Origin of the sequence: Seohaeicola saemankumensis (genome assembly GCF_021021435.1) — a bacterium.
Classification (GTDB): Bacteria; Pseudomonadota; Alphaproteobacteria; order Rhodobacterales; family Rhodobacteraceae; genus Seohaeicola.
Genome location: NZ_JAINWI010000011.1, coordinates 224,272 through 308,275, shown reverse-complemented (window position 1 = coordinate 308,275; position 84,004 = coordinate 224,272). Strand labels below are relative to the sequence as shown.

General features: G+C 60.2%; 96 protein-coding genes and 1 tRNA gene. 70 read left to right on the top strand and 27 right to left on the bottom strand.

Annotated features, from left to right (window positions below):
- Positions 1-138 precede the first annotated feature (138 nt).
- The 37 genes from rpsJ to K7H22_RS09705 all read left to right on the top strand — a co-directional run bounded on the left by rpsJ (position 139) and on the right by K7H22_RS09705 (position 25,268).
- Positions 139-453: a 30S ribosomal protein S10 gene (gene rpsJ / locus K7H22_RS09885; protein ID WP_068289216.1), complete on the top strand. Its 315-nt coding sequence runs from the start codon at positions 139-141 to the stop codon at positions 451-453.
- Positions 454-470: 17 nt separating this feature from the next.
- On the top strand, positions 471-1,208 hold the full coding sequence (gene rplC / locus K7H22_RS09880; protein ID WP_230800575.1) for a 50S ribosomal protein L3: 738 nt from the start codon (positions 471-473) through the stop codon (positions 1,206-1,208).
- The gene (rplD, locus tag K7H22_RS09875; RefSeq protein ID WP_230800574.1) at positions 1,205-1,822 is read left to right on the top strand and encodes a 50S ribosomal protein L4; all 618 of its coding nucleotides are present in this window, start codon (positions 1,205-1,207) and stop codon (positions 1,820-1,822) included. Before rplC ends, rplD begins: the two co-directional genes overlap by 4 nt.
- Positions 1,819-2,115: a 50S ribosomal protein L23 gene (locus K7H22_RS09870; protein ID WP_230800573.1), complete on the top strand. Its 297-nt coding sequence runs from the start codon at positions 1,819-1,821 to the stop codon at positions 2,113-2,115. Before rplD ends, K7H22_RS09870 begins: the two co-directional genes overlap by 4 nt.
- 149 nt (positions 2,116-2,264) lie before the next feature.
- A complete protein-coding gene (rplB, locus tag K7H22_RS09865) occupies positions 2,265-3,107 on the top strand; it encodes a 50S ribosomal protein L2 (RefSeq protein ID WP_230800572.1) in 843 nt (280 codons plus the stop codon).
- Positions 3,108-3,110: 3 nt separating this feature from the next.
- Positions 3,111-3,389, top strand: a complete 279-nt coding sequence (gene rpsS / locus K7H22_RS09860) for a 30S ribosomal protein S19 (protein ID WP_230800571.1) — start codon at positions 3,111-3,113, stop codon at positions 3,387-3,389.
- Between the two features lie 3 nt (positions 3,390-3,392).
- A complete protein-coding gene (gene rplV, locus K7H22_RS09855) occupies positions 3,393-3,773 on the top strand; it encodes a 50S ribosomal protein L22 (protein WP_230800570.1) in 381 nt (126 codons plus the stop codon).
- Positions 3,773-4,480: a 30S ribosomal protein S3 gene (gene rpsC, locus K7H22_RS09850; RefSeq protein ID WP_068289198.1), complete on the top strand. Its 708-nt coding sequence runs from the start codon at positions 3,773-3,775 to the stop codon at positions 4,478-4,480. Before rplV ends, rpsC begins: the two co-directional genes overlap by 1 nt.
- 13 nt (positions 4,481-4,493) lie before the next feature.
- A complete protein-coding gene (gene rplP, locus K7H22_RS09845; RefSeq protein ID WP_230800569.1) occupies positions 4,494-4,907 on the top strand; it encodes a 50S ribosomal protein L16 in 414 nt (137 codons plus the stop codon).
- A 198-nt stretch (positions 4,908-5,105) separates the two neighbouring features.
- Positions 5,106-5,309, top strand: coding sequence for a 50S ribosomal protein L29 (rpmC, locus tag K7H22_RS09840; protein ID WP_230800568.1), 204 nt, complete (start codon positions 5,106-5,108; stop codon positions 5,307-5,309).
- A 12-nt stretch (positions 5,310-5,321) separates the two neighbouring features.
- Complete coding sequence (rpsQ, locus tag K7H22_RS09835) at positions 5,322-5,552, top strand: 30S ribosomal protein S17 (protein WP_230800567.1); 231 nt, start codon at positions 5,322-5,324, stop codon at positions 5,550-5,552.
- 73 nt (positions 5,553-5,625) lie between these two features.
- Positions 5,626-5,994 (top strand): 50S ribosomal protein L14, encoded by a 369-nt coding sequence (gene rplN, locus K7H22_RS09830; protein WP_007255210.1) that lies wholly within the window; start codon positions 5,626-5,628, stop codon positions 5,992-5,994.
- 1 nt (position 5,995) lies between these two features.
- Positions 5,996-6,307, top strand: coding sequence for a 50S ribosomal protein L24 (gene rplX / locus K7H22_RS09825; RefSeq protein WP_230800566.1), 312 nt, complete (start codon positions 5,996-5,998; stop codon positions 6,305-6,307).
- A complete protein-coding gene (gene rplE / locus K7H22_RS09820; RefSeq protein WP_230800565.1) occupies positions 6,300-6,863 on the top strand; it encodes a 50S ribosomal protein L5 in 564 nt (187 codons plus the stop codon). Before rplX ends, rplE begins: the two co-directional genes overlap by 8 nt.
- Before the next feature lie 17 nt (positions 6,864-6,880).
- Positions 6,881-7,186 carry a 30S ribosomal protein S14 gene (gene rpsN, locus K7H22_RS09815; RefSeq protein ID WP_230800564.1) on the top strand — a complete coding sequence of 102 codons (306 nt, stop codon included), beginning with the start codon at positions 6,881-6,883 and terminating at the stop codon, positions 7,184-7,186.
- A 13-nt stretch (positions 7,187-7,199) separates the two neighbouring features.
- A complete protein-coding gene (rpsH, locus tag K7H22_RS09810) occupies positions 7,200-7,592 on the top strand; it encodes a 30S ribosomal protein S8 (RefSeq protein WP_230800563.1) in 393 nt (130 codons plus the stop codon).
- Between the two features lie 11 nt (positions 7,593-7,603).
- Entirely contained in the window at positions 7,604-8,137 is a 534-nt protein-coding gene (rplF, locus tag K7H22_RS09805; protein WP_230800562.1) for a 50S ribosomal protein L6, read from the top strand.
- A gap of 11 nt (positions 8,138-8,148) precedes the next feature.
- Positions 8,149-8,508 carry a 50S ribosomal protein L18 gene (gene rplR / locus K7H22_RS09800; protein WP_230800561.1) on the top strand — a complete coding sequence of 120 codons (360 nt, stop codon included), beginning with the start codon at positions 8,149-8,151 and terminating at the stop codon, positions 8,506-8,508.
- Between the two features lie 12 nt (positions 8,509-8,520).
- Positions 8,521-9,093, top strand: coding sequence for a 30S ribosomal protein S5 (gene rpsE / locus K7H22_RS09795; RefSeq protein ID WP_230800560.1), 573 nt, complete (start codon positions 8,521-8,523; stop codon positions 9,091-9,093).
- A gap of 3 nt (positions 9,094-9,096) precedes the next feature.
- Complete coding sequence (gene rpmD / locus K7H22_RS09790; protein ID WP_068289167.1) at positions 9,097-9,285, top strand: 50S ribosomal protein L30; 189 nt, start codon at positions 9,097-9,099, stop codon at positions 9,283-9,285.
- Positions 9,286-9,384: 99 nt separating this feature from the next.
- Positions 9,385-9,867, top strand: a complete 483-nt coding sequence (gene rplO, locus K7H22_RS09785) for a 50S ribosomal protein L15 (RefSeq protein ID WP_230800559.1) — start codon at positions 9,385-9,387, stop codon at positions 9,865-9,867.
- 107 nt (positions 9,868-9,974) lie between these two features.
- Entirely contained in the window at positions 9,975-11,339 is a 1,365-nt protein-coding gene (gene secY, locus K7H22_RS09780) for a preprotein translocase subunit SecY (RefSeq protein ID WP_230800558.1), read from the top strand.
- The gene (locus K7H22_RS09775) at positions 11,336-11,977 is read left to right on the top strand and encodes an adenylate kinase (protein ID WP_230800557.1); all 642 of its coding nucleotides are present in this window, start codon (positions 11,336-11,338) and stop codon (positions 11,975-11,977) included. Before secY ends, K7H22_RS09775 begins: the two co-directional genes overlap by 4 nt.
- Before the next feature lie 222 nt (positions 11,978-12,199).
- Entirely contained in the window at positions 12,200-12,568 is a 369-nt protein-coding gene (gene rpsM, locus K7H22_RS09770) for a 30S ribosomal protein S13 (protein WP_230800556.1), read from the top strand.
- A 15-nt stretch (positions 12,569-12,583) separates the two neighbouring features.
- Entirely contained in the window at positions 12,584-12,976 is a 393-nt protein-coding gene (gene rpsK, locus K7H22_RS09765; RefSeq protein WP_230800555.1) for a 30S ribosomal protein S11, read from the top strand.
- A 113-nt stretch (positions 12,977-13,089) separates the two neighbouring features.
- On the top strand, positions 13,090-14,106 hold the full coding sequence (locus K7H22_RS09760) for a DNA-directed RNA polymerase subunit alpha (protein ID WP_230800554.1): 1,017 nt from the start codon (positions 13,090-13,092) through the stop codon (positions 14,104-14,106).
- 142 nt (positions 14,107-14,248) lie between these two features.
- On the top strand, positions 14,249-14,668 hold the full coding sequence (gene rplQ / locus K7H22_RS09755) for a 50S ribosomal protein L17 (RefSeq protein WP_230800553.1): 420 nt from the start codon (positions 14,249-14,251) through the stop codon (positions 14,666-14,668).
- 130 nt (positions 14,669-14,798) lie between these two features.
- The gene (locus K7H22_RS09750; RefSeq protein ID WP_230800552.1) at positions 14,799-16,193 is read left to right on the top strand and encodes a trypsin-like peptidase domain-containing protein; all 1,395 of its coding nucleotides are present in this window, start codon (positions 14,799-14,801) and stop codon (positions 16,191-16,193) included.
- Positions 16,194-16,198: 5 nt separating this feature from the next.
- The gene (locus K7H22_RS09745; RefSeq protein WP_230800551.1) at positions 16,199-17,521 is read left to right on the top strand and encodes a replication-associated recombination protein A; all 1,323 of its coding nucleotides are present in this window, start codon (positions 16,199-16,201) and stop codon (positions 17,519-17,521) included.
- Positions 17,522-17,590: 69 nt separating this feature from the next.
- On the top strand, positions 17,591-17,968 hold the full coding sequence (crcB, locus tag K7H22_RS09740) for a fluoride efflux transporter CrcB (protein WP_230800550.1): 378 nt from the start codon (positions 17,591-17,593) through the stop codon (positions 17,966-17,968).
- Positions 17,965-19,008 carry an RluA family pseudouridine synthase gene (locus K7H22_RS09735; RefSeq protein ID WP_230800549.1) on the top strand — a complete coding sequence of 348 codons (1,044 nt, stop codon included), beginning with the start codon at positions 17,965-17,967 and terminating at the stop codon, positions 19,006-19,008. Before crcB ends, K7H22_RS09735 begins: the two co-directional genes overlap by 4 nt.
- On the top strand, positions 19,005-19,688 hold the full coding sequence (locus K7H22_RS09730) for an HAD-IA family hydrolase (RefSeq protein ID WP_230800548.1): 684 nt from the start codon (positions 19,005-19,007) through the stop codon (positions 19,686-19,688). The genes K7H22_RS09735 and K7H22_RS09730 overlap by 4 nt, the downstream gene beginning before the upstream one ends.
- Positions 19,685-20,401, top strand: coding sequence for an ATP12 family chaperone protein (locus K7H22_RS09725; RefSeq protein ID WP_230800547.1), 717 nt, complete (start codon positions 19,685-19,687; stop codon positions 20,399-20,401). Before K7H22_RS09730 ends, K7H22_RS09725 begins: the two co-directional genes overlap by 4 nt.
- Positions 20,402-20,599: 198 nt before the next feature.
- Positions 20,600-21,619 (top strand): amino acid ABC transporter substrate-binding protein, encoded by a 1,020-nt coding sequence (locus K7H22_RS09720; protein WP_230800546.1) that lies wholly within the window; start codon positions 20,600-20,602, stop codon positions 21,617-21,619.
- 128 nt (positions 21,620-21,747) lie between these two features.
- Complete coding sequence (locus tag K7H22_RS09715) at positions 21,748-22,962, top strand: amino acid ABC transporter permease (RefSeq protein ID WP_230800545.1); 1,215 nt, start codon at positions 21,748-21,750, stop codon at positions 22,960-22,962.
- Between the two features lies 1 nt (position 22,963).
- Positions 22,964-24,463 carry an amino acid ABC transporter permease gene (locus K7H22_RS09710; protein ID WP_230800544.1) on the top strand — a complete coding sequence of 500 codons (1,500 nt, stop codon included), beginning with the start codon at positions 22,964-22,966 and terminating at the stop codon, positions 24,461-24,463.
- 10 nt (positions 24,464-24,473) lie between these two features.
- A complete protein-coding gene (locus K7H22_RS09705; RefSeq protein ID WP_330165849.1) occupies positions 24,474-25,268 on the top strand; it encodes an amino acid ABC transporter ATP-binding protein in 795 nt (264 codons plus the stop codon).
- 44 nt (positions 25,269-25,312) lie between these two features.
- Here the strand turns inward: K7H22_RS09705 and K7H22_RS09700 are convergent, their stop codons facing one another.
- The 3 genes from K7H22_RS09700 to argB are packed head-to-tail and all read right to left on the bottom strand — an operon-like array spanning position 25,313 to position 27,341.
- Positions 25,313-25,804, bottom strand: a complete 492-nt coding sequence (locus K7H22_RS09700) for a SixA phosphatase family protein (protein ID WP_230800543.1) — start codon at positions 25,802-25,804, stop codon at positions 25,313-25,315.
- Complete coding sequence (locus K7H22_RS09695) at positions 25,801-26,463, bottom strand: ferredoxin (RefSeq protein WP_230800542.1); 663 nt, start codon at positions 26,461-26,463, stop codon at positions 25,801-25,803. Before K7H22_RS09695 ends, K7H22_RS09700 begins: the two co-directional genes overlap by 4 nt.
- 8 nt (positions 26,464-26,471) lie before the next feature.
- Positions 26,472-27,341 (bottom strand): acetylglutamate kinase, encoded by an 870-nt coding sequence (gene argB, locus K7H22_RS09690; protein ID WP_230800541.1) that lies wholly within the window; start codon positions 27,339-27,341, stop codon positions 26,472-26,474.
- Between the two features lie 115 nt (positions 27,342-27,456).
- Between argB and K7H22_RS09685 the strand changes: the two genes are divergently transcribed.
- Positions 27,457-28,191: an SDR family NAD(P)-dependent oxidoreductase gene (locus tag K7H22_RS09685; protein ID WP_230800540.1), complete on the top strand. Its 735-nt coding sequence runs from the start codon at positions 27,457-27,459 to the stop codon at positions 28,189-28,191.
- Positions 28,192-28,270: 79 nt separating this feature from the next.
- Here the strand turns inward: K7H22_RS09685 and yihA are convergent, their stop codons facing one another.
- The 5 genes from yihA to ttcA form a co-directional block, all read right to left on the bottom strand.
- Positions 28,271-28,924, bottom strand: a complete 654-nt coding sequence (gene yihA / locus K7H22_RS09680) for a ribosome biogenesis GTP-binding protein YihA/YsxC (RefSeq protein ID WP_230800539.1) — start codon at positions 28,922-28,924, stop codon at positions 28,271-28,273.
- Positions 28,924-29,667: an MOSC domain-containing protein gene (locus K7H22_RS09675; protein WP_230800538.1), complete on the bottom strand. Its 744-nt coding sequence runs from the start codon at positions 29,665-29,667 to the stop codon at positions 28,924-28,926. The genes yihA and K7H22_RS09675 overlap by 1 nt, the downstream gene beginning before the upstream one ends.
- Positions 29,667-31,487, bottom strand: a complete 1,821-nt coding sequence (yidC, locus tag K7H22_RS09670; protein WP_230800537.1) for a membrane protein insertase YidC — start codon at positions 31,485-31,487, stop codon at positions 29,667-29,669. The genes K7H22_RS09675 and yidC overlap by 1 nt, the downstream gene beginning before the upstream one ends.
- A gap of 164 nt (positions 31,488-31,651) precedes the next feature.
- Positions 31,652-33,193: a putative bifunctional diguanylate cyclase/phosphodiesterase gene (locus tag K7H22_RS09665; protein WP_419248167.1), complete on the bottom strand. Its 1,542-nt coding sequence runs from the start codon at positions 33,191-33,193 to the stop codon at positions 31,652-31,654.
- Between the two features lie 57 nt (positions 33,194-33,250).
- Positions 33,251-34,141, bottom strand: coding sequence for a tRNA 2-thiocytidine(32) synthetase TtcA (gene ttcA, locus K7H22_RS09660; RefSeq protein WP_230800535.1), 891 nt, complete (start codon positions 34,139-34,141; stop codon positions 33,251-33,253).
- A 121-nt stretch (positions 34,142-34,262) separates the two neighbouring features.
- Here ttcA and K7H22_RS09655 point away from each other — a divergent pair, with 121 nt between their 5' ends.
- Positions 34,263-34,784, top strand: a complete 522-nt coding sequence (locus tag K7H22_RS09655; RefSeq protein ID WP_230800534.1) for a DUF3833 domain-containing protein — start codon at positions 34,263-34,265, stop codon at positions 34,782-34,784.
- 64 nt (positions 34,785-34,848) lie between these two features.
- Here K7H22_RS09655 and yidD read toward each other — a convergent pair whose 3' ends face one another.
- From yidD to rpmH, 3 genes are read right to left on the bottom strand one after another with little or no spacing between them, the layout of a single operon-like run.
- Positions 34,849-35,121 (bottom strand): membrane protein insertion efficiency factor YidD, encoded by a 273-nt coding sequence (yidD, locus tag K7H22_RS09650; RefSeq protein ID WP_230800533.1) that lies wholly within the window; start codon positions 35,119-35,121, stop codon positions 34,849-34,851.
- The gene (gene rnpA, locus K7H22_RS09645; protein WP_230800532.1) at positions 35,118-35,558 is read right to left on the bottom strand and encodes a ribonuclease P protein component; all 441 of its coding nucleotides are present in this window, start codon (positions 35,556-35,558) and stop codon (positions 35,118-35,120) included. Before rnpA ends, yidD begins: the two co-directional genes overlap by 4 nt.
- Positions 35,559-35,580: 22 nt before the next feature.
- Complete coding sequence (gene rpmH / locus K7H22_RS09640) at positions 35,581-35,715, bottom strand: 50S ribosomal protein L34 (protein ID WP_068289071.1); 135 nt, start codon at positions 35,713-35,715, stop codon at positions 35,581-35,583.
- 331 nt (positions 35,716-36,046) lie between these two features.
- Between rpmH and K7H22_RS09635 the strand changes: the two genes are divergently transcribed.
- The 4 genes from K7H22_RS09635 to K7H22_RS09620 all read left to right on the top strand — a co-directional run bounded on the left by K7H22_RS09635 (position 36,047) and on the right by K7H22_RS09620 (position 39,840).
- Positions 36,047-36,787, top strand: a complete 741-nt coding sequence (locus tag K7H22_RS09635) for a TVP38/TMEM64 family protein (protein WP_230800531.1) — start codon at positions 36,047-36,049, stop codon at positions 36,785-36,787.
- Entirely contained in the window at positions 36,787-38,205 is a 1,419-nt protein-coding gene (locus K7H22_RS09630; RefSeq protein WP_230800530.1) for a dihydrolipoyl dehydrogenase family protein, read from the top strand. Before K7H22_RS09635 ends, K7H22_RS09630 begins: the two co-directional genes overlap by 1 nt.
- An 18-nt stretch (positions 38,206-38,223) precedes the next feature.
- Complete coding sequence (locus K7H22_RS09625; RefSeq protein WP_230800529.1) at positions 38,224-39,603, top strand: sensor histidine kinase; 1,380 nt, start codon at positions 38,224-38,226, stop codon at positions 39,601-39,603.
- 160 nt (positions 39,604-39,763) lie between these two features.
- Positions 39,764-39,840 (top strand) — tRNA-Arg (locus K7H22_RS09620).
- A gap of 230 nt (positions 39,841-40,070) precedes the next feature.
- Here K7H22_RS09620 and K7H22_RS09615 read toward each other — a convergent pair.
- Both K7H22_RS09615 and K7H22_RS09610 read right to left on the bottom strand, forming a co-directional pair.
- Positions 40,071-40,232: a transposase gene (locus K7H22_RS09615; protein ID WP_419248166.1), complete on the bottom strand. Its 162-nt coding sequence runs from the start codon at positions 40,230-40,232 to the stop codon at positions 40,071-40,073.
- Positions 40,233-40,430: 198 nt separating this feature from the next.
- Positions 40,431-41,414 carry a DMT family transporter gene (locus K7H22_RS09610; RefSeq protein WP_230800528.1) on the bottom strand — a complete coding sequence of 328 codons (984 nt, stop codon included), beginning with the start codon at positions 41,412-41,414 and terminating at the stop codon, positions 40,431-40,433.
- A 98-nt stretch (positions 41,415-41,512) separates the two neighbouring features.
- On the opposite strand from K7H22_RS09610, the gene K7H22_RS09605 reads away from it, so the two are divergent.
- The 7 genes from K7H22_RS09605 (at position 41,513) to K7H22_RS09575 (ending at position 49,893) form a co-directional block, all read left to right on the top strand.
- Positions 41,513-42,778 (top strand): MFS transporter, encoded by a 1,266-nt coding sequence (locus K7H22_RS09605; protein ID WP_230800527.1) that lies wholly within the window; start codon positions 41,513-41,515, stop codon positions 42,776-42,778.
- 78 nt (positions 42,779-42,856) lie between these two features.
- Positions 42,857-44,113 carry an aminopeptidase gene (locus tag K7H22_RS09600; RefSeq protein ID WP_230800526.1) on the top strand — a complete coding sequence of 419 codons (1,257 nt, stop codon included), beginning with the start codon at positions 42,857-42,859 and terminating at the stop codon, positions 44,111-44,113.
- A 164-nt stretch (positions 44,114-44,277) separates the two neighbouring features.
- Entirely contained in the window at positions 44,278-45,879 is a 1,602-nt protein-coding gene (locus K7H22_RS09595) for an ABC transporter substrate-binding protein (RefSeq protein WP_419248165.1), read from the top strand.
- Positions 45,880-45,984: 105 nt separating this feature from the next.
- Complete coding sequence (locus tag K7H22_RS09590) at positions 45,985-46,968, top strand: ABC transporter permease (RefSeq protein ID WP_230800525.1); 984 nt, start codon at positions 45,985-45,987, stop codon at positions 46,966-46,968.
- 22 nt (positions 46,969-46,990) lie between these two features.
- Positions 46,991-47,905: an ABC transporter permease gene (locus K7H22_RS09585; RefSeq protein ID WP_230800524.1), complete on the top strand. Its 915-nt coding sequence runs from the start codon at positions 46,991-46,993 to the stop codon at positions 47,903-47,905.
- Positions 47,906-47,909: 4 nt separating this feature from the next.
- Positions 47,910-48,911 carry an ABC transporter ATP-binding protein gene (locus tag K7H22_RS09580; RefSeq protein WP_230800523.1) on the top strand — a complete coding sequence of 334 codons (1,002 nt, stop codon included), beginning with the start codon at positions 47,910-47,912 and terminating at the stop codon, positions 48,909-48,911.
- The gene (locus K7H22_RS09575; RefSeq protein ID WP_230800522.1) at positions 48,904-49,893 is read left to right on the top strand and encodes an ABC transporter ATP-binding protein; all 990 of its coding nucleotides are present in this window, start codon (positions 48,904-48,906) and stop codon (positions 49,891-49,893) included. Before K7H22_RS09580 ends, K7H22_RS09575 begins: the two co-directional genes overlap by 8 nt.
- A 55-nt stretch (positions 49,894-49,948) precedes the next feature.
- Here the strand turns inward: K7H22_RS09575 and K7H22_RS09570 are convergent, their stop codons facing one another.
- From K7H22_RS09570 to K7H22_RS09545, 6 genes are all read right to left on the bottom strand, one after another.
- Positions 49,949-50,179 (bottom strand): formate dehydrogenase subunit delta, encoded by a 231-nt coding sequence (locus K7H22_RS09570; RefSeq protein ID WP_230800521.1) that lies wholly within the window; start codon positions 50,177-50,179, stop codon positions 49,949-49,951.
- Positions 50,176-50,985 (bottom strand): formate dehydrogenase accessory sulfurtransferase FdhD, encoded by an 810-nt coding sequence (fdhD, locus tag K7H22_RS09565; RefSeq protein ID WP_230800520.1) that lies wholly within the window; start codon positions 50,983-50,985, stop codon positions 50,176-50,178. The genes K7H22_RS09570 and fdhD overlap by 4 nt, the downstream gene beginning before the upstream one ends.
- A 4-nt stretch (positions 50,986-50,989) precedes the next feature.
- The gene (gene fdhF, locus K7H22_RS09560) at positions 50,990-53,875 is read right to left on the bottom strand and encodes a formate dehydrogenase subunit alpha (protein WP_230800519.1); all 2,886 of its coding nucleotides are present in this window, start codon (positions 53,873-53,875) and stop codon (positions 50,990-50,992) included.
- Complete coding sequence (locus K7H22_RS09555; protein WP_230800518.1) at positions 53,872-55,398, bottom strand: formate dehydrogenase beta subunit; 1,527 nt, start codon at positions 55,396-55,398, stop codon at positions 53,872-53,874. The genes fdhF and K7H22_RS09555 overlap by 4 nt, the downstream gene beginning before the upstream one ends.
- Positions 55,395-55,886: a formate dehydrogenase subunit gamma gene (locus tag K7H22_RS09550; protein ID WP_230800517.1), complete on the bottom strand. Its 492-nt coding sequence runs from the start codon at positions 55,884-55,886 to the stop codon at positions 55,395-55,397. Before K7H22_RS09550 ends, K7H22_RS09555 begins: the two co-directional genes overlap by 4 nt.
- Before the next feature lie 110 nt (positions 55,887-55,996).
- On the bottom strand, positions 55,997-56,899 hold the full coding sequence (locus tag K7H22_RS09545; RefSeq protein ID WP_230800516.1) for a LysR family transcriptional regulator: 903 nt from the start codon (positions 56,897-56,899) through the stop codon (positions 55,997-55,999).
- A gap of 251 nt (positions 56,900-57,150) precedes the next feature.
- Between K7H22_RS09545 and K7H22_RS09540 the strand changes: the two genes are divergently transcribed.
- From K7H22_RS09540 to K7H22_RS09470, 15 genes are all read left to right on the top strand, one after another.
- A complete protein-coding gene (locus tag K7H22_RS09540; protein WP_230800515.1) occupies positions 57,151-57,657 on the top strand; it encodes a TRAP transporter small permease subunit in 507 nt (168 codons plus the stop codon).
- Entirely contained in the window at positions 57,654-59,186 is a 1,533-nt protein-coding gene (locus K7H22_RS09535) for a TRAP transporter large permease (RefSeq protein ID WP_230800514.1), read from the top strand. Before K7H22_RS09540 ends, K7H22_RS09535 begins: the two co-directional genes overlap by 4 nt.
- A gap of 30 nt (positions 59,187-59,216) precedes the next feature.
- A complete protein-coding gene (locus K7H22_RS09530) occupies positions 59,217-60,284 on the top strand; it encodes a TRAP transporter substrate-binding protein (RefSeq protein WP_230800513.1) in 1,068 nt (355 codons plus the stop codon).
- Between the two features lie 155 nt (positions 60,285-60,439).
- Positions 60,440-60,967 (top strand): CoxG family protein, encoded by a 528-nt coding sequence (locus K7H22_RS09525; protein WP_230800512.1) that lies wholly within the window; start codon positions 60,440-60,442, stop codon positions 60,965-60,967.
- Positions 60,968-61,070: 103 nt separating this feature from the next.
- A complete protein-coding gene (locus K7H22_RS09520) occupies positions 61,071-61,868 on the top strand; it encodes a S49 family peptidase (protein WP_230800511.1) in 798 nt (265 codons plus the stop codon).
- A gap of 169 nt (positions 61,869-62,037) precedes the next feature.
- Complete coding sequence (locus K7H22_RS09515; protein ID WP_230800510.1) at positions 62,038-63,006, top strand: calcium/sodium antiporter; 969 nt, start codon at positions 62,038-62,040, stop codon at positions 63,004-63,006.
- 30 nt (positions 63,007-63,036) lie between these two features.
- The gene (locus K7H22_RS09510) at positions 63,037-63,819 is read left to right on the top strand and encodes an SDR family oxidoreductase (RefSeq protein ID WP_230800509.1); all 783 of its coding nucleotides are present in this window, start codon (positions 63,037-63,039) and stop codon (positions 63,817-63,819) included.
- A 310-nt stretch (positions 63,820-64,129) separates the two neighbouring features.
- Positions 64,130-65,995: an excinuclease ABC subunit UvrC gene (gene uvrC / locus K7H22_RS09505; protein WP_230800508.1), complete on the top strand. Its 1,866-nt coding sequence runs from the start codon at positions 64,130-64,132 to the stop codon at positions 65,993-65,995.
- 169 nt (positions 65,996-66,164) lie between these two features.
- On the top strand, positions 66,165-67,172 hold the full coding sequence (locus K7H22_RS09500) for an ABC transporter substrate-binding protein (protein ID WP_230800507.1): 1,008 nt from the start codon (positions 66,165-66,167) through the stop codon (positions 67,170-67,172).
- Positions 67,173-67,254: 82 nt separating this feature from the next.
- A complete protein-coding gene (locus K7H22_RS09495; RefSeq protein WP_230800506.1) occupies positions 67,255-68,043 on the top strand; it encodes an ABC transporter ATP-binding protein in 789 nt (262 codons plus the stop codon).
- The gene (locus K7H22_RS09490) at positions 68,043-68,807 is read left to right on the top strand and encodes an ABC transporter permease (RefSeq protein ID WP_230800505.1); all 765 of its coding nucleotides are present in this window, start codon (positions 68,043-68,045) and stop codon (positions 68,805-68,807) included. The genes K7H22_RS09495 and K7H22_RS09490 overlap by 1 nt, the downstream gene beginning before the upstream one ends.
- 96 nt (positions 68,808-68,903) lie before the next feature.
- Positions 68,904-69,569: a CDP-diacylglycerol--glycerol-3-phosphate 3-phosphatidyltransferase gene (gene pgsA / locus K7H22_RS09485; protein ID WP_230800504.1), complete on the top strand. Its 666-nt coding sequence runs from the start codon at positions 68,904-68,906 to the stop codon at positions 69,567-69,569.
- Complete coding sequence (moaD, locus tag K7H22_RS09480) at positions 69,566-69,814, top strand: molybdopterin converting factor subunit 1 (RefSeq protein ID WP_230800503.1); 249 nt, start codon at positions 69,566-69,568, stop codon at positions 69,812-69,814. Before pgsA ends, moaD begins: the two co-directional genes overlap by 4 nt.
- Positions 69,815-69,824: 10 nt before the next feature.
- Complete coding sequence (locus K7H22_RS09475; RefSeq protein ID WP_230800502.1) at positions 69,825-70,268, top strand: molybdenum cofactor biosynthesis protein MoaE; 444 nt, start codon at positions 69,825-69,827, stop codon at positions 70,266-70,268.
- Between the two features lie 98 nt (positions 70,269-70,366).
- Positions 70,367-70,657 (top strand): SCP2 sterol-binding domain-containing protein, encoded by a 291-nt coding sequence (locus tag K7H22_RS09470; protein WP_230800501.1) that lies wholly within the window; start codon positions 70,367-70,369, stop codon positions 70,655-70,657.
- Between the two features lie 40 nt (positions 70,658-70,697).
- Here K7H22_RS09470 and K7H22_RS09465 read toward each other — a convergent pair whose 3' ends face one another.
- Positions 70,698-71,429: an anti-sigma factor family protein gene (locus tag K7H22_RS09465; RefSeq protein WP_230800500.1), complete on the bottom strand. Its 732-nt coding sequence runs from the start codon at positions 71,427-71,429 to the stop codon at positions 70,698-70,700.
- Positions 71,426-71,965, bottom strand: coding sequence for an RNA polymerase sigma factor (locus K7H22_RS09460; protein WP_230800499.1), 540 nt, complete (start codon positions 71,963-71,965; stop codon positions 71,426-71,428). Before K7H22_RS09460 ends, K7H22_RS09465 begins: the two co-directional genes overlap by 4 nt.
- A 223-nt stretch (positions 71,966-72,188) precedes the next feature.
- Here K7H22_RS09460 and K7H22_RS09455 point away from each other — a divergent pair, with 223 nt between their 5' ends.
- Positions 72,189-73,562 (top strand): S8 family serine peptidase, encoded by a 1,374-nt coding sequence (locus K7H22_RS09455; RefSeq protein ID WP_230800498.1) that lies wholly within the window; start codon positions 72,189-72,191, stop codon positions 73,560-73,562.
- A gap of 175 nt (positions 73,563-73,737) precedes the next feature.
- On the top strand, positions 73,738-75,228 hold the full coding sequence (locus tag K7H22_RS20175) for a PqqD family protein (protein ID WP_230800497.1): 1,491 nt from the start codon (positions 73,738-73,740) through the stop codon (positions 75,226-75,228).
- 15 nt (positions 75,229-75,243) lie between these two features.
- On the opposite strand, the gene K7H22_RS09445 is transcribed toward K7H22_RS20175, so the two are convergent.
- Genes K7H22_RS09445 through ubiA form a run of 3 tightly spaced genes read right to left on the bottom strand, consistent with a single transcriptional unit; the run spans position 75,244 to position 78,556 of the window.
- Complete coding sequence (locus tag K7H22_RS09445) at positions 75,244-75,570, bottom strand: hypothetical protein (RefSeq protein ID WP_230800496.1); 327 nt, start codon at positions 75,568-75,570, stop codon at positions 75,244-75,246.
- Positions 75,567-77,513, bottom strand: a complete 1,947-nt coding sequence (locus K7H22_RS09440; protein ID WP_230800495.1) for an OmpA family protein — start codon at positions 77,511-77,513, stop codon at positions 75,567-75,569. The genes K7H22_RS09445 and K7H22_RS09440 overlap by 4 nt, the downstream gene beginning before the upstream one ends.
- A 59-nt stretch (positions 77,514-77,572) precedes the next feature.
- On the bottom strand, positions 77,573-78,556 hold the full coding sequence (gene ubiA / locus K7H22_RS09435) for a 4-hydroxybenzoate octaprenyltransferase (protein WP_230800494.1): 984 nt from the start codon (positions 78,554-78,556) through the stop codon (positions 77,573-77,575).
- 11 nt (positions 78,557-78,567) lie between these two features.
- Between ubiA and K7H22_RS09430 the strand changes: the two genes are divergently transcribed.
- From K7H22_RS09430 to K7H22_RS09420, 3 genes are read left to right on the top strand one after another with little or no spacing between them, the layout of a single operon-like run.
- A complete protein-coding gene (locus K7H22_RS09430) occupies positions 78,568-79,329 on the top strand; it encodes a 16S rRNA (uracil(1498)-N(3))-methyltransferase (RefSeq protein WP_230800493.1) in 762 nt (253 codons plus the stop codon).
- Positions 79,326-79,853: a hypothetical protein gene (locus K7H22_RS09425; RefSeq protein WP_230800492.1), complete on the top strand. Its 528-nt coding sequence runs from the start codon at positions 79,326-79,328 to the stop codon at positions 79,851-79,853. Before K7H22_RS09430 ends, K7H22_RS09425 begins: the two co-directional genes overlap by 4 nt.
- 52 nt (positions 79,854-79,905) lie before the next feature.
- The gene (locus tag K7H22_RS09420; protein WP_230800491.1) at positions 79,906-81,276 is read left to right on the top strand and encodes a glutamate--cysteine ligase; all 1,371 of its coding nucleotides are present in this window, start codon (positions 79,906-79,908) and stop codon (positions 81,274-81,276) included.
- An 89-nt stretch (positions 81,277-81,365) separates the two neighbouring features.
- Here K7H22_RS09420 and plsY read toward each other — a convergent pair whose 3' ends face one another.
- From plsY to K7H22_RS09405, 3 genes are all read right to left on the bottom strand, one after another.
- Positions 81,366-81,971, bottom strand: a complete 606-nt coding sequence (gene plsY / locus K7H22_RS09415) for a glycerol-3-phosphate 1-O-acyltransferase PlsY (protein ID WP_230800490.1) — start codon at positions 81,969-81,971, stop codon at positions 81,366-81,368.
- Positions 81,971-83,257 carry a dihydroorotase gene (gene pyrC / locus K7H22_RS09410; RefSeq protein WP_230800489.1) on the bottom strand — a complete coding sequence of 429 codons (1,287 nt, stop codon included), beginning with the start codon at positions 83,255-83,257 and terminating at the stop codon, positions 81,971-81,973. The genes plsY and pyrC overlap by 1 nt, the downstream gene beginning before the upstream one ends.
- 81 nt (positions 83,258-83,338) lie before the next feature.
- Complete coding sequence (locus K7H22_RS09405; RefSeq protein WP_230800488.1) at positions 83,339-83,806, bottom strand: hypothetical protein; 468 nt, start codon at positions 83,804-83,806, stop codon at positions 83,339-83,341.
- Positions 83,807-84,004: the final 198 nt, after the last annotated feature.

The window sequence follows — 84,004 nt, the reverse complement described above, 5'->3', positions numbered from 1 at the left end:
ATCCGTGAAGGCGGTCGTACCGTCGGCGCGGGCGTCGTGTCCAAAATTCTGAAGTAATAGACCACTTCGGGTTCGACGAGGGCCACCGGAAGAGCCGGTGGTCCTCCTATCAACTCTAACGCCGCGAAAGGCTAAACTATGCAAAGCCAAAATATTCGCATCCGGCTGAAGGCTTTTGATTACCGCGTACTGGATGCCAGCACGCAGGAAATCGTCAACACCGCAAAGCGCACTGGCGCGACTGTGCGTGGCCCGATCCCGCTGCCGAACAAGATCGAGAAGTTCACGGTTCTCCGTGGGCCGCATATCGACAAGAAATCCCGCGATCAGTTCGAGATCCGCACGCATAAGCGTCTGCTCGACATCGTTGATCCGACCCCCCAGACCGTGGACGCGCTGATGAAGCTCGACCTCGCCGCTGGTGTGGATGTCGAGATCAAGCTGCAGTCGTAAGAAGGAGGGTATCCAGTATGCGCTCTGGTGTTATCGCAAAGAAAGTCGGCATGACCCGGCTTTTCATGGAAGACGGAAAGCAGATTCCTGTAACCGTTCTCCAGCTTGAAAATCTGCAGGTCGTGGCACAGCGCACGCCCGAGCGGGACGGCTATACAGCCGTTCAACTGGGCGCGGGCAATGCCAAGGCCAAGCGGACATCGCAGGCCATGCGCGGCCATTTCGCGGTGGCCAATGTGGCCCCCAAGCGGAAAGTGGCGGAATTCCGCGTCACCGCCGACAACATGATCGGTGTGGGCGAGGAAATCTCGGCCGAACATTACGTTGCGGGTCAGAAAGTCGACGTGTCGGGCACATCCATTGGTAAAGGTTTTGCCGGTGCGATGAAGCGCCACAACTTCGGCGGTCTGCGGGCTTCACACGGTGTGTCTGTCAGCCACCGATCGCATGGTTCGACCGGTCAGTGCCAAGATCCCGGTAAGGTGTTCAAAGGCAAGAAGATGGCAGGTCACATGGGGTCCGCGCGTATCACTACGCAGAACCTCGAAGTCGTCAGAACAGATGCTGACCGTGGCCTGATCATGGTCAAAGGTGCTGTTCCCGGCTCCAAGGGTGGCTGGGTCACGATCAAGGACGCCGTCAAGAAAAAGCTGCCCGAAAACGTTCCGTTCCCGGCTGCTCTGAAATCGGCCATTGCTGCCGCCGCAACCGAGGCACCGGCAGTCGAAGCGCCCGCCGAAGGGGGTGAAGCATGAAACTTGATGTGATCAATCTGGATGGCAGCAATGCTGGCTCCGTCGATCTGGACGAAGCGCTGTTCGGCCTTGAGCCGCGCGCCGACATCCTGCATCGTGTGGTCCGTTGGCAGCGTAACAATGCGCAAGCCGGCACCCACAAGGTGAAGACCCGTTCGGAAACCTCCTACTCGACCAAGAAGATCTATCGCCAGAAGGGCACCGGCGGCGCACGCCACGGTGACCGTAACGCGCCGATCTTCCGTCATGGTGGTGTCTACAAGGGCCCGACGCCCCGCAGCCACGGCCACGAACTGACCAAGAAGTTCCGCAAACTGGGCCTCAAGCATGCCCTGTCCGCGAAACTGAAGGCTGGCGAACTGGTTGTGATCTCTGCCGCTGAAGCTGAAGGTAAAACCTCGGCACTGGCCAAGCAGGTCGCAAAGCTGGGTTGGAAGCGCGCGCTGATCATTGACGGTGCAACCGTGAATGACCTGTTCGCAAAGGCCGCCCGCAACATCGAAGGTCTGGATATCCTGCCGTCGATGGGCGCAAACGTCTATGACATCCTGAAGCGTGACACTCTGGTGATCACGAAGGCAGGGGTCGAAGCACTGGAGGCTCGCCTGAAATGAGCGCGAAGGTTGAACATTACGACGTGATCCGCAAGCCGATCATCACCGAGAAGGCCACCATGGTCTCTGAGAACGGTGCGGTCGTGTTTGAAGTGGCGATGGACTCGAACAAACCCCAGATCAAGCAGGCTGTCGAAGCTCTGTTCGGTGTGAAGGTCAAAGCCGTCAACACAACGATCACCAAAGGCAAATCCAAGCGTTTCCGCGGCCAGTTGGGCAAGCGTCGGGACGTCAAGAAAGCCTACGTCACCCTCGAAGAGGGAAACACTATCGACGTGACCACAGGTCTCTGATAGTAGGACGCGAATCTTCCATGGCCCCGCATTTGCCGGGGCCATGGCTTTTGAGACGGGGACCTTCGGGGCCCTATACCGCGGGCACCTCAGGGGGCCTATAACATAGCGGGGCTTGCCCCCGCACTGCACAACGGAAGACAGAAAGCATGGCACTCAAGTCGTATAAACCGACGACGCCGGGCCAGCGTGGGCTGGTTCTGATCGACCGTTCGGAGCTGTGGAAAGGACGTCCGGTCAAGGCCCTCACCGAGGGTTTGACCAAGAATGGCGGCCGGAACAACACCGGACGGATCACGATGCGCCGCATTGGCGGCGGGGCGAAACGCCTTTATCGGATCGTCGATTTCAAGCGTAACAAATTCGACGTGGCGGCAACCGTCGAGCGGATCGAGTATGACCCGAACCGGACCGCCTTTATCGCGCTGGTCAAGTACGAGGATGGCGAACAGGCCTATATCCTCGCGCCCCAGCGTCTGGCCATTGGCGACTCGGTCGTTGCTGGCAAGAAGGTCGACATCAAGCCGGGCAATGCGATGCCGTTTTCGGGCATGCCGATCGGTACGATTGTCCACAACATCGAGATGAAGCCCGGCAAGGGTGGTCAGATCGCGCGCGCGGCGGGCACCTATGCCCAGTTCGTGGGTCGTGACGGCGGCTATGCCCAGATTCGCCTGTCTTCGGGCGAGCTGCGTCTTGTACGTCAGGAATGCATGGCCACCGTTGGTGCCGTGTCCAACCCCGACAACAGCAACCAGAATTACGGCAAGGCTGGCCGCATGCGTCACAAGGGCATCCGCCCGAGTGTTCGTGGTGTGGTTATGAACCCGATCGATCACCCGCATGGGGGTGGTGAAGGCCGGACTTCGGGTGGTCGTCATCCGGTGACCCCGTGGGGCAAGCCGACAAAGGGTGCGCGCACCCGGAACAAGAACAAAGCGTCCAGCAAGCTGATCCTCCGCTCGCGTCACGCCAAGAAGAAGGGGCGTTAATAGATGTCTCGCTCTGTATGGAAAGGTCCGTTCGTCGACTCTTACGTGCTTAAGAAAGCCGAAGCTGCGCGCGAATCCGGACGCAATGAAGTTATCAAGATCTGGTCGCGTCGCTCGACGATCCTGCCCCAGTTCGTGGGCCTGACGTTTGGCGTCTACAATGGCAAGAAACATGTTCCCGTGAACGTCACGGAAGACATGATCGGCCAGAAGTTTGGCGAATATTCACCGACCCGTACCTATCATGGTCACGCGGCCGACAAAAAAGCGAAGCGGAAGTAAGTCATGGGCAAGGAAAAAAACCCCCGCCGCGTGGCTGACAACGAAGCAATGGCAAAACTGCGCATGCTTCGGACCAGCCCGCAGAAGCTGAACCTGGTGGCTGCGATGATCCGCGGCAAAAAGGTCGACAAGGCCCTTACGGACCTGACCTTCTCGAAGAAACGGATCGCGATCGATGTGAAGAAATGCCTTCAATCGGCCATAGCGAACGCCGAGAACAACCATAACCTCGACGTCGATGAATTGGTTGTCGCCGAGGCCTATGTTGGCAAGAACCTGACGCTCAAGCGCGGTCGTCCGCGTGCACGTGGCCGGTTCGGTAAAATCGTCAAGCCGTTCTCGGAACTCACCATCAAGGTGCGTCAAGTTGAGGAGCAAGCCTAATGGGTCAGAAAGTCAATCCGATCGGCATGCGCCTCCAGGTCAACCGCACCTGGGATAGCCGCTGGTACGCCGATACCAAGGATTACGGGAACCTTCTTCTGGAAGACCTGAAAATCCGCAAGTTCATCAAGGAAGAGGCCAAGCAGGCCGGGATCGCACGCGTGATCATCGAACGTCCGCACAAGAAGTGCCGCGTGACGATCCACGCTGCACGTCCGGGCGTGATCATCGGCAAAAAAGGCGCCGATATCGAAACCCTTCGCAAGAAGTTGGCCAAGCTGACGGCAAGCGAACTGCACCTGAACATCGTCGAGGTCCGCAAGCCGGAACTGGACGCGGCTCTGGTCGGTGAGAGCATTGCACAGCAGCTTGAGCGTCGTGTCTCCTTCCGTCGTGCCATGAAGCGTGCCGTGCAGAACGCCATGCGTATGGGTGCCCTTGGTATCCGTGTGAACGTTGCCGGTCGTCTTGGCGGTGCCGAGATCGCACGGACCGAATGGTACCGCGAAGGTCGCGTGCCGCTGCACACGCTGCGTGCCGATATTGATTACGCTCATGTTGAAGCCACAACGGCTTACGGCATCATCGGCATCAAGGTCTGGATTTTCAAAGGTGAAATCATGGAGCACGATCCGTCGGCACATGACCGTCGCCTGCAGGAACTCCAGGATGGTCCCGCGCCCCGTGGCGCCGGCGGCCGCCGTTAAGGAGGAATGACAGATGCTTCAACCTAAGCGCACTAAATTCCGCAAGCAGCATAAAGGCCGTATCCACGGTCTGGCTAAAGGCGGTAGCGACCTGAATTTCGGTTCTTTCGGCCTTAAAGCCACCGAGCCGGAGCGGGTTACAGCGCGTCAGATCGAGGCGGCTCGCCGCGCTCTGACGCGCCACATGAAACGTCAAGGCCGTGTCTGGATCCGGATTTTCCCGGATACACCCGTTACCTCGAAGCCGACCGAAGTCCGTATGGGTAAAGGTAAAGGCTCCGTTGATTTCTGGGCGGCCAAGATCAAGCCGGGTCGCGTGATGTTCGAGATCGACGGCGTCGACGAGACCATTGCCCGCGAGGCACTGCGTCTGGCGGCGATGAAACTGCCGATCAAGACCCGCGTGGTCGTCCGCGAAGACTGGTAAGTCTTCAGCGGCACATAAAATGGGGGCAGGGCGGGGGCAACCCCGCCTTATCCTTTTAGGAATGGGTCTGTGGAAACAGGCCTTGTCAACTTGAGGGAACCGGCCTATACGGCCCCTTCATCCATCTCCACCGGGAATCAGGGTGACCCTTTTTGAACAAGGGGCTCTCCGGTGACGTTGTTAAAAAGGACCGGCGACATGAACGCCCAGGAACTACGCAATAAAACCCTCGATCAGCTCCGCGAGGATCTGGCCGCTCTGAAGAAAGAGGCATTCAACCTGCGCTTTCAACAGGCCACCGGCCAGCTGGAGTCCACCGCCCGCATGAAAACTGTGCGTCGCGATGTTGCGCGTGTGAAAACCGTGCTGAACGAAAAAGCCGCTTCCGCGGCTGCAGAATAAGGAGCCTGACAGATGCCCAAACGTATTCTCCAAGGCACCGTGACCAGCACTGCAAACGAACAGACCGTTACTGTTTCTGTCGAACGCCGCTTCACGCATCCTGTTCTGAAGAAAACCATCCGTAAGTCCAAGAAATACCGGGCTCACGATGAAACCAACGCTTTCAATGTAGGTGACACGGTCCGCATTCAGGAATGTGCCCCCAAGTCGAAAACGAAACGTTGGGAAGTTATCGCCAACTAAGCGATCGCTTCTCAGCTTGTCGAAACCCTGGGGATAATGCCGATACAGGCCCCCAAAGGTCGGGAGAAACCAAATGATCCAGATGCAGACCAACCTGGATGTTGCTGACAACAGCGGCGCGCGCCGTGTTCAGTGCATCAAGGTTCTTGGTGGTTCGCACCGCCGGTATGCGTCCGTTGGCGACATCATCGTGGTGTCCGTCAAGGAAGCAATTCCGCGCGGTCGTGTGAAGAAGGGTGACGTGCGTAAAGCCGTCGTCGTTCGCACCGCCAAGGAAGTCCGTCGTGACGACGGCACAGCGATCCGTTTCGATCGCAACGCAGCTGTTATCCTGAACAACAACAACGAGCCCGTTGGCACCCGTATCTTCGGGCCGGTTGTTCGCGAACTGCGCGCCAAGAACTTCATGAAAATCATCTCGCTCGCCCCGGAGGTGCTGTAAGATGGCTGCCAAGCTGAAAACAGGCGACAAGGTCGTCATTCTGGCCGGCAAGGACAAGGGCAAGGAAGGCAAGATCACTTCCGTTGACCCCAAAGCCGGCAAAGCCGTGGTGGAAGGGCTGAACATGGCCATCCGTCACACGCGTCAAAGCCAGACCAGCCAGGGCGGCCGCATCCCGAAAGCGATGCCAATTGCTCTGTCGAACCTCGCGTTCCTGGACAAGAACGGCAAAGCAACCCGCGTCGGCTTCAAGGTCGAAGGCGACAAGAAGGTACGTTTTGCCAAGACCACGGGGGACGTGATCGATGCTTGATACTGAAAACTACACCCCGCGCCTCAAGACGCTGTTCAACGACACGATTAAGGCCGCTCTGAAGGAAGAGTTTTCCTACAAGAACGACATGCAGATCCCGCGTCTGGACAAGATCGTCCTGAACATCGGCTGCGGTGCAGAAGCCGTGCGTGATAGCAAAAAAGCCAAATCGGCACAGGAAGACCTGTCGACGATTGCTGGCCAGAAAGCCGTCACAACCATCGCCAAGAACTCGATCGCTGGTTTCCGCGTTCGTGAAGGCATGCCGATGGGTGCCAAGGTGACCCTGCGCGGTGACCGGATGTACGAATTTCTGGATCGCCTGATCACGATTGCGATGCCCCGTATCCGCGACTTCCGCGGCGTACCCGGCAAATCCTTTGACGGTCGTGGCAACTATGCCATGGGCCTGAAAGAGCATATCGTGTTCCCCGAGATCAACTTCGACAAGGTCGATGAGGTCTGGGGTATGGACATCGTGATCGCCACCACCGCGAAAACCGACGCGGAAGCTAAGGCGCTGTTGAAGCACTTCAACATGCCCTTCAACAGCTAAGCGCGGGAGAGAGAGTTATGGCTAAGAAATCTATGATCGAACGCGAAAAGAAGCGTCAGGAGCTGGTGGATAAGTTCGCCTCCAAGCGCGCTGCGCTGAAGGCGATCGTGAACGACCAGTCCAAGCCGATGGAAGAGCGTTTCCGCGCTTCCCTGAAGCTGGCGAAACTGCCCCGCAACAGCTCGGCCGTGCGTCTGCACAATCGTTGCCAGCTGACGGGTCGTCCGCATGCTTACTACCGTAAGCTTAAACTGTCGCGTATCGCGCTGCGGGATCTTGGCTCGATGGGCCAAATCCCCGGCCTGGTGAAATCCAGCTGGTAAGGGAGAGACTGATATGAACGATCCTATCGGCGATATGCTCACCCGTATCCGCAACAGCCAGATGCGTGGCAAGTCCACCGTCTCGACACCGGCCTCCAAGCTGCGTGCATGGGTTCTGGATGTGCTTGCGGCAGAAGGCTACATTCGCGGCTACGAAAAAGGCACCGATGTCAACGGTCACCCGACCCTCGAGATCAGCCTGAAATACTTTGATGGCACCCCCGTCATTCGCGACATCAAGCGGGTCTCCAAGCCCGGCCGTCGCGTTTACATGGGCGTCAAGGATATCCCCTCGGTCCGTCAGGGTCTGGGTGTATCGATTGTCAGCACGCCCAAAGGCGTGATGTCGGATGCAGCAGCACGCAGCGCCAATGTTGGCGGTGAAGTGCTCTGCACGGTCTTCTAAGGAGGAAGGCAATGTCTCGTATTGGTAAGAAACCGGTCGAGCTGCCCGCAGGCGTTTCCGCGTCTGTGTCCGGCCAGACTGTCGAAGTGAAAGGCCCGAAAGGGACCAAAAGCTTCAATGCAACCGACGATGTGACCATCACAGTTGATGGCAATGTTGTTACAGTTACTCCGCGCGGAACGTCCAAGCGTGCACGCCAGCAGTGGGGCATGTCCCGCTCGATGGTTGCGAACCTTGTGACCGGCGTGACCTCCGGCTTCAAGCGCGAGCTTGAGATCACCGGTGTTGGTTATCGTGCAGCGATTCAGGGCAATACCCTGAAACTGTCGCTGGGCTATAGCCACGAAGTGAACTTTGACGTGCCTGCCGGTGTGACGGTGACCTGCCCGAAGCAGACCGAAATCGTTGTAGAAGGTGACGACGCCCAGCTTGTGGGCCAGGTCGCGGCGAATATCCGCGAATGGCGCAAGCCCGAGCCCTATAAAGGCAAAGGCATCAAGTACAAGGGTGAGTACATCTTCCGCAAAGAAGGCAAGAAGAAGTAAGGACGCGAGAGATGGCAAACAGCAAAAGAACCCTGTTTCTGAAGCGCCGCCTGCGCGTTCGGAACAAATTGCGGAAAGTGAACGCCGGTCGCGTTCGGCTTTCCGTTCACCGCAGCAACAAGAACATCAGCGTCCAGCTGATCGACGATGTGCGTGGCGTGACCCTGGCATCTGCCTCCTCGCTGGAGAAGGATCTGGGTATCGTTGGCAAGAACAACGTCGAAGCGGCTGCAAAGGTTGGCGCGGCGATCGCCGAGCGGGCCAAGAAAGCCGGTGTCGAAGATTGCTACTTCGATCGTGGTGGTTTCCTCTTTCACGGGAAAGTAAAGGCTTTGGCCGATGCAGCCCGTGAAGGCGGCCTCAAGTTCTAAGGAGACGATAGAATGGCAAGAGATGACAACCGTCGCGGCAACCGTGAGGAAGCAACGCCGGAATTCGCCGATCGTCTTGTGGCGATCAACCGCGTGTCGAAAACCGTGAAAGGCGGCAAGCGCTTCGGCTTTGCTGCTCTCGTGGTGGTCGGCGATCAGAAGGGCCGTGTGGGCTTTGGCAAGGGTAAGGCAAAAGAAGTGCCCGAAGCCATCCGCAAAGCCACGGAACAGGCCAAGCGCCAGATGATCCGTGTGCCGCTGCGCGAAGGCCGCACCCTGCACCACGACATGGAAGGTCGCCACGGCGCCGGCAAAGTCGTGATGCGGACTGCGCCTGAAGGTACCGGCATCATCGCCGGTGGCCCGATGCGCGCCGTGTTCGAGATGCTTGGCCTCAAGGACGTCGTGTCCAAGTCGCTGGGCTCGCAGAACCCGTACAACATGATCCGCGCTACCATCGACGGGCTGAAAAAAGAAACCAGCCCCCGTTCGGTCGCGCAGCGTCGTGGCAAGAAGGTTGCTGACATCCTGCCCAAGCGGGAAAACGCACCTGATGCATCCGCCCAAGTGGCAGAGGAGGCGTAAACCATGGCCAAGACAATCGTGGTAAAGCAGATCGGCTCGCCGATCCGTCGCCCTGAAAAGCAGCGCCAGACCTTGATCGGTCTGGGTCTGAACAAGATGCACAAGACCCGCGAACTGGAGGATACACCTTCCATCCGTGGTATGGTCGCCAAGATTCCGCATCTCGTACAGATCATCGAAGAGCGCGAGTAAGCACTTCGGGGCGGGTGAAAGCCCGCCCCTTGTTCACATCAACGCCGTGGTCGGCCACTCCCGTCGCTGGGGGCCGTATCCGGCACAAGGAGAAGCGACATGAAACTGCACGAACTTCACGATAACGACGGCGCCACCAAGAAACGCAAGCGCGTTGGTCGTGGTCCGGGTTCTGGAACCGGTAAGACGGGTGGCCGTGGTATCAAAGGTCAGAAATCCCGTTCGGGTGTCTCGATCGGTGGTTACGAGGGTGGCCAGATGCCGCTCTACCAGCGTCTGCCCAAGCGCGGCTTTACCAAGCCGAACCGCAAGGCTTTTGCTGTTCTGAACCTCGGCATCCTTCAGAAATTCATTGATGCAGGCAAAATCGACGCCAAAGCACCAATTACCGAGGATGTGCTGGTCGCATCCGGTCTGGTCCGCCGCAAACTGGACGGCGTCCGCATTCTGGCCAAGGGTGATTTCTCAGCCAAAGTCACGCTCAACGTTACCGGTGCATCGGCACAGGCCATCGAAGCAGTCGAGAAACTGGGCGGCGCGCTGACTGTATCGGCCCCTACCAAGGCAGCTGCGGCTGAATAACGGGTTGTGAGCGGCGCTTGCGCCGCTTACATAGGCCCTAGTTTTCCTGAACGCCGCCTGAGCCGGAAAACCGCTCTGGCGGCGTTGTCACATGAGAGAGACCGCGAATGGTATCTGCAGCAGAACAAATGGCGGCGAACACCAGCTGGGCCGCACTTGGCAAAGCAACCGATCTTCGCAACCGCATCTTCTTTACGCTTGGCCTTCTGATTGTCTATCGCCTTGGCACTTTTATTCCGGTGCCGGGAATCGATGGCGCATCGCTGCGCGAGTTCATGGAAGGTGCCGCAGCGGGTATCGGGGGCATCCTGTCGATGTTCACCGGCGGTGCGCTTGGCCGCATGGGTATCTTTGCCCTCGGGATCATGCCCTACATCTCGGCCTCGATCATCGTACAGCTTCTGGCCTCGATGGTGCCCAAGCTGGAGCAGCTGAAGAAAGAGGGCGAGCAGGGTCGCAAGAAGATCAACCAGTACACGCGCTTCGGCACCGTGTTTCTGGCGACGCTGCAGGCTTACGGTCTGGCTGTCAGCCTTGAGGCGGGCGATCTGGTGACGGATCCCGGCCTGTTCTTCCGTGCGTCCTGCGTGATCACGCTGGTCGGTGGTACCATGTTCCTGATGTGGCTGGGTGAGCAGATCACCGCTCGCGGCATCGGTAATGGTATCTCGCTGATCATCTTTGTCGGCATTGTCGCGGAAATCCCCGCTGCACTGGCACAGTTCTTCAGCCAGGGCCGTTCGGGTGCGATCAGCCCTGCTGTGATCATCGGTGTGATCGTGATGGTGGTTGTGACCATCGGCTTCGTCGTCTTCATGGAACGCGCCTTGCGAAAGATCCATATTCAATATCCCCGTCGTCAGGCAGGCATGAAGGTTTATGAGGGCGGCTCAAGCAGCCTTCCGGTCAAGGTCAACCCCGCAGGCGTGATCCCTGCGATTTTCGCAAGCTCGCTGTTGTTGCTGCCGGCAACTGTCAGCACGTTTTCGGGCACCGATACCGGGCCCGTCATGTCGACGATCATGGCCTATTTCGGTCCGGGGCAGCCACTTTATCTGCTGTTCTTCGTGACGATGATCGTCTTCTTCTCGTATTTCTACACGTTCAATGTGTCGTTCAAACCGGATGACGTGGCCGAGAATCTGAAAAACCAGAACGGTTTTGTTCCCGGCATCCGCCCCGGCAAGAAGACCGCCGAGTACTTGGAATATGTGGTCAACCGCATTCTGGCGCTTGGTTCCGCCTATCTTGCGGCTGTGTGTCTATTGCCGGAAATCCTGCGGAACGAACTTGCGATTCCGTTCTATTTCGGCGGGACATCCGTGCTCATCGTTGTTTCTGTAACGATGGATACGATCCAGCAGGTGCAAAGCCATCTTCTGGCGCATCAATACGAAGGTCTCATCGAGAAGTCGCAGTTGCGCGGCAAAAGCAAGAAACGCACGACCAGAAAGGCACCAGCGAGAAGATGAATATCATACTACTGGGGCCCCCGGGGGCTGGTAAAGGCACACAGGCCCGTCATCTGGTCGAAGAGCGCAATATGGTACAGCTCAGCACCGGCGACATGCTGCGGGACGCAAGGACCAGCGGCACCGAGATGGGCAAGGTTGTCGCTGACGTCATGGATCGCGGCGAGCTTGTGACCGATGAGATCGTGATCGGTCTGATCCGCGAGAAGCTGGAAGGTACGCATGCCGGCGGTTTCATCTTCGACGGCTTTCCGCGAACGCTGGCGCAAGCGGACGCCCTGACCGATCTTCTGGCGGCAACGGGCGCCAAGCTTGATGCCGTGATCGAAATGCAGGTTGACGACGCGGCTCTTGTCGCGCGTGTCACTGGTCGTTTTACGTGCGGAGATTGCGGCGAGGTCTATCACGATGTCACGCATCGCCCTGCGGCCGAGGGTGTTTGCGACAAATGTGGCAGCACCAACATGAAGCGCCGTGCTGATGACAACGAAGAAAGCCTGCGCCAGCGCCTGATGGAATACTACAAAAAGACCTCGCCGCTGATCGGCTATTATTATGCCAAAGGCCAACTTCGGACCGTCGATGGTCTGGCGGAAATTGACGATGTTCAACAGGCAATTGCTGCCATTCTGGATTGAACCGCGTTGAATGATCAAAACCAATGGCAGAGGGCTTGACGGCCCTCTGTTTTCTACATAACCAGCCCTATCTCGCACGCGAGACATGATTCTGTCTGGGCTTGTCTCATCAAAGAATCGTCACCTGAATTCAGCTGCGGCCCTTTGGCGATTTGTCAGGGGCTTACGTTGTGAAAAAAGGTTCTGGTACGACGGAACCGCAACGAAAAAGGAAAGTGAAACGTGGCACGTATCGCCGGCGTAAACATCCCGACCCAGAAACGGGTCCCGATCGCCCTCACCTACATCACCGGAATTGGCCATACGTCGGCCAAGGCTATCTGCGAAGCTGTCAACGTAGACGCAACACGTCGCGTGAACGAGCTTTCGGATGCCGAAGTTCTGGCGATCCGCGAGCATATCGACGCAAACTACACCGTAGAAGGTGACCTGCGTCGTGAAACGCAAATGAACATCAAGCGCCTGATGGACCTTGGCTGCTACCGTGGCCTGCGTCACCGTCGCAACCTTCCGGTTCGCGGCCAGCGCACCCATACCAACGCTCGCACCCGCAAAGGCCCCGCAAAGGCCATTGCCGGTAAGAAGAAATAAGGGAGGGCTGCATCAATGGCACGTGATACCCGTCGCGGAGGCAAGAAGAAGGTCTCCAAGAACATCGCCGCAGGCGTGGCGCATGTGAACTCTTCGTTCAACAACACCAAGATCCTGATCTCGGACGTTCAGGGCAATGCTATCGCATGGTCCTCCGCCGGCACCATGGGCTTCAAAGGGTCGCGTAAATCGACTCCTTATGCCGCTCAGATGGCTGCGGAAGACGCCGGGAAGAAAGCGCAGGAACACGGTGTGAAGACGCTGGAAGTCGAAGTGCAGGGCCCCGGTTCGGGTCGTGAAAGCGCGTTGCGCGCTCTGGCCGCTGCCGGTTTCAACATCACCTCGATCCGTGATGTGACGCCGATTGCGCATAACGGCTGCCGCCCACCCAAGCGTCGCCGGGTCTGATCCCGCTTCATTATCTGGGGGCCGCGCTTTGCGCTCGGCCCCCCGACGTCATTTAGAAACCTCGGGCGTCTTGGCCTTTTGGACATGAGGACAAGACAAGAATGGAGGGACGCATGATCCACAAGAATTGGGCTGAACTGATCAAGCCGACACAGCTTGATGTGAAGCCGGGCAATGATCCGATCCGTCAGGCAACACTGGTTGCCGAACCGCTTGAGCGTGGCTTCGGCCTGACTCTGGGCAACGCGCTGCGCCGCATCCTGATGTCGTCGCTTCAAGGTGCCGCGATCACTTCGGTGCAGATCGACAACGTGCTGCACGAATTCTCGTCCGTGGCCGGCGTGCGCGAAGACGTGACCGATATCATCCTGAACCTCAAGGGCGTGTCGATCCGTATGGAAGTTGACGGGCCCAAGCGGCTTTCCGTCAGCGCCAAAGGTCCGGGTGTCGTGACCGCTGGCGACATCTCGGACAGCGCAGGTATCGAGATCCTGAACAAGGATCACGTGATCTGCCATCTGGACGATGGTGCCGATCTGTACATGGAACTGACGGTCAATACCGGCAAGGGCTATGTCTCGGCTGACAAGAACAAGCCGGAAGATGCCCCCATCGGTCTGATCCCGATCGACGCGATCTATTCGCCGATCAAGCGTGTGTCCTACGAAGTGACCCCGACCCGTGAAGGTCAGGTTCTGGACTATGACAAGCTGACCATGAAGATCGAAACCGATGGCTCGCTGACGCCGGATGATGCCGTTGCCTATGCCGCGCGCATCCTGCAGGACCAGCTGTCGATCTTCGTCAACTTCGACGAGCCTGAAAGCGCAACGCGTTCCGACGTGGATGACGGGCTGGAGTTCAATCCGCTTCTGCTGAAGAAAGTGGACGAGCTGGAGCTTTCGGTGCGTTCTGCAAACTGCCTGAAGAACGACAACATCGTCTATATCGGGGATCTGATCCAGAAAACAGAAGCCGAGATGCTGCGTACACCTAACTTTGGCCGCAAGTCCTTGAACGAGATCAAGGAAGTGCTGTCCGGCATGGGCCTGCACCTTGGTATGGACGTCGAGGACTGGCCGCCAGACAATATCGAAGATCTGGCCAAGAAGTTCGAAGACGCGTTCTGAGAATTGGGGGCAGGGAAACCTGCCCCTTCAATGCCCGCAGTGGCGGGGACGACATGGGCACAATGCCCCAAGGAGAGTGGCTGACCCGCATCGGCCACCGGACAAAGCAAACAAGCTTCGTAAAGCTTAAAGGAGAACGACAATGCGTCACGCAAGAGGCTACCGCCGCCTGAACCGTACCCATGAGCACCGCAAGGCGTTGTGGGCGAACATGGCCGGCTCGCTCATCGAACATGAGCAGATCAAGACCACATTGCCAAAGGCAAAAGAACTGCGCCCGATCGTTGAAAAACTGATCACGCTGGGCAAGCGCGGTGACCTGCATGCCCGCCGTCAGGCCGGTGCACAGTTGAAGCAGGATGCCTATGTTGCGAAACTGTTCGAAATACTGGGACCGCGCTACAAAGACCGTCAGGGCGGTTACGTGCGTATCATGAAGGCCGGTTTCCGGTATGGCGACATGGCACCGATGGCGATCATCGAACTCGTGGACCGCGACCCGAACGCCAAGGGCGCAGGCGACAAAGCCCGCGTAGCAGCCGAAGAAGCCGCCGAGGATTGATCCCGCGGCCTCAGGCCAAAGTTCGGAAACCCCCGCCCCGCAAAGGGCGGGGGTTTTGCATTCCGGCACCGCAACTTGCATTACAGCACGGCGGTGATCATATCTGGACCACCGGAACAAGGAGAAACCGATGCTCCGCCCCTGTCTTGTCATTCTCTCGCTTGTGATGGCACCGCTTGGTGCCACATCGCTTTGGGCCGACACGCGTGTGCCGACCTCTCAGGCCGAGATCCAGATAGGTTTTGCGCCTCTGGTCAAGAAAGCCACACCTGCCGTGGTGAATATCTATGCCAAGCGTGTTGTGGCTGTACGGTCCAGCCCCTTTGCTGGCGATCCGTTCTTTCAAGAGATGTTCCGCGACTTCGGCACCGTACGCCCGCAAGTCCAGAATAGCCTTGGCTCTGGTGTGATCCTGTCACCGGACGGGATTATCGTCTCCAATTATCATGTTGTGGGTGAAGCCACAGATATTCGCGTCGTGCTATCGGACCGGCGCGAATACTCTGCCACGGTAATTTTGGGGGACGAGGAAAGCGATCTGGCCCTACTCCAACTGGAGGGCGTTTCGGATTTACCGGCGCTGCCTCTGCGCGACAGCGACAGTGTCGAGGTCGGAGAGCTTGTGCTGGCCATCGGCAATCCTTTCGGCGTGGGCCAGACCGTCAGCAGCGGGATTGTGTCGGGACTGGCGCGATCCGGCACGGCCACGGGCACGGGGCGTGGTTATTTCATCCAGACGGATGCCGCTATCAATCCCGGCAATTCGGGTGGCGCGCTGATTGATGTGAATGGCGATCTGATCGGGGTAAATACCTCGATCCTGAGCCGCTCTGGTGGATCGAACGGGATCGGTTTTGCCATTCCTGCGAATCTGGTCGCCCGCTTCGTCGATCAGGCGCGCGAAGGCCGAACGCAGTTCGAACGTCCGTGGGCGGGCATGGCGGGCCAGCCGGTTGATGCGGATATTGCGGCCTCGCTTGGTCTGCCCTTGCCGGGCGGCATCCTGATCTCGGGGCTTCATCCCGCTAGTGTCTTTGCAATGGCGGGTTTTCAGCAGGGCGATGTTATCCTTGCTGTTGATGGACAAGCGGTGAACACCCCCGCCGAGATGGTGTTTCGCATGACTGTGGCGGGGCTTGGCGCCGAGGCGAAGGTGACGCGGGTGCGTGATGGCAAGCAAGAGGTCCTTCCGGTGGCCTTGGAAGCCGCGCCCGACTGGCCTGATCGGGACCGCCGCGAGATGGACGAACAGACCCCGTTGCCCGGTCTGGCCGTGATCAATGTGAACCCTGCCGTGCTGGTAGCCTTCAACCTGCCCCTGTCCACAACCGGTGTTGTGGTCGAAAACACAGGCCCCTATGGGGCGCGTTTCGGCATGCAGGCTGGTGATGTGATCCTAGATATCAACGGTGTCGAGATCACGGAAACAACCCAAGTGGCGCAAGCGTTTGCGCTTGGGACGCGGTCCCTGACAGTGACATTGCAACGCGGGCTGCAGCGCCTGTCGTTGCGTAGCAGGCTCTAATCCAGATGGCCGATCTGTTCGATACCACTGCGACAGAGCCCGCGCAGGGCGGATCCACGCCGCGTCCGCTGGCTGACAGGCTGCGACCGCAGCGGCTGGATGAGGTGATCGGCCAAGAGCAGGTCTTGGGCCCTGACGCGCCTTTGGGGGTGATGCTGGCCTCTGGTTCGCTGTCGTCATTGATCCTTTGGGGGCCGCCGGGTGTCGGCAAGACCACGATCGCGCGCTTGCTGGCGACCGAGACCGATCTGCATTTCATCCAGATCAGCGCGATCTTCACGGGCGTTCCCGAACTTCGCAAAGTGTTCGAAGCGGCGCGGATGCGGCGCGGTAACGGGCAGGGGACGTTGTTGTTCGTTGACGAAATCCACCGTTTCAACAAGGCACAGCAAGACGGATTCCTGCCGCATATGGAAGACGGGACAATCCTTCTGGTTGGTGCGACGACCGAGAATCCGAGTTTCGAGTTGAACGCGGCGTTGCTTAGTCGCGCGCAGGTTCTTGTGCTCAAGCGGCTTGATCTGGCCGATCTCGAACGTCTGGCGCAGCGGGCTGAACAGGAACTGGCCCGCGCCCTGCCGCTGACCGGTCCGGCGCGCGAGGCGCTGTTGGAGATGGCTGATGGTGACGGGCGGGCGCTGCTGAACCTGATCGAACAGGTGGCTGCGTGGAAGGTTGATGGCAAGCTGGACACGGATGCCCTTGCAACCCGCCTGATGAAACGGGCGGCCAAATACGACAAATCGGGGGATGAGCATTACAACCTGATATCGGCCCTGCACAAATCGGTGCGCGGGTCTGATCCGGATGCAGCGCTTTACTGGTTCGCGCGGATGCTGACCGGCGGCGAGGATCCGCGCTATCTGGCGCGGCGTCTGACCCGTATGGCGGTCGAGGATATCGGGCTGGCCGATCCGCAGGCGCAGGCTGTTTGTCTGCAGGCTTGGGATGCCTATGAACGACTGGGCAGCCCCGAAGGTGAGTTGGCCTTGGGGCAGGCGGTGGCCTATCTGGCCTTGGCCCCGAAATCGAATGCGGGCTATGTCGCCTTTAAGGGGGCGATGGCGCTTGCCCGCCAGACCGGATCGGAACCGCCACCCAAACATATCCTGAACGCACCAACGGGGCTGATGAAGGATCAGGGCTATGGTGCGGGCTATGCCTATGATCACGATGCCGAAGACGGGTTTTCGGGGCAGAACTACTTTCCCGAAGGCGTGAAACGGCCTGTTCTTTACCAACCGGTCGAGCGCGGCTTCGAGCGGGAGTTGAAACGCAGGCTGGATTATTTCGTCAAGTTGCGCGCGCGGCGTGGTCCTGACGTGTAACGACCTCGCGACATGCTGATGTCAGAGGAAAACTTGACATTCTCCCCCCCTCTCGCCACAGGTGCAGGCATGTTGACTACCCTTCTTCAGGTCGCTCTGGGCGGCGCTATCGGGGCTGTGGCCCGTTATCTGACCTCCGTCGGCGCTGTCAGGCTGATGGGGGCCGGTTTCCCTTGGGGCACCCTTGCTGTGAACGTGGTCGGATCGTTCCTGATGGGGTTGTTGGTGGTGCTTCTGGCGCAGAAAGATGCCACAAGACTGGCACCGCTGCTGTTGACCGGTATTCTGGGCGGGTTCACGACCTTCTCGGCTTTTTCGCTGGATGCGCTGGCGATGTACGAGCGGGGCGAGACTATGCTGGCCGGCTTCTATGTCGGCGCGTCCGTTATACTGTCGCTAAGTGCTCTGGCTGTTGCCATGGTGCTGGCAAGAGAGGTTTTTCAATGAGCCGCGTTCAGACCATTCCGGTATCCGAGGCCGATAGTGATCAGCGGCTTGATCGCTGGTTGCGCCGGATTTTTCCGCATCTGACGCAAGGGATGGTCGAAAAGATGTGCCGCAAGGGCGAGTTGCGCGTAGACGGGGGCCGCGTGAAGGCGGCGACGCGGCTTGCAGCGGGGCAGGAGGTGCGGATTCCCCCTTTGCCCGATCCCGAACAGATGACAGTTGTCGCGCAGACGCGGCTGAATCCGGCCGATATCAAGATGATGCAGGACGCGGTCATCTACAAAGACGATTACATCATCGCCATCAACAAGCCTGCGGGTCTGCCAACACAGGGCGGCAGCAAAACGGTCAAGCATGTCGACGGTCTGGCCGAGGCATTGCGCTTCGGCTACGAGGAGAAACCGCGTCTGGTGCATCGTCTGGACAAGGACACGACAGGCGTTCTCGTGCTGGCCCGCGACCGCAAGACCGCCGCCGCGCTGACCGAAGCTTTCCGCCACCGCGAGACCCGCAAGATCTATTGGGCCATCGTCGCCGGTGTGCCGACGCCCTATCTGGGTGAGGTCAAGTTCGGTCTGGTCAAGGCTCCCGGCCACGGCGCGAAAGGCGAGGGCGAGAAGATGCATGCCGTGCATCCCCGCGACATCGACAAGACACCCGGCGCCAAGCGTGCCCATACGCTTTATGCCACGCTTTACCGCGTGGGTGGTCGTGCCTCATGGGTTGCGATGGAGCCACTAACAGGGCGCACGCACCAGTTGCGCGCCCATATGGCCGAGATTGGTCATCCCATTGTGGGTGATGGGAAATACGGTGGTTCGGGTCAGGAAAACATGGGCGATGGCTGGGGCGCGCAATTGGGCGGGATCATCTCGAAAAAGCTGCATCTGCACGCCCGTATGCTGCGCTTCGAACATCCGCAAACCCGCAAGGTAATCACAATCACGGCGCCTTTGCCGGATCATATGGCCCATAGCTGGGAGACATTCGGCTGGACCGAGGATCTGGCGGCAGAAGACCCGTTCGAGGCGCTCCGGTGACAGGACGTTTGCGGCTGGTAATTTTCGACGTTGACGGCACACTCGTGGACAGTCAGGCGGATATTCTGGGCGCAATGGCCGTCAGTTTCGCAGGGCAGGGCTTGCCCATGCCACCGCGCGCCGCTGTGCTGTCCATCGTGGGTCTGTCGCTGGACGAGGCGATGGCCCGTCTTGTGCCCGACCTGCCGGATGGGATGCGCGCCGGACTCGTGACAGGCTATAAACAGGCCTATATGGGCAAGCGCCTGACAAGCGACACACAACAATCCTCGCCGCTTTTCCCCGGCGCGCGCGAGGTATTGGACGTTTTGTCGCGCCAGCCCGAGACACTTCTGGGGGTTGCCACCGGAAAATCGCAGCGCGGGTTGGATGCGCTGATTGCGAGCCACGGTCTGGACGGGCTTTTCCTGACGCGGCAAGTGGCGGATCACCATCCGTCCAAGCCGCATCCCTCGATGATACTGGCAGCTTTGCGGGAAACCGGCGTTGATCCGGCGGAGGCTGTGATGGTGGGCGATACCACCTATGATATGGATATGGCCCGTGCGGCGGGTATCCGGTCAATCGGTGTAAGCTGGGGCTATCACGGACCTGCGGCCCTAACAGCGGCGACCTGCGTGATTGACCGTTTTTCCGACCTGCCGGATCGGCTTGCAGATCTCTGGAGGGTGGCAGCATGAGCGAATGGAAAGCCAAGCGTTTCTGGAAAGACGCCACGGTTTCCCTGGAGAGGGACGGTTATGGCGTTCTTCTGGATGGACGCCCTGTCAGGACACCCGCTAAAGCGCTGCTTGTTTTGCCGACACGTGCCTTGGCAGACGCGATTGCCGCCGAATGGGACGCGCAGCAGGGTTCTATCGACCCGCGCAGCATGCCGCTGACCCGATCGGCCAATGCAGCCATCGACAAGGTTGCCGTGCAGCATGGCGAAGTGGCGCAAATGATCGCGGATTATGGTGATAGCGATCTGCTTTGCTACCGCGCCCCTGCGCCCGCGGAACTGGTGGCGCGCCAGCACGAAATATGGGACCCGCTGCTTGATTGGGCGGCGAATGTCTTGGGCGCGCGCCTGGGCATAGCCAGCGGCGTTGTGCACGTGCCGCAAGAGCCGGTCGCTCTGGACCGGTTGTCACAGCGGGTCCATGCGATGGATAGTTTTGCACTTGCAGCTTTTCACGATCTTGTCAGCCTTTCCGGTTCACTGATCATTGGCTTCGCGGCCACGCTCGATCACCTTGAAATAGAACGCTTGTGGCAGGTTTCGCGTCTGGATGAGGATTGGCAGATCGAACAATGGGGCGCTGACGAGGATGCTGCTGCGCTGGCCGAGACGAAACGATTGGCCTTTCTGCATGCCAAACGCTTTCATGATCTTTCGCGGCCTTCCCGCTAGCTGCAAATTCGGGCAGCTTCCGCAAGGGAAACTGGTGCTGAGCCTTTCCATTCGGTGATGATGGACTTGACGGATTACGATGAATCCGACCAAACTCCCAGTACATTGAGGGGTCACTCTCCTCGACAATTGCGAACCGTCGCTATGGGCGGGATACACGCTCTGCTCAAAAGGGCGGTTAATCAGGAAGAGGTAAAAATGAACAAAAAAGTTTTCTTGGGTGCGCTGACAGTGGCTGGTCTGGCCGCCGGTGCTTCGGCTGCGGCCACGCTTGACGATGTCAAAGCGCGCGGCTCCCTGAAGTGTGGCTCCAACGAAGGCCTCGCAGGTTTCGCAGCACCGGATGCAAACGGTGTGTGGCAGGGGTTTGACGTATCTCTGTGCCGTGCGATCGCTGCAGCGGTTCTGGGGGATGCGCAGGCTGTGGAATTCGTGCCTCTGACCAGCCAGACCCGCTTTACCGCGCTTGCGGCAGGCGAAGTGGATGTTCTGATCCGCAATTCGACCTGGACCTTTTCGCGCGATACCGACCTGAAACTGGATTTCAAGGGCGTGAACTACTATGACGGTCAGGGCTTCATGGTCCGTAGCGATATCGGCGTGTCGTCGGCCAAGGAACTGGATGGTACCACCGTTTGCATCCAGACCGGCACCACGACCGAGTTGAACCTTGCCGACTACTTCCGCGTGAACAACATCAGCTATGAGCCCGTTCCCGTGGCAACCAACGCCGAAGGTCAGCAGCAGTATCTGGCAGGTGCCTGCGACGTCTACACCACTGACATCTCCGGTCTGGCTGCAACCCGCGCTACCTTCGAGAACGCAAGTGAGCATGTGATCCTGCCCGAAGTCGTTTCGAAAGAGCCGCTGGGCCCCGCAGTGCGCCACGGCGACAGCGAATGGGGTGATATTGTCGGCTGGACATTGAGCGCACTGATCGCGGCTGAAGAATACGGCGTCACATCGGCCAACGTGTCTGAACTGAGCGCAAACCCGACAGCCAACCCCGAGATCAATCGTCTTCTGGGCACCGAAGGTGAACTGGGCGCGATGATCGGTCTGGACAAGGATTGGGCTGCACGGGCGATTGCGGCTGTAGGTAACTATGGCGAAGTGTTCGAGCGTAACATCGGCGAAGCCACTCCGATCGGTCTGGCGCGTGGTCTGAACGCACAGTGGACCGATGGCGGCTTGCTCTACGCGGCTCCGTTCCGCTGATCGCATGACGTAAGGGGTCCGGCATAACGCCGGGCCCTTTCCCGTTATCTATCTGATCGTATGAAGCACCCTTGCGGGTCAGGCTGTTGTCTGGCCTCAGTCCTTGCATTTTGATTTCAGGAGTGTGCATGGCCGAAGCGACCGACCCACCGCGCGAATCTTTTCGACTGAGCCAGCTTCTCTATGATGCGCGCTACCGTTCGATGACAATTCAGGTCGTCGCCGCCATCCTGATCATGTTGCTTCTGGTCGAACTGGTTGACAACACCGTCACCAATCTGGCCGCTCTTGGCAAAGATATCCGCTTCGGCTTTCTTTGGAGCACGGCCGGTTACGACATCAACCAGCAACTGATCCCCTTTACATCGCAGGACACTCATGCACGGGCGGCAGTCGTCGGGATTCTGAATACCCTTGTCGTGGCTGTTCTGGGCTGCATCCTTGCAACCATTATCGGGGTTCTGGCAGGTGTGCTGCGCCTGTCGAGCAACTGGCTCGTGGCCCGCATTATGACATTCTATGTCGAGGCGATGCGAAATACCCCGCTGCTGATCTGGATCCTGATCGTTTTTGCCGTAATGACCGAGGCAACCCCGCAACCTCGTGATTTCCGCGAGGGTGGAAGCGCTTCACTGATCTTGTGGGACAGTGTGGCGATTTCCAACCGTGGTGTTTACATTCCGCGCCCCATCTGGGCCGAGGGGTCGATGTTAGTGGTTGCGGTCTTTATCCTGTCGGTGATCGGTATTTTCATCCTGCGCAACGTCGCCCGCAAAAGGCAGCAAGACACGGGGCAGATCCTTCCGGTCTTCCGGCTTTCGCTAGCGCTGTTTTTTCTGCCGACGCTACTGGCGTATTTCGTCATGGGGCGTCCGGTCACGCTGGAAATGCCGGAACTCGGTGGCTTCAACTTCGCGGGTGGCATCCAGATACGGAACTCTTTCATCGCACTCTGGCTGGCGCTGTCGCTTTATACATCGGCCTTCATTGCCGAGATTGTGCGCTCGGGTATTCTTGCCGTTTCCAAGGGCCAGACAGAGGCGGCCTTTGCCTTGGGCATCCAACCCAACCGCACGATGCAACTGATCATTCTGCCACAGGCGCTGCGGGTGATCATTCCGCCGCTGATTTCGCAATACCTGAACCTGACCAAGAACTCATCGCTGGCGATTGCGGTCGGATATATGGATGTGCGTTCTACCCTCGGCGGGATCACCATCAACCAGACCGGGCGAGAGCTGGAGGGCATGCTGCTGCTGGGCATCTTCTACCTGATCACGAGTCTGATCATTTCCTCCGCGATGAACTTCTACAACTCCAGCGTCAAACTGAAGGAGCGGTGACATGAGTACGCAGAATACGCATCCTGTCGCCTATGTCCGCCGCGAGATGCTGGACCCTGCGGCACCCCCTCCGGGTCAAACCGGCGTAATCCGCTGGATGCGTGAAAACCTTGTCTCGTCGTGGTTCAATGCGATCCTGACTTTTGTTGCGCTTTACGTCATCTGGTATGTGTTGTCGGGAATCCTTCCCTGGACCTTGAACGGGATATGGAACGCGACCTCGTTGAATGACTGTCGTGCGATCCGTGACGCGCGCGGGCTGGAAAGCGCCGCCTGTTGGGCGGTGATCAATGAGCGTTGGCTGCAAATCCTTTTCGGCTTCTACCCGACCGACGATCCGCTTCTGGCAAGGCTTTTCCATGGTGAAGCCTTGGCGGCAGCGGGCGGCGTGGACACTGTGTTCAACGGCGGTCTGAACGCGACGCAGCGGATCGAATTTGTCTCGGCCATGAAGAACCAGACCAGCAACGGGCTGATCCTGTTCTTCGGATACTGGCGTCCGATGCTGGCATTGCTGTTGCTGGTCGTCGCTGTGGCACCCGTTCTCTACTCCAGCCTTCCGCGGTCTATGCTGCTCTTCTCGCTGGCCTATCCTTTTGTCGCGTTTTTTCTGCTCTGGGGCGGCTCCGTCTGGCTGCCGGTTCTGGTCGCACTTGGGCTGGTGGCGTGCATCCTGATCGGGCGTACCCTCGCATCACGCTTCGGGATGCTGGGGGGCACTTTGGGCGGACTACTGGCTTTCCTGCTGATCTTCATGAACCCTCTGTCCTTTCTGGGGATCACTGGCGTCTTCCCGCTGCTGCCAACGGTGCAAGGCGTGTTCGACAGTATCCTGCCTTGGGGGTTGGCGGCGGTGTCTTCCGACCAGTTCGGGGGCTTCATGCTGGCCATCATCATCGGCACCTCGGGCATTGTGCTGTCGCTGCCCTTGGGGATTGCGCTGGCTTTGGGACGGCAATCTTCGATGCCCCTGATCCAGTGGGTTTGCGTGGCGTTTATCGAGGTAATCCGCGGCGTGCCGCTGATTGTCTGGCTCTTTACGGCCTCCTTGCTGCTGAACTATTTCCTGCCACCAGGCACAAGCTTTGACCTGCTGCTACGTGTGATCATCATGGTCACATTGTTCGCCTCGGCCTATCTGGCCGAAGTCGTGCGCGGCGGTCTGGCCGCCTTGCCGAACGGACAATACGAGGCGGCGAATTCGCTGGGGCTGGATTACTGGAAGTCGATGCGCCTGATCATTCTGCCGCAGGCGCTGAAAATCTCGATCCCCGGTATCGTGAATACCTTTATCGGCCTGTTCAAGGACACAACGCTTGTTGTTTTCATCGGTCTGCGCGATCCGCTGGGTCTGACAAATGCCATTCGGGCCACAAGCGAATGGAACGGTATCTACTGGGAACTCTACATCTTCGTGGGGCTGCTGTTCTTTACCTTCTGCTTCTTCATGTCCCGCTATTCAATGTATCTGGAGCAGCGCCTCCGGACCGATCACCGCTGAGGAGAGTATGATGGTTGAGCAAGCACAAGGCACTGCCCCGATTTCGCGGTTGGAAGCCACCGTATCGGACGAGGTGGCGATCTCCATCGAGAAGATGAACAAGTGGTTCGGCAGCTTCCACGTGCTGCGCGACATTGATCTGACGGTTTATCGCGGAGAACGGATCGTGATTGCAGGCCCTTCAGGGTCGGGTAAATCGACGTTGATCCGTTGCATCAATGCGCTGGAAGAACACCAGAAGGGCAAGATCACCGTGGATGGCACAGTGCTGTCTTCTGATCTCAAGAATATCGACCGTATTCGGTCGGAGGTCGGGATGGTTTTCCAGCATTTCAACCTTTTCCCGCATCTGACGATCCTCGAAAACTGCACCCTTGCGCCGATCTGGGTTCGCAAGATCCCCAAACGCGAGGCCGAGGAAATCGCGATGCATTTCCTGACCAAGGTCAAAATCCCCGAACAGGCCGACAAATACCCAGGCCAACTATCGGGCGGCCAGCAGCAGCGCGTGGCGATTGCCCGCTCGCTGTGCATGCGTCCTCGGATCATGCTGTTTGACGAGCCGACATCGGCCCTTGATCCAGAAATGATCAAGGAAGTGCTGGACACGATGGTCAGCCTTGCCGAAGACGGTATGACCATGATCTGCGTCACCCATGAAATGGGATTTGCACGGCAAGTGGCCAACCGCGTGATCTTTATGGATCAGGGCCAGATCGTCGAGCAGAACGAGCCCGAGGAATTCTTCAACAACCCCCAGTCAGAGCGGACCAAACTGTTCCTAAGCCAGATTCTGGGACACTGAAAACCGATCATTCCGATGCTAAACACTGCCTTTGGGCGGTGTTTTCATGCCAGATCGGCGGGGATCGCAAAATCTTTGGCATGGCCGGTGCCCAACACCAGCTTACTCCAGTCGTTGATCTCGAACTCTGCGACCAGCGTGGCGCTTGTCGGATAGTCGTCAAAGCGCGGATGCGTTGGCGCCTGGCGCAAAAGGTTAGTGGCAAAATAGGCGATTCCGGGATTATGGCCCAGCATCAGGACCGTCCTGCCGGTCGCTTTGTGCAACAGGTCCAGCATCGTTTCGGGATTGGCGTGATAGAGTGCGGGCACAAACTGTGCGGGCACGTCTATCCCAAGCCCCGCCAGCGTTTCCCTTGTGCGGACAGCCGTAGAGCACAGAACCTCGTCAGGCAGATAGCCGCGTGCACGCAGCCATGCGCCGATGGCAGGCGCATCCGTCGCCCCGCGTCTGTTCAGCGGACGCTCGTGATCCGGCAGGCCCGGACTGCCCCAGTCGGATTTGGCGTGGCGCATCAGGATCAAACGACAGGTCATCGGAAAGCTCTCATGTGAAATGCGGATTGCTCTGGCAACCTGCCATAGCTCTGGCTGACTGGACAGGCCCGCCGCACGGCGCAGCCATTATCCACGCAATCCGCCCCAGACTTGCCTGAGATATAGGCACGACAGGCGGGCACGTCATATCCTTGCTGGCCCAAAGCGCCGACCGGACAAGCCGCGATACAGGGCCTTGTGGCGCAGGTGCGGCATGGGCTGCTTTCAGGTGCTGCCGGAATGTCCAGCCGAGTCCGCAAGGCGAGTGCGTCACGAAAGGAGATGAACAGGCCTGCGGTATCATGAACCAGCAGCCCCACAGGCGAACCCCAAGCCCGCCCCGATAATGACGCCCATCGCAGAAATGGTTGGTAAGGCGGCCCACCAAAGGGAAACAGCGCCTCGCCTGCGTGATCCTTCGCCAGTTGGCCGATCACCCGCTTTGACCAGCGGTCTAACGGTTCAGCCACCCCGTCACTTCTTTCAGGGGACGTGCTGAAGGTTGCCCAGAAGCCCGGCTCGAGCGGTGACAACAGAACCAGCGTTTGCGTGTCGTCAGGGCAGCCGTCATCTGCTGTCGGGAAAAAGGCCCCTGCGATATCCAGATGTACCGCGCGCGCGGCGTCTGACAGCTCGGCATAGCTTGTCTGCGCCGCCATTGGCGGTTTCAATCAAAACGCGCTCGTATCAACGAGCCAGCGCCGTGTTCAGTAAACAACTCCAACAGTGTCGCATTAGGTGCACGTCCGTCAAGGATGACCACGGCCCGCACGCCGCCCTCGATCGCGGCCAGTGCCGTTTCGGTCTTCGGAATCATACCGCCCGCGATGGTGCCATCGGCGGTCATCTCGCGGATCTGTTCGGCCGTGATCGCGGTCAGAACCTCGCCATCCTTGTTTTTCACGCCGGCCACATCGGTCAGAAGCAGCAGACGGTCGGCCTTGAGCGCCGCGGCAATCGCCCCTGCTGCGGTATCACCATTGATATTGAAAGTCTCGCCGTTGCGACCAGCGCCCAGCGGCGCGATGACAGGGATTACTCCCGCATCGAAAAGCGTGCGAAGGATCGACGGGTCGATCTCGGACGGGGTGCCGACCAGACCAAGATCAGGGTCGGTCTGTTCGCAGAAAATCAGGTTGGCATCCTTGCCCGACAGGCCGACTGCGCGGCCACCTTGCGCGTTGATGGCCTGCACAATCCGCTTGTTGACCTGACCGGACAGAACCATCTCTACCACGTCCATCGTGGCGGCATCGGTGACGCGCTTGCCGCGCACGAAGTCCGACTTGATCTGCAGCTTGTCCAGCATGTCATTAATCATCGGACCGCCGCCATGGACGATCACAGGGTTCACGCCGACTTGTCGCATCAGAACGATGTCACGGGCGAAAGTGTCCATGGCCTCGTCATCGCCCATGGCGTGACCGCCGAACTTGATGACGACGATGGCACCTGCATAGCGCTGCAGATAGGGAAGTGCCTCGGACAGTGTCCGTGCGGTGGCGATCCAGTCGCGGTTCATGTCTCTTTTTTTCATCCCGTGTTCCTCTGGCCCTGTCCTATCGGTTGGAGTCCGCCCTGCCAAGTGTCGCGTTGTATCCCGCCGGCGTAGTGATAGGGTCGGCGCAAGAGAGCAGCAAGAGGCGTCACGCATGGCCGAAAGACAGAAAACACTTCTTCTGACAGGGGCTAGCCGCGGTATCGGCCACGCAACGGTACGCCGCTTCAATGCCGAAGGCTGGCGGGTCATCACTTGCTCGCGCCACGCTTTCCCCGCTGAATGTCCTTGGGGCGGCGGCGCCGAGAATCACGTGCAGATTGATCTGGCCGACCCGAATGACACGATTGCCAAACTGGCCGATATCCGCGAACGCCTTGACGGACGACTGGATGCGCTGGTGAACAATGCGGGCATCTCGCCCAAGGGCACCACCGGTGAACGGCTGAACACGATCAGCACCGACCTACGGACATGGGGGCATGTGTTCCATGTCAACTTCTTCGCCTCGGTCGTGTTGGCGCGCGGGTTGAAAGAGGAACTGGCAGCCGCGCGCGGATCGGTTGTCAATATCACCTCGATTGCAGGCGCGCGGGTGCATCCCTTTGCGGGCGCTGCCTATTCCACGTCAAAGGCGGCCCTTGCCGCGCTGACCCGCGAGATGGCCCATGATTTCGGCCCCTTCGGTGTGCGCGTCAATGCCGTGGCTCCGGGCGAGGTGGAAACCTCGATCCTGTCTCCGGGCACAGACAAGATCGTAGAAACACTACCGCTGCGGCGGCTGGGCCAGCCCGAAGAGGTCGCAGCCACCATCTTCTTCCTGTGTTCGGATCAGTCATCCTATATCACTGGCACCGAGATCGAAGTGAATGGCGGCCAGCACGTCTGAAAGGCCAATAAAGGGGGGCGCTGCCCCCCGGCCTGCGGCCTCCCCCCGAGATATTTCTAGCAAGAAGAAACCGAGAGGATTAGGTCAGGTTGGCAATAATAGACCGCAAGGTTGCGACCCCCTCGCCTTTTTCCGAGGAGGTCAGGATGATCTCGGGAAAAGCGGCGGGGTGTTTGACAAGCGCCGCGCGGACCTGATCCAGCACGGCGTCACGTTCAGACACCTTGATCTTGTCGGCCTTGGTCATCACCACCTGAAAGGTCAGGGCAGAACTGTCCATCAGCGACATGATTTCCTCGTCGACGGGTTTGACGCCGTGACGCGAGTCAATCAGCACGAAGGCGCGGCGCAGGGTTTGCCGGCCTGACAAATATTGCTTGAGCAGTTTCTGCCACTTGGCAACCACGGCCACAGGCGCGTTGGCATAGCCATAGCCTGGCAAGTCGACCAGATAGTGGCTTGGACCCACGTTGAAAAAGTTGATTTCCTGTGTCCGGCCCGGTGTGTTCGAGGCACGCGCCAACCCCTTGCGCCCCGTCAGGGCGTTGATCAGGCTTGATTTGCCGACATTCGATCGGCCAGCAAAGCAGACTTCGATCCGGTCCGCCGGAGGCAGGCCGGACATCGCGACGACACCTTTGAGAAAGACCGTCTCGCCTGCGAAAAGCAAACGTCCGGTTTCGGCTGTCTGTGCGTCAGGCTCTTGGGCCAGAGGAAAGGGAAGCTGCTGCATCAGATGACCTTTGCTGTGTCGCCGATGGCGATGGAACCCGAACCTGTTACCTCGGCATGCACACAGAAATCCTGGTGGTTCCACTGCTCTTCCAGGAAGTGCAGAAGATCGGCATCGCGTTGTCCGGTGTCTGGGTTCGCCGAAGGGGCCGCGCAACGACCCGTCCGCTCGACGATCTTGAGTGTCGCTGTGCCGATCCTTACCGTCTTGCCGATCCAGTCAAACTCCTCCCAAGGGGGAAGATCGTCAAGCCAGAGGTTGGCGCGCCAACGCTCGACTTGAAGTGTACGGCCCAGCCGCCCTTCGACAGCGCGGTGCGAGGCAAGATTGCCGATTGTCAGGGAAGGGTAGTCGCTGTCTGTCATGCCGCGACCGGGTACGCGGACCACCCGCGCAGGCATAGCGCGACCTGCGGCCGTCAGCGGGCGCACCCAGTCCAGCAAGAGACCGGGCGCCAGATCAGGCGCAACGGTCAGATCCTCTTGCGCCGGATGCGTGAGCGTCACTGTCTCCATGTCGTCCGCGAGGCTAGCTTGGATTGCAGCCAGCGCCGGCGATGAGGCGACACGGGTAAATCCTGTGCAGGGCGACCAAGCGGCATTATCGGCGCGTGATGCTTCATGCGCGATGGCCCAAACCCTGTCGCCCGGCAAGCATTCGCTGACGTTAAGTTGCGCCTGCCCGATCGCTTCGCGCCCGTGGGATTTCACCGGATAGCGCCATATTTGCGCCAGCCGCCCCATTACTTCTCGCCGGTTTTGGGTTTGCGCTGGAAGCTACCCTTGATGTTGCCAAACACATCCGGTTTGAAGCCCTGGCTCCGCATGATCAGGTATTGCTGCGTGAAAGTGATCGTGTTGTTCGCGATCCAGTAGACCACCAGACCGCTGGCAAAACCGCCGAGCATGAACATGAAGACCCAAGGCATCCAAGCGAAAATCATGGCCTGCGTCGCATCGGTTGGTGCCGGATTGAGCTTTTGCTGAAGCCACATCGAAACGCCCAGCAGGATCGGCAGGATACCGATGAACACCAGCGCAAGGATCGAGTTCGGGTCCGGGGCGTCCCACGGGAAAAGTCCGAAAAGGTTGAACAGAGAGCTTGGATCCGGCGCGCTGAGGTCGCGAATCCAGCCGATCCACGGCGCATGACGCAGTTCGAGTGTGACGAAAATCACCTTGTAGAGCGAGAAAAAGATCGGGATCTGCAGCAGGATCGGCAAACAACCCGAGGCGGGGTTAACCTTTTCCTTCTTGTACAGTTCCATCATGTCTTTCTGCAACTTCTGGCGATCATCACCCGCGGCTTTCTTCAGCTCTTCCATCTTGGGCTGAAGCTCTTTCATCTTGGCCATCGACACATAGGATTTATAGGCCAGCGGGAACAAAGCTGCCTTGATCAGCAGCGTCAGGCCGATAATCGCCCAGCCCATCGAGCCTGTTACACCCATGCCGGCAAGCCAGAAATTGATATAATGCAGCACTGCGAAGATCGGTTTTGTCAGGAAGAAGAACCAGCCCCAGTCGATGGAATCAAGGAAACGGTCAACGCCACCTTCGCGCTCATAGGCGCGGATCGTGGCCCATTCCTTGGGGCCTGCAAAAAGCCGCGTTTCGGCGGTGATTGTCTGGCCCGGGGCCACGGTTTGCGTCGGTAATACCGCCTCGGTCTGGTAGATGTCGCGCTGCTGGTCATATTTGGCGACGGCCTTGAAGGGGCTTCCATTGGCGGGAATCAGGGTCGACATCCAGTAATGGTCGGTGAACCCGATCCAGCCATTCTGGGTCACTTGCGTGACTTCGGCCCTTGCGCCTTCGCGGTCATTGAACGCGAAATCGGGCATGTCGTCATATCCGGTTTCGGTCAGTGTCCCATCGGCCATGGCCACGAGACCTTCGTGCAGGATGAAGAAGTTCTTGAGATCCTGCGGTTCGCCGTGGCGTGCCAGAATGCCATAGGGCGCCATGGTTGCCGCTTCGTTGCCCGTGTTTTCAACGCTTTGCGTCACGGTGAACATGAAATTGTCGTCTATGGCGATCTGGCGCCGGAAGGTTAGCCCGTTGCCATTGTCCCAGATCAGCGACACCGGCGCGCCAGGGCTGAGTGTCTCGCCGTTTTCCTGTTCCCAAAGCGTGTTCGCGCCGGGCACATCCTCAAGCGCCAGTCCGGTGCCGGGGGCCCAGCCATAGAGCGCGTAATAGGCGTTGGCCTGACCGATCGGGGAGAGGACCGTCACGATATCGGCACCGGGGGCGAGGCTTTCACGGTAATCTTTGAGCGACAACTGGTCGATACGACCGCCCAGAAGAGAGACTGAACCTGTGACGCGCTGTGTTTCGATGGCAATGCGCGGTGCATCTTCGGCGGGTTCGGCGGCCGCTGTGGCCTCGGTTACGCCATCACCCGTTGTCGACGGGGTGGACGCGACGGGGGCTGTGGCCACAGCCGGGTCATTCGGGTCTTGCGTCGGGGGAGGGGGCGGCGGGAAGAGCACGAACCATATCAGAATGACAGCAAAGCTGAGCGCTGTTGCCAGAAGAAGGTTTTTGTTCTGATTGTCCATTCGGGGGCTCCCGCCAGTCCTGTCTGAGTGAGGCTGGTTCAACAGAGTGCAGGCCGAAAGGTCAAGCGGATTATGGGCTTTTTGGGTATATCTGCGGCCATTCGCCTTGTCGTGATCAGGGTTGGGCTGTGGATGTATCGCTGCAGCACTTGCCGGATTGCCGGTCAGTCGGCATTCTTGCGGATCAGTGGCGCGCTTTGCAATTTGGCGTTATGGTTGTGGACCCAGTCGATGGTCTGCGCGAAAGGCATCGGGCGCGCGATACCGAAGCCTTGCACATGGCGGCAACCCAGTTGTGCCAGCATGGCGTGTTCGTCCGGTGTTTCGACACCTTCAGCCAGGGTATCGAGGTCCAGCTTTTCCGCCATGCTCAGGATGGCGTTGACCATGCGCTGCTGCGCGGGATCGTGGTCAACCTTAATGATGAAGGAACGGTCGATCTTGATGCGGCTGACGGCAAAACGCTGCATCGAGGCCAGCGAAGCGTGGCCTGTTCCGAAATCATCAAGGTCGATAAAGCATCCCAGCTTCGCCAAGCCGTTGATATTGCGCGAGATGATGTCATCCGGCGCAGCAGCCACAACGGTTTCCAGTATCTCGACCGCAAGCCTTGACGGAAGCAGGCCGAAGCGGTCCAGTTCCCAGCGGAGCTTGTCGACCAGTTTGGGGTTATGCAGTTCCTGCGTCGCAAAATTGACGCTGACGCGGGGAATATCCAGCCCCGCCATGTCCCAGGCGCGCAAAGCTGTCAGGGCCTGATAGAGCATGACCTCGCCCAGACGCTCCAACTGATCGGACTGTTCCAGAACAGGCAGAAATTCGGACGGCGGCAGAAGTCCGCGGTCTGGATGTTGCCACCTTGCCAGTGCCTCGAATCCTGTGATCTGTCCTGTATCTGTCGAGATTTGCGGCTGGAACCAGGGGACAATCTGCCCTGATTCAAGCGCCGCCGCGGCTTCGTCCGCTTGCATGTTCCGGTGATCGCGGTACCGACGCATCCTGTCGGAATAGGCACGTATCGCCGAGGGACCATTCTGGCGGGCGTCCTGAAAAGCGGCCTGTGTCGCGTCAAGCAGGTCTGCGCCACCTGCGCCGGGATTGCGCGCACCCAGACAAAACCCGATAGAGCATGACAGGAAAACCGTTGCTGCATCCAGTGAAAGCGGATCTTCGACAACGACTTGTAGCCGCGCCGCGATCTGGAGCGCGGTTTCGAGATCCAGATGGCGCATCGGGGCAAGAACAACCACAAAACTGCCGTCCTGTTGACGGAAAATGCGATCCTCCTCGCGCAGGGCTCCAGGGATGCGGGATACGATGGTCTGCAGCATTGCTTCGGTCGCAGCGGCGCCATAGCGATCCTTGATATCCGCCAGATTATCCACCGCAAGCATGAAGCAGGCCGTGTTGCGCCCAGAATGCACCGCTTGCCACAGGGTGTTCTGCAAAGCCTGTTCCAGCATGGCGGATATGCCCTTTGCGGCGGGACCGGAGGTTCCTGACAGGGAAAACGGGCGCGCGAACCCGCCGGCAAGGGCAAACAGCACCGGAAGGCCGATCGCGCAGGCCAACAGCCAGGTTTCACCGCCCAGCCAGAAGGCTGCCAAGGCCAAAGCGGGCAGGAAGGCAAGCGCTTGCGGGCCTGTCACGACAGTGCGCAGCGCGCGTTGCAGCCTGGCCAGATCATGTTTCAGTGAAGACAACACACCAGATGTTCCTGTCCTGTTCTTCGGGCAGGTTAGGCATGCTTTCTCAAGACAAGTTTAACGCAGACGTGGTGGAGCGGTCTCTACTTGATCGAATTTTACCGAATCCCGCGCAAGCCCGACGAAATCGAACAAATTCGGGTCCAGCAGATGCGAGGGCCGCGCATTCATCAGAGCGCGGAACATCACTTGCCGCCGTCCGGGGCTGTTCTTTTCCCAACCGTCAAGGATCTGTTTCACTTGCTGGCGCTGCAACCCGTCCTGCGAGCCGCAAAGATCGCAAGGGATGATCGGATAGTGCATCGCGCGGGCAAAACGCTCGCAGTCATCCTCGGCGACATGGGCCAGAGGTCGCAGAACGAATAGGTCGCCTTCCTCGTTCACCAGTTTCGGGGGCATCGTGGCCAACCGACCGCCATGAAAGAGATTCATGAAAAATGTCTCTAGAATATCGTCACGGTGATGGCCCAGTACGACTGCGGAGCAGCCTTCCTCGCGGGCGATCCTGTACAGATTGCCACGCCGCAGGCGTGAACATAGCGCGCAATAGGTGCGACCGGCGGGCACTTTGTCTACGACGATAGAATAGGTGTCCTGATATTCGATCCGGTGTGGCACGCCCATGCGCTGCAAAAACTCGGGCAGAACGGTTGCCGGAAAACCGGGCTGTCCCTGATCCAGATTGCAGGCCAGCAGGTCCACCGGCAAAAGGCCGCGCCATTGCAATTCGTGCAATACCGCCAGCAATGTATAACTGTCCTTGCCGCCGGACAGACAGACCAGCCAGCGGGGACGCGCCTCGGGGTTGGCGGAATCGCGTTCGATCATGCCATATTGCTCGATCGCCTCGCGGGTGTATTGCACAATGCGTTTGCGAAGCTTCTTGAACTCGGTGCTTTTGGGCGCACCGTGGAACAGCGGATGGATATCGTCGGATTCGTCAAGCATGCTGGGCCTCATCTGTCTTGCATGGCTTAGCTTGCAACCCGTTGAAATGCCAGCCTCGCAGTTTTCTGCATCCGTTTTATGGCACTGGCCGTAATTCCATCGGGACACAAAGGAGATGGTCATGCGACTTTGGGCGGCGGCGATTGTAGTAGTTCTGGCGGGTTGTACCGGCAAACCAGCGCTGGAGGATGAGAAACTCAGCACCCGCAACTTGAACCTCGAGGAGTTTTTCGAAGGAAAAACCGTGGCCTATGGCCAGTTTCAGGATATCTTCGGCACGGTCCGCCGCCGATTCGAGGTCGACATTACAGGCACATGGGACGGCGAAACGCTTACCTTGATCGAGGATTTTGTCTACGAGGACAAAAGCACCGAGCAGCGTATCTGGACCCTTGTGAAAACCGGCGGGGACACGTGGCGCGGTACCGCGCCCGGTGTCATCGGCGAGGCCTTTGGCAAGGAGCGTGGCGATACATTCAATTGGCGCTATACCATCGACCTGCCGGTTCCCGATGGCACCTTGCGCGTCGCATTTGACGACTGGATGTGGCTGCTGACCGAGGACCGGTTGCTGAACCGCGCCTATATGAAACGTTTTGGCGTCGATATCGGAGAGGTGATCATCACCTTCGAGAAGGTCTGAACCGGATCAGATTTACTAATATAGCAGGCACAGAAGGCCCAGTTCCGGCAAACTGGACTGCATTCTATCGGTCGCTGTTGTGGGGCGTGCTGCCGGGGTCATGTGTGCATCCCTTCCCATGCGGCACCGGATCATAACCCGTGCCACCCCAAGGATGGCATCGTCCGATCCTGCGGGCGGCCAGCCATGTGCCTTTTATCGCGCCGTGTTTTTCCAGTGCTTCCAGCGCATAGGCCGAACAGGTTGGCAGATAGCGGCAGTTGAAGCCGACCCAAGGCGAGAACACCATCCGGTAGACGCGGACGGGCAAGGCAACGATGTGGGCAAGCGGAGTCATGGGCGCGCCTGATGGAGTTTCTTCAAGGCCGATATAAGATCGCGTTTCAGTTCCTCAAAGGGGCGTGCGGCAGTGGCTTCCTCGCGCCCGATCAGCACATAGTCCCACCCGTCGCGGCCATGTTCCGGCAGGACCAGACGCGCCACTTCCCGCAGGCGGCGTTTGGCACGGTTGCGCGCGACGGCATTGCCGACTTTCTTGGTGCAGGTGAAACCGACGCGGATGCCGGTTGCCGCTTCGTCCGTGCGCCGCTGACGTGCTTGCAGCATCATGCCCGCCGTGCCCTGCCGTCCCGCACGGGCGCAGCGCAGGAAATCGGCACGGATTTTCAGGACGTGAATTTTCGGCGGCGATTGTCGCGCCCAAACGGAAAACGCCGGAGACCTGTCCCCGGCGCTGGCAGATGTGCCAGTCTCGGGGGTCTCCGGCGGTGTCATGCCTTCTACAGAATGCTGGCGCTTACGCGCTCAGCACCTTCCGGCCGCGAGCGCGGCGGGCGTTCAGGATCTTGCGACCGTTCTTGGTGGCCATACGCGCGCGAAAGCCGTGACGGTTCTTGCGCACGCGGTTCGAGGGTTGAAAGGTGCGTTTCATCGCTCCGTCTCCAATACAAATGCCGATTGCGAACCAGATTCGCGTCGGCCCGTGATATCCGAAGCCCGTCCTATAGAGAGGGGTTTTTCACAAGTCAAACAGTGCCCGCCGCTTTTCGGGCTGTTTTGCAACAAAAAACACAAGCGGGATGGCAAGATCAACCGCCCGGAGGGACAAATGTTTCAGTTCTGACCGAAAACTCCCAGAATCGGGAGATGAATGTCACTCGGGATCAAGCCAGCGTGAGGGGGCCAGCAAGCCCCTGTTATTGCTTGCCTGCTCCGCGCATCTTGGCCGCAATCAGAAATACGGGATTCAGGACATGACGGATATGAGCGATAACGACCCAAGCACGGCAGACGGACCCGCAAGTATACTGCGCCGGTTACCTTTGATCGTGATACTGACCGTCGCTGGGATCGGGGCGTTCACCTTGCGCGATGTGCTGACATTCGACATGCTGCGCGACAACCGCGAGGCTTTGCTGGCCTTTCGCGATGCCAATTACTTTATGACAGTGCTGCTGTTCATGCTGGTCTATGTCCTCTTTGTTGCCTTCTCGCTTCCAGGTGCCACGCTTGCCACGCTGACCGGCGGCTTCCTGTTCGCAACCTTTCCCGGTGCCCTGTTCAATGTGGCGGCTGCCACGATCGGGGCCACGCTGATTTTTCTGGCGGCACGCTGGGGTCTGGGTGAACGGCTGGCAGCAAGGATGGAAAGCAGTGAGGGCACAGTCAAACGGATCAAGGACGGAATCGACGAGAACCAGTGGTCCATGCTTTTTCTGATCCGCCTTGTGCCTGCCGTGCCCTTCTTTGTCGCGAACCTGGTGCCGGCGCTTGTGGGTGTGCCGCTCAACCGGTTTGTGATCTCGACTTTTCTGGGCATCATTCCGGGTGGCGTTGTTTATACTTCGGTGGGCGCCGGGCTGGGCGAGGTGTTCGCCCGCGGCGAGACACCTGATCTGGGCATTATCTTCGAGCCGCAGATCCTTTTGCCGATACTGGGCCTGTGCCTTCTGGCGGCGCTGCCGGTCGTGATCAAGGCGCTGCGGCGCGGAAAGGGCATCTGATGACCCATATCAAGACAGATATCCTTGTTATCGGGGCAGGATCGGGCGGTTTGTCCGTTGCGGCTGGGGCCGTGCAGATGGGGGCCGATGTGACCCTTCTGGAAGGTCACAAAATGGGCGGCGATTGCCTGAACTACGGCTGCGTGCCCTCGAAGGCGCTGCTGGCGGCGGGGCATGCCGCGCACGCGATGACAACGGGCGCGGATATGGGGATCACGCCCGTGACGCCCAAGGTCGACTATGCTGCGGCCAAGGATCATGTGGCTGGCGTGATCGCACAGATCGAACCTGTCGACAGCCAGGAACGGTTCGAGGGGCTTGGCGTGCGGGTGATCCGTGCATTCGGTGCCTTTACAGGACCCAATACCGTGCAAGCAGGTGATCACACAATCACCGCAAGGCGCATCGTGATTGCCACCGGGTCGCGTCCTTTCGTGCCGCCGATACCTGGTCTGGACACGGTGCCCTACCTGACGAACGAGACCTTGTTCGACTCGCGCGAAAAGCCCGGTCACCTGTTGATCATCGGTGGCGGTCCCATCGGAATGGAAATGGCGCAGGCGCACCGGCGGCTGGGTTGCGATGTGACGGTGATCGAAGGCGCCAAAGCCTTGGGCAAGGATGATCCCGAACTGGCCGCCATTGTGCTGGACAGCCTGCGTGATGAGGGCATCGCCATCGAGGAAGAGGCGCAAGCCGCCGAAATGCGCGGCAAAGTGGGTGCGATTGAGGTGCAGACCAAGGACGGGCGCGTCTTCAAGGGCAGCCACCTGCTGATCGCGGTGGGGCGGAAATCAAATACCGACAGCCTGAACCTCGATGCCGCAGGGATCGAGACCACAAAGACCGGCATCAAGGTGGATGCACGTATGCGGACCACGAACCGCCGCGTATTTGCGATCGGCGATGTTGCAGGCGGCCTGCAATTCACTCATGTTGCAGGCTATCATGCGGGGCTGATCATCCGTCAGGCGCTGTTCGGTCTGCCCGCCAAGCAGAAAACCGCCCATATCCCTTGGGCCACCTATACCGATCCGGAACTGGCCCAAGTCGGTCTGACCGAGGTGCAGGCGCGCAAGGAACACGGGATCTATTCCGAAGTTGTGCGCTTCGAATACCATCACAACGACCGCGCCATTGCGACAAGGCAAACAAAGGGTCTGATCAAGGTTATGGTCTACAAAGGCCGGCCTGTCGGGGCGTCGATTGTCGGACATCAGGCAGGCGAACTGATCACCCTGTGGTCGCTTGCCATAGCCAACAACCTCAAGATGTCGGCGGTCGCGGGTATGGTTGCGCCCTATCCCACGATATCCGAGATCAACAAACGCGCAGCAGGGGCCTATTTCTCGCCGCGACTGTTTGATAACCCTACTGTGAAAAGGGTTGTTGGTCTGGTGCAGAAGTGGCTGCCATGACCCAGTAAAGAGGCATTGATGCTGCATTCGCTTTCGGGACGGTTCCTGATTTTGACCATCATCTTCGTGATGCTGGCCGAAGTTCTGATCTTCGTTCCGTCCGTGGCCCGCTTCCGCGAGGATTATTTGCTTCTGCGTCTGGAACGGGCGCAGATCGCCAGCCTTGCGCTTCTGGCGGACGAGGTGATCTCGCCCGATCTGGAAGAGGAACTGCTGCGCAATGCCGAAGTCTTCAACGTCGTGTTGCGCCGTGACGAGGCGCGGCAATTGATCCTGGCCTCTCCTATGCCGCAGGCGGTGGATCGTACCTATGATCTGCGCGATCCTTCTGCGCTGGAACTCATCCGCGATGCGATGGTGCAGCTTCTGGACCCTGTCCCCGAAGTGATCCGCGTGATCGGCAATCCCACCCGCGAGGCTGGATTGCTGATCGAGGTCACGATGGAGACCGGCCCCTTGCGAACCGCGCTGCTGGACTACGGATTGCGTATTCTTGTGCTGTCGGCCGTCATCTCGATCTTTACCGCGATGCTGTTGTTCCTGGCCGTGCAGCGGTTGTTGGTCATGCCCATTGCACGCGTCGCGCGGGCGATGACCCATTATGCCGAGGCGCCCGAGGATGGCCGGCGGATCATCGAACCGACATCGGGGATCAGCGAATTGCGGCAGGCCGAGGATGCGCTGCAAAGCCTGCAAACCCAGTTGACCAGTGCGCTGAAACAAAAGGAGCGGCTGGCCCAGCTTGGCGGGGCCGTGGCCAAGGTTAGCCATGACCTGCGGAATATGCTGACGTCGGCCCAGCTTTTTGTCGACCGGATCGAGATGTCGGAAGATCCCGCTGTCAAACGTCTTGCGCCCAAGCTGGTGAATTCGATCACCCGCGCGGTGCATCTGTGCGAAAGCACACTGGCGTTTGGCAAGGCGGAAGAGCCTCCGCCCAAGCTGCGCGAGGTGGTGTTGCTTGATGTCGTGTCGGATGTACTTGACAGCGAGAGGCTGGCGCTGGGAGATGCCGATATCAGCCTCTCCGAGGATGTGCCTGCCAAGCTGGCCGTGCAGGTCGACCCCGAGCAGTTGTTCCGCGTGTTGTTCAATCTGGTCCGCAATGCACGGCAGGCCATCGCGCAGACAGGGCAGGCAGGCGAGATCAGCGTCGCTGCACAGGACAAACCTGCGGCCTGGATCATCCGCGTCAGCGATACCGGCCCCGGCCTGCCCGCCAAAGCGCGCGAGCATCTGTTCCAGCCGTTCCAGGGTGGCGCGCGCAAGGGTGGCTCGGGTCTGGGGCTTGTGATCGCACAGGATCTGATCCGTGCACATGGCGGGCAGTTGGAACTGGAGGATACAGGGCCGCAAGGCACGACATTCGTGATCACCCTGCCCAAGGCGAATGCCTGAAGCCGTACCGACAGAGTTTGCCTTGGTCTGCCATCTCGGTCGAAAGCCGTCGTGCATCCCGCGCCGCGCGAATGCGGACAAGGCGACACAAAACTAGGTCGATAAAAAACGCACTGGCCCCTTGCCAAGCCCGAGCCTTGCGTCTAAACCCCGCCTCCACGGACTGGTAGCTCAGTTGGATAGAGTACTTGACTACGAATCAAGGGGTCGGGGGTTCGAATCCTCCCCAGTCCGCCACTTACCCTTGACATTATTGAATAAAGTTCAATTTTCAGGCTAAAGCCCCACGTAACAACACTGCGTCAACAGGTTAGGCAAAAACCTTTTGGTGCGTTTCATGCTTAGCCACTTCCTCCAACCGGTCCCTGACTTGAGTGCGCCGAAGATTGCAGCATCCTCTTGTTTATTTCTTATTGTGGACTTGCCCGGCTTTTGTGAAGAGCGTTTAGCTCACTTGCCGCGCCCGCTTATCGAGATCTGGGTGCAGCGTTTGGCTCACTGGCATGGCGTTCCTGGCTCAGCCAACCTGTCAGCGTCGATGCCCCGATACCATGATCCTCCGCGATCTCCCGCCGCGTCCGACCACTGGTCAGCGCCCGCCGGACCGCTTCACACCGAAACTCCGGCATGGGTCTGTTTCCGTTTCCCATAGAGCACCTCCTGGTTCCTCAGTTGGTGCTCTCTACATTCCCCGGGCAAGTCCATCTCGGTTCCGAGGAGGAGCCTAGCGAATACGCGCCCTGCCGGTTTGCGTGCAGAGGCCTTAGCGCGATGCAGCAGGATTAAGGTGCAGTCATTCTGGCCTGCGGGAACGGACTATGTTGCGATCAGGTCGCAGCCGTCTGACGGCTTTCGCGGTAGACGATGTAGATACCGCTCAGCACGATGACCGAGGCACCCGCCAGCGTCCAGATGCCGGGTGTGTCGCCCCAGATCAGCCAGCCCAGCAGCGATGCCCAAATCAACGCGGTATAGTCGAAAGGTGCGACAATCGCCGCAGGAGCCAACCGGAAGGCCTGCCCGATCAGCGTGATTCCAAGCGCGCCAAAAACGGCTTGCGCCACGAAGAAGGGCAGGTCTGACGCCAGCACGGGCACCCAGACCGTTGCCGCGAAAGGCGCAGCATAAAGCATCGGGAAAAACATGACAAAAAGCATCATGGTCCACATGCTTTCCCGCCGGTCCAGCATGCGCGCGCTGATCATGAACAGTGCGTATAGAATGGCCGTGGACAGCACGTAAAGCGAGGCGGGCTGGAACGTCGCACCGCCGGGCCGTACGATGATGAGAACACCGATAAAGCCGACCAGCACGGCAAGCCAGCGCCGCCAGCCGACGGCCTCGCCCAGAAGCGGTACGGACAGGGCGGTGATAAAGATCGGCGCCGAAAAGACCAGTGCTGTTGCCTCGGCCAGTGCCAGCGCCTCAAGCCCTTTGAAAAAGGTATAGGCGCCGCCCAGCATCAACAGGCCGCGCAGGGCGTGGATGGGCAGGTTTCGGGTTCTGAAACCGCAGGTGCCGACCATGTAGAGGACCATGGCCGCCACCATTGGCAAGGCAATAAGATTGCGGAAAAAGACGATCTGGATCGGGTCGTAGCGATTGACCAGCAGTTTCGCGAGGGCGTCGTTGGTCGCTAGGAATGCCACGCCGCCACAAATTGTCAGGATCGCCAGTCTGGTGCGCCCGCCCTCGATTTCCGTGCCCTGCCGCATCTGGTTCTTGCTCCCCGCTGGGTGTGACTGTTTCCATAGCGTCAGCGCGGTTGCAAGGCCTTGGGGGTGTTCCGCTGTGACCGCGTCTGGACTCATGTCGTAAATTGCGGTTCATGCGGCGCTGCAGCGAAGGCAGGGGTCTGCCAGCCGTGGAAGATGGGGCAGACTGTCACGTCCAGCGAAAGGGGCCCGGAATGTTTCAGATTCTATCGGGTATTTGGGCCCTGCTGCTGGGCGTCGTTCTGATCATGCTGGGCAACGGGATGCATTTCACGCTGATCGGTCTGCGCGGCGGGATCGAGGGATTCTCGGCGGCAGAGCTTGCGATTGTCACCTCGGGCTACTTTGTCGGCTTCCTGTCGGGTGCCAGATATGCCCCTGTCCTGATCCGGCGGGTCGGGCATGTGCGCGTCTTTGCGGCGCTGGGCAGTTTCATGTCGGCAGGGCTGATTGCCTTTCCTTTGCTGACCGAACCTTGGGCATGGACGATTCTGCGTTTGCTGGTAGGCTTTTGCATGTCGGGCATCTATGTGGTCGCGGAAAGCTGGTTGAACAATGCGGCCACCAACGAGACAAGAGGCAAGGTGCTGTCGGCCTATATGATGGCGCAGACCTTGGGGATCATCGGGGCACAAGCGCTGTTGACGACGGGCAATGCGGCGACGTCGGTGCTGTTTATCGGTGCGTCCATTCTGGTATCGGTGTCCTTCGCGCCAATCCTGTTGTCGGCAACGCCGGTGCCTGCGGCCGATGTCGCGCGACCCATGTCGTTGCGGCAGTTGTTCAGCAACTCTCCGCTGGGCACGTTGGGTATTTTCCTGCTGGGCGGTGTTTATGCCACGCAATCGGGGATGGGTGCTGTCTTTGGCAGCCAGATCGGGATGAGCGCGGATCAGATCGCGCTGTTCGTCGCGATGCTTTTTGCAGGGGCTTTGGTGTTGCAATACCCCATCGGCTGGCTGTCGGACCGGATGGACCGGCGCAAGCTGATCTTCGGTGCGGCCTTGCTGGGGGCTGCTGCTTGCGTGGCGGGCTGGATGACAGGGGGCGGCCTTCTGCCTCTGATGGTGGCAGCGTTTGTGGCAGGCGGGGTGACGACGCCGCTCTATGCGCTCTTTCTGGCCTATACGAATGACTCTCTGACGGTCGAAGAAATGCCGGCCGCGTCGGGCGGATTGGTGTTCACATTCGGCCTGGGCGCCATTCTTGGCCCGCTTGTCACCGGCTGGGCGATGCAGGGGGCAGGGCCGTTTGCGTTCTGGTTGGTTCTGGCGGCCACGTTCGTGGCGATCGCGCTCTATGCGCTTTACCGGATGACGCAGCGCATAGGGGTCGCCGTGGCGCAGACCGACAGCTATCTGGGCATCCTTCCCACATCGTCACCCGTTGTGGTCGAAGCGGCGGGAACATGGTCTGCGGAACAGGCCGAGGCCGAGCGCGAGGCGGGTGGAACTCCTTAAGCCTGTCATATATCCGGTGCGTTGACCTTGCCGTTGCCGCCGCTATGGTCCCCAAGACGCTATAGCGGAGGGAAAGCAATGACACGCCACGAGACACCAAAAGCCGGGCCAATTGATGCGGCCAGCCTTGACCGGCTGGCGGAACTGGCGGTCAAGGTCGGGCTGAACCTGCAACCAGGTCAGGATCTGCTTCTGACCGCCCCGATCGAGGCATTGCCGCTGGTAAGGCGGGTAGCCGAACATGCCTACAAGGCAGGCGCAGGGCTGGTCACGCCGCTTTTTTCCGATCCCGAAGTGGCGCTGGCGCGCTATCGCTACGGGGCCGATGCCAGCTTCGACAAGGCAGCGGGCTGGCTTTATGATGGCATGGGGCAGGCCTTTGATGCCAATACCGCAAGGCTGGCGATCGTGGGCGACGATCCGATGTTGCTGGCTGCTGAAGACCCCGAAAAGGTGGGACGCGCAAACAAGGCCAATTCCATCGCCTATACGCCTGCGCGTGAACGGATCACGAATTTTGCGATCAACTGGAATATCATCTCTTGGCCGGGCAAGGCATGGGCCCAACTGATGTTCCCTGATCTGCCCGAGGTCGAGGCCGTGGCAAAGCTGGCGCAAGCGATCTTTGCCGCGTCCCGTGTGGATCAGGGCGATCCGGTGGCGGCTTGGGCCGGCCACAACGCAAAGCTGCGCGAGCGGTCGGACTGGTTGAACGGGCAGGCTTTTGGCGCGCTGCATTTCACAGGGCCGGGCACCGATCTGACCGTCGGGCTGGCGGATGGCCATGAATGGATGGGTGGCGCGTCGATGTCGCGCAACGGCATCATCTGCAATCCGAATATTCCGTCCGAGGAAGTGTTCACCACACCCCATGCGCTGCGGGTCGAGGGGCATGTCTCGTCGACCAAGCCGCTATCGCATCAGGGTAGCCTGATCGACGGCATCCGTGTCACGTTCGAGGGCGGGCGCATCACCGAGGCCCATGCCACAAAAGGGCAGGAGGTTCTGCGGCGCGTTCTTGATACCGACGAGGGTGCAAGGCGGCTGGGCGAGGTGGCGCTGGTGCCGCACGGATCGCCGATCTCGCAATCGGGGCTCCTTTTCTACAATACACTGTTTGACGAAAATGCTGCCTGCCATATCGCTTTGGGCCAGTGTTATTCCAAATGCTTCAAGGGCGGGGACAAGATGACGCCCGCGCAGATTGCCGCGCAGGGCGGCAACAGCAGTGCGATCCATATTGACTGGATGATCGGATCGGACCAGATCGACATCGATGGCGTGCACAAGGATGGCCGCCGTGAACCGGTGTTCCGCAAGGGAGAGTGGGCCTGACCCGCGATCAACCTGACGTAGCGAAAGCCTGCCGAAACTGGTTGCACAGGACAAAGCGTCACAGCTAAGCTGTGATCACCACCCGCATGGCGGGCGCGACCAACTGAAAACAAACGGAGGGCCGCTTTGGCTGACCCATCCGGAACATAAACGGGAGTTGATCCATGAGATCCATATTCACAACCGCCGCTTCGCGGACGGGCCGTGCTGCGTTGATGGCAGGTGCAGCGCTGGCGATGACCATGACCTCGGCCAGCGCCGAAACCCTGCGTTGGGCGCGCGTCGCCGATGCGCTGACGCTGGACCCGCATTCGCAGAACGAAGGCCCGACCTCGACGCTGCTTCACCACATCTACGAAACGCTGGTCGGTCGCGCGACCGATGGTTCGCTTGAACCGCGTCTGGCCACCGAATGGTCGATCAGCGAAGAAGACCCGACCGTCTGGGTGTTCAGGCTGCGCGAGGGTGTGACCTTCCATGACGGTGCGGAATTCACCGCCGAGGATGTTGTCTTCTCGCTTGACCGTGTGCGTGCCGAAAGCTCGGGCTTCAAGGCGCTGCATTCCGCCGTGGAAAGCGTGTCGATGGTCGACGACTATACCGTACATGTGAAAATGGCCGGTCCGTCGCCGCTCTATGTGCAGAACCTGACCAACACCTTCATCATGGACAAGGGCTGGGCCGAGGCGAATGACGTCGTGATGCCGCAGAACTTCGCCGCCGGTGAAGAAAACTACGCCGTTCGCAACACCAATGGTACAGGACCCTACACGCTTGTGTCGCGCGATCCCGAAGTGCGGACTGTCATGGCTGCCTTCGAGGGTCACTGGGGTGAAACTCCTGCCGTGACCGAGATCATCTACACCCCGATTTCCGAAGCAGCGACCCGCGTGGCCGCCCTGCTTTCGGGTGAGGTTGACGTGGTGCAGGACGTGCCGGTGCAGGATATCGCGCGTCTGGAGCAGACGGACGGGATCAAAGTTACGACGGGTCCGGAAAACCGGAACATCTTCTTCTCGTATGACATGACCTCTGACACGTTGCGTTCGGCCAATGTCGATGACAACCCGTTCAAAAAGCCCGAGGTGCGTGAAGCGATGTCGTTGGTGCTGGACCGTGACGCGATCCAGCAGGTCGTGATGCGCGGGCAGTCGCAGCCTTCGGCGGCTCCGCTGCCGCCTTTCGTGAACGGCTGGACCGAAGAGATGAACGCCTACAGCGCACCGGATTACGAGCGCGCCGCCGCGCTGGTCGCCGAGGCTGGCTATCCCGATGGTTTCTCGGTTGATCTGAATTGCCCGAATGACCGTTATCTGAACGACGAGGCGATCTGTCAGGCGCTTGTCGGTATGCTGGGACGCGCGAATATCAACGCCAATCTGGTCTCGCAGTCGCGCAGCCTGCACTTCCCGCTGATCGAAAATTGGGAAACCGATTTCTATCTGCTGGGTTGGGGCGTCCCGACCTTCGACTCTGCTTATGTGTTCAACTTCCTTGTGCACACACGTGAAGGCAGCTTCGGCAGCTTCAACGGTTCGCGCTACTCGAACCCCGAACTGGATGCCAAGATCGAAGAACTGGCCACGATGACAGACCTTGAGGCACGTGACGCGTTGATCGCGGAAATCTGGGACAAGGTGATGGAAGACCGTGTTTTCCTGAACGTGCATAACCAGATGCTGGCCTATGCCATGAAGGACAACATCAACCTTGATGTGCATCCCGAGAACCAGCCCAAGATGACAACCGTCACCTTCGGGAACTGATCCCGCTTGATCCTTGCGCCCGTGCAGTTTAACGCTGCGCGGGCGTTTTGCTTTAAGACAACAACACTGACCTAATTGAACCTGTTAACAAGGGCGGAGGCTGTCATGCTGGCCTATATCATCCGACGGATCGCGCAATCAGTGCTGGTGATGCTGGTTGTGGCGCTGGTCTCCTTCGCCCTGTTCCGTTTCGTGGGTGATCCGATCAACTCGATGGTCGGGCAGGAAGCGACAATCGCCGACCGCGAGGCGCTGCGGGACCAACTGGGTCTGAACGACCCGTTCCTGACGCAATTCGCCACTTTCGTCGCGCGCGCCGCACAGGGCGATTTCGGTATTTCCTATCGTCTGCAGCAACCGGTGATGGAGTTGATCCTGTCGCGTTTGCCGGCCACGCTGGAACTGGCCCTGGTCTCGGGCATACTGGCCTTTACCTTTGGGGTGGGTTTTGGCGTCTATACTGCACTCAGGCGCAATGGCTGGCTGTCCAACACGATCATGACGGTCTCGCTGATCGGGGTTTCCTTGCCGACCTTCCTGATCGGTGTGCTGCTGATCTGGGTCTTTGCGGTCGAACTGCAATGGCTGCCCAGCTTCGGGCGTGGTGATGTTGTCAGTGTCGGTGGTTGGCCGACGGGTCTGCTGACGCCATCGGGCCGCGCATCGCTGGTCTTGCCTGCGATTACGCTGGGCTTGTATCAGATGACTCTGATCATGCGCCTCGTGCGGGCCGAGATGCTTGAGGTGTTGCGGACCGATTACATCAAATTCGCCCGTGCTCGTGGATTGGCCAACCGTGCGGTCAACTTCGGCCATGCGCTCAAGAATACGATGGTGCCGGTTATCACGATCACGGGTCTGCAACTCGGGTCGATCATCGCCTTTGCGATCATCACCGAAACAGTCTTCCAGTGGCCGGGTGTCGGTGCGTTGTTCATCAACTCGGTCCGCTTTGTCGATGTGCCGGTGATGGCGGCCTACCTGATGCTGATCGCGCTTGTCTTCGTGATCATCAACCTGATCGTCGATCTTCTTTACTATGTCGTGGACCCGCGCCTACGCGTGGACCGCGCCGCGACCCGTCATTGAACCGTCAGCAAGGAGTGCTGTCATGAACCGATTTGCCCGTATTTGGGATAGCGATATCGCGTGGTCCTTCCGCCATTCTCCGGTGGCGATCGTGGCCACTATCGTGGCGCTGATCATCATTCTGGCAGCGGTTCTGGCGCCATGGATAGCGCCCTATAATCCGTTCGATTCCGCCTCGTTGAACCTGATGGACGGGTTTACCCCGCCGGGTGAGCCGAACCAGTTTACCGGCAATACCTATCTGATGGGCACCGACAATCAGGGCCGGGATATCTTCTCGACCATCCTTTACGGCGCGCGTATCTCGTTGTTCGTGGGCTTTGCGGCGGTGATCTTTGCCATGGTGCTGGGGATCGGTTTGGGCCTTCTGGCAGGCTGGCGCGGCGGTTGGGTCGACAGCCTGCTGATGCGCGTCGCCGATGTGCAATTGTCCTTCCCGTCGATCCTGATCGCGCTCTTGATCTTCGGTGTGGCGCGCGGGTTTATTCCGCCGTCGATGCGCGAAGAGGTGGCGATCTGGGTGCTCATCGTGTCCATCGGCCTGTCCGACTGGGTGCAATATGCCCGTGTCGTGCGCGGGGCGGCGATGGTCGAGAAATCCAAGGAATATGTGCAAGCCGCCCGCGTTATCGGCGTGCATCCGGCGCGTATCGTGCTGCGCCATATCCTGCCCAATGTGATGGGGCCGGTTCTGGTGATCGCGACCATCGGTCTGGCGCTTGCGATCATCGCCGAGGCGACACTGTCTTTTCTGGGTGTCGGTGTACCGCCAACGCAGCCCAGCCTTGGCACGTTGATCCGGATCGGCCAGCAATACCTGTTCTCGGGAGAATGGTGGATTCTGCTCTTCCCCTCAATCGCGCTGCTGCTTCTGGCGCTGTCGGTGAACCTGCTGGGTGACTGGCTGCGCGATGCGCTGAACCCAAGGCTGAGGTGACATGATGACCGATGCTCTGCTGTCTGTCCGCAATCTGCGGGTCGAATTTCCCACAAGGCGCGGCGTGCTGACCGCGATCGACGATGTGTCCTTCGATATCATGCCGGGCGAGGTGCTGGGCGTGGTGGGCGAATCCGGTGCAGGCAAATCGCTGACGGGTGCGGCGATCATCGGCCTGCTGGAACCGCCGGGCCGGATCGCGGGCGGCGAGATCATGCTGAAGGGCCAGCGGATCGACAATCTGGGGGCCGAGGCGATGCGCCGTATCCGTGGCAAGCGGATCGGCATGGTGTTTCAAGACCCGCTGACCAGCCTCAACCCGCTTTATACTGTGGCGCAGCAGTTGATCGAGACCATCCGCACCCATGCCGACATATCCGAGGCCGAGGCGCGCAAGCGGGCTGTGGCCTTGTTGGATCGCGTCGGCATTCCGGCAGCAGCACGGCGGATCGACGATTATCCGCACCATTTCAGCGGCGGGATGCGGCAGCGAGTGGTGATCGCTCTTGCGCTGTGCGCCGAGCCGGAACTGGTCATCGCGGATGAGCCGACAACGGCGCTGGATGTGTCGGTGCAAAGCCAGATCATTGACCTCATCAAGGAAATCTGCGCCGAACGCGGGGCGGCAGTCATGCTGATCACCCATGATATGGGTGTGATCGCGGAAACAGCGGATCGTGTGGCGGTGCTCTATTCCGGTCGCGTTGCTGAAATCGGACCCGTGACGCAGGTGATTACTGCGCCGGAACATCCCTACACGGTGGGGCTGATGGGGTCGATCCCGACACTGACACAGGACCATGCGCGGCTGGTCGCAATCCCAGGAGCGATGCCGCGCCTGAATGCGATTCCGCAGGGTTGCGCCTTCAATCCGCGCTGTGAACGCGCCTTTGACCGCTGCTTTGCCGCGCGGCCAGAGCCGCTGCCAAGGGGGGACAGGCGGCAGGTTGCGTGCTGGCTTTATGATGCGGTCGCCCCCGCAGCCGAGGAGAAAGCCAATGTCTGATGCGTTGTTGAAGGTCGAAAACCTGACCCGCTATTTCGACGTGTCCAAGCCTTGGCTCAACCGCATGCTCGAGCGCGAGGACAAGCAGTTTCTGACCGCCGTGGCTGATGTGAATTTCGAGATAAAGCGCGGCGAGACCTTCGCGCTGGTGGGGGAAAGCGGATCGGGCAAGTCCACCATTGCCAAGATGGTGGTGGGTCTTCTGGGCGCGTCTGACGGGACGATCGAATTCGACGGGCACAAGATGACCGGCACCGCCGGCGCCGAGATGCGCGATCTGCGGCGGCGGTTCCAGATGATCTTTCAAGACCCGTTCGCCAGTCTCAATCCGCGCTGGCGGGTTGGCGATATCATCGCCGAGCCAATCCATACATTCGGCCTGCTGAAAGGCGCCGAGGTATCGAACCGCGTCGGCGAGTTGCTGGATACCGTCGGCCTGTCCGCCAAGGATGCCGAGAAGTTTCCGCACGAGTTTTCAGGCGGTCAGCGCCAGCGGATCGCGATCGCGCGGGCCTTGTCGTCAAAGCCGGAATTCATCGTTTGCGACGAACCGACATCGGCGCTGGATGTGTCCGTGCAGGCGCAGATCCTGAACCTGATGAAGGATCTGCAGGACGAGATGGGGCTGACCTATCTGTTCATCAGCCACGATCTTTCAGTGGTGCGGCACATGGCGAACCGGATCGGTGTTCTCTATCTGGGGCGTCTGGTCGAGGTGGCGGACGGCAAGCGGCTGTTCTCCGAGCCGCAGCATCCCTATACGCGGATGCTACTGGACGCTGTGCCGGATCTGGCCCTGTCAGGGCGGCGGCGCAAGCCGGTCGAGGGCGAGATCCCCAATCCGATCAGCCCGCCGCCCGGCTGCGCCTTCCACCCGCGCTGTCCGTTGGTGATGCCGCGTTGCAAAGTCGAAGCACCCGTTCAGGTGCCCACGCCAACAGGCCGTGCGGCCTGTTTCGCACTGGAAAAGCAACCGGCCTGAATGCGGACCGGTCTGTTTTTGAATATTCGAGGCAAGATGAAAGCGTAGTGCAGCCCTATGCAGGCTGGGTTGCACGCCTGATATGGGCCAATGCTTTGACCACACTGGGGCTAAGCCCCTCTGTGGTGGTGGCAGAAGAGTCCAACAGGCCTTCGCGCATACGCGGTTCCCAGAACTCGTTGATATGATGCGCGATACCGGTGGCCGGATCGCCAGGCTGGGTGTCAAAGAAAATGGCGATCTGATTGGCCATCTTGACCAGTTTTTTGGCGGGGGATGCGGTCATTGCGGGCCTCGTGTCAGGATGCGTGCAGGATGAGTGAAAACTTGCGCCTGCCCTGATTTGGCACGCGCGGCCAGCGTAACGCCTGCGGTTTCTGCGAGGGCCACGCCAGCGGTTGTAGGCGCGGAGGCCGCGATCAGGCAGGGCGCGCCGAACATGGCGCATTTCTGAACCATATCAACCGAGACACGGCTGGTCAGCACGATGGCCCCCGAGGAAGGCGCAATCCCCGCACGGGCCAACGCACCGCAAAGTTTGTCCAGCGCGTTGTGGCGGCCTACATCCTCGCGGGCGGCAATGATGCCTTGGCCGGGCACGTAGAAGCCAGCGGCATGGACAGCGCGAGTCTCGTCATGCAGGGGCTGGACCCCGCGCAAGCCTTCCATCGCAGCAGTCAGATCGGCAGGTGTCAGGTGCAGCTTGTCAGCGGGCAGTGGCGGCGTTGCGCGCAATGCCTGATCCAGACTGTCAATTCCGCACAGGCCGCAACCCACAGGCCCGGTCGTGGCGCGCCGCCGCGCGGCCAGTTTCTGCGCTTGGTTGTTGGGTAACCACATACGCAACTCGATCCCTTTGGCGTGGTGCAGTATTTCGATCTCGCCCAGATCGGCGGGGCAGCCCACGATCCCTTCGGACAGGGAGAAACCCGTTGCGAAATCCTCAAGATCCGCTGGCGTGCCCATCATTACCGCCAGGGTGGTTCCGTTGAAGACAAGGGCCAATGGCACTTCCTCGGCCAATGGACGATCCGCCACATGGGGCGGCGGTGTGGTGCTGCGCTGGGGCAGGAGCGGGCTACGGCTTGTCACTGGACTACTCCGCAGCCGGAAGAATGCGCCGCGACCGTTCAGCATGTTCTGCGTAGTCGCGCTGCCATTCGGATGGGCCGTTCGACAGCGCGACCTGTACGGCGGTCACTTTGTATTCGGGGCAGTTCGTGGCCCAGTCGCTGTGATCGGTGGTGATGACATTCGCCTGCGTCACCGGATGGTGGAATGTCGTATAGACGACACCGGGCGACACGCGGTCGGTCAGATGCGCGCGCAGGCTGGTCTCGCCCGCCCGCGATGCAAGGCGTACCCAGTCATCCTGCTTGACGCCGCGCAGTTCCGCGTCATGAGGGTGAATTTCCAGCACATCCTCGGGATGCCATGCGGCGTTGTCAGTGCGCCGAGTCTGCGCACCGACATTGTATTGCGACAGGATTCGCCCCGTCGTCAGCAGCAGCGGGAAACGCGGGCCTGTGCGTTCCTCGGTCGCAACATATTCGGTCGTGATGAACCGCCCGCGCCCGCGCACGAACCCGTCGACATGCATGATCGGTGTACCCTCGGGCGCGGCCTCGTTGCAGGGCCATTGAACCGAGCCTTTTTCCTCAAGCATCTCGTAGGAGACACCGGCGAAGCTGGGTGTGGTTGCCGCGATCTCGTCCATGATCTGGGCGGGATGGGTATAGGCCCAGTGCGCGCCCATCGCATTGGCCAGCGCCTGCGTCACTTCCCAATCGGCAAGTCCGTTGCGCGGAGCCATGACACGGCGCACGCGGTTGATACGGCGCTCGGCATTGGTGAAGGTGCCGTCCTTTTCCAGAAAGGTCGAACCGGGCAGGAAGACATGCGCGTAATTCGCGGTTTCGTTCAGGAAAAGATCCTGCACGATCACACATTCCATCGCAGCAAGGCCCGCCGCGACATGGTGCGTATCGGGATCGGATTGCAGAATATCCTCGCCCTGAACATATAGCCCCTTGAATGTACCCTCGACGGCGGCATCCAGCATATTGGGGATGCGCAGCCCTGGTTCCGCGTCGATGGTCACACCCCAGAGCTGTTCAAACACTGCGCGGGTCGCATCGTCCGAGACATGACGATAACCAGGCAATTCATGCGGGAAGCTGCCCATGTCGCAGGCACCCTGCACGTTGTTCTGTCCCCGTAACGGGTTCACACCGACACCGGGCCGGCCCAGATTTCCGGTCATCATCGCCAGATTGGCGATGGCCATGACGGTTGTGGAGCCTTGGGAATGTTCTGTCACGCCAAGCCCGTAATAGATCGAGCCGTTGCCGCCCGTGGCGAATAGCCTTGCCGCGGCGCGCAGTTCGGCGGCGGGCACGCCTGTCAGCATCTCCGTCGCCTCGGGCGCGTGGCGCGGGTCGCTGGCGAATTCGGCATAATCGGCGAATTCGGACCAATCGCAGCGGGTGCGGATGAAATCCTCATCCGCCAACCCTTCGGTCACGATCACATGCGCGATAGAAGTCAGAACAGCCACATTCGTGCCGGGCCGCAAGGGTAGGTGATGTGCGGCCGCGACATGGGCGGATTTCACCAGATCAATCCGGCGGGGGTCGATCACGATCAGCTTGGCCCCCCGCCGCAGGCGTTTTTTCAGACGGCTGGCAAAGACAGGATGCGCGTCGGTCGGGTTGGCACCGATCACGATCACCACATCGGTATGCTCGACGCTGTCGAAATCCTGCGTCCCTGCCGAGGTGCCGAATGTGGTCCGCAAGCCGTAGCCTGTGGGCGAATGGCATACGCGTGCGCAGGTGTCGGTGTTGTTGTTGCCGAACACCGCGCGGATCATTTTCTGCACCAGATAGGTTTCTTCATTGGTGCAACGGCTCGAGGTGATGCCGCCGATGGAATGCTTTCCATGCTTGGCCTGAATTGCGCGCAGGCGGGTTGCGGTAAAGCCGAGTGCCTCCTCCCATGACACTTCACGCCACGGGTCTTCGATCCGGTCACGGATCATCGGATTCACGATGCGGTCGGTATGGCTGGCATAGCCATAGGCAAAGCGGCCCTTGACGCAGGAATGGCCACGGTTCGCCTTGCCATGCTTGTAAGGCACCATACGCACCAGTTGATCACCGTTCAGTTCCGCCTTGAAGGAACAGCCCACACCGCAATAGGCGCAGGTGGTGATGACAGACCGCTCCGGCGTGCCCAATGCGATCACGGATTTTTCCTGTAGCGTCGCGGTGGGGCAGGCCTGCACACAGGCACCACAACTGACGCAATCCGAGGACATGAAATCATCGCCCGCAGCGCCTGCAGACACGCGGCTGTCAAAGCCACTGCCGGTGATCGTCAGCGCGAAGGTGCCTTGCACTTCCTCGCAGGCGCGCACGCAGCGCGAGCAGACGATGCATTTGGCGGGATCATAGGTGAAATAGGGGTTGCTGTCGTCCTTGGGGATGTAGTTCGGGTTCGCCTCGCCATTCTGGCGGGGCTGGAAATGGGTGTCCACGGCCTCGTAGCGCACATCGCGCAGACCTACGGCACCGGCCATATCCTGTAATTCGCAATCGCCATTGGCCGAACAGGTCAGACAATCCAGAGGGTGATCCGAGATATAAAGCTCCATCACGCCTTTGCGGATCTTGCGGACCTTGGAGGATTGCGTCTGCACGACCATGCCTTCAGAAACGGGTGTGGTGCAGGAGGCGGGCGTGCCGCGACGCCCTTCGATCTCGACCACGCAGAGGCGGCATGACCCGAAAGCTTCAAGACTGTCAGTCGCGCAAAGCTTCGGCACCTGAATGCCCGCCTCTGCGCTGGCCCGCATCACCGATGTTCCCTCGGGCACGGTCACGTCGAACCCGTCGATCTTCAGGGTGATCATGTTCAGACTGCGCGACGCGGGCGTGCCCATGTCGCGGTCATCTTTCGGGGGAAGAATGAAATCTTTCATTCAGCGGCCTCCTTCGCGGTGACGAAATCGTCTGGGAAATGGGTAAGGGCCGACATCACCGGATAAGGTGTGAAGCCGCCCAATGCGCAGAGCGATCCGTCTTTCATTGTCTCGCAGAGGTCGGTCAGCAGCGGGATTGCATCCGCATCGCCGCGTGCGATCCGGTCCACAGTTTCCACGCCCCGCACCGCACCAATCCGGCAGGGGGTGCATTTCCCGCAGGATTCTACGGCGCAGAATTCAAAGGCAAAGCGCGCCATGCCCAACATGTCGGCACTGTCGTCAAAGACCACAACCCCGGCATGACCGATCAACCCGCCCTGACCGTCGAATTCCTCGTAGCCGAAAGGTGTGTCGAATTTTGTGCGCGGGAAATAGGCCCCCAATGGGCCACCCACTTGCACCGCCTTGACGGGGCGGCCTGTGCGCGTGCCGCCTGCGATGTCATCGACGATCTTGCCCAGGCTCAGACCGAAGGCGGTTTCGAACAGCCCGCCCTGCTTGACGTTTCCAGCGATCTGCAAGGGGATCGTGCCGCGCGACCGGCCCAACCCGAAATCGCGGTAATGGGCGGCACCTTTCTCGAAAATCACCGGCACGGTCGCCAGCGAAATCACGTTGTTCACAACTGTGGGTTTGCCCATGAAACCCTCAAGCGCGGGCAAGGGGGGCTTGGCCCGCACGACACCTCGCTTGCCTTCAAGCGAGTTGAGCAGTGATGTCTCCTCGCCGCAGACATAGGCCCCCGCGCCTACGCGGATTTCCATGTCGAACGCGGGGCCTGTGCCCAGCACGGATGCGCCCAGCAGATCCGCCTGCCGCGCGATGCTGACGGCAGCGTTCATCACCTCGATCGCGTCGGGATATTCCGAGCGCAGATAGACAAAGCCTTTGGTCGCGCCCACACCCAGCCCTGCGATAACCATGCCTTCAATCAATGTGAAGGGATCGCCTTCCATGATCATGCGGTCGGCAAACGTGCCGCTGTCGCCCTCATCCGCATTGCAGACGATGTATTTGCGGTCGGCCTGCGCTTTTCGCACTGTGTCCCACTTGATGCCTGTCGGGAAACCCGCGCCGCCACGCCCGCGCAATCCGCTGTCGGTCACCTCGGCCACGATCCCCGCGCTGCCCATGTCCAGCGCGCGGCGCAAGCCGGACAAGCCGCCATGTGCTTCGTAATCCTCAAGAGACAGCGGGTCGATTACGCCGCAGCGGGCAAAGGTCAGGCGCGTCTGTCGCGCCATCCACGTGAGTTCTTCCACCAGACCCAACGCTTTGTCATGGGCCTCTGGCATATCAAGGATCATTGCCACATCGGCAGGTGTCACGGGGCCGAAACCGATCCGTCCTTCGGGCGTTTCAATTTCGAGCAAGGGTTCCAGCCAGATCATGCCGCGGCTGCCGTTACGGACCAGTGTCAGATCGATATTGCGCGCGCGCGCCTCGGACAGCAGCGCCTCGGCCACATCATCCGCGCCCATTGCAAGGGCGGCGGAATCGCGGGGAATCCAGACCTTCATGCCCCCGCCTCCGACAGAATTCTATTCATCCGTGCCGTATCGACACGTCCCAGAACCTTGCCGTCTACCATCGCGGCAGGGCCGCAGGCGCACAGCCCCAGACAATAGACCGGTTCGATTGTCACCGCGCCATTGGCCGTGGTCCCGTGCCAGTTAACACCAAGGCGGGCCAGTGTTTCATCGGCCAGCGCATGAGCGCCCTGCGCCTGACAGGCTTCGGCGCGACAGATCTTGACCACGTGGCGGCCTGCGGGTGCGTCGCGGAAATCATGGTAGAAGGTGATCACACCGTGCACTTCCGCACGACCTATATTCAGCGCGTCTGCGATTTGCGGCACGGCGTCCTGCGGGATGAACCCGAAGCTTTTCTGGATTGCGTGCAGGATTGGCAGCAGCGGCCCTTCCAGATCGGCATGTGCGGCCAGAACCTCCTCGGTCCGTGCCCGGACCTCCTCGATCGGGAAAGGGCGGTGCAGGGTGTCTGGCATGGCGCTTGGCTCCGGCAGGACGAAACATCGCCTGCATCATCGCAGGGTTACACGGCCAATCAATATCGTATTCCGGTTGTTTGATAGTCATAACCTATCATAAGGGTCGCTCATGTCGCAGGATCGGGTCGGTTTTCCGCCATGGCCTGTGCCTGATGTAAAAGCGCTGCCAGAACCGGTGTGTGCGGCTCTCTGTACGGTGCGATCAGCCCGACGGCATGACTGGCGGCCGGATCTGTCAAAGGCACAGCTACAAGATCGCCGCCCTTGAGGAAAATCTCGGCGGCTTTCAGGGGCAGAACCGTGGCCCAGCCACCTGCCAGCACATGGCTGATCAGCACGATCACGGATGAGGCCTCGACCATCGGGACCACGCTTACACCGGCCTGCGCCATATGCAGGTTGATAATCCGGCGGTTCTGCATGTCGGGTGTCAAAAGGCACAAGGGCAGATCGGCCAGATCGGTCCAGCGCAATTCCTCATGCTTGGCCAGCGGATCATCGGCGCGCAACACCAGACAGTAACGCTCGGAATAGATCGGAACCGTGCTGACCCGCCCGAGCGGTTCGTTATCCAGATAGCTGATGCCTGCGTCGATCTGTAAATTCTCGAGCATGGCCAGAATCTCGATCGAGGTCGAGGACCGCACGGTGAACCGCACATTCGGATGTTTGCGGCTGAACTGGGTGGTCAGGTCGGAGACCAGCGTCAGCGCTGTTGGGATCACTGCCAGCCGCAGGTTGCCGGACAGGCCCCGTTTGGCGGCCCGCATTTCCTCGCGCATGGTGCGGGTGTCGCCAACGATCTGGCGCGCCCATTCCAGCACCCTCTGGCCTTCGGGCGTGAGCCCCTGAAACCGCGATCCCCGCCAGACCAGCATGACGCCCAACTGGTCCTCAAGCTGCTTGATCGCGGCTGACAGGCTGGGCTGGGTGACGCCGCAGGATTCGGCTGCGCGGCCAAAATGCTGCTCGCGCGCCAAGGCAATGAACATCTCGAGTTTGTCGATCATGGCCGCGACTATCGCGGGAAACCAAGGGTAACGAAAGGGCTTTTGCGGCTACCGGCTTCGCCGCTTCGTCCTGCTTCAAATATCCAAGTACAGCTTGCGTGGAGCGCGACGCGCCAAGCCTTGGCATTCCGGCTTGTGCTCTCTATCACTTTGGCAGACATGCTGCGGGCATCCCTTGTCAGGCCCGCGACGACGGAGGGTTCTATGCCGCAGCACCAGCACATTCCCACTCTTGCGCCTGTTGCCCCGTGATGCGTGATGTTGTCCTGACATGCGCCCGATGGTGCGACCGGATCACAACGCTGGTCTGTGCCGCAGCGCTGGCATTGCTGGTCGGGACGGTGCTGGCCGTTGTTCTGCTGCGTTTCGGCTTTGATATGGGCTTTATCAAGCTGCAGAACCTTGCGGGATATGCCTTTGCCGTGTTGCTGATCCTGTCCCTGCCCTATTGCCTGGCGCGCGGCGGTCATGTGCGCGTGGATGTCCTGTCAGAGCAGTTGCCGCCCGCCTATCTGCGCCGTGCCGATCTGGTGGCGCTGGTCTGTTTTCTGATGCCCGTCTTCGGCCTGATGATCTGGGCCTTTCTGCCCGATCTGCGCTACAGTTGGGCCATCCGCGAGGGCGCGATCGAAACCGGCGGACTGGGCGGTGTCTATCTGGTCAAGTCCACGGTCGCCCTGTCCGGGGCTTTGATGATCGTCCAAGGGATCGCCGCCGTGTTGCGACCGGACCCTGCCGGTGCGGCGGACCCGTCATGACACTGCCCGAGGTTTTCCTGATCGTGCTGGGCCTTGGTCTTGCGGCGGGTATCCTCAGCGGTATCCCTGCCATGCTGGCGATTGCAGGTGTGCCCTTCGCTGTGGCTGTGCTGGGCAGTCTGGTCGGTGCCTTCGATCTGGGCTTTTTGAATTTCTTCCCCGCCCGTGTCTACGGGATCATGTCCAATCCCTTGCTGATGGCAGTGCCGCTTTTCGTGTTGATGGGTGTCATGCTGGAAAAATCGCGCGTGTCCGAGCGGATGTTGCAGGTGCTGGGCCAAATGCTGGGAGGATCGGCGCGCGGCATGGCAGTGTCGGTTCTACTGTTCTCGGCGATCATTGCGGCCTCGACGGGGATTGTGGGCGCGACCGTGGTGATGCTGGTGCTGATGAGCCTGCCCGCGATGCTGCAGGCAGGTGTGCCCAAGCCTCTGGCGGCGGGCTTGATCTGTGCGGGCGGAACTTTGGGGCAGATCATCCCGCCCTCGATCCTGCTGGTGCTTCTGGGCGACCAGATCGGCAATACCTATCTGGAGGCGCAGCAGCGCGCGGGAAATTTTGCGCCCGATGCTGTTTCGGTCGGTGATCTGTTCGCAGGGGCCTTACTGCCGGGTCTGATGCTGGTTGCGCTTTACGCGGTTTACGCCTTTGCGGTGTTGACGGTTGCAGGGCGCGCGACACCCAAAACGGCGCCAGTGGCACGTCCTTCGCTGGCAGTTGTCCTGAACAGTTTTGCACCGCCGTTGTTGATGATCCTCGCGGTGCTTGGCTCGATCCTTGCCGGTGTCGCCACCACGACCGAGGCGGCGGGGCTGGGCGCTGTCGGTGCGCTGATGCTGGCGGGTTATCACCGTCCCGGTGCCGGGCGCTGGCTGGTGGGGTTGGGCGCATTGGCGGTTCTGGCCCTTTTGATGCTGCGTCTGCTCTCCGACGGGCGGGCAGGCCCGGTGATCACGGCGCTCGCGGTGGCGATGGTTGCATTGCTGCTGCTGGGGCTTGCGGTCTCGGTCGTCAAGCTTTGGTCGGCCGGCGTGCTGTCCAGCGCTAGTGACGAAACGTTGCGGATCACCGGGATGGTATTCGGCATCGTCATCGCCGCCTCGATGCTAGCGCTGGTGTTTCGCGGTTTCGGCGGCGAAGAGACTGTGGCGCATCTGATGGAAAACATGCCCGGCGGTGAATGGGGTGCCTTGCTGATCGTGCTGGGCATGGTGTTTCTGCTGGGATTCCTGCTTGAGGCGATCGAGATCATCTATATTGTTGTGCCGCTCTTGGGGCCGCCCCTTCTGGGCGGGGATATCTCGCCTGTCTGGTTCGGAGTGTTGCTGGCGATGAACCTGCAAACCTCTTTCCTGACGCCACCTTTTGGTTTTGCGCTATTCTATTTCCGCTCGGTCGCCCCGCGCAGTATCACGACACGCGATACCTATCTGGGTGTGGCGCCTTTTGTGGTGCTGCAACTGGTCGGGCTTGCTATGTTGATAGCATTCCCGTCGCTCGCCACCTGGTTACCTGGCGTTCTGTTTTGAGACAACCACCCATCACCCGAGGAGAGAATGATGAAAAGACGTGACTTTCTGGCCAGTGGCGCAGGCGTTGCCGCAGCGGCCACAGCCCTTGCCAGCCCTGCTATCGCGCAGGGCAATATCACGTGGAACCTGCCCACGGCTTTCCCCAAGAACGCGCCCGGTGTCGGCACCAATGTAACCCGCTTTGCGGAAATCGTCAGCGCCATGTCTGACGGACGGCTGAGTTTCACCGTCCATGGCGGTGGAGAGCTGGTGCCCCCCTTCGCGGTCGAGGATGCTGTGCAGCAGGGCAATGCGCCCGTGGGACACGGCCCGACCTATTATGCGGCAGGCAAGAACCCCGCGATCCATTGGTTCACCGCGGTGCCCTTCGGTATGACCTCGAACGAGCATTTTGCATGGCTCAAATGGGGTGGCGGTCAGGAAATCTGGGATGACATTTACGCGCAACGCAATCTCAAAGGGTTTTATTGCGGCAACTCCAACACCCAGTCGGGCGGCTGGTTCAAGAACGAGATCAACACACTTGAAGACTTGAATGGTCTGAATATGCGGATCGCGGGGCTTGGCGGCGAGATTTATCGCAAGCTGGGCGTCAATGCCGTGATGATGCCCCCGCCCGAGATTTTCCAGTCTATGCAGTCAGGTGCGATTGATGCGGCAGAATGGGTTGGTCCGATGCTGGACCAGGCCTTTGGACTGCAAAAGGTCACCAAGCTGTGCTATCTGCCCGCCTATAACGAGCCCGGGGCCGGTCTGGCGATCGTGTTCAACCGCGACGCATGGGCCGAGATTTCACCTGATCTGCAGATCATCTGCGAAATGGCCGCGCAATCCGTGGCTCTGGAAACGCAGGCGCAGTTTGATTTCTTCAACGCGCAGGCGATGGAAAGCCTTGCCGCTGACGGGGTGCAGTTCCTGCAATTCAGTGACGAGATCGTCGACGGCATGCGCGCGGCGTGGCTTGAAGTGCAGGACGAACTGACGGCCGCGTCCGAGGATGTGGCGCGGGTGCGCGAAAGCTATGACACCTATTTGTCCCAGGCCAATGCCTATGCCAAAGCGATGACAATTCCGATGCTGTCGGGTCGCGGTTGATCGCTTGGCGCAATAGTCGAGGTGCAGGGCGGGGGGCAACCTCTGCCCTGTAATTTTGATCGTGGTAGACATCGCACGGCTTGGCGGCACGCCGGAGCTGCGCTAGTCTGTCGCGCACGACATGCTACAATGCGGCCCAGGGAGGACCACCAGCCATGCAGATGAACGACCAACGCGACATCAACGCCCCCCGCGCCGAGGTGTGGGCCGCATTGCTGAGTGCGGATGTCCTCAAGGAATGCGTGCCGGGCGCGCAAGAGGTGACGGGCAGCCCCGAAGAGGGTTTCGAGGCGACAGTCGTACAGAAGGTCGGGCCTGTCAAAGCCACCTTCAAGGGACAAGTCAGCCTGACAGATATGGTCGAAGGCGAAAGCCTGACCCTCTCGGGCGAGGGCAAGGGCGGTGCGGCGGGTTTTGCCAAGGGCGAGGCGAAGGTCCGGCTCGAGGATATTCCAGACGGCACGCGGCTGATCTATGATGTCGAAGCCAAGGTCGGCGGCAAGCTCGCCCAGTTGGGTAGCCGCTTGATTGACGGGTTTGCCAAAAAGATGGCCGACCAGTTCTTCGAGAATTTCCAGTCTGTTGTTGAGGGCCCTGCCGATGAGGGTTCCGAGGTCGCAGAGGCCGAGGGAACCGATGAGGCCTCCAAAAAAAAGGGCTGGTTCGGTCGTCTGAAAGGGTGATTGCGGCACCGGTCGCACTGCATGCTGAAATAATCGCACCACAGGGCAGACTGTTTAGCCTGCTTGCCTTGTTTGACGTGCAGACGCAATCTACATGCAAGTCATGAAACGATTTATCCCTTTTATGAAACCCGACCCCGTAGTGTCTGTCGTCCGTCTGGCAGGCAGTATTGGTTCGGGTTCGCGTAGCCCCTTGAGTGATGAGGCCATAGGCCCCGTCCTTGAACGCGCCTTCCGTCGTGGCAAGCCTGTTGCGGTGGCGCTTGTGATAAACTCGCCCGGCGGCTCTCCGGTGCAATCGGCTCTCATCGCGGCGCGCATCCGGCGACTGTCGAAGGAAAAGAAAGTGCCCGTTCATGCCTTTGTCGAGGATGTGGCCGCATCTGGCGGGTACTGGCTGGCCGCTGCCGCGGATGACATCTGGGCTGATACCGGATCAATCGTCGGCTCGATCGGTGTGATCTCGTCGGGTTTTGGCGCGCATGTCGCCTTGGCGCGTCAGGGGGTGGAACGCAGGGTTTATACCTCTGCCGAGTCCAAAAGCATGCTCGACCCTTTCTTGCCTGAAAAGCCCGAAGATGTGGCTCGCCTCAAAGAACTGCTGGGCGGTCTGCACGAAACCTTTGTCGATTACGTCAAGTCGCGGCGCGGTTCCAAGCTGTCTGACGATCCCGATCTTTTCACGGGCCGGTTCTGGTTGGGCGCGCAGGCGCAGGCCTTGGGGTTGACCGACGGGATCGGGCATCTGGAACCCAAGCTGAAAGAGCTTTACGGCGACAAGACTCGATTTGCCCGCTACGGCCGCAAGCGCAGCCTGTTCCAGCGTTTTGGCGCGACGCTCGCACAGGACGCTCTGGCCGGAGTTGAGGAGCGCGCGGCTTTCGCGCGTTTCGGGTTATGACGTGATCCTGAAAGTCGTCGTTCTTTTTCTTGTCGGCATGGGCGTTCTGGCCATGTTCGGCAAATTGAAGTTTCCCGGTCAGGCGCGGTTGCAATCGGCACGGTGCCCCAAGTGCCGCCGCTACCGTATCGGTCGCGGTCCCTGTTCCTGCGGACATAAAGGATAAGATATGGTCTGGTTGATGGCAGCCCTCGGGCTTGTGATCCTGTTGTTTGCGGGCGATGCGCTGGTCAAGGGAGCGGTCAATCTGGCCCTCAGGATCGGCATTCCGGCCCTGATCGTCAGCTTGACTATCGTGGCCTTTGGTACATCCGCGCCGGAACTTCTGATTTCCATTCAGGCCGCGATGATGGGCGTTCCGGGTATCGCCATGGGCAACGTGGTGGGGTCCAATACTGCCAATATCCTTCTTGTTCTGGGTGTCCCCGCCCTGATCGCCGTGTTGCATACGTCCGAACATGACACGCGCAAAAGCTTTGTGGTGATGATCGCGGCCTCTGCGCTGTTTATCGCGCTGTCGTTCCGGGGTGTTTTCGACTGGATCTCTGGTGTGATCCTGCTGGGCGCTCTGGCGCTTGCGCTGGCGGATATGTTCCGCGATGCAAAAAAGCACAAGGCTTTGGTCGCATTACAGGCGGAAGGCGACGGGGTTACCGACGATCTGGACGATCTGGAAGGCGCCGATCCGGACATGCCGTGGTGGAAGATCATCCTTTTTCTGGTACTGGGTCTGGCGGGTCTGCCGCTTGGCGCGGATATCCTTGTGGACAGTGCCACAGTCATTGCGCGCACGTTCGGTATCAGTGAAACCGTGATCGGCCTGACCCTTGTGGCGGTCGGCACCTCCATGCCCGAACTGGCGACCACGGTGATGGCCGTGATCCGCCGTCAGGCGGATGTGGCGCTGGGCAATGTGATCGGCTCGAACCTGTTCAACCTTCTGGCCATTATCGGTATCGCCGCTTTTGTCGCGCCGATCCCTGTCGACCGGCAATTCCTGACCTATGACCTCTGGGTGATGCTGGCTGCATCACTGCTCTTGATCCCCTTCGTGTTTCTGCGCCAAAATATTGACCGTATCTGGGGTGTGATCTTGATCGTGTTCTACGTGGCCTATGTCTCGCTGATGTTCGTCTGAGCGAGCACGCCAGATAAAGGAGCCGGAAACATGGAAAAGATCGCGCTGGTCACGGGGGGCGCAAAGCGGCTGGGTCGCGCTATGGCGTTGTACCTGGCGGATCGCGGGTATGACGTTGCTGTCCATTATGCCGGTTCCCGCATTGAAGCCGAAGAGCTGTGCAACCTGATCCATGCCAAAGGCCGACGCGCTGTCGCATTGCAGGCCGATCTGCTGGACGAAGAGGCTACACATGCTCTGGCACCTGCCGCCATGCAAGCCTTGGGCGGGCCGGTGACATGCCTGGTCAACAACGCGTCTATCTTTGAATATGACAGCCTTGCCTCGGCCACGCGCACCACATGGGACCGTCATTTCGACAGCAACCTGCGCGCGCCCTTCATCCTGACGCAAGCTGTCGCCGCCGCCATTCCGCAAGCAGACATAGATGATGCGGGCGAGCCTGTCGCGCAGGGTTTGGTCGTCAATATGATCGACCAGCGGGTGCGGAAACTGACACCGGAATTTATGACTTATACACTGGCCAAGATGGGCCTCTGGGCGCTGACCCAAACATCGGCCCAAGCACTGGCGCCGCGTATCCGCGTCAATGCCATCGGGCCGGGACCCACCTTGCAGGGCGCGCGACAGTCCGCGCAGCATTTCGCTGACCAGCGCGCAGCCACAATTCTGGGGCGCGGTGCCAACCCGCAGGATATCACCGCAGCACTTGGCTATTTCCTCGATGCGCCCACCATCACCGGCCAGTTGATCTGCGTTGACGGGGGGCAGCATCTGGGGTGGCAAACGCCGGATGTGCTGGGCGTCGAGTAGCAGGACGGGGAGTTAAAGACGCATCTGCTGTCAAAGTTTTGCACTGTTCACGCCTCTGTTACGACACCGTTACAAAATTCTTAGTGTTTTCAGTATTTTGTATCGGCACAAAATAATTGTTTTAGATTTCAGGACCTTACCGAAGCGCCTAAAAAATAGGCATTTCAGCGAAGAGGGCCGGAACTAAGGAAAATTTCACACTGACGAAAACTTATCGGCAGAGTTATCCACAGAAAACGGGGACATGTTTACCCTTGCCCCCCGTCACCAAAGATTGCAGCGACACGCAAAGAATCATACCTGTGTTCCCATGACCGAAACACCCGCCCAACCGCTGACCGGCCACGCGCTGATCCAGGATCTTCTCAAGTCGCTGGACGGTTCTCCGGGCGTCTACCGGATGTTGGATGACCAGAGCCGCGTGCTTTATGTCGGCAAGGCGCGGAACCTGCGGGCAAGGGTGTCGAACTATGCGCGGCCATCCGGCCATTCGGGTCGGATCGCGCGCATGATCTCGGAAACCGCGTCGATGATGTTCCTGACGACGCGGACCGAGACCGAGGCGCTGCTGCTTGAACAGAACCTGATCAAGCAGCTCAAGCCGCGCTACAACGTGTTGCTGCGCGACGACAAGAGCTTTCCCAATATCCTGATCACCGGCGATCACGATTTCCCGCAGATCACCAAGCATCGTGGCGCACGTAAGGATAAGGGCCAGTATTTCGGCCCGTTTGCCAGTGCCGGAGCGGTGAACCGTACGCTGAACCAGTTGCAGAAGGTGTTTCTGCTGCGAAACTGCTCGGACGCGATGTTCTCAAGTCGCACACGGCCCTGCCTGCTGCACCAGATCAAGCGCTGCTCGGCCCCTTGCACGGGACAGATCTCCAAGGCGGATTATGCGGCCACAGTGGCCGATGCGGCGAAGTTCCTCTCGGGACGCTCGACCGCAGTGCAGGAAACACTCGCGGCGCAGATGCAGAAAGCCTCCGACGATATGGAGTTCGAGCGCGCCGCCGCGCTGCGCGACCGTATCCGCGCGCTAACACAGGTGCAGACGGTGCAAGGTATCAACCCGCGCGGTGTGGCCGAGGCGGATGTGATCGCTTTGCACATGGAGGGTGGGCAGGCCTGCGTGCAGGTGTTTTTCATCCGTGCCCACCAGAATTGGGGGAATGCCGATTTCTATCCCCGTATCGGTGCGGATATCGACGCGCCCGAGGTGCTAGAGGCGTTTGTCGGCCAGTTCTATGACACCAAGGAACCACCCCGCCAGTTGATCTTGTCGCATCCGTTGGACAATCCCGATCTGATGCAGGCCGCCCTTTCCGAGAAACTGGGCCGTAAGGTTGAAATCCTTGTGCCCCAGCGCGGTGAAAAGGCCGAGTTGGTCGAGGGGGCCGCCCGCAACGCCCGCGAGTCTCTGGCCCGCCGCATGGCGGAAGGGGCGACGCAGACCAAGCTCTTGAAAGGGCTGGCCGAAGCATTCGATCTTCCCGCCCCGCCGCAGAGGGTCGAGGTCTACGACAATAGCCACATTCAAGGCACGGATGCCGTGGGCGCAATGATCGTGGCAGGGCCCGAGGGGATGTTGAAAGGGCAGTACCGCAAGTTCAACATCCGTGGTGACGATCTGACCCCCGGCGACGATTTCGGCATGATGAAAGAAGTGCTGCAACGGCGTTTCAAGCGGCTGCAGAAAGAGGACCCCGACCGCACGCTGGGCCTCTGGCCAGACCTGTTACTGATCGACGGGGGCGCGGGGCAGGTCAGCGCTGTAGCGCAGATCATGTCCGAATATGGCGTGCAGGATATCCCGATGGTCGGCGTTGCCAAGGGCATCGACCGCGACGCAGGCAAGGAAGAATTCCACCGCGTCGGACAGCGTCCCTTCGCCTTGCGCCACAATGATCCGGTGCTCTATTTCGTGCAGCGACTGCGCGATGAGGCGCACCGCTTTGCCATCGGCACCCACCGCGCCAAGCGCGCCAAGTCGGTTGGTGCCACGCCGCTGGACGAGGTGCCCGGCGTGGGTGCAGGGCGCAAGCGGATGCTTCTTGCACATTTCGGCAGCGCCAAGGCGGTCAGTCGTGCGGGTCTGGAAGACCTCAAGGCAGCGCCCGGCATATCCAGCACGATGGCCGAAACGATCTATGCTTTCTTCCACGAAAAAGGCTGATAGCCGCCTCTCCGGATCGCCTAATTTGTAGACAGACGCTCTGATGCGGCTTAGGAATTAGGCATAGAGCGTGCCGGCACACATGGCGCGGTGGTCTGTTGCATTCAGGAATGTGCAACTGCTGCGGGACTGTGCAGAACTGGCACCAACGACCAACTTGGAGAGTCTGATGATCCGCACCACTTTTTTCGCAGCCGTGGCTGCTCTGAGCCTTGCCAACGCCGCCACCGCGCAGACCGACATGCCCTTCGCTCTTGACTGGAAGTTCGAAGGCCCGGCCGCCCCATATTTCGTGGCGATCGACAATGGCCATTTCGAAGCCGAGGGCCTGTCTGTTGAAGTTTCCGAGGGCGCAGGTTCGCTTGACGCGATCCCGAAAGTCGCCACAGGTGCCTTCCCCGTCGGCTTTGCCGATATCAACAGCCTGATGAAGTTTCTCGATCAAAACCCCGGCGCTCCCGTGACAGCCGTGATGATGGTTTATGACAAGCCGCCATTCTCGGTTGTCGGGCGCAAGTCGCTGGGCATTGAAACGCCTGCCGATCTGGCGGGCAAGGTGCTGGGCGCGCCGCCGCCGGATGGCGCATGGGCGCAATTCCCGATCTTTGCCGCCGAAAACGATCTCGACATGGCGTCAATCACTGTCGAGCCTGTCGGTTTCCCTGTGCGCGAACCGATGCTGGCCGAAGGCAAGGTTGCCTCTGTGACGGGCTTCTCCTTCTCGTCCACCTTGAACCTGATCCGTCTTGGCGTGCCGGAGGATGACCTGACGGTTCTGCTGATGGCCGATCACGGCGTTGCGCTGTATGGCAACGCCGTGATTGTGAACACCGATTTCGCCACAGCAAACCCCGAGGCTGTCACCGGTTTCATCCGTGCGGTCGCAAATGGCTGGAAGGACGCCATCGCTGATCCCGACATGGCCATGGATGCGCTGATCAAGCGCAACCCCGCAGCCGATGCCGCACTGGAGAAGCGCCGTTTCGAGATGGCCGTTGATGCCAATGTGGCGACGGACTGGGTCAAGGCAAACGGCATGGGCGGCATTGACGCTGATCGCATGGCGCAGGCGATCGAGCAGACGAAATCGGTTTACGAGTTCGTGAACGCGCCTGATGCGTCGCTCTACTTTACCGCAGATTACCTGCCCACCGATGGTAGCCTGACGCTGGAGTGATCCGGAAAGACAAGTATCGGGCGCCCTTTGCAGGTCAGGGGGCGTCTTTTCCATGTGACGCAGGCCGGGACCATCCAACCGCATGACCAACCTCATCGAGATCAAGGGCGTCACACACGCCTATCGCACCAAGGCAGGCCCATTGCCGGTGTTGGACAACCTGAATGTCTCTGTGCCCGAGGGCGAGTTTTGCGCGGTCGTTGGGCCGTCAGGTTGCGGAAAATCTACGCTGACACGGCTGGTAGCCGGTCTGATGAAACCCGATCGGGGCGAGGTCTGGCTGCATGGCGAACGGGTCACCTCGCCGCGCAAGACGGTGGGGATGGCGTTTCAAAATCCGGTTCTGCTGGAATGGCGCACGATCCTCGACAATGTGATCCTGCCGCTGGAAATCGTGGCCCCGCGCATGCCGCAGCGCGACCGCGAGGACCGCGCGATGCATCTGCTTGAAATGGTCGGTCTCAAGGGTTTCGAGGGCAAACGCCCGTCCGAACTGTCGGGCGGGATGCGGCAGCGCGCCTCGCTCTGCCGTTCTATCGTGCACAAGCCCGACGTGCTGATCATGGATGAACCTTTTGGCGCGCTGGATGCTTTTACCCGCGAGGATCTCTGGCAGACGATGCGCGATCTGCGCGCGGCGGAACCTTTTACCTGCGTTTTGATCACCCATGATCTGCGCGAATCCGTGTTTCTGGGCGATCAGGTCATCGTGCTGTCAGGGCGGCCCGCCCGCACCCAGCATGTGCTGACGGTTGATCTGCCTGCCGACCGGACGATTGAAAGCCTCTACACCCCGAAAGCGACCGAGATGCTGCACCTCTTGCGTGAACAGATCCGCATTGCACAGGGCCGTGACGGAGATGTGCACTGATGGACATGATCAAGAAAATCGCTGTGCCGGTGGGGGCTATCATCGCATTCCTGCTGTTCTGGGAATTTATCGTCTGGGTCAATGATTGGCCCAACTACAAGATGGCCTCACCCTCGGACCTGCCGCCCGCATTCGCACGCTACAGCCATTTGTTCATCGAAATGGGTTGGCAGACGCTGTGGCGGACAGTGGCGGGGCTGGGTCTTGCCGTGCTTGTTGGCACGCTGTTGGGCATGGCGATGGGTTTCTCCAGGATTGCCCGCGACGCGCTATATCCGTTGCTGGTCGGCTTCAACGCGATACCCAAGGCCACGCTTGTGCCGGTGATCGCGCTGATTTTCATTGGCCAGCATGATTTCAACACGGTTTTGATGGCCTTTCTGATCTCGTTCTTTCCCATTGCTGTGTCGGTCGGGATCGGCCTGTCCACGTTGGAGCCTGAATATCGCGATATCCTGCGGAGCCTTGGTGCATCGAAAGTCACGATCTTCCGCAAGATCGCCCTGCCCAAGACTCTGCCCGAATTTTTCGGCGCGCTGAAGGTTTCGGTTACGCTGGCCTTTATCGGCACCAACCTGGTCGAGATTGTCTCGCCGCACGGGCGCGGCCTTGGCGCGCTGTTCAAGTCCGGCGAGACAAACGGAGATTACCCGCTCATGTTTGCGGTTCTGATCGCCCTCGCGGTATTGGGGATCGTGCTCTATTATGCTGTTGTCGCACTGGAGCGCATCTTTGCAGGCTGGGCCGAGCGGCCACAAGGCTAGGTCGTTCAGACCGTCGCCAAGTCCAGTTGCAGGCTTCGCGTCTTCACATAAGGTTAACACCTTTCCAGTCTCCCAAAGACGGGATAGGAATGAGCGATGACATGGACCTTGCCGAATATCCTGACCGCAGGGCGGTTGTTGGCTGCCCCCGGTGTGGCGGTGATGTTTCTTTATTTCACAAGGCCCTATGCGGACTGGTTCGCCCTGAGCCTGTTCGTTACAGCCGCGATTACCGACTGGTTTGACGGGTATCTTGCGCGAGAGTGGAAGCAGGAGACCCGTATGGGCGCAATGCTGGACCCGATCGCTGACAAGGCGATGGTGGTGATCGCGCTGATGGTGATCGTGGGTTATTCCTCGATGTCACCTTGGCTGGTGCTGCCGGCAACCGTGATATTGTTCCGCGAAGTTTTCGTATCGGGGCTGCGCGAGTTTCTAGGGGATGTGTCGGGCACCCTCAAGGTGACGAAGCTGGCGAAATGGAAGACGACCACCCAGATGGTCGCCATCGCGGTGCTATTTGCACAAGGCGTGTTCGAGCATTATTTTGGCATGATCGTCTATGGTATGGACGAGGCGATGGTGATGGCCATCATCGAGGGACGCCAACCCGATATGCAGGGGCTGGGCTGGAAATTGCAGGGTATGGTCTGGTCAGGCAATGTCGGATTGACGCTGCTCTGGATCGCTGCCGCGCTGACACTGGTGACGGGGCTGGATTATTTCCGCAAGGCGTTGCCATTGCTGGAGGAGGAGAAATGATCGACGTTCTCTATTTCGCATGGGTGCGTGAACGGATCGGCCTGCCGCGTGAGCAGGTGCAAACCCAAGCCACAACAGTGGCGGGGTTGGTGGACGAATTGCGCACGCGGGAAGAGCGATATGCGCTGGCGTTTTCCGATCTGTCATCCCTGCGAGTCGCTGTGGATCAGGAGCTGACGGATTTCGATGCACCGCTGGCAGGCGCGCGGGAGGTTGCCTTTTTTCCGCCCATGACAGGCGGTTGAAGGGGGGGCAATGCGGATAGTCGTGCAGGAACAGCCCTTTGATCTTGGGGCCGAGGTCAGTGCTTTCGCCGCTGGACGCCATGACCTGGGCGCGGTTGTGACCTTTACCGGCGTGGTACGGGACGATCCGGCCAAGCCGCTTGCACAGATGATGATCGAACATTACCCCGGCATGACCGAGAAGGCGCTGGAAAAGATCGCGACCGAGGCGCAGGCGCGCTGGCCTCTGGGCGATGTGTTGGTGATCCACCGTTTCGGGGTGCTGCATCCCGGCGAACAGATCATGATGGTGGCTACAGCGGCGCGGCACCGCAAGGACGCGTTCGAGGCAGCGGAATACCTGATGGACTACCTGAAGTCCCGCGCGCCTTTCTGGAAAATGGAAAAGGGCGCCGCTGGCGAAGGCTGGGTCGCGGCGCGGTCCGCGGATGAGGACGCGCTCAAGCGTTGGTAGGCAAAGCGATTGCCGTGGCGTGACTGACGCAAGGTCGGTATTGCCAAGTCTGGCCCATGACCTCTTTCTATGGTCAGGCACAGAATAAAAGGTAAGCGATGTCGGCAGTTCTTGATGAATTCATCTCATTTCTGGGTCCCCGCGTGGAAGGGCAGTTGCAGGGCACAGCCAAGCTGGTGATCAGGGATGAGGGTGCCCTGATGCTGGACCAGACAGGCGCACGCGCGGGTGACGATGCGGCGGATGTGACGCTTTCCGCTTCGGAACAGGTGTTTCGCGCGATCCTGTCCGCTGACCAAAACCCCGCGACCGCCTATATGACAGGCAAACTCAAGGTGGATGGAAGCTTACAACGCGCCCTGAAGGTCAGCGCCATTCTGACCGCGTGAGGGGGGGGCGTCCCGCTTGCTTCATGTTCCAAGCCGCGGGTTAGCGGGCGAGGGCACGGGCTTCCTCATCCGGTGACAGGGCGGCACCTGCGCCGATTCCGTCGAGAAAATCATCGACCAGCCCCACGGCCATGTCCGCGGCTGGCAGGTACAAACCTGCCCCGCCTTCGGTCACGCGCAGGGCGATCAGCCAGTTGTTGTGCTCGGACTTGCAGGCAATGGCACGGTCGGCTTGTCCGGCAGTGCTCTCGAATGCGAGCAGGCGACAGAGGCCCAGATCGGTCTCGAATGTGCCCAAGGCACGTGCGGTGCCGCCATCGTCAAGCACCACGCTGCCGCCTGTCGCGATCTCTGCCAGGGCGCTTGCTGCTGTGTCCAACCCTGCGACGGGCGGGGGCATGCTGCGTCCGGTCAGGAATCCGCCGATGCCGACGGCCAGTGTCAGGGACGCAGCAAGGGCCACTTGCCAAGCGGCGATCCGTGGTCGGCCCGTCCTGCTGAAAAACGGCACGACTGTCTGATCTGTCTTGCCGTCTTGCGGTCCTGTCGGGGTGGTCAAGACAGAAGCGATCAGATGATCCGGCACGGTGCCGGTATCCATCGCCTGCCGCAGAATTGCGGCGGTGTCGGTGAAACGCGCATAGCGGGCGGCCAGAGCAGGATTGGCCTTGATCCGCGCAAGCAATTTGCTGGCATCGGGGCCGGTCAGTTCGCCATCGGCGAGGGCCATCAACATCTCGTCGCTCACATTCCTGTCGTTTTCGGTGCTCATCGGGTTAACCCTTGTGTCTGTGCTCTGCTCTGAGCTTGCGGACGCGGGACCGTGTCGAGCAGCGTTGCCAGTGCCAACCGGCCGCGTGACAGGCGACTCATGACTGTGCCTTCGGGGATTTCCAGCGCATGGGCCACCTCGCGGTAGCTCAGGCCCTCTACACAGACGAGCATCAGAACTGTGCGCTGGTCCTCGGGCAGACGGTCCATCGCCTGCCTGACCTGCGCCAGATAGAGCCGTGTTTCGGTGACATAGCGCCCGTCTTCACCTATCAGCGGGCTGATGATGTCGACATCATCCAACGTTACGGTAGGGCGGCGTGCACGGTGCCCGTCGATCCATGTATTCCGCATGATTCTGAACAACCAACTGTCCAGCCGCGTTCCTGGCCTATAGCTGTCGATGTTGCGCAGCCCCTTTTCGACGGTTTGCTGGACCAGATCGTCGGCCTGATCCTGCACACCTGTCAGGCTGCGCCCGAAAGCCCTGAGGCGCGGCAGCAACTGGATCATTTCGGTTCTGATTGCGTCAGACAAGAGGCGTCACTTTCTTTCCGGCGGAATAAGCTTACTCTTTTACCATGGGTAAACAACGCATCCCTGACGGATTTATTCCTTCCAAATAGAAAGACGGTGAATTTTTTCGGTCGTCCAAGGAATATCCCGTCCTTGGTCGCGTTTTCGTCAGGGACAGGTTTGTGCCCGCCGCACTACGCTGCGCCGGTCGAGCCGAGGTCGCGACACGAAAGGAGACAAGGACATGTCAGACAAGCCCAGCAAAACGGCAAGTTCCGGCCTGCCGGCAGATATGGCCCGTCGCCGCCTTTTGCAACGCATCGGATTGGCTGGCACCGTCGCCTATGTCGCACCGGCGCTGACGGCTTTGGGAATGGCGCACGCTTCGGGCGGAGGCGACGGATCGGGGGGCAGGGGTGGGTCGAGCGGGTCCGGGCCGGGCTTTTCCGGCCCCAGTCGCGGCTCTGGGGGCAATCCCATTCGTCGGCAAAGCCAATCTCGTGCCGCTCCGCAGCGACGTATCCCTCTACCACCGCCAGAGATCGTGCTGGCGCTGCCCAATGGGCAAAGCCTTGCCACGGCCGAAGCCGCCGGATATCGCGTGATCGCGGCGCAGGTGAATGCAACGCTGGAACGGACGCTGTTCCGCCTTGGCCTGCCCGCAGGACGCAACCCCGATCAGGCGCGCGCGGAACTTGCCAACCTGTTGCCGGGGGCCACAGCGGATGAGAACCACCTTTATTCGCCTGACGAGTTTCTGTGCCGCGATGGCACCTGCGCCGCGCATGAGATGGTCGGCTGGTCCGGTTGGCCCAGTGCCTTTGCCCCCAAGATCGGGATGATCGACACAGGCATAAATGTCGATCACGACGTGCTTGCAGGCCAGAAACTGACGGTCTTCCAGACTGATCTGGGCACGCGCAATGCGGCAGGACGCCAGCACGGCACCGCGATTGCGGCGATGCTGCTGGGGCGGATGGACAGCCGTGTGCCCGGTCTTCTGCCCTATGCGGAACTTGTCGCGGTCGAGGCTTTCCATCGCGGAGGTGCTGGTGATCAGGCTGATGCTTTTTCCCTTGCCAATGCGATGGATATCCTTTTGCGCGAAGAGGTCGGTGTGATCAACCTTAGCTTCTCGGGGCCGGAAAACGCTGTGCTGCGAGAAGTGACCGAACGCGCGACGCAACGCGGTGTGGCTTTGGTGGCCGCGGCTGGCAATAATGGTGTCGGGGCTCCCCCTGCCTATCCGGCGGCATGGCCGCATATACTGGCCGTAACTGCTGTGGACAGCAGCGGGCGTGTTTACAGACAGGCCAATCAAGGCCCCTATATCAGCCTGGCAGCGCCGGGCGTTGGGGTCTGGACCGCCGCGTCGATATCGGGCGGGCGGCTGAAATCGGGCACATCCTTTGCTGTGCCTTTCGTGACAGCGGCGCTGGCCGTGCACCGCATGCGGGCACCCGAGATCCCATTGGCGGGTGCGATCAGCCAGATGATTGATTGCGCCCAGGATCTGGGCGAAGCCGGATATGATCCGGTGTTCGGGCATGGTCTGCTATCTGCACCGGACGTTTGCAAAGGGCAGGTCTCCGAAGTTTTCTCAATCAGCGGGGAATAGACCGGTGCGGGATCACGTTCTTTTTTCATGGCCGCATCAGGCGGTGCCATGAGTAAAAGGATAGGGATCATGTCTGAACAGAATGGTAAAACAAACCTGTCACGCCGTGCGATGCTGGCGCGTCTGGGCTTGGCAACGGGGGCACTGTATGTGGCACCTGTCATGATGCATCTGGGTGCGGCGCACGCATCCGGCGGAGGATCGGGTGGCGGCGGTGGTGGAGTCGGTGGTGGCTCTGGTGGCGGTTCCGGCGGCGGCTCTGGTGGCGGATCGGGCGCTTCGGGCGGCGGTTCGGGTGCGTCTGGTCCTTCGGGTGACCGTGGTGGATCTGGACCGGCAGGTGGAGGGCGTTCCGGTGGATCCGGCCCGTCTGGCGGTTTTGGGAGTGGAGGCAGAAGGTGACATGGTTGCATTACCCCATGCTCACGAAGACCGAGAGGCGCGCGATCCGCGCGCCTCTCCCTCTGTGATGCAGGACCTGCGCTATCCCGGGCTTGATGGAACCGTCCGGCTTGAGGATGCGGGTGAAGTGCTTGCCGCCCTGAAAGCGCTGATGACGGGATGGCAGCCCAAAGTGACGATCCGGCGCGGGATTCCCAAGGCACCCGAAAGTTTGGTCTCCTCGATCCGTCGCTCGGGAAACCGAATGGACCTTCACTCGCCATGGCTGGACGAACCGCTGCGGGGGCTTCGGGTGGCCAGTGCCGCTTGCGGCGTTGTGGCCGATATCTCGCAGGCGTTCTGCAACCAGCATCGCGATTGCATCGGTTTGCATTGCGGCGCGGTCCAGATCAACGGGCAGCTTGTTGTGCTGACAGGACCGGCACGCGCCGGAAAAAGCACCTTGATCTCGCGGTTGACGGCTGAAACTGACATGATCGTGTTCTGCGACGATATCCTGCCGGTTCTGGATGACGGTCTGGCCTTCGGTCTGGGATTGGCCCCGCGCCTGCGCTTGCCACTTCCCGAAAACGCAAGCGCTGCCTTCCGCGCGCATGTCGCAACCTATCTGGGTCCTGCCGATAACCGCTATGGCTATCTCTGCGGTCCGAATATTGCGCCTCACGGCACACGCGCGCCTGTAAGGGCCTTTATTATGCTGGCGCGGCGGGATCAGGGCCCTGCAAGTCTGCACCACATGGGAGCCGCCGAAGCGGTGCAACATCTTGTCAGGCAGAACATCTCGGCCTCGTCAGAGGGGACGGGCCAATTCGATCGGGTCACGCAGATGGCTGAAAGCCTCGCCTGCCTCAAGCTGGTTTATAGTGATCTGGAAGATGCCGTGGCGCTGTTGCGGCAGGCCTTTGGCGTGGCGGGCCGGGATGCATCCGGTGTTGATATTGGCCCTGCCTTACCCGCGACGCTGGAGCCTGTGACGCATGCGCCAGCCCGTCTGGATCAGTGTTTTCGCCGAAGCCAGCACGTGGCCGTTCGGGCCGTGGATGCAGACCTGTTCCTGTGGCATGCGACCGAGCACAGCTATTTCCACCTCAACAGGGTGGCGCGTGCGGTCTGGACGCTGCTGGAGGAACCGGTTTCGGGCCAAGAGATCGCGGATATTCTGTGTGAGGGTTTTCCCGAAACACCCCGCGCGGTGATCGAGGCGGATGTAGCCGCCTTGCTGGGCGCCTTCGCGGCCGAACTACTAATGCTTCCAGAAGACTGATCGTAGGCGCAGGCTTCAGCGTGCGCTGATCTTTTCGATATAGGCGCGCATTTCCTCGGCCTCGTGGCGGGCTTCGCGCAGGCCTTCCATCGTGGCGGAAAGTTCCGCCTCGGTCTGGGCCAACTGATTGCTTAACTCGGCTTCGCGCTGCTGCATATAGGTAATGGCCTGATCACGGGTTTCTTCGGCTTCGTGCAGTTCCTGCGCCATTTTTTCCAGTTCGCCCATATCGGCCTTGGACACACGGGTGAAACGGTGGATCAGCCAGTTGGCGAACCAGCCTAGGCTGAAGGCGACAAAAAGAATAACTGCCGTTGCGATGATAAATTCGGTTCTGTTCACTCGCCTGCCTCGTCCCCGTTATCGTCGGACGGCGTTTCGTCACCACCGTCGGCATCCGTATCGGACGCATCTTCTTCCTGCGGGGTTTGGGCGTCATCTGCAACCCCTTCTTGCTCTGATGCGTTCTCGACGGGCTCTGTGGTGACAAGACGGAACTCGATCCGGCGGTTCGCCTCACGCCCCTCTTCGGTCTCGTTGTCAGCAATAGGCTGATCCATACCATAGCCTACTGCCGTGATTGACGAAGTCAGGATGCGGCGCGAACGCAAAGCGTTCAGAACGGCCTGTGCGCGGGCCTCGGACAGTCTCTGGTTCATCTCGACACGTCCTTGGCTGTCGGTATGTCCGCTGATTTCGAGCGGGAGGTCCCCGCAATCTAACAGGATATCGGCAATATCGCTGATGATCCCAGCTGCGGCAGAATCCGGTGTGTCTGATCCGGGTTCGAAATTGATCTTACGGGTCGAAAGGATTTCGTTGATCTGTCCGATACATTCCTCGGGCGTGGGTAGGGCCGCGATCGGGTCCAAAGCTTCGTCATAGGTGACGTTGATGGTGAAATCCGCTGTCTCGCCCAGCTTGTCGGCCAGAATGGCAGCAATCTGGCTGCTGGCCCGTTCGCTGCCTGTTGTGCCGGTCACGGTCAGCGAGGTTTCGGTCACGCGGGTCACGCCCGAACTGAGCTTGGAAAGCGATTCCAGCCCTGCCAGCACACGCACCATCCAGCCTTCGGGCAGAGTCTCGTCACTCCGGACCGCTGAAACTACGGCATCCGAGCCGAACCGCGCCTTGGCAAAATTCTCCATGATATCGCGGCTGACATCGTCGCGGATACGCCCGCGTAACTGCAACGCGCCCTCATCGGACAACAGCGCAGTAAATTCGGTCTGATCGCCGGTTTCCTCGGTTTCGGGCGCAGGCAGGACTGCTGTCAGGGCAAATACGTCGGGCAGACGGCCCTCCAACTCGCCGACAACGCGGTCGAAAAGAGCCTGATCGGTGCCTTGCTCGGCCAGCAGGGTAATATCCGCATCGGTAAAGGTTACGGATCCTGCACCCAATTCGGCCAAGGCTGCGATGGATTGCTCGACAGCGCGGCCCCAGTTAGGCGAGGGGACGCCGAGACCGATGGTGCAACTGCCCCTGTCCTCCATCCCAGCGGCGCGGGCGGCGGCCAGAATGCGGCCGCGGGTTTCTTCTGTATCTGCAGAACAGGCATCGAAGCGGCCTTTGCCATCGGCCATCAGGAAACGCAGGTTGAACGGCGTGATCACTGGACGCGGCGACGAGATATCCAGAACCAGACGCACTCCAGTTGGCACACGCCGCGCCAGATCGACTTCGAGCCTGCGCTGTTCTTCAACACTGTCGGCCATCGCTGTGATGGAAACCCTGTCAGCCGAGATCGACACCTTGGCACGCGGCATCCCCTGCACGGCGCGGATGCCGAAACCCAGCACTCGGTCCCACTGATCGGGGACAGGATAATCGGCGGTTTCCAGCAAATCGGTGACTTGTCCGTTTGCAGCTAACGGCACCAGACGTTCCAGCACATCCGCGCGGTCTGTGGCGGCAGGCACCAGACCGATCAGCGAAATGCCACTGTCATTTCGCAGGATCTCGACCGAGAAACGCGGCGGCTGCAGGACGCTGGTATCCCTAATGTCCATCGCGTCGATGACGCGCGCCGCATCAACCACGCTGCCTGCTGTGGACAGCGCCTTGAACCGCTGCGCCTCGGACGGGGCTGTGCCGGTCAACTGGACCTGAAGCCCGTCGGCCTGCACTTCGGCCCATGACAACGAATTCTCGTCCAGCGCCAGTCTGACGCCGTATTCGGAATTGTCTTCAATCGCCTTCACGGCAAAACCTGCCGCTACAAGACACAGGCCTGCAGCGGACAGAAAGGTCAGGGCAACGATGGCAATGGCGGACAGGCGCATGGAACCCCATAGCTTGTAATCGGTTGACCTGTCTTAGGGTGCCGGAGGGACAGGCGCAATCACGCCAGTGCCGCGCCGGCGAAAAACAGCAAGGGCAGAAGCCCCGCATCGCGGTTCGAACGGAACAGTCGCAAAAGCATCGCCATATCAGCCGGATCGAACCGTGCCATCTGCCAGCGCATATGCGCCAGCATCGCCAGTGGCCCACCGATTGCGATGACTGTCGGCAGCATATCCGCCCCCGTCGCACGCGTGGCGGTCAGAACAGCTAGCGCCATGATCAGGGCGCAGCCATACATGAAGGCGGTCAGCCATGCCGGGCTTGCCTTACCGAACAGGCGCGCGGTGGATTTGACCCCGATCAGGGCGTCATCCTCGGTATCCTGATGGGCATAGATCGTATCATAGAACAGCGTCCAGACGATGCCCGCCAGATAGAGAATCACGGCAGGCCAGCCAAGACTGCCGGTATGTGCCGTCCAAGCCAGAAGCGCGCCCCAGTTGAAAGCTAGACCAAGGAATATCTGCGGCCACCACGTGAACCGCTTGGCAAAGGGATAGACCGCCACAGGCACCAGCGCGATAATCCCTAGAAAAATGGCGGCAGTATTGAAGGTCAGCAGGATGCAGAACGCCACAAGCGCCTGCGCGACCATCCAGCCCGCCGCCTGTCTTGCGCTGACCTGCCCTGACGGGATAGGCCGCGACCTTGTCCGCGCCACGGCCCCGTCGAAGTCGCGATCCGTGATGTCGTTCCATGTGCAGCCCGCGCCGCGCATCAGGAAAGCGCCCAAAGCGCAGCCTGCGAAAATCCACAGATCGAACAGCCGCGCCTGCCCGTCATGCAGGATCGCCAGCGCCAGACCCCACCAGCAGGGCAGTAGCAACAACCATGTGCCAATGGGCCTGTCCGCGCGACTCAGGCGCAGATAGGGCCGCGTCGCAGGTGGTGCCAGCCGGTCGACCCAGTTGCCGCGAACGGCATCGGCCACCTGACCCTGATCCTGTATCTTGGCCTCTGGTGTCTGCTTCGGCGCGGTCATATGTTGGCCTCATGAGTGATGCAAAAATCCGCCTCTATGTAGATCATCCGCTGGGTGCTGAGCAAACGGTTCCTCTGGACCGCGATCAGGCGCATTACCTGTTCGGGGTCATGCGGCAGGCTGTTGGGGCGGGAATTCTGCTGTTTAACGGGCGGGATGGCGAATGGCATGCGCGCGTGACGGATGCGGGCAAGCGCGGCGGCGCGCTGGTTTGCGAGGCGCAGACCAAGCCGCTTGCAATGCCCCCTGATCTGTGGCTGGTCTTCGCGCCGATCAAGAAAGCGCGCACCGATTTCATTGTCGAGAAAGCCGCCGAGATGGGGGCCGCGCGGATTCTGCCGGTGCAGACTGCCTTCACCAATTCCGAACGTATCCGGCAGGACCGGCTGCAAGCCCATGCGGTGGAAGCAGCCGAACAATGCGGCGGCACTTTCGTGCCCGAAGTGACCGATCTGGTCCGGCTGGACAGGCTTTTGGCGGATTGGCCCGAGGACCGCCAGTTGATGTTCTGTGACGAGGATCTGGCACAGGGCGGCTCCTCGGTCCTGCCGGACCTGCGTCCCGACACCCCAACCCAACCCTGGGCGATCCTGATTGGTCCAGAGGGCGGGTTCTCGGCTGCCGAACGTACAAAACTGCATGCCTTGCCGTTCTCGCATCCGGTCAGCCTTGGCCCCCGAATCCTGCGGGCCGATACGGCGGCCGTGGCGGCTCTGACCCTGTGGCAGCTGCGCTATGGCGACTGGACGACGCGCGGCGGGGCCTCTGCATGAGCTTCGTGCGGCCCGAAGTCTCGCGCGTCCTGCACCGCTGGCGCGGGGTGCTGACCGGTGCCGCAGTCGCCGCCATCGGGCTATGGTGGATCGTGACCAGCAGCGGCCTGCTGGGGTGGGTCGGTTGGACCATTCTGGCGGCAGGGCTGGCGCTGGCCTTTACCGGATTACAACGCCTGCGCTTTGCCGTGGGGCAGGGCGGGCCGGGAGTGGTCAGCATCACGGAAGGTCAGGTGGCCTATTTCGGCCCCCTGACCGGCGGTGTCGTGGCCCTGTCCGAGCTGACGCGTCTGGATATCGACCATAGCGGCAAGCCCGCGCATTGGCAGTTGCACCAACCCGGTCAGCCGGTGCTGTCCATTCCCGTGACGGCCGAGAATGCAGGTGCCCTCTTCGACAGCTTTGCCGCACTTCCGGGCCTGAACACCGAACGGTTGCTGGCACAGATGCATGCCACCCGTCCGCACATCGCCGTGATATGGCAGCGCGATATCCCCCTTGCGCGATTGACACTGCCGCGCTGACGCGGCACTTCTGCCCCCTGAACAGACGCGCATCACAGTCGGAGAGCCCAGCATGTCCATTCCACAATCCGGCGGCGGGCCGATCGAACACCATTCGCAACTGGCCGAATATCTGGCATCTGGCTGCAAGCCCAAGCAGGACTGGCGCATCGGGACCGAGCACGAGAAGTTCGGCTATTGCAAGGATACGCTTGCCCCGATCCCCTACGAGGGGCCACGCTCGGTGCTGGCCGTGCTGAAGGGGTTGCGCGATGCTCATGGCTGGTCCCCCGTCGAAGAGGCGGGCAAGCTGATCGGTCTGGTCAAGGACGGGGCCAATGTCAGCCTCGAACCGGGCGGACAGTTGGAACTGTCCGGTGCCGCGCTGGAAACCATCCACGAGACCTGCGACGAGGTGAACCAGCATCTGCGCGAGGTCAAGGATGTGGCCGACAAGGTCGGTGTAGGCTTTATCGGGTTGGGGGCCGCCCCCGTCTGGACGCATGACGAGATGCCGCTGATGCCTAAGGGGCGCTACCGGCTGATGGACAGCTATATGCAAAGCGTCGGCACCAGCGGTCAAACGATGATGCGGCGGACGTGCACAGTGCAGGTCAATCTCGATTTCGCGTCAGAGCCGGACATGGTGAAAAAGCTGCGCGTGGCAATTGCCCTGCAGCCCGTGGCGACTGCGCTTTTCGCCAATTCACCCTTCTTCGAAGGCAAGCCCAATGGCCATAAAAGCTGGCGCGCCCGTGTGTGGCGCCATCTTGATCCCGCACGCACAGGGATGTTGCCCTTCGTCTTCGAGGACGGGTTCGGGTTCGAGCGTTACGCTGAATATGCGCTCGATGTACCGATGTATTTCGTCTATCGCGACGGCAAATATATCGACGCTTTGGGTATGTCCTTCCGCGATTTCATGGCAGGCAGACTGCCCGCGCTGCCGGGTGAAACCCCGACACTCAGCGATTGGGCCGACCATCTGACCACCGCCTTTCCCGAAGCACGGATCAAGAAATACATGGAAATGCGCGGGGCCGATGGCGGCCCGTGGCGCAGGCTTTGCGCGCTGCCCGCCTTCTGGGTGGGGCTGATGTATGACCAGTCTGCGCTGGATTCGGCATGGGATATCGTCAAGGGCTGGGACGCTGAAACCCGCGAGGCCCTGCGCGTGGGTGCCAGCGTCGAGGGCCTTCAGGCGCAGGCCGGCAAGATCGACATGCACGATCTGGCGCGGGAGGTTCTGGCCCTGTCCGAGGCTGGCCTCAAGGCCCGCGCCCGCGCCGGTGCGGGCGGTCTGGTGCCAGACGAGACGCATTTTCTCAACGCGCTCAAGGAAAGCATCGACAGCGGCAAGACCCCTGCGGACGAGTTGCTCGCGCATTATCACGGCGACTGGAATGGCGACCTGAGTCGGATCTACGTAGAATACAGCTACTGATCACGCGCCTGCGCTTCTTCTTGCGGCACATATCCTCGGAGGGTATCCCTCAGGGTTGCGTGAGCGGATAGCCTCAGGCCCCACCACGACTATTTCTGCCCGATCTTCGGCTCGGTGCCTTCGCGCAGTCGCGCGATATTGCTGCGGTGCCGCCAGAAGATCATCAAAGTCAGGACCGCGCCCAGAACAAGCATGTCCCCCGCGCCCAGCAGCACGAACCAGACGGTCGACACCGCCGCCGCAGCCAGTGCCGCATAGGATGAAATGCGCGTTGCCGCCGCAACCGCCAGCCATGTGCCGCAGACCGCAAGGCCCACAGGCCAGGCCAGCGCAAGGATCACACCGATATAGGTGGCGACACCTTTGCCGCCTTTGAAACCCAGCCAGACCGGATAGCAATGGCCCAGCATCGCGGTCAGTCCGGCAAGCTGTGCTGCATCCTCGCTTGCGATGGCACGGGCCAACAAAACCGCAACAGCGCCCTTGGCGCCGTCCAGCAGCAGGGTCAGTGCGGCAGCTTTCTTGTTGCCGGTCCGCAGCACATTGGTCGCGCCGATATTGCCCGAACCGATCTCGCGCAGGTTGCCCAGCCCCATGATGCGCGTCAGCACCACGCCGAAAGGGATTGATCCCAGCAGATAGCCGATAATTGCCCAAAGGATCAGCAAGGCAGGTGTCGTGTCTATCAGGGGCATCACAAATCTCCGAACACGCAGGTGCCGTTCACGAATGTTGCGCGCACCCTACCTTGCATGCGCGCGCCGTCAAACGGCGTGTTCTTGGATTTCGACCGCAGACTGAAGCGGTCCAGAACGAAAGGCGCATCGGGATCGAATAGCACCAGATCGGCAGGTGCGCCTGTAGCCAGCCGCCCTTGTGGCAAGCCCAGCCGGTTAGCCGGGTTCAGTGCCAGCGCCCGGAAAAGTTGCGGCAATGTCAGATCGTCGGAATGGTAGAGCCTGAGGGCGGCAGGAAGCAGCGTTTCCAGACCCACCGCGCCGGATGCGGCCTCCTCGAACGGCAAGCGTTTGCTTTCTTCGTCCTGCGGTGTGTGCATGGAACTGATGATGTCGATGACCCCGTCACGCAGGGCGTCGATGACGGCCAGCCGGTCGTCCTCGGCGCGCAGAGGTGGCTTGACCTTGAAAAAGGTGCGATAATCGGCCAAATCCAACTCATTCAGCGTCAGATGGTGGATGGAGGCGCCAGCGGTAATATCCAGCCCGTTGCGTTTGGCGCGCATCAAGGCGGGCAGGGCGCGGGCGGTGGTGATCTGATCGGCGTGATAGCGCGCGCCGGTCATTTCGAGCAGCGCGATATCGCGGTCCAGCCCCATCCGCTCAGCCATCGGCGACACGGCGGGGAGGCCGCGCAACGAGGCGAATTTGCCGCTGGTGGCGGCAGCCCCGTCGGATAGTCCGGGATCTTGCGGATGCCCGATCACCAGCGCGCCAAGGCTGCGGGCATAGGTCAGGGCGCGCGAGAGCACCTTGGTATTGCTGACCACATGGTCGCAATCGCTGAAGGCGACCGCACCGGCATCCAGCAGAAAGCCGATCTCGGTCATCTCGCGCCCTTCGCGGCCCTTTGTCAGAGCGGCAATCGGTAGAACGCGGACGGGGGCGGCCTCGTTCGCGCGGCGGGTGACGAATTCCAGCGTTTCGGGGCTGTCGATGGCGGGGGTGGTATCGGGGCGGGTGACGATGGTTGTGACACCGCCTGCGGCGGCAGCCAGTCCAGCCGATCGGAAGGATTCCTTGTGCCGCTCGCCGGGTTCGCAGACCTTGACGCCGATATCAATGATGCCGGGCGCAAGGCACATGCCGGCGCAGTCGATGCGGGTCGCGCCGGGAAGATCGCCCGCCGTCTCGCCTTCGGACAGGATGCGTGCGATCACGCCGTTCTGCACGATCAGCGCGCCTTTGAACTCTAGACCTTCGGGATCAATCAGGCGGGCGTTGTGGAAAAGCGTGGTGGTCATGCGGCCCCCGATCTGTGTCTGGTGCGTCGTCTTACCCCGCAGCGCGCCGTCGGTCCAGCGGGGTTAAGGGGCGCGCCGTGTCTAATCCGCCTCCTTTATGCCGGATTGAAGCTGCCGGATCAGATGATAGAGCGGCCGCCCGTCGGCGAGTTGGTTGAATCGCGCGGCAACAGTCACCAGATCACCGTCGGAATCGCGTTCGCTGCCGCTGTAAAGGATCACGCTATCCAACCCGTCGCGCACCAGATCAATGCGCGCATCAGGCGTGATCGGATAGGTTTTCAACTGTCGTGACCACCAGCTTTCAGCGATATAGGCGCGCTGCGTGCTCAGCGCATAACGGACATAGCGCGGCGCGTAGCGGGCCTTCAGAGAGGGGCCTGCCACCAGAAACGCACCTGCCGCAGCGAAAGGCACGCTGAACAGGATCAAGAATACGGCGATGCCCAGTGTCCATAGCGTGTCAGCCTCGCCCGACAGGATGCACCAGACAGAGGCACCGCACAGATCGACCCCCACGACCAGAAAGGGCGCCCCGAATATCGCCAAGCCGATCTGAGGCCATCGCAAGCGCCGGTCGGATACGGGGCTGCCGGTCCAGACCAGCTATTCACCGGCCTCGAAATAGGCGGTCCAGTCACCATCGTCGTCCAAGGTCAAACCCTGTCTCCTGCCCTTCTGGGACGAGACAGGGTATAGCCTTGACCTTGGGCGCTTTTATGGCAGCGATTTGATTGGATTGGTCCG

Excerpts from the sequence above, each read along its gene's own strand:
- rpsJ (WP_068289216.1), top strand. The coding sequence starts at position 139 with ATGCAAAGCCAAAATATTCGCATCCGGCTGAAGGCTTTTGATTACCGC.
- rplC (WP_230800575.1), top strand. The coding sequence starts at position 471 with ATGCGCTCTGGTGTTATCGCAAAGAAAGTCGGCATGACCCGGCTTTTC.
- rplD (WP_230800574.1), top strand. The coding sequence starts at position 1,205 with ATGAAACTTGATGTGATCAATCTGGATGGCAGCAATGCTGGCTCCGTC.
- K7H22_RS09870 (WP_230800573.1), top strand. The coding sequence starts at position 1,819 with ATGAGCGCGAAGGTTGAACATTACGACGTGATCCGCAAGCCGATCATC.
- rplB (WP_230800572.1), top strand. The coding sequence starts at position 2,265 with ATGGCACTCAAGTCGTATAAACCGACGACGCCGGGCCAGCGTGGGCTG.
- rpsS (WP_230800571.1), top strand. The coding sequence starts at position 3,111 with ATGTCTCGCTCTGTATGGAAAGGTCCGTTCGTCGACTCTTACGTGCTT.
- rplV (WP_230800570.1), top strand. The coding sequence starts at position 3,393 with ATGGGCAAGGAAAAAAACCCCCGCCGCGTGGCTGACAACGAAGCAATG.
- rpsC (WP_068289198.1), top strand. The coding sequence starts at position 3,773 with ATGGGTCAGAAAGTCAATCCGATCGGCATGCGCCTCCAGGTCAACCGC.
- rplP (WP_230800569.1), top strand. The coding sequence starts at position 4,494 with ATGCTTCAACCTAAGCGCACTAAATTCCGCAAGCAGCATAAAGGCCGT.
- rpmC (WP_230800568.1), top strand. The coding sequence starts at position 5,106 with ATGAACGCCCAGGAACTACGCAATAAAACCCTCGATCAGCTCCGCGAG.
- rpsQ (WP_230800567.1), top strand. The coding sequence starts at position 5,322 with ATGCCCAAACGTATTCTCCAAGGCACCGTGACCAGCACTGCAAACGAA.
- rplN (WP_007255210.1), top strand. The coding sequence starts at position 5,626 with ATGATCCAGATGCAGACCAACCTGGATGTTGCTGACAACAGCGGCGCG.
- rplX (WP_230800566.1), top strand. The coding sequence starts at position 5,996 with ATGGCTGCCAAGCTGAAAACAGGCGACAAGGTCGTCATTCTGGCCGGC.
- rplE (WP_230800565.1), top strand. The coding sequence starts at position 6,300 with ATGCTTGATACTGAAAACTACACCCCGCGCCTCAAGACGCTGTTCAAC.
- rpsN (WP_230800564.1), top strand. The coding sequence starts at position 6,881 with ATGGCTAAGAAATCTATGATCGAACGCGAAAAGAAGCGTCAGGAGCTG.
- rpsH (WP_230800563.1), top strand. The coding sequence starts at position 7,200 with ATGAACGATCCTATCGGCGATATGCTCACCCGTATCCGCAACAGCCAG.
- rplF (WP_230800562.1), top strand. The coding sequence starts at position 7,604 with ATGTCTCGTATTGGTAAGAAACCGGTCGAGCTGCCCGCAGGCGTTTCC.
- rplR (WP_230800561.1), top strand. The coding sequence starts at position 8,149 with ATGGCAAACAGCAAAAGAACCCTGTTTCTGAAGCGCCGCCTGCGCGTT.
- rpsE (WP_230800560.1), top strand. The coding sequence starts at position 8,521 with ATGGCAAGAGATGACAACCGTCGCGGCAACCGTGAGGAAGCAACGCCG.
- rpmD (WP_068289167.1), top strand. The coding sequence starts at position 9,097 with ATGGCCAAGACAATCGTGGTAAAGCAGATCGGCTCGCCGATCCGTCGC.
- rplO (WP_230800559.1), top strand. The coding sequence starts at position 9,385 with ATGAAACTGCACGAACTTCACGATAACGACGGCGCCACCAAGAAACGC.
- secY (WP_230800558.1), top strand. The coding sequence starts at position 9,975 with ATGGTATCTGCAGCAGAACAAATGGCGGCGAACACCAGCTGGGCCGCA.
- K7H22_RS09775 (WP_230800557.1), top strand. The coding sequence starts at position 11,336 with ATGAATATCATACTACTGGGGCCCCCGGGGGCTGGTAAAGGCACACAG.
- rpsK (WP_230800555.1), top strand. The coding sequence starts at position 12,584 with ATGGCACGTGATACCCGTCGCGGAGGCAAGAAGAAGGTCTCCAAGAAC.
- K7H22_RS09760 (WP_230800554.1), top strand. The coding sequence starts at position 13,090 with ATGATCCACAAGAATTGGGCTGAACTGATCAAGCCGACACAGCTTGAT.
- rplQ (WP_230800553.1), top strand. The coding sequence starts at position 14,249 with ATGCGTCACGCAAGAGGCTACCGCCGCCTGAACCGTACCCATGAGCAC.
- K7H22_RS09750 (WP_230800552.1), top strand. The coding sequence starts at position 14,799 with ATGCTCCGCCCCTGTCTTGTCATTCTCTCGCTTGTGATGGCACCGCTT.
- K7H22_RS09745 (WP_230800551.1), top strand. The coding sequence starts at position 16,199 with ATGGCCGATCTGTTCGATACCACTGCGACAGAGCCCGCGCAGGGCGGA.
- crcB (WP_230800550.1), top strand. The coding sequence starts at position 17,591 with ATGTTGACTACCCTTCTTCAGGTCGCTCTGGGCGGCGCTATCGGGGCT.
- K7H22_RS09735 (WP_230800549.1), top strand. The coding sequence starts at position 17,965 with ATGAGCCGCGTTCAGACCATTCCGGTATCCGAGGCCGATAGTGATCAG.
- K7H22_RS09725 (WP_230800547.1), top strand. The coding sequence starts at position 19,685 with ATGAGCGAATGGAAAGCCAAGCGTTTCTGGAAAGACGCCACGGTTTCC.
- K7H22_RS09720 (WP_230800546.1), top strand. The coding sequence starts at position 20,600 with ATGAACAAAAAAGTTTTCTTGGGTGCGCTGACAGTGGCTGGTCTGGCC.
- K7H22_RS09715 (WP_230800545.1), top strand. The coding sequence starts at position 21,748 with ATGGCCGAAGCGACCGACCCACCGCGCGAATCTTTTCGACTGAGCCAG.
- K7H22_RS09710 (WP_230800544.1), top strand. The coding sequence starts at position 22,964 with ATGAGTACGCAGAATACGCATCCTGTCGCCTATGTCCGCCGCGAGATG.
- K7H22_RS09705 (WP_330165849.1), top strand. The coding sequence starts at position 24,474 with ATGGTTGAGCAAGCACAAGGCACTGCCCCGATTTCGCGGTTGGAAGCC.
- K7H22_RS09700 (WP_230800543.1), bottom strand. The coding sequence starts at position 25,804 with ATGACCTGTCGTTTGATCCTGATGCGCCACGCCAAATCCGACTGGGGC.
- K7H22_RS09695 (WP_230800542.1), bottom strand. The coding sequence starts at position 26,463 with ATGGCGGCGCAGACAAGCTATGCCGAGCTGTCAGACGCCGCGCGCGCG.
- argB (WP_230800541.1), bottom strand. The coding sequence starts at position 27,341 with ATGAAAAAAAGAGACATGAACCGCGACTGGATCGCCACCGCACGGACA.
- K7H22_RS09685 (WP_230800540.1), top strand. The coding sequence starts at position 27,457 with ATGGCCGAAAGACAGAAAACACTTCTTCTGACAGGGGCTAGCCGCGGT.
- yihA (WP_230800539.1), bottom strand. The coding sequence starts at position 28,924 with ATGCAGCAGCTTCCCTTTCCTCTGGCCCAAGAGCCTGACGCACAGACA.
- K7H22_RS09675 (WP_230800538.1), bottom strand. The coding sequence starts at position 29,667 with ATGGGGCGGCTGGCGCAAATATGGCGCTATCCGGTGAAATCCCACGGG.
- yidC (WP_230800537.1), bottom strand. The coding sequence starts at position 31,487 with ATGGACAATCAGAACAAAAACCTTCTTCTGGCAACAGCGCTCAGCTTT.
- ttcA (WP_230800535.1), bottom strand. The coding sequence starts at position 34,141 with ATGCTTGACGAATCCGACGATATCCATCCGCTGTTCCACGGTGCGCCC.
- K7H22_RS09655 (WP_230800534.1), top strand. The coding sequence starts at position 34,263 with ATGCGACTTTGGGCGGCGGCGATTGTAGTAGTTCTGGCGGGTTGTACC.
- yidD (WP_230800533.1), bottom strand. The coding sequence starts at position 35,121 with ATGACTCCGCTTGCCCACATCGTTGCCTTGCCCGTCCGCGTCTACCGG.
- rnpA (WP_230800532.1), bottom strand. The coding sequence starts at position 35,558 with ATGACACCGCCGGAGACCCCCGAGACTGGCACATCTGCCAGCGCCGGG.
- rpmH (WP_068289071.1), bottom strand. The coding sequence starts at position 35,715 with ATGAAACGCACCTTTCAACCCTCGAACCGCGTGCGCAAGAACCGTCAC.
- K7H22_RS09635 (WP_230800531.1), top strand. The coding sequence starts at position 36,047 with ATGAGCGATAACGACCCAAGCACGGCAGACGGACCCGCAAGTATACTG.
- K7H22_RS09630 (WP_230800530.1), top strand. The coding sequence starts at position 36,787 with ATGACCCATATCAAGACAGATATCCTTGTTATCGGGGCAGGATCGGGC.
- K7H22_RS09625 (WP_230800529.1), top strand. The coding sequence starts at position 38,224 with ATGCTGCATTCGCTTTCGGGACGGTTCCTGATTTTGACCATCATCTTC.
- K7H22_RS09615 (WP_419248166.1), bottom strand. The coding sequence starts at position 40,232 with ATGCCGGAGTTTCGGTGTGAAGCGGTCCGGCGGGCGCTGACCAGTGGT.
- K7H22_RS09610 (WP_230800528.1), bottom strand. The coding sequence starts at position 41,414 with ATGAGTCCAGACGCGGTCACAGCGGAACACCCCCAAGGCCTTGCAACC.
- K7H22_RS09605 (WP_230800527.1), top strand. The coding sequence starts at position 41,513 with ATGTTTCAGATTCTATCGGGTATTTGGGCCCTGCTGCTGGGCGTCGTT.
- K7H22_RS09600 (WP_230800526.1), top strand. The coding sequence starts at position 42,857 with ATGACACGCCACGAGACACCAAAAGCCGGGCCAATTGATGCGGCCAGC.
- K7H22_RS09595 (WP_419248165.1), top strand. The coding sequence starts at position 44,278 with ATGAGATCCATATTCACAACCGCCGCTTCGCGGACGGGCCGTGCTGCG.
- K7H22_RS09590 (WP_230800525.1), top strand. The coding sequence starts at position 45,985 with ATGCTGGCCTATATCATCCGACGGATCGCGCAATCAGTGCTGGTGATG.
- K7H22_RS09585 (WP_230800524.1), top strand. The coding sequence starts at position 46,991 with ATGAACCGATTTGCCCGTATTTGGGATAGCGATATCGCGTGGTCCTTC.
- K7H22_RS09580 (WP_230800523.1), top strand. The coding sequence starts at position 47,910 with ATGACCGATGCTCTGCTGTCTGTCCGCAATCTGCGGGTCGAATTTCCC.
- K7H22_RS09575 (WP_230800522.1), top strand. The coding sequence starts at position 48,904 with ATGTCTGATGCGTTGTTGAAGGTCGAAAACCTGACCCGCTATTTCGAC.
- K7H22_RS09570 (WP_230800521.1), bottom strand. The coding sequence starts at position 50,179 with ATGACCGCATCCCCCGCCAAAAAACTGGTCAAGATGGCCAATCAGATC.
- fdhF (WP_230800519.1), bottom strand. The coding sequence starts at position 53,875 with ATGAAAGATTTCATTCTTCCCCCGAAAGATGACCGCGACATGGGCACG.
- K7H22_RS09555 (WP_230800518.1), bottom strand. The coding sequence starts at position 55,398 with ATGAAGGTCTGGATTCCCCGCGATTCCGCCGCCCTTGCAATGGGCGCG.
- K7H22_RS09550 (WP_230800517.1), bottom strand. The coding sequence starts at position 55,886 with ATGCCAGACACCCTGCACCGCCCTTTCCCGATCGAGGAGGTCCGGGCA.
- K7H22_RS09545 (WP_230800516.1), bottom strand. The coding sequence starts at position 56,899 with ATGATCGACAAACTCGAGATGTTCATTGCCTTGGCGCGCGAGCAGCAT.
- K7H22_RS09540 (WP_230800515.1), top strand. The coding sequence starts at position 57,151 with ATGCGTGATGTTGTCCTGACATGCGCCCGATGGTGCGACCGGATCACA.
- K7H22_RS09535 (WP_230800514.1), top strand. The coding sequence starts at position 57,654 with ATGACACTGCCCGAGGTTTTCCTGATCGTGCTGGGCCTTGGTCTTGCG.
- K7H22_RS09530 (WP_230800513.1), top strand. The coding sequence starts at position 59,217 with ATGAAAAGACGTGACTTTCTGGCCAGTGGCGCAGGCGTTGCCGCAGCG.
- K7H22_RS09525 (WP_230800512.1), top strand. The coding sequence starts at position 60,440 with ATGCAGATGAACGACCAACGCGACATCAACGCCCCCCGCGCCGAGGTG.
- K7H22_RS09520 (WP_230800511.1), top strand. The coding sequence starts at position 61,071 with ATGAAACGATTTATCCCTTTTATGAAACCCGACCCCGTAGTGTCTGTC.
- K7H22_RS09515 (WP_230800510.1), top strand. The coding sequence starts at position 62,038 with ATGGTCTGGTTGATGGCAGCCCTCGGGCTTGTGATCCTGTTGTTTGCG.
- K7H22_RS09510 (WP_230800509.1), top strand. The coding sequence starts at position 63,037 with ATGGAAAAGATCGCGCTGGTCACGGGGGGCGCAAAGCGGCTGGGTCGC.
- uvrC (WP_230800508.1), top strand. The coding sequence starts at position 64,130 with ATGACCGAAACACCCGCCCAACCGCTGACCGGCCACGCGCTGATCCAG.
- K7H22_RS09500 (WP_230800507.1), top strand. The coding sequence starts at position 66,165 with ATGATCCGCACCACTTTTTTCGCAGCCGTGGCTGCTCTGAGCCTTGCC.
- K7H22_RS09495 (WP_230800506.1), top strand. The coding sequence starts at position 67,255 with ATGACCAACCTCATCGAGATCAAGGGCGTCACACACGCCTATCGCACC.
- K7H22_RS09490 (WP_230800505.1), top strand. The coding sequence starts at position 68,043 with ATGGACATGATCAAGAAAATCGCTGTGCCGGTGGGGGCTATCATCGCA.
- pgsA (WP_230800504.1), top strand. The coding sequence starts at position 68,904 with ATGACATGGACCTTGCCGAATATCCTGACCGCAGGGCGGTTGTTGGCT.
- moaD (WP_230800503.1), top strand. The coding sequence starts at position 69,566 with ATGATCGACGTTCTCTATTTCGCATGGGTGCGTGAACGGATCGGCCTG.
- K7H22_RS09475 (WP_230800502.1), top strand. The coding sequence starts at position 69,825 with ATGCGGATAGTCGTGCAGGAACAGCCCTTTGATCTTGGGGCCGAGGTC.
- K7H22_RS09470 (WP_230800501.1), top strand. The coding sequence starts at position 70,367 with ATGTCGGCAGTTCTTGATGAATTCATCTCATTTCTGGGTCCCCGCGTG.
- K7H22_RS09465 (WP_230800500.1), bottom strand. The coding sequence starts at position 71,429 with ATGAGCACCGAAAACGACAGGAATGTGAGCGACGAGATGTTGATGGCC.
- K7H22_RS09455 (WP_230800498.1), top strand. The coding sequence starts at position 72,189 with ATGTCAGACAAGCCCAGCAAAACGGCAAGTTCCGGCCTGCCGGCAGAT.
- K7H22_RS09440 (WP_230800495.1), bottom strand. The coding sequence starts at position 77,513 with ATGCGCCTGTCCGCCATTGCCATCGTTGCCCTGACCTTTCTGTCCGCT.
- ubiA (WP_230800494.1), bottom strand. The coding sequence starts at position 78,556 with ATGACCGCGCCGAAGCAGACACCAGAGGCCAAGATACAGGATCAGGGT.
- K7H22_RS09430 (WP_230800493.1), top strand. The coding sequence starts at position 78,568 with ATGAGTGATGCAAAAATCCGCCTCTATGTAGATCATCCGCTGGGTGCT.
- K7H22_RS09425 (WP_230800492.1), top strand. The coding sequence starts at position 79,326 with ATGAGCTTCGTGCGGCCCGAAGTCTCGCGCGTCCTGCACCGCTGGCGC.
- K7H22_RS09420 (WP_230800491.1), top strand. The coding sequence starts at position 79,906 with ATGTCCATTCCACAATCCGGCGGCGGGCCGATCGAACACCATTCGCAA.
- plsY (WP_230800490.1), bottom strand. The coding sequence starts at position 81,971 with ATGCCCCTGATAGACACGACACCTGCCTTGCTGATCCTTTGGGCAATT.
- pyrC (WP_230800489.1), bottom strand. The coding sequence starts at position 83,257 with ATGACCACCACGCTTTTCCACAACGCCCGCCTGATTGATCCCGAAGGT.